116 protein-coding genes, 10 tRNA genes, 2 pseudogenes and 1 riboswitch (2 of these 129 running past the window's edge) are annotated in these 115343 nt (G+C 34.7%); of the genes and pseudogenes, 80 read left to right on the top strand and 48 right to left on the bottom strand.

Annotated elements, in window-relative coordinates; translation table 11 throughout:
* From HMPREF2767_RS05525 to HMPREF2767_RS05515, 3 genes are all read left to right on the top strand, one after another.
* A protein-coding gene (locus HMPREF2767_RS05525; protein ID WP_070622936.1) for a sensor histidine kinase crosses the window boundary here: on the top strand, positions 1–529 show its 3' portion. Its footprint begins 374 nt before the window's first position; the window shows 529 of its 903 coding nt (coding positions 375–903); its start codon lies beyond the left edge, outside the window; its stop codon occupies positions 527–529.
* Between the two features lie 92 nt (positions 530–621).
* Positions 622–1371: an ABC transporter ATP-binding protein gene (locus HMPREF2767_RS05520; protein ID WP_070622933.1), complete on the top strand. Its 750-nt coding sequence runs from the start codon at positions 622–624 to the stop codon at positions 1369–1371.
* A 1-nt stretch (position 1372) separates the two neighbouring features.
* Complete coding sequence (locus HMPREF2767_RS05515) at positions 1373–3337, top strand: ABC transporter permease (protein WP_070622931.1); 1965 nt, start codon at positions 1373–1375, stop codon at positions 3335–3337.
* A gap of 43 nt (positions 3338–3380) precedes the next feature.
* On the opposite strand, the gene HMPREF2767_RS05510 is transcribed toward HMPREF2767_RS05515, so the two are convergent.
* Positions 3381–3899: an antibiotic biosynthesis monooxygenase gene (locus HMPREF2767_RS05510; protein ID WP_070622928.1), complete on the bottom strand. Its 519-nt coding sequence runs from the start codon at positions 3897–3899 to the stop codon at positions 3381–3383.
* Between the two features lie 178 nt (positions 3900–4077).
* Here HMPREF2767_RS05510 and hemE point away from each other — a divergent pair, with 178 nt between their 5' ends.
* The 9 genes from hemE to HMPREF2767_RS05465 all read left to right on the top strand — a co-directional run bounded on the left by hemE (position 4078) and on the right by HMPREF2767_RS05465 (position 13265).
* Positions 4078–5106 (top strand): uroporphyrinogen decarboxylase, encoded by a 1029-nt coding sequence (hemE, locus tag HMPREF2767_RS05505; protein ID WP_070622925.1) that lies wholly within the window; start codon positions 4078–4080, stop codon positions 5104–5106.
* A 6-nt stretch (positions 5107–5112) separates the two neighbouring features.
* Complete coding sequence (gene hemH / locus HMPREF2767_RS05500; RefSeq protein ID WP_040929048.1) at positions 5113–6027, top strand: ferrochelatase; 915 nt, start codon at positions 5113–5115, stop codon at positions 6025–6027.
* Positions 6028–6040: 13 nt separating this feature from the next.
* Positions 6041–7435 carry a protoporphyrinogen oxidase gene (gene hemG / locus HMPREF2767_RS05495; protein ID WP_070622922.1) on the top strand — a complete coding sequence of 465 codons (1395 nt, stop codon included), beginning with the start codon at positions 6041–6043 and terminating at the stop codon, positions 7433–7435.
* Positions 7436–7495: 60 nt separating this feature from the next.
* Entirely contained in the window at positions 7496–8485 is a 990-nt protein-coding gene (locus tag HMPREF2767_RS05490; protein ID WP_070622919.1) for a lipoate--protein ligase, read from the top strand.
* Between the two features lie 86 nt (positions 8486–8571).
* A complete protein-coding gene (locus HMPREF2767_RS05485; protein WP_070622916.1) occupies positions 8572–10020 on the top strand; it encodes an APC family permease in 1449 nt (482 codons plus the stop codon).
* Between the two features lie 139 nt (positions 10021–10159).
* A complete protein-coding gene (locus HMPREF2767_RS05480; RefSeq protein WP_070622913.1) occupies positions 10160–11149 on the top strand; it encodes a DctP family TRAP transporter solute-binding subunit in 990 nt (329 codons plus the stop codon).
* 11 nt (positions 11150–11160) lie between these two features.
* Positions 11161–11613 carry a TRAP transporter small permease gene (locus HMPREF2767_RS05475; RefSeq protein WP_070622910.1) on the top strand — a complete coding sequence of 151 codons (453 nt, stop codon included), beginning with the start codon at positions 11161–11163 and terminating at the stop codon, positions 11611–11613.
* Between the two features lie 11 nt (positions 11614–11624).
* Positions 11625–12911, top strand: a complete 1287-nt coding sequence (locus HMPREF2767_RS05470) for a TRAP transporter large permease (RefSeq protein ID WP_070622907.1) — start codon at positions 11625–11627, stop codon at positions 12909–12911.
* A gap of 18 nt (positions 12912–12929) precedes the next feature.
* A complete protein-coding gene (locus tag HMPREF2767_RS05465) occupies positions 12930–13265 on the top strand; it encodes a cupin domain-containing protein (protein ID WP_070622904.1) in 336 nt (111 codons plus the stop codon).
* A 67-nt stretch (positions 13266–13332) separates the two neighbouring features.
* Here the strand turns inward: HMPREF2767_RS05465 and HMPREF2767_RS05460 are convergent, their stop codons facing one another.
* The 5 genes from HMPREF2767_RS05460 to HMPREF2767_RS05440 form a co-directional block, all read right to left on the bottom strand.
* The gene (locus tag HMPREF2767_RS05460) at positions 13333–13539 is read right to left on the bottom strand and encodes an IDEAL domain-containing protein (RefSeq protein WP_070622901.1); all 207 of its coding nucleotides are present in this window, start codon (positions 13537–13539) and stop codon (positions 13333–13335) included.
* 158 nt (positions 13540–13697) lie between these two features.
* On the bottom strand, positions 13698–15251 hold the full coding sequence (locus tag HMPREF2767_RS05455) for a hydantoinase/oxoprolinase N-terminal domain-containing protein (protein ID WP_068130585.1): 1554 nt from the start codon (positions 15249–15251) through the stop codon (positions 13698–13700).
* Between the two features lie 2 nt (positions 15252–15253).
* Positions 15254–16327 (bottom strand): DUF917 domain-containing protein, encoded by a 1074-nt coding sequence (locus tag HMPREF2767_RS05450; RefSeq protein ID WP_068130582.1) that lies wholly within the window; start codon positions 16325–16327, stop codon positions 15254–15256.
* Entirely contained in the window at positions 16324–17643 is a 1320-nt protein-coding gene (locus HMPREF2767_RS05445; protein ID WP_068130578.1) for a purine-cytosine permease family protein, read from the bottom strand. The genes HMPREF2767_RS05450 and HMPREF2767_RS05445 overlap by 4 nt, the downstream gene beginning before the upstream one ends.
* Positions 17644–17653: 10 nt before the next feature.
* The gene (locus HMPREF2767_RS05440) at positions 17654–18232 is read right to left on the bottom strand and encodes a TetR/AcrR family transcriptional regulator (protein ID WP_070622894.1); all 579 of its coding nucleotides are present in this window, start codon (positions 18230–18232) and stop codon (positions 17654–17656) included.
* Positions 18233–18500: 268 nt separating this feature from the next.
* Between HMPREF2767_RS05440 and HMPREF2767_RS05435 the strand changes: the two genes are divergently transcribed.
* From HMPREF2767_RS05435 to HMPREF2767_RS05425, 3 genes are all read left to right on the top strand, one after another.
* A complete protein-coding gene (locus HMPREF2767_RS05435) occupies positions 18501–19085 on the top strand; it encodes a competence protein ComK (RefSeq protein WP_070456174.1) in 585 nt (194 codons plus the stop codon).
* Positions 19086–19323: 238 nt separating this feature from the next.
* Complete coding sequence (locus HMPREF2767_RS05430; protein WP_070622891.1) at positions 19324–20670, top strand: ribonucleotide-diphosphate reductase subunit beta; 1347 nt, start codon at positions 19324–19326, stop codon at positions 20668–20670.
* A 19-nt stretch (positions 20671–20689) separates the two neighbouring features.
* Complete coding sequence (locus HMPREF2767_RS05425; RefSeq protein ID WP_070622888.1) at positions 20690–22378, top strand: ribonucleoside-diphosphate reductase subunit alpha; 1689 nt, start codon at positions 20690–20692, stop codon at positions 22376–22378.
* 440 nt (positions 22379–22818) lie between these two features.
* Here the strand turns inward: HMPREF2767_RS05425 and HMPREF2767_RS05420 are convergent.
* From HMPREF2767_RS05420 to HMPREF2767_RS05385, 8 genes are all read right to left on the bottom strand, one after another.
* A tRNA-Ser gene (locus HMPREF2767_RS05420) sits at positions 22819–22906 on the bottom strand.
* Positions 22907–22960: 54 nt separating this feature from the next.
* Positions 22961–23032 (bottom strand) — tRNA-Glu (locus HMPREF2767_RS05415).
* A 7-nt stretch (positions 23033–23039) separates the two neighbouring features.
* Positions 23040–23111, bottom strand: a tRNA-Asn gene (locus tag HMPREF2767_RS05410).
* Between the two features lie 7 nt (positions 23112–23118).
* Positions 23119–23192, bottom strand: a tRNA-Gly gene (locus tag HMPREF2767_RS05405).
* Between the two features lie 8 nt (positions 23193–23200).
* Positions 23201–23273, bottom strand: a tRNA-His gene (locus HMPREF2767_RS05400).
* A 2-nt stretch (positions 23274–23275) separates the two neighbouring features.
* Positions 23276–23351: transfer RNA gene (locus tag HMPREF2767_RS05395), tRNA-Phe, on the bottom strand.
* 13 nt (positions 23352–23364) lie between these two features.
* A tRNA-Asp gene (locus tag HMPREF2767_RS05390) sits at positions 23365–23440 on the bottom strand.
* 11 nt (positions 23441–23451) lie between these two features.
* Positions 23452–23524, bottom strand: a tRNA-Met gene (locus HMPREF2767_RS05385).
* 143 nt (positions 23525–23667) lie between these two features.
* Here HMPREF2767_RS05385 and HMPREF2767_RS05380 point away from each other — a divergent pair.
* From HMPREF2767_RS05380 to HMPREF2767_RS05350, 7 genes are all read left to right on the top strand, one after another.
* A complete protein-coding gene (locus HMPREF2767_RS05380) occupies positions 23668–24255 on the top strand; it encodes a thermonuclease family protein (protein WP_070622885.1) in 588 nt (195 codons plus the stop codon).
* Between the two features lie 294 nt (positions 24256–24549).
* A tRNA-Asn gene (locus HMPREF2767_RS05375) sits at positions 24550–24624 on the top strand.
* Positions 24625–24634: 10 nt separating this feature from the next.
* Positions 24635–24724 (top strand) — tRNA-Ser (locus HMPREF2767_RS05370).
* Between the two features lie 137 nt (positions 24725–24861).
* Positions 24862–25236 (top strand): 6-carboxytetrahydropterin synthase QueD, encoded by a 375-nt coding sequence (gene queD / locus HMPREF2767_RS05365; protein WP_070622882.1) that lies wholly within the window; start codon positions 24862–24864, stop codon positions 25234–25236.
* The gene (gene queE / locus HMPREF2767_RS05360) at positions 25236–25976 is read left to right on the top strand and encodes a 7-carboxy-7-deazaguanine synthase QueE (RefSeq protein ID WP_070622880.1); all 741 of its coding nucleotides are present in this window, start codon (positions 25236–25238) and stop codon (positions 25974–25976) included. Before queD ends, queE begins: the two co-directional genes overlap by 1 nt.
* Before the next feature lie 231 nt (positions 25977–26207).
* Positions 26208–26867 (top strand): transglycosylase family protein, encoded by a 660-nt coding sequence (locus HMPREF2767_RS08915; RefSeq protein ID WP_070622877.1) that lies wholly within the window; start codon positions 26208–26210, stop codon positions 26865–26867.
* Between the two features lie 79 nt (positions 26868–26946).
* Positions 26947–27444, top strand: a complete 498-nt coding sequence (locus tag HMPREF2767_RS05350; protein ID WP_070622874.1) for a hypothetical protein — start codon at positions 26947–26949, stop codon at positions 27442–27444.
* A 58-nt stretch (positions 27445–27502) separates the two neighbouring features.
* Here the strand turns inward: HMPREF2767_RS05350 and iadA are convergent, their stop codons facing one another.
* The gene (iadA, locus tag HMPREF2767_RS05345; RefSeq protein ID WP_070622871.1) at positions 27503–28654 is read right to left on the bottom strand and encodes a beta-aspartyl-peptidase; all 1152 of its coding nucleotides are present in this window, start codon (positions 28652–28654) and stop codon (positions 27503–27505) included.
* Positions 28655–28701: 47 nt separating this feature from the next.
* Here iadA and HMPREF2767_RS08940 point away from each other — a divergent pair, with 47 nt between their 5' ends.
* The 7 genes and pseudogenes from HMPREF2767_RS08940 (at position 28702) to HMPREF2767_RS08585 (ending at position 33686) form a co-directional block, all read left to right on the top strand.
* Entirely contained in the window at positions 28702–28893 is a 192-nt protein-coding gene (locus HMPREF2767_RS08940) for a JAB domain-containing protein (RefSeq protein WP_083302063.1), read from the top strand.
* A 29-nt stretch (positions 28894–28922) separates the two neighbouring features.
* Positions 28923–29260, top strand: a pseudogene (locus tag HMPREF2767_RS08595) (transposase); the annotation flags it as partial.
* A 9-nt stretch (positions 29261–29269) separates the two neighbouring features.
* Positions 29270–29647: pseudogene (locus HMPREF2767_RS08865) on the top strand (DUF6262 family protein).
* A 235-nt stretch (positions 29648–29882) separates the two neighbouring features.
* Positions 29883–30248: an ArsR/SmtB family transcription factor gene (locus tag HMPREF2767_RS05335; protein ID WP_068128936.1), complete on the top strand. Its 366-nt coding sequence runs from the start codon at positions 29883–29885 to the stop codon at positions 30246–30248.
* Entirely contained in the window at positions 30241–32655 is a 2415-nt protein-coding gene (locus HMPREF2767_RS05330; RefSeq protein ID WP_070622868.1) for a cadmium-translocating P-type ATPase CadA, read from the top strand. Before HMPREF2767_RS05335 ends, HMPREF2767_RS05330 begins: the two co-directional genes overlap by 8 nt.
* 79 nt (positions 32656–32734) lie before the next feature.
* Positions 32735–33352: a CadD family cadmium resistance transporter gene (locus HMPREF2767_RS05325; protein WP_068128932.1), complete on the top strand. Its 618-nt coding sequence runs from the start codon at positions 32735–32737 to the stop codon at positions 33350–33352.
* A gap of 181 nt (positions 33353–33533) precedes the next feature.
* Entirely contained in the window at positions 33534–33686 is a 153-nt protein-coding gene (locus tag HMPREF2767_RS08585) for an IS3 family transposase (RefSeq protein WP_083286835.1), read from the top strand.
* Positions 33687–33742: 56 nt separating this feature from the next.
* On the opposite strand, the gene HMPREF2767_RS05320 is transcribed toward HMPREF2767_RS08585, so the two are convergent.
* Both HMPREF2767_RS05320 and HMPREF2767_RS05315 read right to left on the bottom strand, forming a co-directional pair.
* Positions 33743–34345 (bottom strand): hypothetical protein, encoded by a 603-nt coding sequence (locus HMPREF2767_RS05320; protein WP_070622865.1) that lies wholly within the window; start codon positions 34343–34345, stop codon positions 33743–33745.
* A 79-nt stretch (positions 34346–34424) separates the two neighbouring features.
* Complete coding sequence (locus HMPREF2767_RS05315; RefSeq protein WP_070622862.1) at positions 34425–35342, bottom strand: 1,4-dihydroxy-2-naphthoate polyprenyltransferase; 918 nt, start codon at positions 35340–35342, stop codon at positions 34425–34427.
* A 122-nt stretch (positions 35343–35464) separates the two neighbouring features.
* Between HMPREF2767_RS05315 and HMPREF2767_RS05310 the strand changes: the two genes are divergently transcribed.
* Genes HMPREF2767_RS05310 through menB form a run of 4 tightly spaced genes read left to right on the top strand, consistent with a single transcriptional unit; the run spans position 35465 to position 40059 of the window.
* Positions 35465–36817, top strand: a complete 1353-nt coding sequence (locus HMPREF2767_RS05310; protein ID WP_070622860.1) for an isochorismate synthase — start codon at positions 35465–35467, stop codon at positions 36815–36817.
* Positions 36814–38469, top strand: a complete 1656-nt coding sequence (gene menD, locus HMPREF2767_RS05305) for a 2-succinyl-5-enolpyruvyl-6-hydroxy-3-cyclohexene-1-carboxylic-acid synthase (RefSeq protein ID WP_070622858.1) — start codon at positions 36814–36816, stop codon at positions 38467–38469. Before HMPREF2767_RS05310 ends, menD begins: the two co-directional genes overlap by 4 nt.
* Entirely contained in the window at positions 38456–39244 is a 789-nt protein-coding gene (menH, locus tag HMPREF2767_RS05300) for a 2-succinyl-6-hydroxy-2,4-cyclohexadiene-1-carboxylate synthase (RefSeq protein ID WP_068130696.1), read from the top strand. The genes menD and menH overlap by 14 nt, the downstream gene beginning before the upstream one ends.
* The gene (gene menB, locus HMPREF2767_RS05295; protein ID WP_040928528.1) at positions 39241–40059 is read left to right on the top strand and encodes a 1,4-dihydroxy-2-naphthoyl-CoA synthase; all 819 of its coding nucleotides are present in this window, start codon (positions 39241–39243) and stop codon (positions 40057–40059) included. The genes menH and menB overlap by 4 nt, the downstream gene beginning before the upstream one ends.
* Before the next feature lie 40 nt (positions 40060–40099).
* Here menB and mprF read toward each other — a convergent pair whose 3' ends face one another.
* Positions 40100–42574: a bifunctional lysylphosphatidylglycerol flippase/synthetase MprF gene (gene mprF / locus HMPREF2767_RS05290; protein ID WP_070622856.1), complete on the bottom strand. Its 2475-nt coding sequence runs from the start codon at positions 42572–42574 to the stop codon at positions 40100–40102.
* Positions 42567–43178: a C39 family peptidase gene (locus HMPREF2767_RS05285; RefSeq protein ID WP_083302062.1), complete on the bottom strand. Its 612-nt coding sequence runs from the start codon at positions 43176–43178 to the stop codon at positions 42567–42569. Before HMPREF2767_RS05285 ends, mprF begins: the two co-directional genes overlap by 8 nt.
* 121 nt (positions 43179–43299) lie before the next feature.
* Between HMPREF2767_RS05285 and HMPREF2767_RS05280 the strand changes: the two genes are divergently transcribed.
* The 4 genes from HMPREF2767_RS05280 to HMPREF2767_RS05270 all read left to right on the top strand — a co-directional run bounded on the left by HMPREF2767_RS05280 (position 43300) and on the right by HMPREF2767_RS05270 (position 46525).
* Complete coding sequence (locus HMPREF2767_RS05280) at positions 43300–44187, top strand: SDR family oxidoreductase (protein ID WP_070456934.1); 888 nt, start codon at positions 43300–43302, stop codon at positions 44185–44187.
* Between the two features lie 42 nt (positions 44188–44229).
* A complete protein-coding gene (locus HMPREF2767_RS05275; protein ID WP_070622852.1) occupies positions 44230–45192 on the top strand; it encodes a tRNA dihydrouridine synthase in 963 nt (320 codons plus the stop codon).
* Positions 45193–45359: 167 nt separating this feature from the next.
* Positions 45360–45533 carry a hypothetical protein gene (locus tag HMPREF2767_RS08755; RefSeq protein ID WP_168162124.1) on the top strand — a complete coding sequence of 58 codons (174 nt, stop codon included), beginning with the start codon at positions 45360–45362 and terminating at the stop codon, positions 45531–45533.
* Positions 45534–45784: 251 nt separating this feature from the next.
* Positions 45785–46525 (top strand): hypothetical protein, encoded by a 741-nt coding sequence (locus HMPREF2767_RS05270; protein WP_070622850.1) that lies wholly within the window; start codon positions 45785–45787, stop codon positions 46523–46525.
* A gap of 77 nt (positions 46526–46602) precedes the next feature.
* On the opposite strand, the gene HMPREF2767_RS05265 is transcribed toward HMPREF2767_RS05270, so the two are convergent.
* The 5 genes from HMPREF2767_RS05265 to HMPREF2767_RS05245 all read right to left on the bottom strand — a co-directional run bounded on the left by HMPREF2767_RS05265 (position 46603) and on the right by HMPREF2767_RS05245 (position 51008).
* The gene (locus tag HMPREF2767_RS05265) at positions 46603–47670 is read right to left on the bottom strand and encodes an acyltransferase family protein (protein ID WP_070622848.1); all 1068 of its coding nucleotides are present in this window, start codon (positions 47668–47670) and stop codon (positions 46603–46605) included.
* Positions 47667–48476: an intercellular adhesin biosynthesis polysaccharide N-deacetylase gene (gene icaB, locus HMPREF2767_RS05260; protein ID WP_070622847.1), complete on the bottom strand. Its 810-nt coding sequence runs from the start codon at positions 48474–48476 to the stop codon at positions 47667–47669. Before icaB ends, HMPREF2767_RS05265 begins: the two co-directional genes overlap by 4 nt.
* Entirely contained in the window at positions 48473–48697 is a 225-nt protein-coding gene (locus HMPREF2767_RS05255; protein WP_070622845.1) for a hypothetical protein, read from the bottom strand. Before HMPREF2767_RS05255 ends, icaB begins: the two co-directional genes overlap by 4 nt.
* Positions 48698–48738: 41 nt before the next feature.
* Positions 48739–49962 (bottom strand): poly-beta-1,6-N-acetyl-D-glucosamine synthase, encoded by a 1224-nt coding sequence (gene pgaC, locus HMPREF2767_RS05250; RefSeq protein WP_070622843.1) that lies wholly within the window; start codon positions 49960–49962, stop codon positions 48739–48741.
* 308 nt (positions 49963–50270) lie between these two features.
* Complete coding sequence (locus tag HMPREF2767_RS05245; protein ID WP_070622842.1) at positions 50271–51008, bottom strand: YebC/PmpR family DNA-binding transcriptional regulator; 738 nt, start codon at positions 51006–51008, stop codon at positions 50271–50273.
* A 119-nt stretch (positions 51009–51127) separates the two neighbouring features.
* Here HMPREF2767_RS05245 and menE point away from each other — a divergent pair, with 119 nt between their 5' ends.
* Positions 51128–52519 (top strand): o-succinylbenzoate--CoA ligase, encoded by a 1392-nt coding sequence (gene menE / locus HMPREF2767_RS05240; RefSeq protein ID WP_070622841.1) that lies wholly within the window; start codon positions 51128–51130, stop codon positions 52517–52519.
* On the opposite strand, the gene yidD is transcribed toward menE, so the two are convergent.
* On the bottom strand, positions 52503–52727 hold the full coding sequence (gene yidD, locus HMPREF2767_RS05235; protein WP_070622840.1) for a membrane protein insertion efficiency factor YidD: 225 nt from the start codon (positions 52725–52727) through the stop codon (positions 52503–52505). The genes menE and yidD overlap by 17 nt on opposite strands.
* Positions 52728–52796: 69 nt before the next feature.
* On the opposite strand from yidD, the gene HMPREF2767_RS05230 reads away from it, so the two are divergent.
* Entirely contained in the window at positions 52797–53243 is a 447-nt protein-coding gene (locus tag HMPREF2767_RS05230; RefSeq protein WP_070622839.1) for an NUDIX domain-containing protein, read from the top strand.
* Positions 53244–53278: 35 nt separating this feature from the next.
* Here the strand turns inward: HMPREF2767_RS05230 and pckA are convergent, their stop codons facing one another.
* A complete protein-coding gene (pckA, locus tag HMPREF2767_RS05225; RefSeq protein WP_070622838.1) occupies positions 53279–54853 on the bottom strand; it encodes a phosphoenolpyruvate carboxykinase (ATP) in 1575 nt (524 codons plus the stop codon).
* A gap of 136 nt (positions 54854–54989) precedes the next feature.
* A riboswitch (SAM riboswitch) is annotated at positions 54990–55101 on the top strand.
* An 83-nt stretch (positions 55102–55184) separates the two neighbouring features.
* On the opposite strand from pckA, the gene metK reads away from it, so the two are divergent.
* Entirely contained in the window at positions 55185–56360 is a 1176-nt protein-coding gene (gene metK / locus HMPREF2767_RS05220) for a methionine adenosyltransferase (protein ID WP_070622837.1), read from the top strand.
* A 90-nt stretch (positions 56361–56450) separates the two neighbouring features.
* Complete coding sequence (locus HMPREF2767_RS05215) at positions 56451–57359, top strand: nuclease-related domain-containing protein (RefSeq protein ID WP_070622836.1); 909 nt, start codon at positions 56451–56453, stop codon at positions 57357–57359.
* 40 nt (positions 57360–57399) lie between these two features.
* On the opposite strand, the gene HMPREF2767_RS05210 is transcribed toward HMPREF2767_RS05215, so the two are convergent.
* Genes HMPREF2767_RS05210 through HMPREF2767_RS05195 form a run of 4 tightly spaced genes read right to left on the bottom strand, consistent with a single transcriptional unit; the run spans position 57400 to position 59702 of the window.
* A complete protein-coding gene (locus tag HMPREF2767_RS05210) occupies positions 57400–57747 on the bottom strand; it encodes a fluoride efflux transporter FluC (RefSeq protein WP_068130734.1) in 348 nt (115 codons plus the stop codon).
* Complete coding sequence (locus HMPREF2767_RS05205) at positions 57740–58114, bottom strand: fluoride efflux transporter FluC (RefSeq protein ID WP_070622835.1); 375 nt, start codon at positions 58112–58114, stop codon at positions 57740–57742. Before HMPREF2767_RS05205 ends, HMPREF2767_RS05210 begins: the two co-directional genes overlap by 8 nt.
* 51 nt (positions 58115–58165) lie before the next feature.
* Positions 58166–59155, bottom strand: a complete 990-nt coding sequence (locus tag HMPREF2767_RS05200; RefSeq protein WP_070622834.1) for a proline dehydrogenase family protein — start codon at positions 59153–59155, stop codon at positions 58166–58168.
* A 43-nt stretch (positions 59156–59198) separates the two neighbouring features.
* Positions 59199–59702, bottom strand: a complete 504-nt coding sequence (locus HMPREF2767_RS05195) for a gamma carbonic anhydrase (RefSeq protein WP_070622833.1) — start codon at positions 59700–59702, stop codon at positions 59199–59201.
* 72 nt (positions 59703–59774) lie between these two features.
* Between HMPREF2767_RS05195 and HMPREF2767_RS05190 the strand changes: the two genes are divergently transcribed.
* Positions 59775–60575 carry an alpha/beta hydrolase gene (locus HMPREF2767_RS05190; protein WP_070622832.1) on the top strand — a complete coding sequence of 267 codons (801 nt, stop codon included), beginning with the start codon at positions 59775–59777 and terminating at the stop codon, positions 60573–60575.
* Here HMPREF2767_RS05190 and HMPREF2767_RS05185 read toward each other — a convergent pair.
* Positions 60565–61131 carry a tRNA 5-(aminomethyl)-2-thiouridylate-methyltransferase MnmM gene (locus HMPREF2767_RS05185; RefSeq protein WP_070622831.1) on the bottom strand — a complete coding sequence of 189 codons (567 nt, stop codon included), beginning with the start codon at positions 61129–61131 and terminating at the stop codon, positions 60565–60567. The two genes, HMPREF2767_RS05190 and HMPREF2767_RS05185, sit on opposite strands and share 11 nt — an antisense overlap.
* Positions 61132–61444: 313 nt before the next feature.
* Between HMPREF2767_RS05185 and leuS the strand changes: the two genes are divergently transcribed.
* The gene (leuS, locus tag HMPREF2767_RS05180) at positions 61445–63853 is read left to right on the top strand and encodes a leucine--tRNA ligase (protein ID WP_070622830.1); all 2409 of its coding nucleotides are present in this window, start codon (positions 61445–61447) and stop codon (positions 63851–63853) included.
* Between the two features lie 307 nt (positions 63854–64160).
* Here leuS and HMPREF2767_RS05175 read toward each other — a convergent pair whose 3' ends face one another.
* Together HMPREF2767_RS05175 and HMPREF2767_RS05170 are read right to left on the bottom strand one after the other, a co-directional pair.
* Positions 64161–64829, bottom strand: coding sequence for a hypothetical protein (locus HMPREF2767_RS05175; protein WP_070622829.1), 669 nt, complete (start codon positions 64827–64829; stop codon positions 64161–64163).
* A 12-nt stretch (positions 64830–64841) separates the two neighbouring features.
* Complete coding sequence (locus HMPREF2767_RS05170; protein WP_070622828.1) at positions 64842–66101, bottom strand: BaiN/RdsA family NAD(P)/FAD-dependent oxidoreductase; 1260 nt, start codon at positions 66099–66101, stop codon at positions 64842–64844.
* 80 nt (positions 66102–66181) lie between these two features.
* On the opposite strand from HMPREF2767_RS05170, the gene HMPREF2767_RS05165 reads away from it, so the two are divergent.
* From HMPREF2767_RS05165 to trmB, 7 genes are all read left to right on the top strand, one after another.
* Positions 66182–67819 (top strand): putative polysaccharide biosynthesis protein, encoded by a 1638-nt coding sequence (locus HMPREF2767_RS05165; protein WP_070622827.1) that lies wholly within the window; start codon positions 66182–66184, stop codon positions 67817–67819.
* A complete protein-coding gene (locus tag HMPREF2767_RS05160) occupies positions 67816–68511 on the top strand; it encodes a pseudouridine synthase (RefSeq protein ID WP_070622826.1) in 696 nt (231 codons plus the stop codon). The genes HMPREF2767_RS05165 and HMPREF2767_RS05160 overlap by 4 nt, the downstream gene beginning before the upstream one ends.
* Before the next feature lie 78 nt (positions 68512–68589).
* Entirely contained in the window at positions 68590–69375 is a 786-nt protein-coding gene (locus HMPREF2767_RS08680; protein ID WP_070622825.1) for a hypothetical protein, read from the top strand.
* A gap of 720 nt (positions 69376–70095) precedes the next feature.
* Positions 70096–70479: a hypothetical protein gene (locus tag HMPREF2767_RS05150; protein WP_210391809.1), complete on the top strand. Its 384-nt coding sequence runs from the start codon at positions 70096–70098 to the stop codon at positions 70477–70479.
* An 89-nt stretch (positions 70480–70568) separates the two neighbouring features.
* Positions 70569–71978, top strand: a complete 1410-nt coding sequence (gene pepV, locus HMPREF2767_RS05145) for a dipeptidase PepV (protein WP_070622824.1) — start codon at positions 70569–70571, stop codon at positions 71976–71978.
* A 310-nt stretch (positions 71979–72288) separates the two neighbouring features.
* Positions 72289–73080 (top strand): phosphotransferase family protein, encoded by a 792-nt coding sequence (locus HMPREF2767_RS05140; protein WP_040928500.1) that lies wholly within the window; start codon positions 72289–72291, stop codon positions 73078–73080.
* An 11-nt stretch (positions 73081–73091) separates the two neighbouring features.
* Positions 73092–73724 (top strand): tRNA (guanosine(46)-N7)-methyltransferase TrmB, encoded by a 633-nt coding sequence (gene trmB, locus HMPREF2767_RS05135; protein WP_070622823.1) that lies wholly within the window; start codon positions 73092–73094, stop codon positions 73722–73724.
* 79 nt (positions 73725–73803) lie between these two features.
* On the opposite strand, the gene HMPREF2767_RS05130 is transcribed toward trmB, so the two are convergent.
* Positions 73804–74103, bottom strand: a complete 300-nt coding sequence (locus tag HMPREF2767_RS05130) for a hypothetical protein (RefSeq protein ID WP_040928499.1) — start codon at positions 74101–74103, stop codon at positions 73804–73806.
* Positions 74104–74177: 74 nt separating this feature from the next.
* Between HMPREF2767_RS05130 and HMPREF2767_RS05125 the strand changes: the two genes are divergently transcribed.
* The 10 genes from HMPREF2767_RS05125 to HMPREF2767_RS05080 all read left to right on the top strand — a co-directional run bounded on the left by HMPREF2767_RS05125 (position 74178) and on the right by HMPREF2767_RS05080 (position 83046).
* Positions 74178–75254, top strand: coding sequence for a M42 family metallopeptidase (locus HMPREF2767_RS05125; protein ID WP_068130924.1), 1077 nt, complete (start codon positions 74178–74180; stop codon positions 75252–75254).
* On the top strand, positions 75251–76243 hold the full coding sequence (locus HMPREF2767_RS05120) for a PTS sugar transporter subunit IIC (protein ID WP_068130921.1): 993 nt from the start codon (positions 75251–75253) through the stop codon (positions 76241–76243). The genes HMPREF2767_RS05125 and HMPREF2767_RS05120 overlap by 4 nt, the downstream gene beginning before the upstream one ends.
* A 12-nt stretch (positions 76244–76255) precedes the next feature.
* A complete protein-coding gene (locus HMPREF2767_RS05115; protein ID WP_070622822.1) occupies positions 76256–77065 on the top strand; it encodes a DUF1444 family protein in 810 nt (269 codons plus the stop codon).
* A 14-nt stretch (positions 77066–77079) separates the two neighbouring features.
* Positions 77080–77658 carry a YtpR family tRNA-binding protein gene (gene ytpR / locus HMPREF2767_RS05110; protein ID WP_070622821.1) on the top strand — a complete coding sequence of 193 codons (579 nt, stop codon included), beginning with the start codon at positions 77080–77082 and terminating at the stop codon, positions 77656–77658.
* A gap of 15 nt (positions 77659–77673) precedes the next feature.
* The gene (locus tag HMPREF2767_RS05105) at positions 77674–79266 is read left to right on the top strand and encodes a DNA translocase FtsK (protein WP_070622820.1); all 1593 of its coding nucleotides are present in this window, start codon (positions 77674–77676) and stop codon (positions 79264–79266) included.
* A 2-nt stretch (positions 79267–79268) separates the two neighbouring features.
* Positions 79269–80567, top strand: a complete 1299-nt coding sequence (gene murC / locus HMPREF2767_RS05100; protein ID WP_083302061.1) for a UDP-N-acetylmuramate--L-alanine ligase — start codon at positions 79269–79271, stop codon at positions 80565–80567.
* Positions 80568–80639: 72 nt separating this feature from the next.
* Positions 80640–81086, top strand: a complete 447-nt coding sequence (locus HMPREF2767_RS05095; RefSeq protein WP_040928491.1) for a DUF948 domain-containing protein — start codon at positions 80640–80642, stop codon at positions 81084–81086.
* Between the two features lie 14 nt (positions 81087–81100).
* Positions 81101–81469: a YtxH domain-containing protein gene (locus HMPREF2767_RS05090; RefSeq protein ID WP_068130896.1), complete on the top strand. Its 369-nt coding sequence runs from the start codon at positions 81101–81103 to the stop codon at positions 81467–81469.
* 117 nt (positions 81470–81586) lie between these two features.
* On the top strand, positions 81587–82573 hold the full coding sequence (locus HMPREF2767_RS05085; RefSeq protein ID WP_068130894.1) for a substrate-binding domain-containing protein: 987 nt from the start codon (positions 81587–81589) through the stop codon (positions 82571–82573).
* 158 nt (positions 82574–82731) lie between these two features.
* Positions 82732–83046 (top strand): AzlC family ABC transporter permease, encoded by a 315-nt coding sequence (locus tag HMPREF2767_RS05080; RefSeq protein ID WP_070622819.1) that lies wholly within the window; start codon positions 82732–82734, stop codon positions 83044–83046.
* Between the two features lie 146 nt (positions 83047–83192).
* Here the strand turns inward: HMPREF2767_RS05080 and HMPREF2767_RS05075 are convergent, their stop codons facing one another.
* The 3 genes from HMPREF2767_RS05075 to HMPREF2767_RS05065 are packed head-to-tail and all read right to left on the bottom strand — an operon-like array spanning position 83193 to position 85616.
* Positions 83193–84335, bottom strand: coding sequence for an acetoin utilization protein AcuC (locus HMPREF2767_RS05075; RefSeq protein ID WP_070622818.1), 1143 nt, complete (start codon positions 84333–84335; stop codon positions 83193–83195).
* A gap of 4 nt (positions 84336–84339) precedes the next feature.
* On the bottom strand, positions 84340–84972 hold the full coding sequence (locus HMPREF2767_RS05070; protein ID WP_070622817.1) for a CBS and ACT domain-containing protein: 633 nt from the start codon (positions 84970–84972) through the stop codon (positions 84340–84342).
* An 11-nt stretch (positions 84973–84983) separates the two neighbouring features.
* Positions 84984–85616, bottom strand: coding sequence for a GNAT family N-acetyltransferase (locus tag HMPREF2767_RS05065; RefSeq protein ID WP_070622816.1), 633 nt, complete (start codon positions 85614–85616; stop codon positions 84984–84986).
* A gap of 181 nt (positions 85617–85797) precedes the next feature.
* On the opposite strand from HMPREF2767_RS05065, the gene acsA reads away from it, so the two are divergent.
* Together acsA and HMPREF2767_RS05055 are read left to right on the top strand one after the other, a co-directional pair.
* Complete coding sequence (gene acsA / locus HMPREF2767_RS05060) at positions 85798–87513, top strand: acetate--CoA ligase (protein WP_070622815.1); 1716 nt, start codon at positions 85798–85800, stop codon at positions 87511–87513.
* A 162-nt stretch (positions 87514–87675) separates the two neighbouring features.
* On the top strand, positions 87676–89343 hold the full coding sequence (locus HMPREF2767_RS05055) for a formate--tetrahydrofolate ligase (protein ID WP_070622814.1): 1668 nt from the start codon (positions 87676–87678) through the stop codon (positions 89341–89343).
* Positions 89344–89425: 82 nt separating this feature from the next.
* On the opposite strand, the gene HMPREF2767_RS05050 is transcribed toward HMPREF2767_RS05055, so the two are convergent.
* A complete protein-coding gene (locus HMPREF2767_RS05050; protein WP_070622813.1) occupies positions 89426–91990 on the bottom strand; it encodes a transglycosylase domain-containing protein in 2565 nt (854 codons plus the stop codon).
* A gap of 309 nt (positions 91991–92299) precedes the next feature.
* On the opposite strand from HMPREF2767_RS05050, the gene tyrS reads away from it, so the two are divergent.
* Positions 92300–93568 (top strand): tyrosine--tRNA ligase, encoded by a 1269-nt coding sequence (gene tyrS / locus HMPREF2767_RS05045; protein WP_070456986.1) that lies wholly within the window; start codon positions 92300–92302, stop codon positions 93566–93568.
* A gap of 1 nt (position 93569) precedes the next feature.
* Complete coding sequence (locus HMPREF2767_RS05040) at positions 93570–94601, top strand: cytochrome P450 (protein WP_070622812.1); 1032 nt, start codon at positions 93570–93572, stop codon at positions 94599–94601.
* A gap of 19 nt (positions 94602–94620) precedes the next feature.
* On the opposite strand, the gene HMPREF2767_RS05035 is transcribed toward HMPREF2767_RS05040, so the two are convergent.
* Entirely contained in the window at positions 94621–95961 is a 1341-nt protein-coding gene (locus HMPREF2767_RS05035) for a YjiH family protein (protein WP_070622811.1), read from the bottom strand.
* 168 nt (positions 95962–96129) lie between these two features.
* Between HMPREF2767_RS05035 and HMPREF2767_RS05030 the strand changes: the two genes are divergently transcribed.
* The 3 genes from HMPREF2767_RS05030 to HMPREF2767_RS05025 are packed head-to-tail and all read left to right on the top strand — an operon-like array spanning position 96130 to position 98193.
* A complete protein-coding gene (locus tag HMPREF2767_RS05030; protein WP_070622810.1) occupies positions 96130–97269 on the top strand; it encodes an MFS transporter in 1140 nt (379 codons plus the stop codon).
* Position 97270: 1 nt separating this feature from the next.
* Positions 97271–97558, top strand: a complete 288-nt coding sequence (locus HMPREF2767_RS08675) for a hypothetical protein (protein WP_145998141.1) — start codon at positions 97271–97273, stop codon at positions 97556–97558.
* Positions 97559–97569: 11 nt separating this feature from the next.
* Complete coding sequence (locus HMPREF2767_RS05025; RefSeq protein ID WP_070622809.1) at positions 97570–98193, top strand: hypothetical protein; 624 nt, start codon at positions 97570–97572, stop codon at positions 98191–98193.
* 120 nt (positions 98194–98313) lie between these two features.
* On the opposite strand, the gene HMPREF2767_RS05020 is transcribed toward HMPREF2767_RS05025, so the two are convergent.
* On the bottom strand, positions 98314–98853 hold the full coding sequence (locus tag HMPREF2767_RS05020; protein WP_070622808.1) for a hypothetical protein: 540 nt from the start codon (positions 98851–98853) through the stop codon (positions 98314–98316).
* Positions 98854–98912: 59 nt separating this feature from the next.
* Positions 98913–99350: an SACOL1771 family peroxiredoxin gene (locus HMPREF2767_RS05015; RefSeq protein ID WP_070622807.1), complete on the bottom strand. Its 438-nt coding sequence runs from the start codon at positions 99348–99350 to the stop codon at positions 98913–98915.
* A 149-nt stretch (positions 99351–99499) separates the two neighbouring features.
* Between HMPREF2767_RS05015 and HMPREF2767_RS05010 the strand changes: the two genes are divergently transcribed.
* The gene (locus tag HMPREF2767_RS05010) at positions 99500–100732 is read left to right on the top strand and encodes a Fic family protein (protein ID WP_070622806.1); all 1233 of its coding nucleotides are present in this window, start codon (positions 99500–99502) and stop codon (positions 100730–100732) included.
* A gap of 62 nt (positions 100733–100794) precedes the next feature.
* Here the strand turns inward: HMPREF2767_RS05010 and HMPREF2767_RS05005 are convergent, their stop codons facing one another.
* Positions 100795–101142 (bottom strand): zinc ribbon domain-containing protein YjdM, encoded by a 348-nt coding sequence (locus HMPREF2767_RS05005; protein WP_070622805.1) that lies wholly within the window; start codon positions 101140–101142, stop codon positions 100795–100797.
* 279 nt (positions 101143–101421) lie between these two features.
* On the opposite strand from HMPREF2767_RS05005, the gene HMPREF2767_RS05000 reads away from it, so the two are divergent.
* Positions 101422–101721 carry a hypothetical protein gene (locus HMPREF2767_RS05000; protein ID WP_070622804.1) on the top strand — a complete coding sequence of 100 codons (300 nt, stop codon included), beginning with the start codon at positions 101422–101424 and terminating at the stop codon, positions 101719–101721.
* Positions 101722–101733: 12 nt separating this feature from the next.
* A complete protein-coding gene (locus tag HMPREF2767_RS04995; RefSeq protein ID WP_070622803.1) occupies positions 101734–102075 on the top strand; it encodes a hypothetical protein in 342 nt (113 codons plus the stop codon).
* Between the two features lie 52 nt (positions 102076–102127).
* On the opposite strand, the gene HMPREF2767_RS08750 is transcribed toward HMPREF2767_RS04995, so the two are convergent.
* The 4 genes from HMPREF2767_RS08750 to HMPREF2767_RS08745 all read right to left on the bottom strand — a co-directional run bounded on the left by HMPREF2767_RS08750 (position 102128) and on the right by HMPREF2767_RS08745 (position 103838).
* On the bottom strand, positions 102128–102295 hold the full coding sequence (locus HMPREF2767_RS08750) for a helix-turn-helix domain-containing protein (RefSeq protein ID WP_168162120.1): 168 nt from the start codon (positions 102293–102295) through the stop codon (positions 102128–102130).
* Positions 102296–102363: 68 nt separating this feature from the next.
* Entirely contained in the window at positions 102364–102561 is a 198-nt protein-coding gene (locus tag HMPREF2767_RS04990; protein WP_070622802.1) for a hypothetical protein, read from the bottom strand.
* Positions 102562–103069: 508 nt separating this feature from the next.
* Entirely contained in the window at positions 103070–103252 is a 183-nt protein-coding gene (locus tag HMPREF2767_RS08575; RefSeq protein ID WP_083302060.1) for a helix-turn-helix domain-containing protein, read from the bottom strand.
* Positions 103253–103697: 445 nt separating this feature from the next.
* Positions 103698–103838 (bottom strand): hypothetical protein, encoded by a 141-nt coding sequence (locus HMPREF2767_RS08745; RefSeq protein WP_168162123.1) that lies wholly within the window; start codon positions 103836–103838, stop codon positions 103698–103700.
* Positions 103839–104227: 389 nt separating this feature from the next.
* Between HMPREF2767_RS08745 and HMPREF2767_RS04985 the strand changes: the two genes are divergently transcribed.
* Complete coding sequence (locus HMPREF2767_RS04985; RefSeq protein WP_070622801.1) at positions 104228–104734, top strand: Panacea domain-containing protein; 507 nt, start codon at positions 104228–104230, stop codon at positions 104732–104734.
* Positions 104724–105134 carry a hypothetical protein gene (locus HMPREF2767_RS04980; RefSeq protein ID WP_148129000.1) on the top strand — a complete coding sequence of 137 codons (411 nt, stop codon included), beginning with the start codon at positions 104724–104726 and terminating at the stop codon, positions 105132–105134. The genes HMPREF2767_RS04985 and HMPREF2767_RS04980 overlap by 11 nt, the downstream gene beginning before the upstream one ends.
* 422 nt (positions 105135–105556) lie before the next feature.
* On the opposite strand, the gene rpsD is transcribed toward HMPREF2767_RS04980, so the two are convergent.
* Both rpsD and HMPREF2767_RS04970 read right to left on the bottom strand, forming a co-directional pair.
* Positions 105557–106159, bottom strand: coding sequence for a 30S ribosomal protein S4 (gene rpsD / locus HMPREF2767_RS04975; protein ID WP_068129271.1), 603 nt, complete (start codon positions 106157–106159; stop codon positions 105557–105559).
* A 227-nt stretch (positions 106160–106386) separates the two neighbouring features.
* On the bottom strand, positions 106387–106857 hold the full coding sequence (locus HMPREF2767_RS04970; RefSeq protein ID WP_070622800.1) for a GAF domain-containing protein: 471 nt from the start codon (positions 106855–106857) through the stop codon (positions 106387–106389).
* Between the two features lie 109 nt (positions 106858–106966).
* On the opposite strand from HMPREF2767_RS04970, the gene HMPREF2767_RS04965 reads away from it, so the two are divergent.
* The 8 genes from HMPREF2767_RS04965 to HMPREF2767_RS04930 form a co-directional block, all read left to right on the top strand.
* Positions 106967–108661 carry a septation ring formation regulator EzrA gene (locus HMPREF2767_RS04965; RefSeq protein WP_070622799.1) on the top strand — a complete coding sequence of 565 codons (1695 nt, stop codon included), beginning with the start codon at positions 106967–106969 and terminating at the stop codon, positions 108659–108661.
* Positions 108662–108710: 49 nt separating this feature from the next.
* Positions 108711–109838, top strand: a complete 1128-nt coding sequence (locus tag HMPREF2767_RS04960; RefSeq protein WP_070456809.1) for a cysteine desulfurase family protein — start codon at positions 108711–108713, stop codon at positions 109836–109838.
* A complete protein-coding gene (thiI, locus tag HMPREF2767_RS04955) occupies positions 109828–111024 on the top strand; it encodes a tRNA uracil 4-sulfurtransferase ThiI (RefSeq protein WP_070622798.1) in 1197 nt (398 codons plus the stop codon). Before HMPREF2767_RS04960 ends, thiI begins: the two co-directional genes overlap by 11 nt.
* Positions 111025–111071: 47 nt before the next feature.
* Positions 111072–112073 carry a signal peptide peptidase SppA gene (gene sppA / locus HMPREF2767_RS04950; protein ID WP_068129280.1) on the top strand — a complete coding sequence of 334 codons (1002 nt, stop codon included), beginning with the start codon at positions 111072–111074 and terminating at the stop codon, positions 112071–112073.
* Positions 112074–112084: 11 nt separating this feature from the next.
* Positions 112085–112594, top strand: a complete 510-nt coding sequence (locus HMPREF2767_RS04945) for an RDD family protein (protein ID WP_070622797.1) — start codon at positions 112085–112087, stop codon at positions 112592–112594.
* 3 nt (positions 112595–112597) lie between these two features.
* Positions 112598–113098 carry a thiol peroxidase gene (gene tpx, locus HMPREF2767_RS04940; RefSeq protein ID WP_068129284.1) on the top strand — a complete coding sequence of 167 codons (501 nt, stop codon included), beginning with the start codon at positions 112598–112600 and terminating at the stop codon, positions 113096–113098.
* A gap of 63 nt (positions 113099–113161) precedes the next feature.
* Positions 113162–114043, top strand: a complete 882-nt coding sequence (locus HMPREF2767_RS04935) for a class I SAM-dependent methyltransferase (protein WP_070622796.1) — start codon at positions 113162–113164, stop codon at positions 114041–114043.
* Between the two features lie 66 nt (positions 114044–114109).
* Positions 114110–115343: the 5' portion of an aldehyde dehydrogenase family protein gene (locus HMPREF2767_RS04930; protein ID WP_070622795.1), read on the top strand. 182 nt of this gene lie beyond the right edge of the window; the window shows 1234 of its 1416 coding nt (coding positions 1–1234); it begins with the start codon at positions 114110–114112; the stop codon falls past the right edge of the window.

The following is a 115343-nucleotide window of genomic DNA, read 5'->3' as shown; positions in this document are numbered from 1 at the left end:
AATCTTTCAAATTGATAACTATACGAATCTAGCATTAAATTATTTAAAAATCATGAATGATTCAACAGACATGTCATTTAAAGAAACAGATTTAGATTCAATTATTCAGCAAGTGATTAAAAGGTACGCCATTATTTTTATACATAATGGTACGAAATTACATTATGATAAAATTGAAGCAGTTGTTCTGACAGATCCCAAGTGGACGGCAATTATGATAGAACAAATTCTAAATAATGCACTAAAATATGCAAAGGGTAAAGATATATATATTTATTTTGATGATCGAACAGAAGAACTCGTAATTAGAGATACAGGTATTGGAATTTCAGAGTCGGATTTACCTAAAATATTTGATAAAGGATATTCAGGATTCAATGGTATGTTCGATGAAAAATCTAGTGGTGTTGGCCTATACATTGTTCAGAGTATAGCACATCGTTTGAATCAAAATGTTTCCGTTGACTCTAAGATAAATGAGTTTACGACTTTTAAAATTAAATTTAAGAAATCAATAACCTTACAATAATGTAAGATTACCAAGTATGTTTGTAAGAATATATAAATGTACTTGGTTTTTTTGTGTTTTATACTTGATTTAAATCAATAAGAGGTGAAGATATGTTACTTGAAGTTAAAAATTTATCAAAAGAATTTGGTCGTGGAAATAATAAGGTGACGGCATTAAAGCAAATGAACTTTTCTATACAAGAAGGTGAGTTTGTTGCAATAATGGGAGAGTCTGGTTCTGGAAAATCTACTTTATTAAATATAATTGCAACATTCGACACACCGACAGATGGAACAGTTTTAATTGATGGTCAAGACTTATCATTATTAAAAAATAAAGATGTTGCTCAGTTCCGTCGTGATCAGCTTGGGTTTGTATTCCAAGATTTTAATGTCCTTCATACAATGACTAATAAAGATAATATTTTAATGCCACTCGTATTGTCTGATGTGAAACCGAGTGCTATGAAAGAAAAATTAATGCCACTCGTGAAATCACTAAACATTGAGTCTCATATCGATAAATTTCCATATGAGATTTCTGGGGGACAACAACAAAGAGTCGCAATCGCACGTGCACTGATCACTGATCCAAAAATATTACTCGCTGATGAGCCTACAGGTGCATTAGACTCGAAGACATCAAAAGAAATAATGGAATTATTTCAAAAAGTTAATGAAGATCAACATACTATTTTACTTGTCACACATTCAGTAACTGATGCTGCCTATGCAAAACGCGTATTATTCATAAAAGATGGTAAAGTCTATCATGAAATTTATAAAGGTGACAATTCAAACCAAGAGTTTCAAAAGAGAATATCAGAAAGCCTTACAATGCTAAGCGAAAGTGGTGAGTAAGATGACATTTAAACTCATTAGTAAACTCGTTGTTAGAAATTTTAAAGCATTAAGAGAAATTATTATACCGTTTGTCATTGCAGTATCTGTAATGTTTGGACTGGAGTATATATTTTTATCTTTAATTTTTAATGATTACTTAAACGAACGCAGTAGCGATCTTATTGAAATAATGATTTATGCCAATGTTCTTGTCGGTATGCTCGTTTTAATATTCGTGATTTACGCTTATAATTTTGTGATTAAACGTCGGAAAAAAGAATTTGCAATTAATATGGTACTCGGTATGGAAAAGAAACATATCCGATTAATCATTTTCTATGAATTAGTTGTAGAATTTATTATAGTGTCATTTTTAAGTATTGTTTTAGGTTATCTATTTGGAAATTTAATATTTTTAACTTTAAATAAACTTGTTCAAAATACAGGCGTATCTATTATGGATTATCCTTTTAGTATTGAAGTGAGTATTATTTTAACTGTATTTATTTTCTTTATCTTCGTAATGTTATTTATTATTAGTAACATTCATATTACTAGACAAAGTCCTATTCAGTTGATGAAGACAGATAAAGCAGGAGAAAAGAAAACTTCAAAATTAGTGATCACAATCCTATCTATACTTGGAACATCATCACTTGCATATGGATATTACTTAGCATTAACAACAACCGGTGTCATAGAGTCGATATTTATCATTCTAATCGCCGCAGTATTTGTCCTAATTGGTACGTATTTTATATTCATGTCCGTGACGTTTATCGCTTTAAACATATTAAAGAGCAGTGAAATGTATTATAAAAAGAAACATTTCTTTACAATATCAGGACTTAATTCACGTTTAAAATCACATGTTGTTGGATTAGCAAGTATTACAATGATCTTAACATTATTAATCGTTACCCTCGGACTAAGTTTGACGACTTACCGTGGAATTCAAACACAAATTGAACATATTCAAAAATACGATTATGAAATAAGTCTTTCTGTAAACGATGAAAACGAGTTTCCTGAAATGCAAGAGTTATATGATAATTTGAAACTGAATGACGATGTAGAGTCTTTAAAAATGAGAAAGTTTATAGAGTTACCAGTTATAGATCGTGATGGTGTTATTGAAAACTTTAAACATTTAAAAAATCCAACTAAAACAACTATGATGTATATGTTTCTACAAACAGTCGACAGTCATAATGAATATCATGATACAAATTTAACTTTAGATGACAATGAAATTTTAGTCAGTAGTAATATGAAACGTTATAATGAGGATTCTAAACTTAACTTTTTAAATAATAATGCGTTAAATGTTAGGTTTGTGGATGATAATTTAATTCAGTCACGAATTGGAATTGATGCATTATATGTGGTCGTACCGAATGAGGAATTATATAAAGAGTTTCAGGCATTCTATAATGAAGAAAATGGTGAAATGGCAGAAGTAAAAGCGATTGTATTTAATGCAAAAAATCATGAAGCAAAAGATAGACTAGATGAAACTGTTCAATCGTATAAAGAGACTACTGGTCTGCCGATTGATAGTAAAGAAGAAATTAAAAAAATGATATACTATTTAAACGGTGGTCTCGTTTTTATCGGAGTAGTTGTATCAATTACATTACTTGCAGGTCTGTTTTTAATTATGTATTACAAACAAATTTCTGAAGGTTATGCGGATAAAGATAACTATCAAATTATGCAAAAACTTGGGTTATCATTTTCACTCATTAAATTGACAATTCGTAGACAAATACTTGTAATTTTTGGGCTACCTATTATAACCGCAGTGATTCATACATTGTTTGCGTCGAAAATAGTGTATAAAGTCCTCGGGTTACTTGGAATTAACGATATATCATTATTTGTTACGAGCTATGCTAGTGTAATTGTTGCTATGATGGTTGTATATATCGTTATGTATATGATTACATCACGAACATATATTAAAATAGTTGGTGAAAAATAAAAGAACGCGCACTGAGTGATTAATCTCAGGCGCGTTTTTATGTTTAAAATTCGTCTTCTTCTACTTCTTTAACAGTAAAGTAAAGTTGTGACGTTGCGAAGTCTTGGAACATACTTTCTTCGTTTTGGAATTTTTTAAGCACATCTTGAGTTAAGTAATTTTTAAATGTGTCTGTCTGTTTAAAGTCATGGTATGCATCGATGCTCGTAAATGTGACAAAGACTAAATAGCTATCTTGATCGAGCTTACGTGTGATGCGGTATGATTTAACACCTTTTACGTTGTCTAACTCAGATTTAAAATCACTTAAGTGTGAAATGATCGTCGATTTTCCAATACCATATGCAGGGATATGAACTGCGTATGTTGGATGATCTTCGCTTAAATCACCTTTAGAGTCTACAATTTCGTATGATTGTTCTGTTTCAAATGCAGATTTTTCTTCGTTATCTTCATAATATAATACTGCAGTGTTCGGGTTTGCTTGTAAGTGAGTGTTCGGATATTTTTCTTTTAAACTTTCTAAGTAGCTTACTGTTCCGTTTGTTTTGTGAAAATACATAATGATTACCTCTCATTCTTTCTAAGTTGTTATTCAGCTTACATTATATATAGCCATAATCGAAAACTTGTTAAACATTTAGGAAATTTTTAAATATGACAATTCATTCACATTTCACGAAAACTTCATATATCATGTTACAATATTGTCGATACAAAAGTAATTAGGGGGAAAATCATTGTTTAATGATACGATTTTAAGAGCAGCTCGAGGGGAGAAAACAGATTACACACCTGTTTGGTTTATGCGTCAAGTTGGACGTTCACAACCAGAGTACAATAAGATCAAAGAACAATATGGTGGGTTAATCGAAATTACGAAGAATCCAGAGATTACAGCTTATTTAACAGCAACACCTGTTGAAAACTACAATGTAGATGCTGCGATTCTTTACAAAGATATTATTACACCACTTGCACCGATTGGTATCGATGTTGATATCGTAAAAGGTGTAGGGCCTGTCATCGATAACCCGATTCGACGCATTGAAGACGTCGAAGCACTTGGTGAACTCGATCCAACAAAAGATTTAGATTACACAGTAAAAGCAATCGACATTTTAGTCAATGAAAAATTAAACGTTCCGTTAATTGGATTCTGTGGAGCGCCGTTCACTGTCGCAAGCTACATGATCGAAGGGGGCCCGACAAGAAGATACCACAAGACAAAATCGTTAATGTATAACGATGAAAAAACATGGTTTGCATTAATGGAAAAATTAACAGACATGAGTATCATTTACTTAAAAGCACAAGTGGATGCGGGTGCTAAAATGATTCAAATCTTTGACTCATGGGCAGGTGCATTAAACAAAGAAGATTATGAGTACTATTTAGGTAACTCTATGCGTCGTTTAATTAGTGAAACGAAAAAATTAGGTGTACCAGTCACAATTTTTGGTATTGGTGCGAGCCACTTATTAAAAGAGTGGGACACGTTAGGTAGTGACGTAATTGGTCTTGACTGGAGAACATCGATTAAAGAAGCAAGAGAAATGGGTATTAATAAGTCATTACAAGGAAACTTAGACCCAGCAATTCTACTTGCAGAATGGGACGTTATTGAAAAGTATGCATCTCAAATTTTAGATCAAGGTCAAAACAAAGGTCATATTTTCAACTTAGGGCACGGGGTATTCCCTGAGGTAAATCCAGATACGTTAAAACGATTAACAGAATTCGTTCACAATTATTCGAAAGGGTTGTAATTTAACATGGCAAAAAAAGCATTACTCGTAATGGCGTACGGAACGCCGTATCAAGAATCAGATATCGAACCGTATTACACACATATTCGTCACGGACGTCCACCTTCAGAAGAAGCATTAGAAGATTTAAAAATGCGTTATAAAGCAATCGGTGGTGTATCTCCATTAAAAGATACAACGAAACGTCAAGCGCTTGCATTAGTTGAAGAAATGAATAAGCGTAGTGACGATGAGTATGAGTTATTTATCGGATTAAAACACATCACACCGTTTATCGAAGAAGCGGTTGAAGACATTAATAAAGCGGGCATTAAAGAAATCGAAACTGTCGTACTTGCACCGCATTATTCAGCATTCTCTGTAGAAACATATAACAAACGTGCAAAAGAAGAAGCAGAAAAGTACGGTATTTCAGTAAAATCAGTCGATGATTTTTATCGTCAAGAGCCATTCATTGATTACTGGGTAGAACAAGTCGAAGAAACGATGAAAACTATTCCAGAAGATGAGCACGATAAAACAGCAATTATTGTAAGTGCACATAGCTTACCGGAAAAAATGATCGTCGAAAATAACGATCCATATCCAAAACAATTAGAAGAGACGATGGAACTCATTCGTGAGCGTGCGAATTACGGTCATTATTTCACAGGATGGCAGTCTGAAGGAAACACACCAGATCCTTGGTTAGGTCCTGACGTTCAAGATTTAACGCAAGACTTATACGATGAACATCAATTTAAACACTTTGTTTACTTACCATTAGGTTTTGTATGTGAACATTTAGAAGTGTTATACGATAACGACTACGAATGTAAAGTAGTGACGGACCGTAACAACGCAGTGTACCACCGTCCACCAATGCCGAACACGGACCAAAGATTCATCGACGCAATGGCAAACGAAATCGAAAAGCTATAAAGAGGTGAGTCACGTGAAAAAAGTATGTATTGTCGGAGGCGGGGTTACAGGATTATCTACAGCATATTATTTATCTAAAAGAGGGATTGCTGTCGATTTATACGAAGCGAGTGAGAGACTCGGCGGTAAAATTAAAACATACCGTAAAAATGGTTTTGTCATCGAGCAAGGTGCAGAATCTTACATTAGTCGTAAACCTGAACTGACAGATCTCGCAGTAGAAATCGGTATGAAAGATGACCTCGTTCGAAATTTAACGGGTCAATCATTCATTTATGCGAACGGTTCACTCAGTCCTGTCCCACAAAACACGATATTAGGTGTGCCGACGACTAAAGAAGCAATTCAAGATACAGAACTCTTATCTGTAAGAGGAAAAGCACGTGCGTTACTCGATTATCAAATTCCAGTCGTTGAAATGCATGGGGATATATCCGCTGGAGAATTCTTTAAGAAGCGTCTCGGTGAAGAAGTCGCGACAAATATGATCGAGCCACTTCTCGGCGGAGTTTATAGTACAGCTTTAGACGAGATGAGTTTAATGGCGACGTATCCATTCTTTAAAGAAGAAGAAGAACGTTACGGTAGCCTTATCAAAGGAATGTACGAACGCAAAAAGCGCAGTCAAAATACTGGAGTTAAAACACCAGTGGATAAAAAACAAGGGATGTTTTATCAATTTAAAAATGGACTAGAGTCTTTTATAGACCGTTTAAAAGAAGTTATCGAATCTCAAGGTGGTCACATTTATTTAAATACACCAGTTGAAAAAATTGAAAAACACGATGATCACTATGAAGTTACTGTTAGTAATAGTAAAAAAGAATATAGTGATGTCGTCGTTGCGACGATGCATTTTGCATATAAAGATTTAATTGACGATCCGATGTTAGAGTACTTTAACCATATGAAGGCGACGACAGTGGCCAATATCGTATTATGCTTTGACGAATCACAAGTCGATAACGCACTCGACGGTACTGGATTTGTAATTAATCGTCAAGAAGATGACATGGCGATGACTGCATGTACGTGGACAAACAAAAAGTGGGCACATTCCGCACCAGAGGGTAAAGCGTTACTTCGTGCTTATATTGGAAAGCCGAACAATGAAAAACTAAGTGGTCTCATTAAAAACGGTAAGGACGAAGAAATTTTAGAAGCTGTTAGACGTGACTTAGATAAGATGATGAACATTAAGGGAGAGCCCGAGTTCCATATTATTACACGTATGCCTGACGCTGCACCGAACTACTTAGTCGGTCATAAAGAAATGATCGATAAAATTCACGCGTACTTAAAGGAAAATTATAAAGGCCTTTACTTAATCGGCGCACCGCATTATGCAGTTGGATTACCAGACTGTGTAAAAGCAGCTAAAAATACAGCGTATGAGATTGTCGATTAAATGAATCAATTAGACTTACTTGCTATAATGGCAGTAAGTCTTTTTTAATGGAGGAAAACAATGAAATTTATATCAAATAAAAATATAGATGACCCAATGATTAACTTAGCGATGGAGGAATACGTCTTAAGAGAGATTCCAACAGATGATTCGTATTTTTTATTTTATGTAAACGGACCATCGATCATCATCGGAAAAAACCAAAATACTGTTGAAGAAATTAATGAAAAGTATACCCGTGAAAATGGCATTAAAGTCGTACGTAGAGTGAGTGGCGGTGGTGCTGTGTATCACGATAAAAACAACTTAAACTTTAGTTTTGTAACTGAAGATGATGGAAATAGTTTCCACAACTTTAAAAAGTTTACGCAACCAATTGTCGACGTATTAAATGATCTAGGTGTTCCAGCAGAACTTGTCGGTAGAAATGACATTGAAGTGAATGGTAAAAAGATTTCAGGCAATGCGATGGTGTCTATAAAAGGGCGTATGTTTAGTCACGGAACGATTATGTTAGATAGCGACCTTGAAGCGGTTCAAAATTCATTAAAAGTTAATCCTAAAAAAATCGAATCAAAAGGTATTAAATCTGTCAGAAGTCGCGTAGGTAACGTGAATGAGTTTTTAGATGAACCGTTAGATATCGAACAATTTAAATTGCTTATTTTAGAAAAAATATTCGGTAGTGTAGAGGAAATTGAAGAATATGAGTTAACAGATGAAGATTGGGATAAAATCATGACGTTATCTAAAGAGAAGTACCAAACTGATGATTGGAACTTCGGTAAAAATCCACACTACAATTTTGAAGCGAGCCATAAATTTGATGCAGGACTTTTAGACGTCCGTTTAGAAGTCCAAAAAGGAATAATAGAACGTGCGGCAATATTTGGAGATTTCTTTGGAATTGGAGAAATTAAAGATATTGAAGAAAAATTAATCGGTGTTAGACACGATTATAAATCGATCGATGAAGCACTTAAAGGTGTTGATATACCGCACTATTTAGGACGTATTACGAGAGAGGAATTTTTAGAACTAATCGTATAAAATATATCGAAAATCGAAATATCCCGTTTATCCTCAAAAATTTAGGGTAAGTAGAATTTATATACTAAATTATTTGAGGGGATATCATGAAAAGACGTAAAGAAAAACGTGAGTCATTCGACAGTACGATGTCGAGGCGTTTTGTATGGGCAATCGCTTACGGTTCATCGATCGGATGGGGCGCGTTTATATTACCAGGTGACTGGTTAAAATCTTCAGGTACGCTCGGTGCCGTTTTAGGGATCATTATCGGTGGATTACTCATGTTAATGATCGCAGTCGGATACGGTGCGTTAACAGCAAAGTTTCCAGTGTCTGGGGGAGAGTTTGCATTTACATATGTTGGATTCGGAAAGTACTTTAGTTTCATATCATCATGGTTTTTAATTTTCGGATATATATGTGTAGTAGCAGTAAACGCGAGTGCTTTTAGTTTACTATTTAAGTTTATACTTCCGGACTTTTTAGAAGTTGGATACTTATATTCAATCGCAGGTTGGGACGTATATATTACTGAAGTTATTTTATCGACATTTATTTTAATCGTATTTGCGATAATTAGTTTTAAAGGTTCAGGACTTTCAGGGAAACTGCAGTTTTACTTTTGTTTATTTATGGCAATCGTTGTAGCGGGATTATTTACTTTATCATTTACACCGTCGACATTTAGCTTTGAAAATGCAGTTCCACTCTTTAATGAAGACGCGGGTGTATTCAAATCGATTATCGTAATCGTTGCAATTGCACCGTGGATGTATGTCGGTTTTGACAACATCCCGCAAGCAGCAGAAGAATTTAACTTTGAAGCGAATCAGACGTTTAAACTGATTGTATTTGGAATCGTTGCAAGTATTGTTACATACGTGCTTATGATTTTAATTACATCGTGGACGTTCCCGTATACTGAAATGCTTGAGGAGTCTAAGCTATGGTTAACAGGAGACGTCATTAATTCAGCGTTTGGTAAAATCGGACTATTCTTCTTAGCACTGTCGATTTCATTTGGTGTATTTACAGGATTAAATGGATTTTACTTATCATCATCACGACTCATCTTTGCATTAGGTCGTGCGAAATTTATACCAGAAGCATTTTCAAAACTGCATAGAAAAACAAATACACCGTTAAACGCAATCATATTCGTCATGGTCGTCTGTTTAGCAGCACCTTGGCTTGGACGAACAGCACTCAGCTGGATCGTCGATATGTCATCCGTCGGTGTATCGATAGCATTTTTAGCAACGAGTTTAGTTACAGTAAAATTCTTTAGCGATAAACGACATAAAAGCACACTATATACGGTATTTGGAGTCATCGGAGCAATCATCTCAGCAGTATTCCTGTTGTTATTACTAATTCCAGGATCACCAGCAGCACTCACACTACCGTCATATATCGCATTAGGAATCTGGACAATCCTCGGCGCAGCATTCTTCATGTTCCAGTTTAATAAACTAAAAAGCTTAAAACGAGAAGAACTCGATCACTTGATTTTAGACATGACAAGAGAGGAAATACATTCGAAAGAGATATAGAGGAGAAAACCGAGTTAAGGTAAACCTTAGCTCGGTTTTTTATATGAATAATAATAAAGCTAATTGTTGACTAAAATTTTTAATTCTTATAAACTTAAATGCATATATATGAAAACGTTATCAAAAAGAGGGATGGATAATGAGAAAGATGGTAATGGTTATCTTTTTAGTCTTGCTCGCAGGGTGCTCAAATCATGCGGATGAAAAGGACAATATAGAGTTACAGCTTGGGCACGCACTATCTCCAGGAACCGCTGCGTCAGACGAACTAGAGCGAATGGCAGAAGCGGTTGAAGAGAGAACAAATGGAAAAGTGACATTTGATATATATGGAAATAGTAAGCTTGGATCTGAAACAGAGATGCTTCAACAAATCCAAATGGGTGCAATGGATGCTGGCGCAATTATGATTGGTTCAATGCAAACGTTGGATATGCGCCTTGCTATTGAAGACTTACCATATATGTGGAAAGATCAACAAACTGCACGAGAAGCGTATGAAGGTGAATTTGGTGATTATTTATCTGGAATTGCGTCTGAATATAATCTTCACCAAATTGGATACTTAGAATGGGGATTTAGACATATCACGAATAATTCTAAACCAATTGTAGAGCCTGAAGATGTTAAGAACTTAGATATACGCGTTGCTGAAACTGCTTTAAGGGTCGATACTTTTGAAGCATTGGGAGCAATGCCAACAGTAATGGCATTTAGTGAGGTCTATGGTGCCCTTCAACAAGGTGCATTAGATGCTCAAGAAAACCCGCTCGCAAACATAGCTGCACCAAGATTCTACGAAGTACAGGACTACTTATCGCTTACAGGACACTTTTACAATACTGTAATGGTTGTCGTATCTGAAGACACGTGGAATGAGATTTCTAAAGAAAACCAAGAGATTATTTTAGAAGAAATGAAAAAGTCTACAGAAAATGTTTATACAGCAAACGATGATAATGAATCATCGTATTTACAAGAATTAGAAGAGAACGGTATGCAAATTAACGACGATGTAAATACAGAATCATTTAGAGAGAAACTGCTTCCGGTATACGCTAAGTGGGAAGAAAATGTATTTGGTAAAGAGTTAATGGATGTTTACCGTAAAGCATCAGGATTTGAATAGGAAGGTGTATCATGCACAAGATGATAGTAAAGACACTCAATTGGCTATGTATTGCTGCCATTACGATATTAACTGGGATTATATTACTACAAGTTATCGCAAGAATTTTTAACTTTACACTTATCGGGACAGATGAGTTATCAAGATTGTTAATCGTATGGCTGACTTTTTTAGGTACGAGTTTAGCATTTCATGAAGATATGCACTTGTCCGTACAATACTTTGTAAACAAGTTAGATGATAAAAAGAAAAGGTTTGTAAACTTGATTGTAAACGGTTTACTTATAATATTTTTCTTAATTATTGCGTTTTATGGAGTTAAATTTTCAATTGCATCTATGAATTACGTATCGTCATCTCTACAGTTACCGATGAGTATATTCTATTTAGCATTACCTGTCGGTGCATTATTCTCAATTTATTTTTTAATCATATCAACAAAAAATATTTATGAAAGCAAGTAAGAGGTGAAGGTATGACTATTCTATTAATATTACTCGCATTTTTTGGTCTGTTATTTTTAGGGATGCCAATTGCTTTCGTGATTGGTATTGTCGTCAGTCTAATATTACTGTTAGACGGAGTTCCACTGGAGATTCTCATTCAGCGCATGTTTGCTGGTGTAAATAACTTTTCATATTTAGCAATACCGCTTTTTATATTAGCCGGTAACATTATGGCTGAAGGTGGACTAACTAAAAGATTAATGGCATTTAGTAAAATGCTAGTCGGTAAATTAACCGGTGGTACTGCTATTACAACAGTAATTACAACAGCATTATTCGGAACAGTGTCAGGGTCAACAGTCGCGACGACTTATGCTGTAGGGTCTGTGTTGGTTCCGAGGTTAAAAGAAGAAAAATATAGCAATTCGTTTATAGCGAGTATCATCGGTCCAGCAGGTGTATTAGGACTAATTATACCGCCGAGTATTACGATGGTAATTTTAGGAATTACAGCAAATATTTCAATTGGTAAATTATTCTTAGCAGGAATTATACCGGGAATTATTTTAACTTTAATGCTTTGTATTTATGTAAGTGTTATCGCGAAAATTAAAGGATACGGAGAAATTAGAGAAGAAAAGTTAACGAATGAAGATTTCTTAAAAACGACAAAGGAAGCATTTTTACCGTTACTCGCGCCAGTCTTCATTTTAGGAAGTATCTTCTTAGGAGTTGCGACAGCAACTGAAGCGGCCGTCATTGCGGTTGCATATAGTTTCTTACTTACTATTTACTATAAGGAAATGAGTTTTTCAACTTTTAAGCATATTATGAAAGACTCAGCAGTAACATCTGCATCGATATTAGTAATTATTTCTGCAGCAAGTGCATTTACATATTTACTAACGGTTAAAAAGATTCCAGCTACGATTTCAGACTTTTTCTTTAGCTATGTAGATTCACCAATTATGTTCTTATTAGTCGTTTCTTTAATACTATTTATTTTAGGTATGTTAACAGAAGTAACATCTCTAATTATACTGTTAAGTCCAATATTCATGCCACTCGCAATTCAGTACAATATCGATCCAATTCATTTTGGAATGGTTCTTATTATGAACTTCGCACTCGCGAATATTACACCACCGGTCGGTTTATCACTAATTGCAGGGTGTAGTATTACAGATAAGGGAATGAGTATAGAAAAGACGCTACCGTATATCGCGCATATATTAATTATTGTCGCAGCAATGGTAATTCTTATTATATTCTTCCCGATACTATCAACGTTCCTTCCAAGTATAATGATAGAATAATTTTAAGTAGGTGATGAAATGATATTTAATGAAAAAGAACCTTTAAAAATAGATAACCACTTCGGTGGTAAGGGCACAATTGAAATTTATAAACATGTTAAAAATGATGATCTAGAAAATATCTACATGGTAGCGAACGTCGTGTTACCAAAAGGTACATCTATTGGTTATCATTTACACGACAAAGACTCTGAAATTTACCACATAATAAAAGGTAAAGGTCTATTTATAGATGAGAACAAAGAGGAACATGTCGTTCATAAAAATGAATGTTGCGTTATTAAAAAAGGGCAGTCTCACGGGATTGAAAATATTGGAGACGAGGATTTAGAATTTATTGCGATATTATTTTAAATTAAAAAGCTGATTGAGTTTATGATTAAATCTCGATCAGCTTTTTCATTTGAACATTGTTTTAATATTAATTTTTAACATTTTTTAATAACTCCGTATACTCATTAAACAGTTCTTCGTTTTTAGTTAATAACGCCTCTTCGATTTTTTGTAAATAATGTGCTTCTTTAAAATGATTTAAAGACTCTTCGAGAATAAGATCTGCCGAAAGATCTGTGGCGGCTTGTAAAAACGCGCGACGTTGAGCGAGTAGTTTAACTGACTTACTTTCCATTGGTAACGCCTCCAATCAATTGATAATTATTATTATAGTGAGTAGTTATGTGGAAGTCAATATAATATTTGAAATTGTCTGAAAATAATAACAGTTAGATAGATTATAAAATGAAGAATCACACAGTGATAGAATTATTCTCTGTGTGATCATAATATTTATTTAAGTGGTCCAGCAGATTTAACCTTAACGTGTGTAGCGCCACCTGGTAAATAAGCAAGTGGTATTTCATCAAATGTAATTACTTCTGTTTTTTCTCTTACTGCACCAGCTTCAACAGCATCTTCAATAGCAAGTTTTTTTAATTCGTCGATGACTGACTCTCTTGTGTCAGGGCTAATATTTACCACTTTTTCAACTTCGCCACTAACATCTGAAATAGCTGATCCTATAGCGTTAGCGACCGAACCGCTCTCTGGATTAGCGACGACACTTGCACCTTCGATTTTGCTATCTGATTTTATTAATGCACTTCCTCCGCCAACTAGTACAACGGGTATATTATCTCTCGAAGTCTTCATTTTTTCTACTGCGATCTCAATCATTTTTAACATTTCTTGGTAGACAGCATCTACAAACTCGGAATCTAAATGAGATAATTTCTCTTTATCTCCAAGGTTTAGAAAACCTTTCGCTACTGCAATGTCAGTAGTTGTAAGAGTATCACCACCAAAAACAAGTGCTTTCTCTGGCAGTTGATATCCTACACTTTCTGGACCGACTGTAAAGGAATTAACATCACCAGTAATAATTGTACCTCCACCTAAAGCGATAGAGTATATATCAGGCATTCTAAAGTTCGTTTGAACACCACTTAATTCGACAGAAATTGATGATTCTCTTGGGAAGCCTTTTTGAAGGACTCCAATATCCGTTGTTGTACCTCCAATATCTACTATAATTGCATCATCAAATTCTGAAAGATAACTAGCACCACGTAAACTGTTTGTTGGTCCACATGCCACAGTGAGAATAGGGTATTTTAATGTATATTCTTTACTCATAAGCGTTCCATCATTCTGACAAAAGTATGGAGTGGCTGGAATGCCGTGTTTTCTTAAAGCATTTTCAAAGCCAGTGATTGTACGCTCAGCTACCGTCTGAATTGCGGAATTTAATACAGTTGCATTCTCTCTTTCTAATAATCCTAAACTACCGATTTCTGAAGATAGGGAAATAGGAATATCATCTCCTAATAAATCTCGTAGAATTTTTGCTGCCTTAATCTCATGAACATTGTTTACAGGCGAAAATATGGAAGTAATCGATATTGAATCAACTTTATTCTTTATTTGAGTTGCAATTTCTTCCAGTTTCTCGACATCTAAACCACTAATTAGTTCTCCGTTAAATTCGTGACCGCCAGCTACTTGATATACGTGATTACTTAATTTTTCTTTTAAATCATCCGGAACATCATAAAGTGGTTCAATAGCTGCTCCCGCTGGTAACCCAATTCTAATAGTTGCAACTTTATCTAAACCATTTCGTGTAACAATGGCATTTGTACATTGTGTTGTACCTAACATTGCATGCTTGATATTATTTTTGTCTAATGTAGTATCTTCGAGAAGTTTTTGAATAACGTTGTTAATACCTGTTTCAATATCATCTGTAGTAGGGGATTTGAAAGATGATAATACGTTTAGGTTTTCATCTAAAATGGCACCGTCAGTATTTGTCCCACCCACATCTATACCTAATTTATACATTTTTATTTACCTCCATTTAATGACTCGATCGTTTCATAGTCTAAATCATAACCAAAATATCTTGGACCAACAGTGTCGATTGCTTTTTTTGTCCTCCACTTTTCATCAGCTGGCATACCTAGAATTACGACTCTCATTCCAAACTGTAAACCTTCAGTAGTAATTGGCATACCTGTTTCTTTATCTAATACCGTAACTAAATCGGGAGTAATCGCTTTTGGTACATCGTTTACATAACAAATTAGATTTTCATTTTGAAACTCGACTGAAGCAGTTTGATTATTAAATTCATCAATCCCTTCAAAGTTTGCTTTTCCTTTAACAAAGCCACCATCAGTAGCTCTATTAATATCTACAATTTTTCCTGAAAATAATACATAACCATTTAATTTGGTTTTTAATGATTCAATAACATTTGATTTATTTAATAAAATATCACCGATTTCTTCTTCGAGAGTTAAAGAGTGATGGACTGCGCTTTCTTTGACTTCTTTACCAGTCATAGGGTATATAGCATTAAGTAAGGAACCTCCTGAAACCATAGTGACTGAGCGCGCAATTTTTTCTGCATATACACCATCAATGGCATTTACTAGTGTTGCATTTTCTTTTTCATCCGTTAACACCATTGGAGATGCATTAATGCCATCTAAATAGAAAGTAACCATTTGTAATTCAGGGAAAGCACGTCCCATACCATCTGAATCAACGATAGGTAAATCTAGAGTAGCTGCTAAAGCGATTGGAATTAGTGAGTTGACTCCACCGGCTTCGATAGGCATTGTAGCAGTAATTTTCTTACCTAAATGTTTTTCTAGTTCCTTAAATGCAGCAATAGCTTCGTCACCAGATGGAATTTTCTCTACCATTACTGATGGAGCCCCCATCATAGCTGATGGAACAACTAGGTCATCATCATTTAGTTCGTCATAACTAATTAATTTAACAGGACCATACTTTTCAATAGCTTGTTTTGCCATTAATTTACCTATATAGGGATCACCACCACCACCTGTACCAAGTAAAGCAGCTCCAAGTGACATTTTTTCTATTTCTTCTAAACCAATGAGTCTCATAAATTTCTACTTCCTTTCACATCTAAATTAAATTTGCTAACTATCAGTTGTAGTATTAAAGCAATTAAGTATGCATCTAATGCTGAAATCGTTGTTAATTTGAATAAATCAAAACCTATTGGTGCAGGCGAGGTAGATAATGCGATTAAAATTGCTACGACCCAGATAATAACACTGAAATAATTAAACTTAATTATGTGTGGTATATGACTATAATGATATTTTGAATGTCTCATAAAAAAGTCGGCTACATATATCCCACCAACAGGAGGTATCATTATACTTAAAACACTCAAGAACGGAATAAAGTTTTGGTAAATACCTGTTATAGCGAATACCGTTCCAACTGTACCTGCAAAAATAGTAATAATATATTTAGGAATCATTTTAAACACTACTGAAAAGGCAAGGGATGATGAATATAGATTGGTATTATTTGTTGTCCATTGAGCTAAAATTAAGACTAGCATACCACCCGTTCCCCATCCGATACTTATCATAATTTGTACAACATCAGTTTGAGATGTTGCTTTTGCCAAGAATACAGCAAGAATTAATACAATAGAATATCCTACAAAGTAGCTCAGTAATGAAGCTATTAATGTATCCGTTGATGATTTTGAATATCTAGAAAAATCAGGAGCTATTATAATCCCAATCGCAAGAGATCCAATGACGATTGAAATTCCTGCTCCAAATGTTATTGTTTCTCCAGTTAAAGGCGCATTAATTAACTCCGTAATGTTATAACTTTTAAGGATAATAAAAGCTGATCCGATTAGTAAGAAAGCAAGAAGAGGTACTGCAAATATACTTAATTTTTCAAGGGCTTTATAACCAATCATTGATGTTACTGTCATCAAGAAACCACCCAATATTACTAACCAAACTTTGTTTATTTCAACACCAAAAACGGAATTGATTACTGCATAAAGACTAGACCCAAAAAGATCGAGTTGAACTCCAAACCATCCAAATAGAGCAACGGCAATTACTAAAGAGACTAGAAATGCACCGTATCTCCCTAATGCAAAAGTGGATACCATTGCCGTAGATAAACCTGTCTTATCTCCGACGAATCCCGAAAACGCATTTAAGATAGAGAGTATGAATGCACCAATTCCAGCTGAAATGATAGCTTGTTCTAGACTCATTCCGCTACCTAAAGCTCCTCCGAGAGCAGTTGCGGATAGAGCAATTATTCCCGCAGTCCAGACTAATGAAAGTTTGACCCAACTTTGCCTTTTTTCCTGTGGAACTGGTTCGATTTCATAATCTTCGAGTATGTTAGACTTTTCTATTTCACTAACTTCCATAATAAACACCTCATTTTTTTAATGATTTATAAGAATATAAAAGTAAATTCTTTGATATGGCTAATCGTTTTGGCATATTTTCTGATGAATAAACGATACTTTCCCAAAACAATGCATTTGATAAGAGGACTATATATTCAAGAAGTAGTTTGCTTGATTCTTTATCAAAATTATCGTTTGATAAATATTTTTCAAATGAATCTGCTAACCAAGTTGAGTATCTAAATTGGTAATGATTAATCTTTTCTTGAATTTCTAAGTTATGACTATTAATAAGTTGTAAATAAGCCATAGTATCAATTGGATTGTCTTTATGAAATTTCACTATGTTATCAAGTAATAAATTTAGAGAATCAAGAGTACTTATATTTTTATTGAATAAATCGGCTGATATTAAGGAATCTAGATGACGACCTAGTATAATATCGACACACTCTAAAACGAGCTCTTCTTTACTTTTAAAAAAATAATAAATACTTGCTGACTTAATTCCACAATCTAAAGCGATGTTTTTCATAGTGGTACCATCAATGCCAAATTTTGAAATATTTTCAATCGTAGCATTGATAATTTCATCTTTTTTGTTCAAAAAAACTCACCTACCTAACGTTTGATAGGTATATTATCACGAATATTCTTACTTGTAAATATATTCTGACAATTTAATTTATAAATAAATTGGATATGTTTTTTTAACACTCATGATAATAAATTATTAATTGTTAAATAGATGTATTCATCGAGAAATCAAAATGAAAAATACGTTATTAGGGAGAAGATTGATCATAACAGCTTTTTATTTAACATTTATAAACATATGTTGTATAATAAGTTAACAACACATGGAGGTAATTGTAGTGCTTACATATTATTCAATTAATAAAAATACGATGTATATTGCTTCGGATAACTATTTCAATACGAACACGTCAATTGCTAGAGAAATTACAGGAGAAGAGTATGTGATTAAAAAAGAAGCGAATAAGTTAATGGCAGAGAATTGTTTGCGGTTCTCTTCGAATTATTTACATAGGAAAGCAATTACTAAGGATATGACGAATATTACTTCTAAGCCACCAATTATGATTGATTTCTTTGGAAGTTATATTTATTTTCCTTTGTTTTCTGACCGTAACTCTTATAATCTTTGGTTTAACATCAGACATATTAAACGGTATGAAAAAGATGAAAGTCGTACACGCGTTCATTTTTATAACGGAGAAGATATCGTCGTTGATGTGACTTATTATCAATTCGACAAACAATACTCTAACGCGATGAAGTTGTATTATAAAATTAGCTTAAGACGTGAAGCATTTTATAGAGAAACAGAAGTTAATGATCGATCGTTGTTGTCACAGAGAGAAACTTTAATGCTAGACGAATTCAAACGACACGAATATTTAATGCATATGCAGCAGCTAGACTATGGTGTGTACTAGCTGTTTATAGCTCTTACGTTTTTAATCTTTTAAAGACGTAAGGGCTTTTTATTTGCGTGATAAGATTTTCTTTTCTTAAATATAATGTATCTATATATTGTGCTATTCTATTTGTTTTCATAGTTTTTCACACTATATATTGTGTGTCGTTTTAAAAAATTAAGTAAAAAGTCATTCCATTTTTATCGTGTTAGTGTTAGAATGAATAATCGAAAGATAAAGAAATGAGGTCGAAGTTTTGATTACACAAATTAGAAAACGTAGTGGCGAAATTGTGAATTTCGATAAGAATAAGATTTCCGTTGCAATGTCTAAAGCGAATAAAGCAACTGGTGAACCAGGTATGGCTGAAAAGATTGATGACTTAACGGATCAAGTTGTTAAAGTGCTAGAAAAAAGCGAAGATATTATTACAGTTGAATATATTCAAGACGTCGTAGAGGACGTTTTACTGAAAAGTGATTACAAAGATACAGCACGTGCGTACATCATTTATAGAGACCGTCAAAAGCAAAAGAGAAAGCGCGATATTTTTGAGAGAAGAGCGGAAATGAAGCCGTTTGAATACCCTGAATTATATCAGTATGTCGATGCGATTCGACACTCTTACTGGATTCATACAGAGTTTAACTATACATCAGATATTCAAGACTATATGCAAGGGGCGTTACCTCACGAGAAGACTGCAGTGACACGTTCGATGCTTGCGATTTCCCAAGTTGAAGTTGCAGTAAAAACGTTCTGGGGAGATCTTTATCACCGTATGCCGAAGTACGAGATCGGTGCGGTTGGTGCAAGCTTTAGTGAATCAGAAGTTCGTCACGCAGATGCGTACAGTCATTTACTCGAAATTTTAGGGCTGAATAATGAATTTAGTAAAATCAAAGACATTCCAGCGTTAAAACAACGTGTCGATTATTTAACACGTATGGTTCAATACGCGAGAAGTGAAGATGATAGAGAGTATATCTTATCGATGATTTTATTCTCACTATTTACTGAGCACGTGTCATTATTTAGTCAGTTCTTAATTATGATGTCATTTAACAAGCATAGAAATATGTTTAAAGGATTATCAAACGTTATCGAAGCGACTTCTAAAGAAGAGCAGATCCACGGTATGTTCGGTATCGACATTGTAAATACAATTCGCGAGGAACAACCAGATTGGTTCGATGAGGATATGGAAGAAGCGGTGTACAAAGCGTGCCGTGAAGCATATGAGTCAGAAGAAAAAGTAATCGACTGGATCTTAGGCGAAGGTGAACTTGAGTTTATGTCAAGTAACGTCGTTAAAGAATTCGTTAAACAACGTTTAAATAATTCACTTGTATCAGTAGGATATGAAAAATTATTTGATGTCGATGAAAAACTCGTCGCTGAGACATCTTGGTTTGACGATGAAGTTATCGGTACAAAACTCACAGACTTCCTTCACAAACGTAGTGTAAACTACACGAAGTTTAGTCAATCAGTAAGTGGAGACACGATTTTCTCACCAAAATCTGATTTAGAAGGTAAGACAAAACAAGAGGTAAACCAAACAATCAGACTTAGAATGCTCAACGTAAACGATTTGAAGTAAACAATTAGGAGGATTTCAATTGGCTAAACAACCATTTTATTGGCTTAACGAAGATTCTCGCGTCTTCTTAGAACGCGGGTATTTATCAGAAGGCGAAACACCTGAACAAAGAATTAGAGATATTGCTAATAAAGCAGAAGAAATTTTAGGAATAGATGGATTTTCAGATAAATTTTACGACTACATGGGTAGAGGTTTTTATTCACTTTCAAGCCCAGTGTGGTCGAACTTTGGTAAAAAACGTGCATTATCAATTAGCTGCTTCGGTTCATATATTGAAGACAACGTGCCGTCAATTATGGACACAGCAAGTGAAGTTGCATTAATGAGTAAATACGGTGGAGGAACGAGTGGATACTTCGGTAAAATTCGTCCACGTGGATCTGAAATTACTGATAACGGACATACGAGTGGATCCGTTCACTTTATGAAACTATTCGAACAAGTCACTGACACGATCAGTCAAGGTTCTGTTCGTCGTGGTCGCTTCAGTCCGTATTTACCAATCGAACACGGGGATATCCATGAGTTTTTAGATATTGGTACAGAAGGGAACCCAATTCAAACGTTAACTCACGGAGTTTCAGTGACAGACAAATGGCTCGAAGAAATGATTCGTGGAGATGAAGAAAAGCGTGACGTTTGGGCGAAACTTTTATCAAGACGTGTTCAAATGGGTTATCCGTATATTTTCTTCCATGACAATGCAAACAACGACACAGTAGATGTTTATAAACACAAAGGGTTAACAATTAACAACTCAAACCTTTGTTCAGAAATTATGCTGCCAAATAAAGAGGATTGGTCATTCGTATGTAATTTATCTTCAATGAATATTGAACGTTATGACGATTGGAAAGATACAGATGCAGTAGAAACGATGATCTACTTCTTAGACGCAGTTATGAGTGAATTTATTGCTGACTTAGAATCAATGAGAGATTCTGAAGACGCGGAACTCCGTGAAGCATTTAAACATATGAAACGCGCATATAAATTCGCGGTTGAAAACCGTGCATTAGGACTCGGAGTACTCGGATGGCATTCATATTTACAAGCGAACATGATTCCATTTGAAAGTATTGAAGCAAACAAAATTAACTCACAAATCTTCTCACTCATGAGAAAGCGTGCGTATAAAGCAAGTGAAGAACTCGCAGAAAAATTCGGTGAACCAGCAGTTCTTAAAGGATACGGTAGACGTAACGCCACGCTACTTGCGGTCGCACCAACAACGTCAAGTTCATTCATTTTAGGTCAAGTTTCAAAATCGATTGAACCATTCATGTCAAACTACTTCGTAGTCGACACTGCAAAAGTTAAAAAGACAATGATTAACCCGTACTTAAGAGAATTATTAGAAGAAAAAGGCAAAAACACTGAAGAGATTCTAAAGTCAATCCGTGACAACGACGGATCAGTTCAGCACTTAGACTTTTTATCAACAAAAGAAAAAGAAGTATTTAAAACGTTTGGTGAATTAAACCAATACAACGTCATTGAACAAGCATCAACAAGACAACAATTCATCGACCAAGGTCAATCATTAAACATCATGGTAAACCCAAGTCACATTACAGCAGAAGAATTAAACGAACTGCACTTATTCGCTTGGGCGAATGGTATCAAATCACTATACTATCAACACGGTACAAACGCAGCACAGCAATTTAACTTAAGCAAAATTTGTATCAACTGTGAAGCATAAAACGATAAAACACCTACTAACCGAACGTTAGGAGGTGTTTTTTAAATCTTTTTAGTGATGCTTGGATTGATTAGAATGGTTTTTGTAAATAAGAAGGTAAAAGTATTTGTTCGATCGGAATGTTAGAGTGTTTTTCATCTTATTGAGTGATAAGTAACTTTCTCTAAATTATATTTAACAAAAATTTCGTGATTCTGTTAGATATCCGGATATAATTAACAGATTTTCAAAAATCTGACGGGTTTTTGTTAAATATATTTTTATAATTAACAAATTTTGACTCGCCGACACAGTTTTTGTTAATTATCTGGATATATCTAACAAATTCCAGCTGAAAAGAGTAAAAATTGTAAATAAGAAGATGAAAAACCGCACGCCACCGACACGACATCCTCACAATTAAAAAAGACGAGTACTAAAATCAGTACTCGTCTAATTAGCGGGTAGAAAGGGATTTGAACCCTTGAAACGGGGTTGCCGTTTACACGCGTTCCAGGCGTGCGCCTTCAGCCGCTCGGCCACCTACCCAAACTTATTAAATTATAAAAATAAAAGGCTGTTCGAATGAACAACCTTTAAGAATGACCCCTACGGGACTCGAACCCGTGTTACCGCCGTGAAAGGGCGGTGTCTTAACCGCTTGACCAAGGGGCCATAAAAGCTCCGCAGGTAAGATTCGAACTTACGACCGATCGGTTAACAGCCGATAGCTCTACCACTGAGCTACTGCGGAATAATAATGGAGCGGGTGAGGAGAATCGAACTCCCGACATCAGATTGGAAGTCTGAGGTTTTACCACTAAACTACACCCGCTAATGAAGGGCGACTGATGGGAATCGAACCCACGAATGCCGGAGCCACAATCCGGTGCGTTAACCACTTCGCCACAATCGCCATGGTGGTTCTGGACGGAATCGAACCGCCGACACTCTGATCTTCAGTCAGATGCTCTACCAACTGAGCTACAGAACCTTAAATATATAAATGGCGGTCCCGACGGGAATCGAACCCGCGATCTCCTGCGTGACAGGCAGGCATGTTAACCGCTACACCACGGGACCTCATTAAAAAATTGCGGGAAGTGGATTTGAACCACTGACCTCCGGGTTATGAGCCCGACGAGCTACCAACTGCTCCATCCCGCGTTAATATGAATTTTTAACGTCTAGATAGTATTCTACACAATGAAACGAATAATTACAAGAGCTTTTTATTAATTTTAAAAAATAAAATGTATCTCTATATAATTTCTTGTATAATTGTAATAGCATAAATGAAGGATGGTTTTATGAACAAGAAATTTAACGTGAACGACCTATATAAACCAGGTAAAGATCCTTTTAAAAAGTTTCGCAAATTAAGTTTACCTGGTTTACTGATTGTCTTTCTGTTTTTAATAGTATTATATTTCGTCAGTGAGAATCCAAAAATTGTCGAAACTGGTGTAGATATAAATGATGCTGAAAGTCTCGTAAAATACGAAGTGACAGTTGATTTTCATATAGATGGAGATACGACTCGATTTTACTTTAATGATGAAAGTTATTCCTTTAGATATTTACTAATTGATACTCCTGAAATCGGCAGAAAATCTGGTGAGAAAGACGAGCCATTCGCAAAAGAAGCGTTACATAGAGTAGAGGATTTACTTAATAATGCAGAACATATATATGTTATGTTTGATCAGTCACAAACAGATAATTATGGTAGATATTTAGTATATGTATTTGCGGATGACATAATGGTCAACGAACAACTTGTAAAAGAAGGGCTTGCAGAAGTGAAGTACGTATATCCGCCAAATACAACGTACGAAAATAAAATGCGTCAAGCAGAAGAAGAAGCGAAAAGAAAGAAAGTCGGTATGTGGAGATAAGCAATAACTTTCTAATTATGTCTAAATTATGAACGTCTAATTGAGAAAAACGAATTATTTTCTCAATTAGGCTTGTTTTATTTTTAAAGGGGTGCTATTATAAAATCATGAAATGAACAAATCGCCCCCCGATTACATTTTCATTTCGAAGTTGTTCGCAAAACTAATAAATTTTTAAGCAATGCAGAAAATAAAATCTGCGTTGCTTTTTTATTTAATTCATATTTTTTTATAAAATATCATTGAAATATTTTACAGAGTTGCTATAATAGAACATGTTGATTAATTAAATATTCCGCAGTAGCTCAGTGGTAGAGCTATCGGCTGTTAACCGATCGGTCGTAAGTTCGAATCTTACCTGCGGAGCCATTTTTATTTTGGGCACGTACTCAAGTGGCTGAAGAGGCGCCCCTGCTAAGGGTGTAGGTCGGTTCATTCCGGCGCGAGGGTTCGAATCTCTCCGTGCCCGTACATAAACCTTATTATATAAGGGATTTAACCAGTTTGGTGACTAACTGGTGGCAGTTATGAAAATAACTGCCGTATTTTTTTTGTCTTTTTTAAATGATACAATGTATATAACGAGTTTATACAAGGAGTACGAATATGTTTTACAATTATGAAATAACAAAAGAGTTTCATTTTAGTGCGAGTCATCAATTAGATTACTTACCAGAAGGACATCAATGCAAAAGACTGCACGGTCATAATTATATCGTTAAAGTGACTTTAGGCTCAGACGAACTCAATGATGATGGTTTTGTTACAGATTTTAGTTTATTAAAGCCAATTAAAGTATTTATAGATGAAAATCTCGATCACAGACATTTAAATGACGTGTTTGATTTTAAAACAACTTCTGAGAATATCGCAAAATTCTTCTATGAAAAAATCAAAAATGAGTTAAATATGGATAACGTTGTAGAAGTTGCAGTATCAGAAACGCCAAAAACATGGGCGAGATACAGGGAGTTACGCTAATGAGACAACAAAAGAAAATGCCTATTATGGAAATTTTTGGACCGACTATACAAGGAGAAGGTATGGTCATTGGTCGAAAGACGATGTTTGTTCGTACTGGTGGATGTGATTATTCATGCGCGTGGTGTGACAGTGCCTTTACGTGGAATGGTGAAGAAAAGGCGAACGTACTTTCAGCAGAAGACGTCTATAATAAAATTCAAGAAATAGGCTACGTAGATAATAGAAGAAATTTTAATCATGTGACGATTACAGGAGGAAATCCTGCACTTATTAATAAACCGATGAATGATCTAATTGATATGCTCCATAATGATGAGGTGAAAGTCGGATTAGAGACTCAAGGTTCTATTTACCAAGAATGGTTTTTAAAAATAGATGATTTAACAATTTCTCCGAAACCACCATCTTCTAAAATGGAAACAGATTTTAAGATTCTCGATGATATATTAAATAAACTAGATGAAGCGGCTGTCAATTTCAGCTTAAAAGTCGTTATATTTAATGAAGAAGATTTTGACTATGCGAAATACGTATATAATAGATATAAAAATTATAATCGAAATTTTTATGTGAGTGTTGGGAATCCGGACCCTTATGAAGGTGGCGATATAAGTCGCCGTCTATTAAACGATTTAAAAGAGTTATGGGAAATGGTGCTAAACGATCCTGAAGCTAATGATTTTAAGCCATTACCTCAACTTCACGCACTAATTTATGATAATCAAAGAGGTGTTTAATGACGATTGTTACAATCTGTTACACGCCTGACACAATCACTTCAAACCTTATAGAAATAGGTCTTGGAGTGATTTTTTTGGTTAATCGTATCTGAGTAATGAAATACTATGTAATTATCCTGTCAAATATGGGCGTGATTCTTAATATTGCTGTAACCACAGTAATATTTAGACGTGCTATAGTATGTACAGTGAAAGAAATGATTCTACATTTTTTAGGAGGATTTCATAGTGAAGAAAACAATTTTAACAACAGGTTTAGCAGTTGGTTTAAGCTTATCATCATTAGCAGGAGTTCAAGCAAATGCGTCAGAAGTTAATGTTGATGAAGCAAAACTTGCAAAACTTGCAATCAATAATCCAGAAAAATTAAACGAAGCACCAGTTCAAGAAGGAGCTTACGAAATCTCATTTGATCTTGAAGGTACAACTTTCAAATTCAAATCAGATGGAGAAAGATGGGTATGGAAATACGCACCAGTTGGTTCGGATTTCTCTGATTTTGATAACTCATTTAACAACAACGAATCATATGTAGCAAGTGCTCCAGTAGTAGAGAACTATTCTTCTTACGAAACGTATGAAGCACCAAGCTACTCATATAACGAACCAAACTATTCGTACAGTGCTCCAAAAGCATCAGCTCCATCATCAAACGATGGTTTAAACTGGGCTGCTCTTGCAATGTGTGAATCAGGTGGTAACCCGAACATCGTAGATGCTTCAGGAACTTACCATGGATTATACCAATTTGACGCTGGTACATGGGCATCAGTAGGTGGTACAGGAGTTGCTTCTCAAGCATCTGCTGAAGAACAAACAATGCGTGCACAAATGTTATATGCTCAACGCGGTGCACAACCATGGCCTACATGTGGTGCTTACCTATAATATTTAATAAATCAAGCATGTTTTCTTCGTGAAAACATGCTTTTTTTGTTATTATTATAATTAAGAGAGTGGTGATTATATGGATATAAGTCTAGACGTCATTAGTATTTTATCGATTATAATTGCAGTCATTGCTATTACGACAGCAATTTTAGCATTTAGAGTTCGTGGCAAGTCTCAAGTGTTACTTACTCAACCTTATTTGGAAATCGATGAAGTAAAGACATTTAAAAACGATCAAAACCGTCTTGTTCTGCAGTTTAGAATTATAAACAACAATGCAAATCCGTTTCATTTTGAGGATTTTACAATTGAAGGTTATGATTTTACGACAGATTATGAATATGGGACACCAGCAGTGGATTCACGAGGGGTTATAGAGCATGACGTAATTAAACTAAACGTTTATATCGAAGAAAGAACAGCGTTTAATGCGAGAATTTTAATTAGATATCGTGACTTTAACAACCATGTACATAAAGCGCGATCAGTTAAAATCTACATTGAAGGTGGAGAAATCGCGCATGACGTCACAGGTACGAAATTTATTTTAACGAAGCGTACTGCGATGTTTTAAGGTGAATTAAATGCAGAAAAAATAGAGATGTTATTTAACATCTCTATTTTTAATTTAATTATTCAAACGTTCCTTTTACAATGACAGCACCACGTGACATCATCTGTCTACCTCTCATAAATACTTCTGTAAGTTTAAATGTGTCTTTATCAATAATTAAAATATCTGCGTCATAGTCTTTCGCGATATTTCCTTTATGTTCTAGTTCTAAAGCTCTAGATGTGTTAGTTGTCACTAAACATAAAACTTCTTCTAATGAAAGAATATGATGTTGTACGACTCTTTTCACTGTCTCTAAAATAGTATCAGTAGGTGCGACGTCTAAGCCGAGTAGATTACCGTCGTCATCAAATTTAGGTAAGCTTCCATTACCGTCAGTAGATAACGTCAGTTGTGATAAATCTCCATTATTTTCTTTGTAATATTTGACCCATCCAAATGCCTCATCATAATCACATGTAATGTCAACAAATGCCCCTTTTTTACCGAGAGTAATGGCGTCGTTCATTAACTCTTTACTTCTATTAATATGTGTTGCATATAACTTTGAAGCAGGTAATTCGTACTCATCGAGTACCTCATGTAATTGTGATAAATAAGCTTTCCCCGGCCCAGTATGGAAATGTGTAACACCAACTTTACCACTTATTAATCCGCCAACACGAGAATCTCCAATAATTTTTGCGAGTTCATGCGTACTCGGTTGACCTGATCGTGAATCGGCTATTGCAATTTCAGCAGTACCGATGATTTTATCGATTAAAATAATATCGTCTTTAACGTTCCCTGTAATTGTCGGTGTAGGTACGTCATAATTTCCTGTGTAAATGAAAGTAGTGACACCTTCTTTTTCTAATCCGCGCGCTTTAGCGAGTAGGGATGAAACATGTCTCGTCGTGCCGTCAGTTCCGAGTAGTCCAACGACAGTTGTTAAACCACTTTTTATAAGGTCACTGAGTTGAACTTCAGGTGTACGCTTATGGAAACCACCTTCACCGCCACCACCGAGTAAGTGGATATGTGGGTCAATAAAACCAGGAACGACGTAGTTATTATTAGCCTCGATGACTTTAACAGTAAACATTTTTTGAAGATCTGTGACATCGATATGATCGTCAATTTTTAAAATTTTATGTTGAGTAAATAAAATATCTTTTTTGCCTAATGACTTTGGAGTAAATAAATCTGCGTTTTTAATTAATGTAAACATATTAACACTCATTTCTAAATATTCTTACTATTTATATAACCATATTAATGAAATTAAAACATGTTCTATTTTTAAGCACTAAATATAAGGTACTTTATGAAGAAACATTATTTAAAGGAACTGTTGATTCAACTTTAGTAAGTCCAAAAGAAATATTTAACCGGGCATTGCTTACTTCATGTACTGCGATAGTATGTGTACATAATCATCCAAGTGGAGACCCATTAAACATAGTATAATAAATAATAGTAGTTAAAGTAGTTTAGGAGGAGATGTGCTCAATCTAGATGATGATAGTGAAGTCGATGATGTAGAGCTTCAGATGATGTAGAGCTTCAATGGTTCAAGAAAAATATAAATGCACAAGTGCTTCCAAATGGTTATTGTAGATTGCCAGTAATATCAGGTGGTTGTCCACATGCGAATGCATGCTTAGATTGCACTCACTTCTGTACCAGTAAGCAATTCTTACCACAGCACGAAGAACAGTTAGAGCGTACAGAAGAGTTATTAACCATAGCAAAGGATAAACAATGGCAAAGACAAATAGAGACTAATAGCCGTGTTAAAGAGCGTTTAGAACAAATCATTGAAAGTTTGACGGGGTTATTATCAATGGATAAACAAGTTAGAAATACAACAGAAATTGTACGTTTTGCGAAGCAGAAATCACAAAAGACAAGGTAAAAAGTAGACAAAGCGATTTCTAAATTTTCGATTGAAGGTAAAGCTATTAATTTTAATTCAATAGCAAAGGAAGCCAAAGTTTCTAAATCATGTCTTTATAAAGAACAAGATATTAGGCAAAGAATCGAATCCCTTCGTAAACGTTAAATAACATCAAATATAGTATCAAAATCTGAGAAAAGCTCTCGATCTGAAGGGGTTCTTGTTAAGACTTTAAAAACAAGAGTTAAGGAATTAGAGGAGGAAAATAAAAAATTAAAAAATCAAATTCAGAAATTATATGGAGAATTGTACAATAATGAATAGTTAAAAGTTAATCTATAAATGAATTGTGAAGAAATGTACTTAAACTAACAGGGCAGTTATGTTTAAGATACTTTAAAATTTGGTTAAAATCTCCGAAAGGATTGGTTTCTAACATTAGAAATCAATCCTTTTTAATATTAATTATATATCATTCAAACAATCATTTGACTATTTGTTTATGGTATGATATATTATAATCATCAAACAAATAGTCATTTGAATAAGGAGGATAATTATGACAAAAGATATGTGTGAAGTTACCTGTATTCACGAAGATAAGGTAAACAGGGCTAAAAAAGAGCTTGCTAAACAGAATCCTATGGATGTAGCGAAAGTTTTTAAGACTCTGTCAGATGATACAAGGGTTAAAATTGCTTATGTTTTATCTTTAGAGGGAGAGTTATGTGTTTGTGATGTAGCGAATATCATTGAATCTTCAACGGCTACGGCATCCTATCATTTAAGATTGTTGAAAAATTTAGGTATAGCAACATACCGTAAAGAAGGAAAATTAGTCTATTATTCACTAGATGATGAGCATGTTAAACAGCTTGTAGAAAAAGCTTTCTTGCATCAAAGGGAGGTTGCTAGTATTGGATAGTTCAACAAAAACATTAACAGAAGATAAACAGGTTTACCGTGTGGAGGGTTTCTCGTGTGCGAATTGTGCTGGGAAGTTTGAAAAAAATGTAAAAGAACTACCAGGGGTGCATGATGCGAAAGTCAATTTCGGAGCTTCCAAAATTGATGTCTTTGGCAGTGCAACTGTTGAAGATCTGGAAAAGGCTGGTGCTTTCGAGAATCTTAAAGTGGCACCAGAGAAGACTAGAAGACGGGTCGAACCAGTGGTAACAGAAGATAAAAATGTTTACCGTGTGGAGGGATTTTCTTGCGCAAACTGTGCTGGGAAGTTTGAAAAAAATGTAAAAGAACTACCAGGGGTGCATGATGCTAAAGTCAATTTCGGAGCTTCCAAAATTGATGTATATGGAAATGCATCGGTTGAAGAGCTTGAAAAAGCAGGTGCTTTCGAGAATCTTAAGGTAATTCCTGAAAAACTGGCGAATCCATCGATACAAGCGGTCAAAGAAGACACTAAGGCTCTTAAAGAAGAGAAAATACCGTTTTATAAAAAGCACAGCACATTGCTGTTTGCCACATTAATGATTGCTTTTGGTTACCTTTCTCACTTTGTAAATGGAGAAGATAACCTTGTAACTTCCATGTTATTTGTAAGTTCGATTGTAATTGGCGGATATTCACTATTTAAAGTTGGTTTTCAAAATTTGATACGCTTTGATTTCGACATGAAAACCCTTATGACCGTTGCAGTTATTGGAGCTGCCATCATTGGTGAATGGGCAGAGGCATCCATTGTTGTCATTCTCTTTGCAATCAGTGAAGCACTTGAACGTTTTTCTATGGATAGAGCAAGACAGTCCATTCGTTCATTGATGGATATTGCTCCAAAAGAAGCACTTGTTAGGCGGAATGGTCAGGAAATAATGATCCATGTGGACGATATCGCCGTGGGTGATATTATGATCGTCAAACCAGGGGAGAAAATTGCCATGGATGGGATCATTATAAATGGGGTGTCGGCTGTCAACCAGGCTGCTATAACAGGAGAATCTGTCCCTGTTGCCAAAACGGTAGATGATGAAGTATTTGCAGGTACGCTTAACGAAGAGGGACTACTTGAAGTAAAAATCACCAAATACGTAGAGGATACAACCATCTCCAAGATTATTCATCTGGTTGAGGAAGCACAAGGGGAGCGCGCTCCAGCGCAAGCATTCGTAGATAAATTTGCGAAATATTATACTCCGATCATTATGGTTATTGCGGCGCTCGTTGCAGTCGTTCCACCTTTATTCTTTGGTGGAAGTTGGGATACTTGGGTTTATCAAGGATTAGCGATACTTGTAGTTGGATGTCCGTGTGCATTAGTTATTTCTACTCCAATCTCGATTGTCTCGGCAATTGGAAATGCAGCTAAAAAAGGTGTGTTGATTAAAGGCGGTGTCTATCTAGAGGAATTAGGAGCCATTAAGGCAATCGCATTTGATAAAACAGGAACACTGACAAAAGGTGTACCAGTGGTAACAGATTTTAAAGTGTTAAATGATCAAGTGGAAGAAAAAGAGCTGTTTTCCATTATTACAGCTTTAGAATATCGATCACAACATCCACTTGCTTCAGCAATAATGAAGAAAGCAGAGCAAGATAATATTACTTATTCCGATGTTAGAGTGGAAGACTTCACTTCTATTACAGGTCGGGGCATTCAAGGGAATATAGATGGAACAACCTATTATATTGGCAGTCCAAGGCTTTTTAAAGAATTAAATGTTTCCGATTTTAGCCTTGAGTTTGAAAATAAAGTGAAAGTTTTACAAAACCAAGGGAAAACGGCCATGATTATTGGAACGGACCAAACAATCCTCGGCGTGATTGCTGTAGCAGATGAGGTCCGCGAAACAAGTAAAAATGTGATTCAAAAACTTCATCAGTTAGGAATCAAGCAAACAATTATGCTGACAGGTGATAATCAAGGTACCGCAGAAGCAATCGGTGCTCATGTAGGCGTTTCTGATATTCAGTCCGAATTGATGCCACAGGATAAGTTGGACTATATTAAAAAAATGAAAGCCGAGCATGGTAATGTAGCTATGATTGGCGATGGCGTCAATGATGCTCCTGCACTTGCTGCATCCACTGTTGGCATTGCAATGGGCGGTTCTGGAACAGATACTGCCATCGAGACAGCTGATATTGCATTAATGGGAGATGATTTAAGTAAGCTTCCATTTGCAGTAAGACTTAGCAGGAAAACGCTAAATATCATCAAAGCGAACATCACGTTTGCCATCGGAATTAAGATAATTGCCTTACTATTGGTTATTCCAGGCTGGCTAACCCTTTGGATTGCGATTCTTGCCGATATGGGAGCCACTATTTTGGTAGCATTAAATAGTTTGCGACTGATGAGAGTGAAGGATAAATAGGTACTATATGTGTGCAATTTACGGAAGGACTTTTCATTTTGAAGAAAAGTCCTATCCCTAAAATATTGGAGATGATAAAATTGTCGCGACGATACTGACGGCTACTGCGGTATATGTAGCAACAGGAATTGATTATCTCGTCATATTAATTCTTTTGTTTTCGCAAGTAAAAAAAGGTCAGGTAAAACATATTTGGATAGGACAATATATAGGGACTGCAATTGTGATAGGAGCAAGTCTTTTAGTTGCACAGGGGATTGTAAATTTAATTCCTCAGCAATGGGTTATCGGACTACTTGGGCTTTTACCACTTTACCTAGGCGTGAAAATATGGATTAAAGGAGAAGAGGATGAAGATGAAAGTAGCATTTTATCCTTATTCTCCTCTGGAAAATTTAATCAGTTATTTTTGACGATGACTTTCATCGTATTGGCTTCCAGTGCGGATGACTTTTCCATTTATATACCGTACTTCACGACCTTAAATATGTCTGAAATCTTTATTGTCACTATTGTCTTTCTTATTATGGTTGGAGTTTTGTGCTATGTCAGTTACCGTCTAGCTTCCTTCGATTTTATATCGGAAACAATTGAGAAATATGAACGTTGGATTGTACCAATTGTATTCATTGGGCTAGGTATTTATATATTGTTTGAAAATGGAACATTCAATGCTCTGATTTCATTTCTTCTTTGAAGTGGCGAATCCAAATCATAAAGTAAAGTATAAAGAGGTTATCCTATTGATTGGGATAACCTTTTTATATTTAACTAATTATCATTTACGTTAAACACATGTACTTAAAGTAAGAACATTGATTTAAACCATTTTTTTCATAATTTACTATTGATAAGATACAAACCCATCAAGAGAAGATATTGAAGTAAAAGGAGAAGTATTCAAGACATATGAAGCATTAGAGATCGCAGTACATGAATATATTAGATACTATAATAAAGATAGAATTAAGCTAAAATTAAAAGGCATGTCTCCTGAAGAATTCAGGAAACATACCTTACAATCTGCTTAATTCCAAAAGTCCAACTTTTGGGTAGCACATCATCAGCATACTGTTGTAAAAAGTTATTATTTAAATTTTAAAACAAGATCAAGTAATGACTCGTCTTCGCGAGACTGAACTTTCACTTCGTTTTCGTCTGGATCTACTGGACCATATGCAACTACTGCTTTAGTAGATTCATCTGTTTGAAGTGTTTTTGTAGAGTCGTTGACAAGTGCGTGATATTCACTATTTTCTGGAATATCTAATGTTAAGTTATCTGTTGCAATCATCCCAGTTTCTGAGAACTGACGTACCGCAAGGTCTAAAGCAAATGCTTCGTTTCCTGCAGTAGGGATTGATGACTTGTTTGTGAATTCATATTCGATGACGACAGCTTTCTTAGCTGTAGCATTTTCATCTGCTTCTTTTTCTTCATCTGATGGTTCGATATCGATAGTATCGATACGTGTAATTACGTATTTACCATATTCTCCATCATATTCAATCGCTTCGTTTAAGTCGTTTTCGCTTACGTCAACGTCTTTAACTACTGATTCGTTTGATTCTGTCGTTGCAGTTTCTTCTGTACCATTCTCTTTTTCGCTTGTTTTGTTATCATCAGTGTTACAAGCAGTAAGTAGTAATGTAGAAGCTGCACCTGCAACTAAAAAGTGTTTAAAACTCATTATTATGCCCTCCAAATTGTGTGAATAGTTTAAGTATATATGAGAACAAATTAAATTTATAGCTATTTTCAGTAAATGGTTAATGTATAAATAAACCGTATAATAATACGCCTATTGACAGTAATAAACCGTAAATCGTGTTGAATTTGCCCATCGCAGCCATCGCTGGAATGAGCTCTACTGGTGAATCTCCGTCTCTTAAAAGCTGCATTGTTTTTTTATACAATTTAAATGAAAGTAACGGTAAAAGTAAAAATAATGATGGCCATAAATTTGTAAAAGCCATAATAATTGCGAATGCAAAACATAGTATTAGTAAAAAGTTAACGACTTGAGTAGCCGTATCTTTACCTACGAGAATGACGAATGTACGTCGTCCACTTTGTGCATCTTTTACGCGATCACGAATGTTGTTAAACATATTTAACAAGCCGATTGTAATCATAATTGGTAAAGATAATACGAATGGAAACATATGTAATTCTTGTAAATGGATGTAAAACGTAATAAGAATAATAACAGGTCCCATAAATACTCCTGAAAATACTTCACCAAAAGGTGTCCAAGAAATAGGGATTGGCCCGCCTGTATATAAGTATCCTACAGCCATCGATATACCACCAATGACGAGTAACCACCAAGAAGTTTCGTATGCAATGTATAATCCAATAATCGCTGCAATAAAGTAAAATGTAAGTGCGAAAGTTAACACACGTCTCGGTGTAATACCATTTCGTACGATGGCACCGGCGATTCCAACAGAATCTGCACTATCGAGTCCACGTTTAAAATCGTAGTACTCGTTAAACATATTTGTTGCGGATTGAATTAAAATTGTCGCAGTTAACATTAAGAAAAACATTAAAAAGTTTACATTTCCAAATGGAAGTACTGCCGCTGTCCCAACAAACACAGGGACAAATCCCGCGGTCAATGTATGAGGACGTGTTAAACTAATATATTTTTTGTATCCGGTAAGAACATCTGCATGTTGCATTTTAAATCTCCTTTTAAAGATAACTGTACAACATTCTATCATACTTTATGGCGAACTATGTACACAGTTTTTTGGAAAGATGATAAAATATAAAGTAATTATATTAAAGGAATGTGAGTATAATGCATATTGAGTCCTCGCAATCACTTATTGATGAGATTGGTATAGATTCAAACACATCATATTTGGCATTACATTTTAGTACGAAAGATTTCGATATAACGCCGTCCAAAATCTTTATGCACTTTAATCATAAAAAAGGCGAAAGATACTGGTTTAAATCACGTGAAGCGGATATTAACGTAATAGGTGTTGACTATATCGATTCAATTAATCGTAAACAATTTAATGCGGACATTTTAAACACTCAAAAAAATGGCCTATTTAATAATATTCAACATGTTAAATTAAATGATGGATTAGTCGGGGATATCCACTTATTTGGTGGCACACGTTTTGACGATAAAAAAACGACTGATGAATGGATCGATTTTAAAATGGTCGAGTTTATCCTTGCATCATGGCAATTTGATTTACTCAATCAGGAAGCGTTTCTTATTTTAAAGAAAGAAGACCTTCAAACAGAAAATTTAGCTGAATTAATCGTGAATACGTTGCGTGGAATCGAAGTGGCAGAGCCTCGCTTCAGATTTCCAGAAATATCGAGCCATCATGAAATTTATCCAAAAGCTTGGAAAGCACTTGTTGACAATACAGTGGACATTTTAGATGATGACTTTGAAAAAGTCGTTTTATCAAGAGAATTACTTATTCGATTTGAAAATGAAATTGATTCAAATTTTTTAATTAACCGTTTAAAAGTAGAGTCAGATACTTTCAAGATATTTTATGAACGTGGGACGTCGACGTTCGTTTCTAAAACACCAGAGAAGCTATTTTACTTAAAAGATGAAAAACTCTCGACGCACGCAATCGCTGGATCGATTCGTAGAGAAGATGACGACACGGTAAACGAACAAAATAAAAAAGATTTCTTAAACGATGAAAAAAACCACTTTGAACATATCGTCGTCAGGGATTCAATCGTCGAAGATTTAAAAACTTATACAAGTTCAGTTTATTATGACGATACGCGTATATTAGAAAATAAATTTATTTATCATTTATATACACCAATCGAAGCGACACTTAATAAGGAAAGCAACTTGTTCGACGTCTTACACGCCTTGCATCCAACGCCTGCTGTCGGAGGGTTACCAAAGGATCGTGCGTTAGAATATATAAAGGAAAAAGAATACTTTACGCGTGGATTATACGCAGCACCTATTGGCGTCATTTCAAAGTCTAACGAAGCTGAGTTTGCAGTAGCACTGCGCTCGATGCGCATTACAGGTAAAAGTGCGACGCTTTATGCTGGAGCTGGAATTGTGAAAGGATCTATAGGAGAATCTGAATACGAAGAGACTAGAACGAAATTTAGACCGATGTTAGATGTATTGGAGGCGCTAGAATGAATCATCAAGAAGCCTTAACTGAACAAATTTTTACGTTAGTCGACGCGTTATACAGTAAAGGGATGACAGAAATCGTCATTAGTCCAGGATCTCGTTCGACACCAATTGCGATCGCATGTGAATGTCATCCACATATTAAAACATATATTCACCCAGACGAACGTGGTGCAGGTTTTTTTGCGCTCGGGTTAAGTAAAGCATCAAAACAACCAGTCGGCATACTATGTACTTCTGGAACAGCAGCAGCAAACTACGTACCGAGTGTGTCTGAAGCGGGGTTAATGCACATTCCGTTAGTCGTTTTAACGTCAGACCGCCCACATGAATTAAGAGATGTCGGCGCACCACAAGCGATTAAACAAACGAATATGTTTTCGAACTATGTAAAATTTGAAACAGAACTTCCGATTGCTGACGAAAGTGAATATAATATGTCTCACGTTGAAGATCGTGTACTTCAAGCGAGTCAGTATTTTGACGGGATTTTAAAAGGTCCTGTACACATTAATATTCCGGTTCGTGAACCGTTAATGCCAAATATAAATCGAACAGATTTCTTTTTTAGAGAACAACTCATTCAAGAATCTATTACTGTAGAATCGAATATAGAGCCGTTACTAGGAAATGGATTAGTCATTATTGGTGAAACGGACTGTAGTTTAGAAAAGATTGACTTTGAAAAGTATAAGCAACTCACGTTTATAATGGACCCAAGAGTCAGTGAGCGCACGAAGTTATCACGTGTTGTTACAACACATGACTTAATATTTATGAATTTAACAGATGAACAACGTAATGAATTAGAATCACAGTTTGATTTTATATTACGTATCGGTGAAGCGGTGACGTCCAAATCGACAAATCAATTTTTAAAACAGACGTCTTTAAAACAAATATTAATAAGTGAGTTTATCGATGTTAAAACATTTCCGAAAACTCCAGACGTCACTTATGTTGGTGACGTTAAACAAGCGTTAGATGCGTTACTCATTGAATCGGATCATTCAGTGGATGTACTATACGAAGTCGATAGAGATATTAAGCAGTTGATCAATGATGAAATTGAAAACTATGACGACGAAGGACGCTATATGTATGAAATTATTAAAAGAACTAATAATGATCGTACGTTATTCGTCTCAAGTAGTATGCCGATTCGTGACTTTGAACGGTATGATGTATTTAATCGATTAAATATATTAGCAAATCGCGGAGCAAACGGTATAGATGGTGTTGTCTCAACGGCATTTGGTGTTGGAACGAAGATGCCGATGACGTTAATTATCGGAGACGTGTCATTAAACCACGATATTAATGGTCTTGTCATGTCGAAGCTTGAAGAGATAGACGGCACAGTCATTTGTTTTAATAATAATGGCGGTAATATTTTTAGTTATTTACCTCAAAAAGAGCACGACATACACTTCGAGAGATTGTTTGGAACACCGCTTGATTTAGACTTTTCACATGCAGCGAAATTATATGGATTTAATTATCATTTAATTAAATCCGTAGATGATTTAACAGAGGAAATTTTAAATCAAAAAGGTCGTAACTTCATTGAAATTAAAACAGACCGTGAAGATAACGTAAAGCAGCATAATGATTTAAAACAAAAGGTAAAGGCACTCGTTCAACATGTTAAATTTTAATTATGAATTTAATGATCATGGTCACGACGAAACGCTAATCATTTTACACGGTTTTTTATCAGATTTACGTTCTATGAGAAAACTTGCTAAAGCATTTACTGATGTGAACACTTTACTTATAGACTTACCTGGCTTTGGGAAAACGAAAAGTGTCGGTATTGATTATGATATGAATCATATTGCTAAAAGTATTGTTCAGCTTATCGATACATTACATTTAAAACATGTTCATGTGTACGGATACTCGATGGGCGGGCGTGTTGCAGTGTCACTACTTGCAAATTATAGTGAACGATTTTCTAAATTTATATTAGAATCCACGTCGCCAGGAATGAGTAAAGTAGACCGACGACATGCGCGTATTAAAATCGACGAATCACGTAGAGAGCGACTTGAAACAGATTTTAAAGCGTTTATAGATGAATGGGAAGAGTTACCGTTATTTCAAAGTCAAAAACTGTTAGATGAAAAATCTTTTTTATTGCAACGAGAAGAAAGACTGAGTCAAAATAATATTGAAGCGGCAGATAGTCTACGTAAATACGGAACAGGTATTCAGCCACATTATTGGGACGATTTAAATAAAGATAACGACGTTTTAATTATCGCCGGTGAAAAAGATGAAAAGTTTGTTAAAATTGGAGATAATATGAATAAGCAACTTAAAAATAGTCGCTTACATATATTTAAAGGGTGTGGCCATAACGTCCACCTTGAAAATAAAGAGACATTCGTAAAACTATGCCACGAATTTTTATCGGAGGGAAAACAATGACACGTGAGTGGAAAACATTAAAGGAATATAAAGAAATTAAGTACGAATTTTATAACGGTATCGCTAAAATTACGATCAACCGACCGGAAGTGCGTAACGCATTCACACCGTTAACTGTTTCAGAAATGATCGACGCGATGAGTCGCGCGCGAGATGACGAGAACGTTTCTGTGATTGTTTTAACTGGTGAAGGTGACTTAGCGTTTTGTTCAGGTGGAGACCAAAAAGTACGCGGGCACGGTGGATACGTTGGAGACGACCAAATCCCACGCCTAAACGTATTAGACTTACAACGTTTAATTCGTGTAACGCCTAAACCAGTTGTCGCAATGGTTGCTGGATATGCAATTGGTGGTGGACACGTACTTCACGTTGTGTGTGATTTAACAATTGCTGCGGATAACGCAAGATTTGGACAAACAGGACCAAAAGTAGGTTCATTTGATGCTGGTTACGGTTCAGGTTATTTAGCACGTATTGTAGGACATAAAAAAGCACGTGAAATTTGGTTCTTATGCCGTCAATATGACGCACAAGAAGCGTTAGACATGGGCTTAGTAAACACAGTTGTACCACTAGAAGATTTAGAAGACGAAACAGTGAAATGGTGTGAAGAGATGATGCAACATTCACCAACAGCACTTCGTTTCTTAAAAGCAGCGATGAACGCTGATACTGATGGACTCGCTGGGCTTCAACAATTCGCTGGTGACGCAACGCTTCTTTACTACACGACAGATGAAGCAAAAGAAGGTCGCGATGCGTTTAAAGAAAAACGTTCACCAGACTTTGATCAATTCCCTAAATTCCCATAAATTTATGAATAAAAAATCTCAAGTTCAATTGAACTTGAGATTATTTTTTATGGATTGTTTGAAGAACTCGAATAATATTTAATAATATCGAGTCATATTTTTTATACACTAAATATCGTGTCTCCCAATGTGGTTTAAATTTAGATTTATAATGACGTAACCCACTGAAACTATAGTAGTCTCCGAGTTTTTCATAAGCGATTGCTGCAAATTTTTCTCGTAAGTAACCGTATTTATTTAATCCGACGTTAGATAATGTCGCCATCCCCATATTAAAGTATTTATAGCCATGATTTTGTGCGTAAAGTAGCATGTTAATGTATAAAACGTCCATCATTGGTAAGTCGACATTTGGGCTCCAACGAATTAAATCGACGGATAGTCGTTCGTCATCGACAGGCATGAAAGTGCAAAATCCGACGACGTTATAGATTTCGTCACGCACTAAACCGACTGGTGCAGCCATTACATAGTCTTTTTCAAATTGACCGACAGAAAATGACAACTCATTTTTTACACCGAGCCAATGATTACTCACACGTAAACATGCGTTGTAATCTTTTTCAGATAACGTGTCTACGACTTCAAAAGAGTATCCCTCTTTTTCAAATTTATTCATCGTCGCACGGAATGCGCGCTGCTTTTTACCACTTAAAGTAAAATTATCTAACGGGATTACAGCTTCCTCACCAAGCTTAAAGAACACATTACCGAAATTATGATAGAGCGGCAAATATTTTTCCTGTGCCTGATAAAATACGATGCGCAATCCGAGTGGTTGATACGTGTCGTAAAACTCCATTAATAAGTCTTCAAAAGAATCCTCGTTTCCAACAGGATCTCCGAGAACAACTGCACGGTCTTTCGTGATACTAAACATAATAAAGGCGTTCTTAGTTTCATTACTAAATATATATTTATCATCGCTAAATGCGAGGTGGCTTAAATAGTTTCCACCATATGTGTTTAAAATCTCACGAACATCATTTTTATCAATACATTGACCGAGTAATTGACCGAGTTCACGTTTAATACGAGACTTTAAAATTGCGGATAAAAGAATCGCTAATCCAACGAGCACAACGGTCATTAAAGTTATAGATTCAACGAGTGTTATACTTTTAAATGATTCTTTAAGAGATATGCGTGAAATAAAATACGTATATACTGAACCTGACACGAACATCATAAATAATAATCCATATCGCTTTGGTTCTAGTGGATATATAATGTAACGGCAGTTTTTCATCTGGTTAAATAGCATGACGATAATTGTGACAAGCCATATAACACTGACGACAGTTCCGTAAGTAAACAACACACCGACACATAGCATTACTGCACCGATTAGGGCCATCAACATACCACGTAACGACTGTTTAAACACTCCGTATGAAAATATAACAAGCAACATTGCACCGGTGATTACTACTGTATATATGATGAATGACACTGACGAATGGTCAAATGATATGTTGTATAAGATAATGACACTACCTGTTAAATGTACGAACGCTGTGATGAGTAAAATAATCGCTGTCACTGCGCTTGGTATATGTTTAACGTATGACTGTATTAAATGTGTCGTATAAGAATCGTTGTCTTTAATATATGTACTCATAATCGTCGGTAAATTACTCATAATGAGTGTTAACGCGATCATAAACGGTACGATGTAATAGACAAATCGATAGATTAATAATGCAAGTAATATTTTTTCGCTCGGAATACCGTGTGAACTTAAAAGTGAAATAAATGCTAAATCAAATGCACCTAATCCACCCGGAATCATACTGAGTAATCCGATAATCGATGAAATCGTAAATACCGCAAAGAATAAACTAAATGACATATCAGCATCCAGTAATTTAAAGATAATCAGTAAAATTCCACTTGCTAAAATCCAATCAATTGTAGAGATAGAAACGACTTTAATACCAAATAGTCGATCTGTTCCGATCGGTTTCAATATCGTGAATAAAATAAAAACAATAACAAAAAGAGCCATCGCATACATTAATAGTTGAGCACCTTTGTACTCTAAACTATAGTGAGAAATATCAATCATTTTTGTAATGACACAAATACTAAAAATACCGAGCCCACTCACAAATGATAATAAAACGAGTGATATATATTTAATTAGATTTTTATTTTCAGTTTTCGGTTGATACATCATAATACGAATACCGTTGCCGATTAACGATCCAAATCCGATTAAGTTATTGAGCGCATTAACGATAAAGCTAATAATAATAACAGTGCGAACGGGTAAATCTATGTGTGCTGCACGTCGTAATAGTAAATCATATAGAGATAAAGAAAAAATTGCTAAAATCCCAATGAGTGCAATACCCGTAAAGCTTAACGTATCTAGATTTTGAAATTCTTTAATCGTTTCTTTAAAGTTAATTGTTCGAATTTCTTTAAATAGTAAATTCGTAACGATTAAAATGATCGCAAATATTAACACGTACTTAAATTTTGGCCAGACGTGTTTTAATGTTTTATTCATGTAGACTGACCTCCCTGTATACAACGTCGTTTTCACCGTTTACATATCCTTTATAAAATTTCGATTTACGTATTTTAAAAATCTGACGTTTACTTGGCCATAATGCTGGTAAATGTAAAAATTTAAACTGAAATAATATAGGATCGATATAGAAATAGTGTTGTTCATCGTATCCGATTAAAAGGATCGCATGTATATTTGATACCGTTCTAAAAGATCCTGTTGATAACTGAAACGTCTTATACTTTGGACGTTTAAAATTATTCGTTGGAAGCATAATAATCGGTTGCTTCGTATCGAGTACGTCTTCAATCTCTTTCATCGTCATTTTAGAATGTACAACAATTTTGTCATCAAAAGATTTTAAAAATTGACCGAGCGGTCTTGGGAAAATCGTTTGATGTACGTTAAAATATAAAAAGCTCGGATGCCCCACATATCCAATTCTTGGATCATCCGCATGTTTTGGCATTAGCTCAGCAAGTTTTTTTGGTGAATAGTTGATGCCGTTATATTCTAAAAGCATCGATGCAACTGTTGACTCACACCCCATAATCATTGGGAAAGGGAGAAGTTGCGTTTTCGGTTGAACATTTAATATCATAGGCTTCACTCTTTAGTTTTTATTAATTATATATTACATGATATGAAAGACTACGAGAAACATTTTTAAAATTAAAAAAATAGGGTATAGAATAAGTAAATTTTAAAAGAGGAGTTTTTTCATGACACATTTACAAAACCCAAGAACAAAATTTGAATATAATGATTTTCCAGATCAAAATCAAAAAGGACCTGCGTTACAAACTGAAATGACACCAGTTCCTGATACTGGTGAAGAAACGTATACAGGACACGGTCGTATGAAAGGGTTAAAAACACTCATTACTGGAGGAGATTCAGGTATTGGACGTGCGGCAGCAATCGCATATGCTAAAGAAGGTGCAGACGTTGCCATTCAATATCTTCCAGGTGAAGAAAAAGATGCTAAAGAAGTTGAGGATTTCATTAACAATTTAGGTCAAAAAGCTGTGACTTTAAAAGCAGATTTTCGTAATGACGGAGAAGCGGCAAAAGTAGTAGAAGATGCTGTAGAAGCCCTTGGTGGATTAGACGTTTTAGTTTTAAACTCAGCAGAGCAATTCGCTCAAGAGAAATTAGAAGATTTATCAATAGAACAAGTAAAAAACACATTTCAAGTGAACGTTATTAGTATGTTTGAAGCAATTAAACAAGCTGAAAAACATCTAAAACCTGGTGCATCTATTATTTTAACGACGTCTGTTGAGTCATTTAATCCATCTAAACAATTACTGGATTATGCAGCGACAAAAGGTGCCATTTCAAACTTAGTCGTAAACTTCGCTCAGTACTTTAGTGAAAAAGGAATTCGCGTAAATGGAGTCGCTCCAGGTCCAATCTGGACACCACTTCAATTAGACGGTGGGCAACTTGAAGGTAAAATACCAACATTTGGACAAGGGTCACAACTTGGTAGAGCAGGTCAACCAGTAGAACTGTCATCAGTATATGTATTATTAGGCAGTGAAGAAAGTAGCTACACGACAGGACAAATTTATGGTATAACTGGTGGGTACAATATTACGTTATAATAATTAGTATTTTAACTGTGTTTGAGAGGAATTGAACGATAGATGAAAGAGAATTTTTGGAACGATCTTCCGAAACCATTTTTTGTGCTTGCACCGATGGAGGATGTGACGGACGTCATCTTTAGACATGTCGTTGGAGAAGCGGCTCGTCCAGACGTTTATTTTACAGAGTTTACGAACTCTGAAAGTTACTGTCACCCTGAAGGTAATAAAAGTGTGCGTGGTCGTTTAACATTTACTGAAGATGAACAACCAATGGTTGCACACATTTGGGGTGATAAACCGGAGTTCTTCCGTGAGATGAGTATCGGTATGGCTAAAGCAGGATTTAAAGGAATCGATTTAAATATGGGATGTCCAGCCCCGAATGTCGCTGGTGACGGCAAGGGAAGTGGTCTAATCTTACGACCAGACGTTGCAGCTGATTTAATAGAAGCAGCAAAAGCTGGGGGACTTCCAGTAAGTGTAAAAACGAGACTTGGGTACACGTCAATAGACGAATGGAAGCCGTGGCTAACGCATATTTTAAAACAAGATATTGCGAACTTATCTATCCATTTACGTACACGTAAAGAGATGAGTAAAGTTGACGCACATTGGGAGCTAATTCCAGAAATTAAACAATTACGAGACGAAATCGCACCGAATACGTTACTCACAATAAACGGAGATATCCCTGACCGTAAAACAGGTTTAGAACTCGTTGAAAAATATGGAGTAGATGGTGTGATGATTGGTCGCGGAATTTTCCATAATCCATTTGCTTTTGAAAAAGAACCGAAAGAACATTCAAGCGACGAATTACTCGAACTACTCTATTTGCACTTAAATCTACATGACAAATACTCAAAAGAACTCGAAGAACGTCCGTTTCAAGCGTTACACAGATTCTTTAAAATATATGTCAAAGGCTTTAGAGGAGCGAGTCAGTTAAGACACGCATTAATAAGCACTAAAAATACAGATGAAGTACGAGAAATGCTTAAACAATTTAAAGCACAATAAGTGAATGAATAATATAAATACCGTCCTAGTATAAGGACGGTATTTTTTATGGAAATCACAATATACTACCCCAAAGTTTGTAAATTCTATATAATAGATTTAAGAGGGTAAAATATCAATATTGATTAATGTTTACTTATTAAATATACATAAAGAGAAGGTGATTTATGAAATCCCTAGATGTAGTCGTACTGTTTTTAATCATCATATATGTATTTCTCAATAGTTTTACTTCTATTATGCCAAATGATCCAGTATTTCAAAAAATAATGGCAGGACTAGTCATTCTCGGTGCGTTGTTAATCATTTTTAAAACCTTAAAAAGAGAAATAAAGCATTAAGTTTACGCAAATGAGTTATGCGTAAAATCGTTTTTATTAATTTTACATAAAAACGATTTGTATAAAGAAGGTGTCTGTTTCGTTTACGCAAAAGGCTTAATTGTCAACGAAATGAATGGGGCTTTAATACAAAAGTGATTTGTATAAAATTAAATTATTTAATTTGATGCAAAATATAATAACGACATTATTTTGATAAGAAAATCAACTTTATTATAAAGAGAGGATTAATTATTTAAAGGAGTGTTTTCATGAATGCAGGAGTACAAGCTTCAGAAGCTTTAGTAAGTAGCAATTCTTCACACTGGTTACTATATATTTTAGTTGGTATAAATCTTTTCCTTAGTGTTTATCAATTTTTGAAAATGGCGAAATTTAGAGAACGTGAAATCGAAGATACCAATATACGACATAAAGAGATAATAGAACAACAAAGACAACAATTCGCTGAGCAATTGAAGCAATTGAATGAACAACATACAAGAGAGTTAGAAGTGAAGGTTATTGTTGAGTCTCAAAAAGAGAGAATTGAGGATATCAGACAGTTAACTAGTGACTACTTATTAAAAGTCAGTGAACTAAAGAAGGTTGTATACAATAATTTACTTCATCGAATTCGAGATGAGGAGGGTTATAAAAACAACTTACAATCAATAAGTGAAAATTATTTTGAGTTGACTTATCCAGCACTGGAAGCGAAAAATTTACTTGAATTCAGACTGTCAGAAATTGAAAATACAGATCATCTTATAAAATATACAAATGATTTGTATCATAAAACCAAAATGACACCGATTAAAATATATGAATGCGACACTTTTAGTCCACCTAATGGTCAGTTTCCTTTGGAGTACACGGGTGAATTTACACGTAAAAAATATGATGATGAACAAAATGATGCGAGGCAAAAGTTATTTGATGAATCAGCTAAATATCTTAAAAATCAGTGGACTAGTCTATACAACAAAATTGATAAAGTAAGTGATTTTTAATTTTTTAGATTATAGGATTATGAGAGTTTTAAAATGAAAAGAGCTACTTCCTATATTTTTATGGGAAGTAGCTCTTTTTATGATAGATATTTTGCGTCTATTTCTTTAAATATATATTTAAAATCTCTTGTACCAAATAAAATTCGTGTTACTGAGAATGTATGGACGAATATTGAAAATCCGATGATGCTCGTTTGAACAACGAAGAGTGTGATTAATATAAATGCAAGTGTTGAATCTAAAAATGGTCGAGTGACATCATACACGCTATTTAAATATAACGGATGAAGTAAATAAATTTGGTATGAGAAATGCGACACAAATACAACGTAAGAATAAGCGATTGTTTTACAATGAATCGCTATTCCGAGTACTAAGAAAAACATCATTGTATTATACGGTATGAGTTTTCCTGCAAAACTTTGAACTGTATAGTAATCGTGGTTAAAGTACATGACGAAAATGACAAACGCTAATATTGAAGCTGCGATGACGATCACTAGATAATCCTCTAAGAACTTGATTACATTATCATAATGATAGCCAATAAAGCCACCTAAAAAGTAGTAGAATATCCAGCCTAGAAAGAACGTGTGCTCATTTAATGGATAGTCATGTATTAAAAACTCTTGGAACCAGTCATAGTGATTTCTTACATAGAAGAACACGACTTGGACTATGAGTGCACTAAACAAGACCCAAATATTTCCGAATATTTTTAGAGGTATCCTTTTAAAAAGTAAATTGAGTAAAATCGTAAATAAAAATATGATAATAAAATACCCGTACCAGTTTCCGATGATTACAGCATCTTTATAGATCTCGATGAAACTTTCATCACTGCCATATTTCATAGTATAAGCGTATAAAATACCGACAAAAAAGTACGGTATAAACACATAAATAATTCTTTTTCTTATAAAGTTATAAGGTATATAATCATACCTTGCAGTCACCAGTAGTTGACTTAAAATTAAAAAACATGGCACTCCAAAAATAAATATATTTCGTATGATATATAAGTATTCATACTCAACTGTCTCCGTCGCTTCTTGTATTGTGTAAGACGTTAAAATATGAGTTAATACGATCGAAGTACATATTATTGCACGTACGTAAACGAGCTCTAGTTTCTTATTTTTCATTTAAATTCATCCCATTCTTCCACAAATTTTTTAAACGAAGATTCTGTAATTAAAATGCGTGGCAAATAATAAGGATGACTGTCTGTTCGAATAGGTGCTTCCTGAAGTGAATATCCGTATACAATTTCTGCACTTTTAATCGCACTTAATTTGGAATCATCGACATAGCCATATGGATAGGCGAGTCGATGATTGGTTTCGTTAAAATGTTTTTTAAGGTAATCGTTACTCGTTTTAATATCTTTTGTTAACGCTTGATCTTCTGTTCTATTTAAAATGGTTTTATGATGTTTATCCATGAAATGTAAGTTATTTGTATGAGAGCTAAATTCCCATCGATTTGTTTTATAGAGTTTTTTTAAACCGTCGAGATCTAATAAAGTTAGATTTAAATAGTTATCGTTACCGACTTGTCCTGTGATGACAAAGCCTGTAGCTTTTATATTATATTTTTTCAATATTTTTTCAGCATTTAAAACCGTATCATCCAGATCATCGAAATTCACCCAAACACATCGCTTAGGGAATTCTCCTTTTTCGTAGTAAAATTCTAACTCTTCTGCATTAACAAACGTTGCATCGTGATCTACGAGCCATTTCATCTGCCGCTCAAACTCATCAGTTGTGACACTATAGATATCTTGCTCTTTGTTTGGTGCAATGACTTTGAGCAATTTATATAGAAGTGTTTCTTCACGGACGCGATGATAATTTAACGCGAGACACTCCTCAGATGCTTTGACATCGTTTGGTATATTCATAAATATCATGAATGTAAGTAGTAGAGCTATACACAATTTCTTCATAATTTTTCCTCTTTAAACGATTGAATAAATCTCATAACGAAGAAAATTGCGATAACGATTATGAAGTAAAATACGGGTTTAAATATATCGATATAATCTGTACGACTGATAGACATTGAGATTCTAGCGAGTTGTACGAACTCTGTATTAATATTTAAAAGTGTCATAGATGTAATGTAAATAACGAATAAACAATATAGCCATAATGGAATAGAACTCACATAAAGAATTGTTTCTCTTAAAAGGTTTAGATTGGAGTGTACTACTGGATATCTCCTCTGTCTGGGCTTGTCCATGTCGCAAACTCTCCTTTCTTACGCTTTAATGCTTTCGGTAATGCAAATAATACGACGAGCCCATTAATTAGCCAGTAAACCGTTGGATACCAACTTAAAAAGAGAAGGCCAATAATATTTCTACGTTCGTACTTTACGTCGATAAATAAAGCGACTAAAAACTGAATAATATTAAAGAACGTTAATATTAAAGCACTGATGACGAGTAAACTTAATTGTTCTCTAACACTAAAAATATTTAGTAAATCTAACCTCATTACTGTAAAGAACAATGTTAGCAATATGATATAAATCCATAAAATTGAAAGTAGAGATTCTAACAGTAATAGATAAAGCGGGAATTGCCCCTTTTTGATAATATTTTTAAAATCACGAATAATGACTTCATGACCACCTTGAGACCAACGCACTCTTTGCTTCCATAAACCACCAAGCGTTTCAGGAACGAGCATAAAACACATCGCGCGTGGCTCGTAAAGGATTTTCCAATCATTTAAATGCAGATTCCAAGACATAGCGATATCTTCAGTGATCATATCCGTATCAAACAGACCGACGTCTTCTAGTGCTTCTTTTCTAAACAATGTAAATACACCTGAAACAGTGTTGATTGCACCTGCTAAACTTTGTGCACGTTTAATACCACCAATAATACTCGCGTATTCAACGACTTGTATTTTTCCAAGCATAGAGTCCTTATTACGAATTCTTGGGTTACCTGTAACTGCACCGATCGAATTGTCGTTTAACATATGTGTCATCATATACTGGGGTGCGCCGTCAAAAATTACAGTATCCGCATCTATACATAGAACGTAATCATACGATGCTTCTTTAACCGCTTCATTTAATGCATTTGCTTTACCTTTGTTTTCTTTTAAATTAATAAATTTAAAATCATAGCGACTTTTTAAGTCAGTTAATTTTGCAGCTGTATAGTCAGTGCTCCCATCATTGACCATAATAATTTCTTTTAAAGGATAATCGAGATGTACTAGGGATGTAAGTGTTTCTTCTAACGTATCTTGTTCATTAAAACAAGCGACGACAAATGTGATTCCTTTTAAATCTGATGGAACCTTGTGACTTTTTGAAAATAACTCATACCTAATAAAGTAAAGGGAAGATCCGATTGTCCAGTACATAGACATAATTGCTGGATACAAAATCAGTATCAATAAAAATTTCAATAAAATCATTCGCTTTCAAGTGTTATCACTTTTAGATATAATGTGCTCTATATCAATACGAGAGCACATTTAATATAGAGAAAAGAAAATTAACACTCAATACTTTTCATTGAATTCTCATTGAGTTGTTAGCGCTTAGTAATAAAAAAGGGGTATTATTTCTTTTTTATTTCAAAATAGGGAGTATGTTTTAACAGAATTCACATTAAATTTTAATGATGATATTTTGAATTTATTATGTATAAAAAGAGAGTTTATAATATAAAAAAATTCCACTTAAGCTACTAAACTTAAGTGGAATTTCTATTTTATTCTTCACTTGCACGCACTGCGTTATGATGGACGTCAGTGACGTCGTCATCATCATCGAGCGCGTCGAGTATGTTTTCTAAAATTTCATAGTCTTCATCGCTTAATGCGACTGTATTCATCGGAATCATCGTTAATTCACTTTGTGCTAATGTGTATCCTTTTTCTTCTAAATGGTCTCTCACTTGTGCGAAGTCTGCTTGTTCAGTGAAGATTTCAAATACTTCATCGCTCGTTTCTAACTCTTCAGCACCTGCTTCAAGCACTTCTAATAACATTGTTTCTTCATCGTCTTCTGTCGTACTACGTTCGATTACAATATATCCTTTACGTTCAAACATATAACTTACAGAACCCGCTTCACCGATGTTTCCACCGTTTTTATTGTATGCGATACGTACGTTTGTGTTTGTTCGGTTACGGTTATCTGTTAATGCTTCTGCTAAAATACCGACACCACTTGGGCCGTATCCTTCATACATTACTGGATCGTAGTTTTCACCAGAGCCAGATGATGTTGCTTTGTCGATTGCACGTGTAATGTTGTCTTTAGGCATATTTTCTGAACGTGCACGGTCCATCGCTAAACGTAGTGCTGGATTCGTATCTGGATCTCCGCCACCTTGTTTTGCTGCCATATAAATTTCACGCGATAACTTTTGGAAGATTTTACCGCGTTTTTTATCTTGGGCACCTTTACGTTGTTTAATGTTATTCCATTTTGAATGGCCTGCCATAATTTCGTCTCCCTCGTTGTTTTCTTAATTATAATTTATCATTTTTTCTAATGATTGTCTAAATGATACGAGTCACTTTAAAGATTTGATATAATAGGATAGTTAAAGGAGTGTTTACATTGAATCACTGGCTTCACCGTAATTCAAAAAATTATCCGGAAAAGATCGCGGTCATTTACGAAGACTTACACTTAACTTATAAACAATTACAAGATAAAGTACACGATCTCTCTCAAAGAATTCCTAACATTAAAAGAGTTGGGTTATTTATAGATAACAGTGTAGATAGTGCGATTTTAATACATAGTTTAATTGAGCGTCATATCGAAATCGTCATGGTGAACACACGTCTTTCATCTGAAGAAATTAACAATCAACTAATGGACGTTAATGTCGATACAATTTTTTCAACGATTGACTCAGACGTTTTAAATAAAGTGAACGTAAACGTCATCTACTATAGAGAAATCATACAGCACGATAAAGCATCATATGAAGAGGTTGAAGCAAATGATGATGATATATTATCAATCATGTTTACGAGTGGGACGACAGGACGACCGAAAGCCGTGACTCAAACGTATTTAAACCATTATGCGTCTCATATAAATGCGATGAATGGGTTAAATTATGATGAGAATAGTACATGGCTCATGGTCAATCCGATATTTCACATCTCGGGCTTTTCGATATTAATGCGTGCAGTAATTTCAGGGTGTACGTTAATTATCCATAATAGATTCGATTCTAAACACGTTTTAAATGATATTGAACGCTATAAAGTGACACATACGTCATTTGTACCGGTCATGCTCAGTAGGATAATGAGTGACGAAAATATAGACAAAAAAGATTTAAGTAGTTTAAAAGCGATTTTAATGGGTGGAGCAAATACGACACCTAAATTACTAAACGAGGCACTTCAATTTAAATTACCGGTATTTAATAGTTTTGGTATGACAGAAACGTGTTCTCAAATTGTTATTGTATCTTATGATGATGACAATATATTAACGGGTACGGTAGGTAAAACCAATGAAAATATCCGTGTCAATGAGAATAATGAGTTGCTCGTTAAAGGTGAAAATGTCACGAGTGGATATTTAAATGCTGAAATGATTACAGAAGATGGCTTTTTTAATACTGGAGATATCGCCGAAGTTAAAGGTGGATATTTATATATATTAGATCGTAGAGATGATTTAATTATTAGTGGTGGAGAAAATATTTATCCAAAAGAAATCGAGGATATCGTCTTACAATATACGGACTTAAAAACGTGTGTCGTTGTTAAAAAAGAAGATGAAGAGTGGGGACAAGTTCCTGTTTTACTCATTGAGGAAAATATTGATGAAATGACACTCATCAATATTTTTAACACACATTTAGCACGTTATAAGCACCCAAAAGAAATTATTGTCGTTAAAGAAATAAAATATACGCCATCTGGTAAAATTTCTAGAAAATTAAACCGAGAGGCGTATATCAATACATCTACTTCTTCTTTTTAGGAGGGACAGGATCAAATCCACCTTTATGAAGCGGATGACATTTTAAAATACGACGAACAGCTAAATAACTCCCTTTAATTGCACCATGTTCTTCGACTGCTTCAATCGCATATTGAGAACACGTCGGGTAAAATCGACATGACGGGGGAGACATCGGTGAAATATATCGCTGATAAAATCGAATCATTTGTAAAATTATTTTTTTCATGTGCACCATCTTTTCTTATTAAATATAATATAACAGAATAGAAACTTTAATTTCAATTGAGGTGAGCAGATGAAGCAGTTTATAGATGACAATGATAATGTAGTAGAGTTGTTTTTTGATGAATCAATTGAAGCGACACATTGTCTTGCGATTCCAATTTATAATAATAAATATGTCTTTACTCGACATAAAACACGTGGTATTGAATTCCCAGGAGGAAAAGTAGAAGCGGGTGAAACGATTATAGAAGCGTTAAAACGTGAAGTATTTGAAGAGACTGGGGGAGTCGTTAAAACTGTCGAGTATCTCGGGACGTATAAAGTTCACGAAACAACACCGTTTTATAAAGCGGTCTATCGCGTAGAGTTATCTGATATAGAAGAAAAAAGTGACTATTTAGAAACGAAAGGTCCGATATTGTTTCACTCCGTTGAAGAAATAAAAGAAACCGATAAAAGTCGATTACTTAAAGATGATTGTATAATGTATCTATATAGAAAAACGCACATTGATTAAATAATCAATGTGCGTTTTATATTATGATGCGGAGTTTAGAATCCGCCTTTTTCAGCGATTTCTTTTACATCATCACCGAATTTTTTGAAGTTTTCTTTAAATGAGTCAATCAGTTGACCAGCTACTTTGTCGTAAGCATCTTTATCTGCCCATGTTTTTCTAGGGTTTAATACGTCGCTAGGAACGCCTTCGATTTCAGTTGGAATTTGTAAACCGAACGTTTCATCAGTAACAAACTCATGGTTTTTAAGTTCACCTTCAACAGCGTCTGAAACCATTTTACGAGTGTATTTTAAGTTCATACGTTCACCAACACCGTATTCTCCACCAGTCCAACCAGTGTTTACAAGATAAACTGAAACGTCGTGTTCATCGATTAATTCACCGAGTCTATCTGCATATACTGATGCATGTAATGGTAAGAATGGTGCACCGAAGCACGTTGAGAATACTGGTTCAGGAGATGTTACTCCGCGTTCAGTTCCTGCAAGTTTTGATGTAAATCCACTTAAGAAGTGGTACATTGCTTGTTCTTTTGTTAATTTCGCAATTGGAGGGAGTACTCCGAAAGCGTCGGCTGTTAAGAATACGATTGTCTTCGCGTGACCAGCTTTTGATGGTAATACCGCATTGTCGATGTGTTTAATTGGATACGCTGCACGTGTATTTTCAGTTAGAGAATTATCATCGTAGTCTGGATCTCTTTCATCATCTAAAATAACGTTCTCTAATACACTTCCGAATTTAATTGCACGGTAAATTTCAGGTTCTTTCTCTTCAGATAAGTTGATTGCTTTTGCGTAGCATCCACCTTCGATGTTAAATACACCGTGTTCGTTCCAACCGTGCTCATCGTCACCGATTAGACCACGATTTGGATCTGCAGAAAGTGTCGTTTTACCTGTACCAGATAATCCGAAGAATAACGCTACGTCATCATTTTCTCCGACGTTTGCTGAACAGTGCATACTTAAAATACCTTTTTGAGGAAGTAGGTAGTTCATTACAGAGAAGATAGATTTTTTCATCTCTCCAGCGTATTCAGTTCCACCGATTAAAACGATTTGCTTTTCAAAGTTCACTAAAATAAATGTTTCAGAGTTCGTACCATCTACAGATGGGTCTGCTTTAAATGATGGTGCAGAAACAATTGTAAAGTCAGGTGAAATGTTTAAACCTTCTTCTTTTGTTTCAGGATCGATAAATAAAGCTTTTACGAATAAGTTATGCCATGCGAATTCGTTTACGACACGAATGTTTAAACGTGAATCCTTATCTGCACCTGCATATCCGTTAAATACGAATAATTCATCTTTACTATCTAAGTGTTCTAACACTTTGTCGAGTAGTGCATCAAACACTTCACCACTAATTGGTTGGTTTACTTCTCCCCAATCTACAGTGTCTCTTGTCACATCGTCTTCAACGATGAAGCGGTCTTTAGGGCTACGACCTGTATATTTACCAGTTGTTGCAGTGAATGCACCGCTCGATGCAATTTTACCTTCTTTTCTTCTAGATGCGGCTTCTACAAGCTCTGCACGTGATAATTGATTGTTTGTTGAATCTTTTTGTACAAGTGCTTCGATTCTTTTCACAGAGTTTGACATTATATAAATTTCCTCCAAATTTTGTTTATCATCTAATATTTTAATACAAGATACTAAAAGATTCCACCGAATCGAGATATGTTTTAAAAGTACTTGATAATTTCATTGATGTTGTGTATTCTAGTAAACAAGTTATCTCTTATCAAGAGTCGGTGGAGGGAATACCCCCTGTGAAGCCCAGCAACCCCTTCTAACGTAGAAGAATGGTGCTAAAGGTTGCAGAAATAATGATTTCTGAACGATAAGAGAAAAGGGTGGCCTTTTCTCTATGTGTGAGAAAAGGCTTTTTTTATCGAAAGAGATAGCTAATATATTTTAAGGGGAAAATATAATGGAACGTAGATTATTTACGTCAGAGTCTGTAACAGAAGGTCATCCAGATAAAGTTGCAGACCAAATTTCAGATGCGATTTTAGACGAGATTATTAAAGACGATAAAGACGCACGTGTTGCATGTGAGACGGTTGTTAACACTGGTCTTGCCATGATCGTTGGAGAAATTTCAACGTCTACGTACGTCGACATTCCTAAAATCGTTAGAAATACGGTACAAGAAATTGGTTATACGAATGCTGAATACGGATATGATTATAAAACGATGTCTGTATTAACAGGAATTGATGAGCAGTCAGTCGATATTGCTCAAGGAGTTGATGGAGAAGGGGATAACGAATCAAAAGAGAGCGGAACTACTGGAGCAGGTGACCAAGGTTTAATGTTTGGTTACGCGACAGACGAAACTGAGGAATTTATGCCACTTCCAATTACTTTAGCGCATAAACTCGCGCGTCGTCTAACAGAAGTACGTAAAACGCATGTTTTAGACTACCTTCGACCAGATGGAAAAACTCAAGTCACTGTCGAATACGATGAAAATGATCAGCCGTTACGTGTAGATACAATCGTCTTATCCACACAACACGATGAAAAAGTCGCACATAGTGAAATTAAAGAAGATATTAAGCGTGAAGTTATCGATTATGTTATTGATGAAAATCTCATCGACGAGGATACTCGGATGATCATTAACCCGACAGGTCGATTCGTTATCGGTGGACCACATGGAGATGCAGGATTAACTGGACGTAAGATTATTGTCGATACTTACGGTGGTTATGCACGACATGGTGGGGGAGCATTTAGTGGAAAAGACCCAACTAAAGTAGATAGATCTGCAGCTTATGCAGCGCGTTACATTGCTAAAAATATCGTTGCAAGTGGTTTATCTAAACAGTGTGAAATTCAGTTATCATATGCGATTGGTGTTGCTGAACCTGTCTCGATTTCAGTAAATACATTTGGAACAGGTAAAATCGAAGATTCAAAAATTGCAGCCGCAGTACGCAATGAATTTACGTTAACTCCAGACGGTATTATTGAAATGTTAGATTTACAGCGTCCGATTTATAAACAAACAGCAAGTTACGGACACTTCGGTCGTCACGATATCGACGTCCCATGGGAAGCACTCGATAAAGTAGATACTTTAAAATCATATCTTAATTAGTAAAACAGCTCATCATGAGCTGTTTTAATTTTATTTCTATTTAAATTATTGGTATAATTAACAAAGTTAATTGAAAGGAAAGTGAGTTTTATGTCAACAGAAATACTAACAGAGCCTCTATTTATTATCGTTGCAGCTTTGTTACTTATAGTTATTATTTCATTTTTAATTTACGACGTGAAACATCGTAACGAAGTTGAAGAAAATGAAAGATTATATAAAAAGAAAGAAGAAACACTCATCGAAAGCTATGTTAAAAATCAAGAAGATGAACGCATGGCACATAAAAAAGAAGTGTCTCACTTAAATGAAAAATATTTAGAAGATACAACACTTTTAAACAATAAATTATCAAGTATCCAACAATTTACTGTTGATAAAGGTGAATATTTAACAGATTTAGCACTATTAAACTTTAAAAATAAACTCGTCACAGAAGAGAGAATTCGCGAGTCTGATATGTACATTCTGTCGAATATTTATTTACCATCTAGAAATTATACGAACACGCGTAAGATTGATCACTTAGTATTAACGCGCACAGGTATTTATTTAATCGATTCAAAATATTGGAGCGGACATATTTTACATGGTGTGACTGAAGAACAGTACGATGAGATTCCTTATTTAGAAGGGATTTTCCAACTGTTAAACTTAGATCCAAACAAAGAACAAACGTTAATATTTGAAAAAGAAAACGATGAAAAAGTGGCTGTAAATTATTACAACAACACGATCGAAGATACTGAGATGACAGCTGAAAAACTGAGAAACGTATTAAAATTACAGTTTGACGTCGTACCAATTATTTACTTTAACCCGAAAGATAACGGTGGTCATACGATTATGAACTACGCAACAGATAGCAATGCGAAAGTAATCGTAGGAACAGAACAACTTGAAGACTACTTCAATAAACACGTCTTCCAAGGTCGTTTCCAATATACAGTAAAAGATTTAGATGAAATCGCAGAATCACTAATGCGACTAAATCCTTAATTGAAAAACTCACGAAAGTGTAATACTTCCGTGAGTTTTTTTAATTTAAAATATTGATTGATAATGCGACAAAAAATGCACACAACGTAAGTGAAAACATTATTAGTGTGTATAGGAAAAGTTTGATATATTGTTTCTCTTTGAACAATTCGTATTGATCTTTTGTAAAAGCAGAATATGTCGTAAAACCGCCTAAAAATCCAACCATCATTAAATCATAATACTCTCCATTAATAAACTGACTACGAATTATTGTGCCTGCTAAAAATGCGCCGAGAATATTGACAATTAGTGTGCCATATAATGATTTAGGCATATGTATAGATATCATGTCTCTAACGACAGCGCCAATTCCAGAAAGTAAAATAATTATCAGTAATTTAAACATGGCGCTCACCAACTAACTGTTGCACTTTTATTCCGATTAAAAACATCACGAAACCAAATGTCATTGCACATAATAAATAGATATAAAACGAGAGGGCATTATACTCTAAAGTCATTGTAAGATGTACAGTCAATGTAGAAAACGTCGTAAATGATCCGAGGAATCCAGTTATAAATATTGATGCATAAAGAGTATCATTAAAACGATTGTATACGAGTCCGAGTAAAAATGGACCGACTAAATTGACGGTGATTGTAGAAATCATAAAGAAACTGTCAAAATATTGAAGGGTAGTATCAATACTAAATCGACAGAGTCCGCCTAATGTACCACCTAGAAATACTAAAAACATTCTTTTTTTATTCATAAAATTCACCTAATAAATAAAGGATACGGAAGATCCGTATCCTTTATTATATTATTTTTTGAATAATTTTGTTACTGCGATTCCAGCACCGACTGCCGCAGCAGCTGCAGCACCGACTTTGAACTTTTTATTTGTCGTTACTGATTTAACGAGCAAGTTTAAGTTTTGAGGGCGTTCTGCAAGACGTCTCATGAAGTATGCGTACCAGTCGTTACCGTATGGTACGTAAACTGTCATGTTGTAGCCTTCTTCAACTAATTCGAGTTGATAATCGTTTCTAAATCCGTATAACATTTGGAATTCAAATGAATCGTGTGAAATGTCATTCGCTTCAACGAAATCAATCACGCGGTTAATAATGTTATGGTCATGCGTTGCAATCGAAGTGAAACCTTTACCGTGAGTTAAGTGATATTTAATTAACTCAAAGTAGTTGTTGTCAATATCATTCTTACTTTGGTATGCGATACTTGGATCTTCTTTGTAAGCACCTTTAACTAAGCGCGTACGGTTATCCTTGTACTTTTCAGCGTCTTCCATACTATCAAATAAGTATGCTTGTAACACTGTACCGACATTGTCGTAATCTTTTAATAACTCATCTAAAACAAAAAACGTTTTTTCTTTAGAAGCGTAGTTCTCCATGTCGATATTTACGAACATGTTATCTGCTTCTTTAGCAGCTTCCATAATTTCACGCATGTTTTGTAAGATGAAGTCATCTCCAAGGTTTAAACCAAGTTGTGTTAATTTAACTGAAAAATGTGCATCTAAGTGATTTTTATGAATCGCATCAATCATGTCGAGAATTAGATTTTTTTCTATTTCTGCTTGAGCACGATCTTTAATAAATTCACCGAGGTTATCAACTGTAATAGATAAGCCTTTTTGGTTTAGTTGACGGATTTTTTCAACAGTGTCGTCTGTTTTTGTTCCTCCGACAACGTGTTGAGCACCAAAACGTAATCCCATTTTCTTCGTTGCATCGTTTACTGGTTTAATTTGAGATAAACCAATAAAAAAGTCGCGTAAAACTGCCATTAAAAATTCCTCCAAAATGTATAAAATATAAAAATAATAAGAACTACCCTTTGTAATGCGGAATATGATTGACATATGTTGCGTTAATACGTGTCATTTCTTGTATGTCTTCATCCGTTAATTGTCGAATCACTTTTGCTGGTCGGCCGAATGCTAGGCTATTCGGTGGTATTTCAGTATTTGAAGTAACGAGTGAACCTGCACCAATAAATGCGTTCTCACCAATTACTGCACCGTCTAATATCGTTGAGTCCATACCGACTAACGCACCACTTCTAACTGTACAACTGTGTAACGTCACTCTGTGCCCAATTGTGACATGATCTTCTATAGTGAGTGGCATATTAGGAGACTGATGAAGGACCGATTGATCTTGGATATTTGTATAATCTCCAATTTTGACTGGCGCAACGTCACCTCGTATAACCGCACCAAACCAAACAGAACAGTGTGCACCAATTTGAACATCACCGATTATTGTAGCATTCTGAGCAATAAAAGTGCTATCATGAATTTTTGGAACGTGTTCTTTATAGTTTAATATCATTATAAACGCGTCCTTTAACTTTGTTATAATTATATAATATCAAATATTTTACAATATGTAAGGAGGAAAATTATGTGGAAATGGGAAATTGAAAATAAAGCAAAAGGAACTATTGTAATATTACATGACATGATTGAACACCATGAGTATTACATCGATCTAATTTCAAAATTTAATAGTATTGGCTACCATGTGTTAATGGGAGATTTACCAGGCCAAGGTCAAACGACACGTATGAATAAAGGACATGTCGAAGATTTTAAACAATATATCGAACGTCTCACAGAATGGGTAGATGTAGCCAATCGATATGAACTACCAGTAATCGTTGTCGGACAAGGTTTAGGTGGACTCATATTAGCTGAAGCATTAAAAGAAGAGTCGATACAAATTGATGGTGCTATATTTTTAAATCCATTATTTACGTTTAAACAGTCGTTTATAAACCGTAAAAATCTACTAAAATCCTCAATTCGCTTATCGAGAGACGAATCGAAATTTAAACTTGGTGTCGATTTGTCGAGTTTTACATCAGATAACAAATGGTTAGAGCGTTATTCTAAAGACGAACTACTTACTGAAGAAGTGAGTTATCATTGGTATAGCTTAATCAACGAACGTATGAATAATATAGAAAATGATATGGATTTAATTCATGTAGATGTACTATGTATCCATTCAAATGAGAATGACATCATTGATGTGGACCGAAATGTACATATCATAAAAAAAGTGGACACTGGTTATTTAAAAATCGTCCGACTGAATAATATAGAACACGGTATTTTCCAAAGAGAAAATATAAGCGTGCCGTTTTATCATGTCGAACGATTTTTAGATGATATTCAACATCACATCGGATTCATGGGCTAGATCGTCTTCTTTCAATGACTAAAATAAAAGGTGCATCATTTATTTGATTGATGAAACGATACATTAAAACGTTAAAAAAGTGTTGGTCGAGTTTTTCTGCATATGATAAGACTGCGCGTTTTTCATCTTTTCCGTTTTCATGACCGTGGTAAATCGTAATAATAATACGACCGCCGACAGATAACTTTGATAGTATTGCTTCGATAGCAGTGATTGTTGAATGAGAAAGTGTCGTAATTGTTTTGTTAGCTTTCGGTAAAAAACCTAAGTTAAACATGGCGACGTCGATATGTTTGTCGACATACTGTAAAACATTCTCATGGCTATCATGAATGAGAGTGAGCTGTTCTAGATTTTTATGATGGGCGATTTTTTCTTTCGTCGATTCAATCGCTTCACTTTGTATATCGAATGCGTATACTTTACCTTTTGAAATATGGTCTAGTAAAAATGAAGTGTCATTTCCATTGCCACATGTCGCATCTACCGCGATCGAGTGAGGGTGAAGTATATCATAAGCGAACTGTTTACTTTGATCTAAAACTCTATTTAGCATAACGGCCTCCAAAATATTACTTAATTTATATTATAGATGAATATATAGTATTTAATATGTTGTTTTACTTAAAAAGAAGTTTGCAAAAAATAATTAAACGAATTATAATAACTTTAGGAAATAGTAGTAAACGTATGACTTTTAGAGAGTTAGTGGTTGGTGGAAACTAACGTCAAAATTTACGAACTCGTCCATTAATTACAATTAAAATTCTAAATGAAGCTGCACAATGATGTGAATGCGGGTGGTACCGCGGTCTAATAGATCGTCCCAATGTCTTTTGACATTGGGATTTTTATATAGGAGGAAGAAAATGTCATTTAATCATCGTAAAATTGAAAAAAAGTGGCAAGATTATTGGCTAGAAAACAAAACGTTTAAAACAGACACGAGCGATTTTAGTAAAGAGAAATATTATGTGCTAGATATGTTCCCGTACCCTTCAGGTTCTGGGCTTCACGTCGGTCACCCAAAAGGGTATACAGCGACTGATATTTTAGCGCGCTATAAGCGTATGAATGGATATAACGTTCTTCATCCGATGGGGTGGGATGCGTTCGGTTTACCAGCTGAACAGTACGCAATTGATACAGGAAACGATATTCATGAGTTTAACAATAAGAATATCGATAACTTCCGTCGTCAAATTCAAGAGCTCGGTTTCTCATATGACTGGGACCGTGAAGTAAACACGACAGATCCGCATTATTACAAATGGACACAGTGGATTTTCATCAAACTTTACGAAAAAGGACTCGCGTATGTCGATGAAGTGCCTGTAAACTGGTGTCCAGCACTTGGTACAGTACTTGCGAACGAAGAAGTCATCGACGGATTATCCGAACGTGGTGGACACCCAGTAATTCGTAAACCGATGCGTCAATGGGTATTAAAAATTACAGAGTATGCAGATCGTTTACTCGAAGATTTAGACGATTTAGATTGGCCTGAATCATTAAAAGATATGCAACGAAACTGGATTGGCCGTTCTGAAGGTGCACACGTGACGTTTAATGTTAAAGACACTGAAGAAACATTTACAGTATTTACGACACGTCCAGATACGTTATTTGGTTCGACGTATGCAGTGCTTGCACCAGAGCATGATTTAGTTCAAAAAATTACGACAGATGATCAAAAATCTGTTGTCGAAGAGTATGTTGAAAAAGCATCTCATAAATCAGATCTAGAACGTACAGAACTTCAAAAAGATAAAACAGGTGTATTTACTGGAAGCTATGCTGTGAATCCATTTAGTGGCGAATCGATGCCAATTTTCATAGCAGATTATGTACTTGCGTCGTACGGAACAGGTGCGATTATGGCGGTTCCTGGACATGACGAAAGAGACTATGAATTTGCTAAAAAGTTTGACTTAGATATTAAACGTGTTGTAGATAGTGACGAAGAACTCCCGTTTACTGGTGACGGAAAACACGTAAACTCTCAATTTTTAGACGGATTAAATAACGAAGACGCGATTCAAAAAGCAATCGAACAGTTAGAAGAATTAAAAGTAGGGGAAGCAAAAGTAACGTACAAATTACGTGACTGGCTATTCTCTAGACAACGTTACTGGGGAGAGCCAATTCCTATTATCCACTGGGAAGATGGAACTTCAACTGCAGTACCGGAAAGTGAATTACCATTAGAACTTCCAAAAATGGACGAAATCAAGCCTTCCGGAACAGGTGAATCACCACTTGCTAACAATGAAGAGTGGCTAACTGTAGTTCGTGAAGATGGTGTTAAAGGTCGTCGTGAAACGAACACGATGCCACAGTGGGCAGGGTCTTGCTGGTATTACATTCGTTACATTGATCCAACGAACGATGAGTTAATTGCAGATCCAGAAAAATTAAAACATTGGCTCTCTGTTGACTTATACGTTGGTGGAGCTGAACACGCTGTGCTTCACTTACTATATGCAAGATTCTGGCATAAGTTTTTATATGACATTGGTGTTGTTCCAACAAAAGAACCATTCCAACAATTATTTAACCAAGGAATGATCCTCGGTGAAGGTAACGAAAAAATGTCTAAATCAAAAGGTAACGTCGTAAACCCAGATGACATTACAAGAAGCCACGGAGCAGACACTTTACGTCTATATGAAATGTTTATGGGGCCGTTAGACGCCTCAGTAGAATGGACAACGACAGGTGTAGACGGCGCGAGACGATTTTTAGACCGCGTATGGAGATTATTAATTGACGAGGACAACAATGTAAAAGAAACGGTTGTCGATAAAGAAACGCCTAAACTCGATAAAGTGTACAACGAAACAGTTAAAAAAGTGACAGAAGACTATGATAATATGCATTTTAATACGGCAATATCTCAAATGATGGTATTCGTAAATGAAGCGTATAAAGTCGATGAAGTGTCACTAGATTATGCGAAAGGTCTCGTAAAACTATTATCACCAATCGCACCACACATCTCTGAAGAGTTATGGGAAAAACTTGGTGAAACAGATACAATTACGTACGCAGAGTGGCCAACATTTGACGAGTCAAAGCTTGTCGAAGATGAAGTCGAAGTACTCGTACAAGTACTCGGAAAACCAAAAGCACGTATTATGATGGATCCAACATTAAGTAAAGAACAAGTAGAAGAGATTGCATTAAACGATGAAAAGGTAAAAGAATCAATTGAAGATAAAACGGTTCGAAAAGTGATCGTCGTACCTGGAAAACTTGTAAATATAGTGGCGAATTAAAATAGTTCGTTATTAAAATATAAACTGCGTCTACGATTTTTATCGTGACGCAGTTTTTTGTTTTGTAAATTTTGATTTTCAAAATAATTATGAAGGTAGGTCTAAATTTTTCTAGCTAAAAACCTTTTAAAATATACGATACCGATAAACAATGCAGTCATCATGAGAAAGGGGAGTAGTGTTGTCAACATAGTATCACTCCTAATAATTATGTAATCACTTTCATTATACTGCATCATTAAGTAAAAGAAAATAATTTTTAGCATAAACTAAAAAAACCTCATACAATGATGAGGTTTTCCTAAAGTTAATCTTCTTTGATTTCTGCATTAAGCATCTGTTGTTTTAATGATTGATCATAGAAAGCGAGACTGTATTGAGCATAACTTGTAATGAATGGATTTTCGAGTTCTGTATACACAAATAGCTGTTCGATGACACTCGTCGTTAAATGATTTAGTGCTTCGGTACGGAATTTTTTATTTAACACTTTAGATAAAATTAAAATGTTGCTTTTTATGAGGTGATCGAGCACTTTCACTAGACCATCGTAATACTCATTATGATCAAAAGGTAATGCTTTAATGATATGTGTTTCTCTTTCAACATACTCATCTAATGAGCGTAGTACTTTTTCATGAATATCTTTTTGTGCGTCTGTGTAGTTATATGTGCCAAATTTATCTGGTGTTGATCCGAATAAAGCATGCATTGCGTAATAGTCATCTAACGGTATCTCTTCATTATCTTCATTGATACGATATGAAACGACTTGTTCGTAACTCATTGCAAGAAGCATATGTTCCACATGGTTTTGAATGAGTTTATTTAAATGCTCTGGTTGAATCGTTTTATTTTTAACGATTGAAGATTCCAGAAACTTTAAGCGTCCCATCGTTTCTTTCATGAGTGGTAATATATGTTGTTCTCTATATTCAAGAGATGAATAATTTGGTGATTTTTTTAATTCTTTCATTGTATACCTTCCTTAATTTGTGTTTTGCCCAGCGTGCTGTCCTGCGACGTATCCAGTAACTAATGCACTTGTGATGTTATACCCTCCAGTATATCCATGGATATCTAATACTTCGCCAGCAAAGTGTAAACCTTTTATTATTTTACTTTCCATTGTTTTTGGGTCAATCTCTTTTAAGTGGACGCCGCCACCTGTGACAAACGACTTTTCTATCGGTTGTGTACCGGTGACTTTAAATTGAAATGATTTTAAAAAATTTAAAATTTTGTTTTTAGATTCGTTATCAAAATTATGTCCAGTCATCGTTTTATCTAACTTTAAATGATTAAACATAAAATCGACATATCTATTTTCGATAAATTGTTTTAATACGTTATGAACGGCTTTATCTTTATTTGCTTTGACATCAATTTCAATTTTTTGTCGAAAGTCATGACTCGATAACTCTGGAAAATAATCTAGTTCCATCATAACAGTTTCTGTCTTCTGTTTTTCAAGTTCTTTAATTACAAACTGACTACAACGTAACGCTGCAGGTCCAGTAATTCCAAAATGAGCAAATAACATATCCATTTGATGTGAAATTCTTGGTTTCCCGTTTTTCTTTAAAACTGATAGTTTAACGTTTTTTAAACTTAAACCTTTTAAGTCTCCAGATTTTATAAAAGGTTCGTTACTTAAAATTGGCACTTCTGTTGGAAATAGGTTTGTCACTGAGTGTCCAAGATTTTTAGCGAATTTAAATCCATCTCCGGTAGATCCAGTATGCGGTACACTTTTACCGCCAGTTGTAATGATAATATTATGACTTTTAATTGTCTTGCCGTCTGTTAATTTAACACCTGTGATTGAAGCATTATCATGAAGAATCTCCTTCACTTCGGTATTTAATAATATTTCGACGTGTTGATTGTCCAAACAATTTAAAAAGACTTGTAAAACATCTTTAGCTTTATTTGAAACAGGAAACATTCTACCGTGGTCTTCTTCTTTTAATTTGACGCCGTGCGACTCTATAAATTGTATGATTGATTGGTTATCAAATATAGAAAACGGCCCGTATAAAAATTTACCGTTACCTGGTATGTTTTGAATGATCTCTTCGTACGGTAGGTTATTCGTCACGTTGCATCTACCGCCACCAGAAATCAGAAGCTTTTTACCGAGTTGCTTATTTTTTTCGATGAGTAATACTTTTTGATTGTTCTGACTTGCAGCGACAGCCGCCATTATACCGGATACGCCGCCACCGATAATTATCGTATCGTACATCGTGTTTCACCTCAATTGATTTAAAAAAACGAATGAATCTATTATAATATAGCTTAATGATTATGTAAGAAGGTTTTTAAATGTCAAATTCAAATCAAAAAATGTTTAGAAGTACGCTGTTCTTGTCTTCAGCGAGTCTAATCACACAATTTTTAGGAATGATTTATATCATTCCATTTTATAGCATCATGGGTGGAGAAGAAAATCTAGCATTATACGGATATGCGTACACTCCATATACTATCATGCTTTCAATCGCGTCCGCTGGTGTGCCGGGCGCTGTTTCAAAATTCGTTGCAAAGTATAATTCTCTCGGTGCATTTCAAACGACGCAAAAACTCTATCGTTCGAGTCTTGTCGTTATGTTAGTGTCTGGGTTGATTTGCTTTGGGGTACTGTATTTACTCGCACCTGTCATTGCTGATATTCAGCTCGCGGCATCTTCAGATGGTGAGCACGTATGGGGACACGATGAAATTACAAATATTATTCGTGTCGTCGCATTTGCAGTAATCGTCGTTCCGTTTATGGCGACGTGGCGCGGTGTCTTCCAAGGATTTGAATCATTTGGTCCAACAAGTGTTTCATCAGTTGTAGAACAAGTTGTACGTATCACAGTCGTTTTAGTCGGTTCATACGTTGTGATTCGCGTGATGGGTGGAACGATTCAACAAGGGAACCAAATCGCTGTATTTGCTGCTTTTATCGCAGCAATAGGTGCGATAATTACACTAGCAGTATTTTGGTTTAAACGTAAAAAATTGATTGAAGCTTCTCTTAAAGAAGATAAAACGGGTATTACATTATCTTATAAAGAAATGTATAAAGAGATTATTTTATCTGGTATTCCATTTGTAGTTATCGGTATTACATTTCCAATGATGATGTTTATTGACCAATTGACACATAATAACGCACTGGCAATTGTAGGGGTACCGTCAAACGTGCAAGATGCATGGTTTGGAATGTTAAATATTACGACTCAAAAACTCGTTATGATTCCAGTCAGTTTAGCTGTGTCGTTTTCAATTACGATCTTGCCGTTTATAACGAAAAGTTTTCAACAAAAGAAGTTTAACGAACTCGAGCATCAAGTAAGTACGATGTTGTTACTTCAACTGACATTAGTCGTACCCGCAGCAGTCGGTATGATGATTATGGCAGTGCCGTTATATACATCATTTTATAGTTTTAGTGAAATGGGTATTAAAATTTTAACGATTTATGCGCCAGTTTGTATTGTGATTTCTGTATTTAGTATGACAGCATCTATCGTTCAGGGAATAGAGAAGCAAAAGTTTAATGTGCTTGTAGTGTTACTCGTCTTAGTCATTAAAGCAGCGCTAAACTTCCCATTAATTATGTACTTCCACACTGTTGGTGCAGTTATTTCAACACTCATTGCGCTATTTTGTGGAGTGATATTCAATTTCTTTATCATTAAAAAGTATGGAAAATTTAGTTTTAGAAAAATATTAACACCGATGTTAGAAATCGTTCTATACAGTTTAATTATGCTTCTTGCTGTAGAAATCGTTTATGGATTATTTGTTTTATCATTAGATATTACAATAAGAAGAAATGCGATTATAACTCTCGCGACGTGTGTCATTGTCGGAGCATTCATTTATTTAGTGGTCATATTTAAATCCGGTCTGGCGGACAGAGTACTTGGTGAACGTGCAAATAAGATTCGAAGTAAGGTGAGATTCTTATGAGACTCGATAAGTATTTAGCGCATGCAAATTTTGGTTCTAGAAAAGAAGTCGGAGAATTGATCAAAAGTGGTCGTGTAACTGTAGGGGGAAAAACCGTTAAAGACAGAAAATTAAAAGTAAAAGTCGAAGATGAAGTTAGAGTCGATGGCTTTACAGTTGTATTAGAAGAATATATGTACTTTATGTTAAACAAGCCACAAAATGTGATTTCAGCGACTGAAAGCTTTGAGCATGAGACTGTTATTGATTTAATCGATCATTCTCAGTATCGTGAATTATTTCCAGTTGGTCGCCTCGATATCGATACGACAGGACTACTCATCATCACAAACGATGGCAAGTTAAGTCATCAATTGCTGAGTCCGAAAAAAGAAGTATTTAAGACATACTATTGTAAACTTAAACATGATGTATCAAAGTCAGATATTACTTTTTTAGAAACAGGTATACCGTTAAAAGACTTCACGACAAAACCTGCCAAAGTTGAAGTCATCGAAGAGGATGAAGTTCTTTTATCAATTTCAGAAGGTAAATTTCACCAAGTGAAGCGAATGTTTAAATATTTAAATAACGAAGTACTCGAGTTAAAACGAGTCAAGTTTGGAAATCTAGTATTAGATGAGACACTTGAAGCGGGCGAATATCGACGCTTAACAGAAGATGAATTAACGGATTTAAAAAAATTAATTTAAAAAAGGTTTATAAAAAACACCATCGGGTATGTAATAGATAGTTGAGAAACTAATTACAACGAAGAGGTGTTTTTTATTATGAAGAAATTATTAAAGAGAGTGTTACAGTTAGCAGCAGTTGTTGGTGTAGGTTACGCAGTTAAAAAATTAGCAGATAACGAAGAAGCGGTAAAACGTGAAATAGAAAAAGCAAAAGAAGATCCAAAAGGATATGCTAAAAACGTTCAAGATTCGGCGAGTGGCAAAGTCGATGAACTTGCTGAAAAGGCAAAAGGCACTGTCGACAAAGTTAAAAATGAAACAGTAGACTTCCAAAACAAAGCTTCAAAAGACTTAAATGAGTTAAAAGACAACGCGAAAGATGTTAAAAATCAAGTGGCAGATAAAGTAGAAGACGTAAAATCACAAGTCAACGAAAAAGTTGAAGATGTGAAAGTTAAAGCTGAAGACGCGAAAGACAAAGCTCAAGATAAAGCTGAAGAAGTGAAATCTAAAGCTGAAGATAAAGTCGATGAAGCTAAAGACAAAGCAGAAGACGTGAAAGAAGACGTCGAATCAAAAAAAAAGGAAGTTAAAGAAAAAGTAGAAGATAAAAAGGACGAAGTGTACACAACTCCGGATTCTACAGCTGAAAAGAGCACGAAAGGTTCTAAAGCAGTTCTTGCAGACGAAGGCGGATTAGCTGCAAATGAAGTTAAGAAAGAGCAACAAAAAGCCAAAAATGAAAACTCAGTAAACAATACTGAAAAAGAATTTGATAAATACGACAAGAAGCAAGGCAACAAAAAGGACTATGAAGTTGTGGATGAAGAAGGAAAATTCGATAGTAACCACAACGTGCACATCGTAAAAGAAGATAAGTAATCAGACACACCCTAAAACAAATGTTTTAGGGTGTTTTTTATCTTAAATTGCTTGGTGTTTGTGTGAAATTGATTAAATGAGCTAGATTGATGCTGTATTTTACAATAACGAATGAATTTGGTTGAAATATGTTAGATATAATTGGATATTTAACAAAAATCGGATTCCATGTGCGAAATATGTTAGATAAAAAATTATATTTAACAAAAATTGAGGCACAGGATCTAAATTTATTAGATAAATCCGGATAATTAACAGAATCACGATATTTTTGTTAATTATATTTTGGAAAAAGTGCTTTATATCTATTTAAGAGTAAAATTGCTTTTAATGATAACCGTAATAATAACTAAATAGCTGGCTCTTCATCCTTATTTACAAAAATAGACTTTGAAAATGAAAAAGTGTTAAATATAATAGGATATTTAACAAAAATCGGATCACATGCGCGAAATATGTTAGATAAAAAATTATAATTAACAAAAATTGAGGCACAGAACCTAAATTTGTTAGATAAATCGATATATCTAACAAAATCTAAATTTTTTTGTTAATTATATCCATAATAAGATGAACTAATACACTTTAAAGGTTATAACTCAACGATCCAACGCCAATCTAGCACTGCCCTCATCCAATTTACAAAAATCCAATTCATATTGTGTTCATATTCACTATGTATAGTTTGAATTAAAGGTAAAACAACATTTGGAGGCAATTATGAAGAGTTATAGTAAAACGTTATTAAGATTTTCTGCAGCTTTTGGACTGATGGGTGCATTTATGGGTGCACATATGGCGGGCTCTGGTGGTTATGAACTTCGACCGATCCACGCACATATTTTAGTCGTCGGATGGCTAAGTTTATTTTCTTTCGCGATATATTATAGAGTATTTCATCAAAAAGAAAGTTTCCTTGCGAAGTTACATGTATGGACGGCAATTATTGGAACTGTTGGGTTAACACTCGGCATGTGGTTCCAATTTGTGAATCCATTTAGTTTCCCGGATACTGTATCACTCATCATTTATATTATCGGTGGATCAGTTTTATTAATTAGCTATATACTATTCTTTGTTTTAACGTTAATGAATAAAGAATAATTCTCATCCTTTAGCATGTGCTAAAGGATTTTTTATTGTGTGAGAACTTTTATTTAGTATAATAATTACAAATAGAAAGGAGTAGTTGTATGAATTTCAATGAAATTGTAAATCAGTATAAAGATAAAATACTCGAGGATTTAAACGGTCTTCTTTCAATTGAAAGTGTTCGTACAGAAGCTAAGCCGGGTGCACCTGTCGGCGAGGGACCGAAAGAAGCGTTAATGTACATGCTCTCTTTAGGTGACCGTGACGGAATGGATACGAAAGTTGTCGATAATTTAGCAGGCCATATTGAACTCGGTAGCGGTGAAAAGCTATTCGGTATTCTCGGACATGTTGACGTCGTTCCCGCTGGAACAGGTTGGGACTCTAATCCGTTTGAACCGGTGATTAAAGATGATATTATTTATGCGCGCGGTGTCCAAGACGATAAAGGACCAACTATCGCAGCTTATTACGCAATGAAGATTTTAAAAGATCTTGAAGTACCATTAAATCAGCGTGTGCGTTTAATCATAGGTACGGACGAAGAGTCTGATTGGTTATGTACAGATGCATATTTTAAAAATGAAGAAATGCCAGATTCAGGATTTGCACCAGATGCTGAGTTTCCAGTCATTCATGGTGAAAAGGGTATTACGACGTTTGACCTCGTGTTTAAAAGCGATGACGATGCGTATGGAGATATTGTACTAAATACATTCACGTCAGGTGATCGATACAATATGGTACCTGAATCAGCGACGGCGAATTTAACTGTAAAAGATGTTGAAAAATTTAAACAGTCATTTGAATCGTTTTTAGATGAGATGCAATTAAAAGGTGACTTCATTGAAGACAGCAACAAAGTAAATATTACTGTGTTCGGGAAAAGTGCACACGGTTCAACACCACTTGAAGGTAAAAACGCAGGAATAGAATTACTACGTTTCTTAAAAGTTATTCCAATCGATGCACGTGCACATAAGTTCGTGTCATTTTACGATAGATATATTGAAGATAATTATGACGGTAAATTATTTGAAATGGACTTTAACCATGACGAAATGGGTGAAACATCAGTCAACACAGGAATCATTCGTTATGATTTAAACGATAAAAGTTATTTCGGTGTGAACTTACGTTATCCAATGGGAATGGACTTTAAAGCGTCACTAAATGCACTTAAAAACGATGTAGAAGTATACGGTGTTTCAATCGAAAACGTAAATGATCAAGTGCCGCATTATGTCGAAAAAGATTCTCCGCTCGTTAAAGTGTTAACTGAAACATATCGTAAACATGTCGATGATGACACTGAACCATTCACAATCGGTGGTGGAACGTATGCGCGTGTACTAAAAAATGGTGTAGCGTACGGTGCGATGTTTAAAGATACAAAAGATACAATGCACCAAGCGAATGAGCAAATGAAAGTAGAAGAACTTTTATTAGCGACAACGATCTATTTAGAAGCACTATATGAAATTCTTGTAAACGGTAAATTAGAAAAATAATATTTATGATAGACAGACGATCGGTCTGTCTATTTTTATTAATTTTTTAAAATGTGTTAAATCAGAACGTACATTCGTTTAACAAAACTTAACTTTAATTAACAAAAAAATAACATTTATAACATTGGTCGCTTAAGCACTTATTAATTAAGATATAACAGCAGTTGGCAAAATATAGCGTCATTTTTACCTTGAATTTAGTTATAAAAATGGATAGTATTTTAAATACAACTAATCGTGCGCTAATTAAAAAATTTACTTAGCGCTTTTTTTAATGAAACGTTTATGAAGAGAAAGTGAGGTGAACACGGTGGAGCATTTTTATCAGCTAGGGTGGACGTTAGACCCTATTGGTGGCTCGTCTAGCGATGCGTATAAGGCAGAGATTAATGGCGACAAATTCTTTTTAAAACGTAATACAAGCCCGTTTATTACGATGCTATCAGTAGAAGGAATCGTACCTAAACTCGTTTGGACAAAACGTATCGAAACAGGCGAAGTTGTTACCGCTCAACATTGGAAAAACGGTAGATGTTTAACCGATGAAGAAATGAACTCTGACCGTGTCGCTTCACTTATGCGTAAGATTCATTCATCGGATAAATTACTTAACACGCTAGAGCGTCTCGGGATGCAACCGATGTTACCAGAATTATTATTAAACAGAATCGAATCCTCACTTTCACCAAAAATTAACGCGCATAAAACAGTAAGAAAAGCGATCAAATATTTAAATAATAAAATTCCACATATCGATTCTGAATTTTGTAGAGTATGTCACGGAGATGTCAATAATCAAAACTGGTTGTTATCTGATGAAGACGAACTATTTTTAGTAGACTGGGAAGGTGCGATGATCGCCGACCCTGCAATCGATATCGGAATGATTCTATATACGTATGTCGATTTTAAAGATTGGAAAAATTGGTTATCTAAATACGGAAAATCACTCGATCATGATTTTAGACAGCGTATGAAGTGGTATACACTCATTCAATGTTTAACGATGATTCAGTGGTACGAAGACCGTAAAAGATATAAAGAAATGAACCATTGGATTATTTTTTTAAATGATATTTTAGAGAAAGATATGATGGTATAGAGGTAAGTACATTGAGAATGCGAAACAAGCCATGGGCGATGGACTATTTAACTGAAAATAGTCATATTGTCGACGTAGATGGTACATATAAAACAAAAATTAAAGAGTACTTTGGTAATGATAACGACATTCATATCGAAGTTGGTACTGGAATGGGTCAGTTTATAACGACTATTGCAAAACAAAATCCACATATTAACTATGTCGGAATTGAAATTGAGAAAAACGTACTCATTCGTGTTTTAGAGAAAGTGTTAGATGAGGGCCTGACAAACGTCCGTCTGCTTTTATATGATGCGAATCTATTAGACGAGTATTTTAATAAAGATGAAGTGTCTAAAATATATTTAAACTTCTCTGATCCGTGGCCTAAAAACCGTCACGAAAAGAGACGTCTCACGTATAAATCATTTTTAAAACAATATAAATCTATATTAAAAGATGATGGAGTATTGCAATTTAAAACGGATAATAGAGGTTTATTTGAATATAGTTTAGTTTCATTAAATAATTTTAAAACGGAATTTTTAGAAGTGAACTTAGATTTACATGCAGATGAAGATGAAGATAACATTCGAACTGAGTATGAAGAGAAATTCAGTCAAAAAGGATTTAATATATATAAAATAGTTGTAAAATTTTAGCACCTTTAAAAAGGTGCTTTTTTGATAGTTCCGGTAATTACAATTGTTTGATAAAATGGATAATAATAAAACATGAAGATTACTGAACAGTAATCTCCATGATTTCACCAGTGTACTTATTCGCTGTGAAGTTGTACTTTTGAAGTTTGTCGCCTTGTTCAACGTGAACGACACCATTTAGTACTTTCTTATCTTGACCAAAGCTTTCATTGTTAGAATTGTTATAGTCAACAGATACAAAAGAAATGCCGTCAAATTGTAAGTAAAGATTATCTAAGACCTTGTCAACATTGATCGTACGTCTAGCGATGACATATAGTACAACAGGTACAATTGTTACAACGCTTAAGACAATTGTCCAAAAAGTTCGTTTTGACATTATGGTAGCCTCCCTTTCTGTTAGTCTACCATAATCAACAATAAATATAAATTTAGAAGGGAAGTTTTTTTCAGATGGAAATCAGTCAAAAAACACTACAACGAATGAAAGAGTTAACGGAACTTCACGGCGCTCCTGGCTTTGAAGATTTAGTGCGCAATTATTTGCGTGAGAATTTTGAAGCGTTTGGCGTCGAATATATTAATGACGGTTTAGGTGGCATTTTTGCCGTTAAAAAATCAAAAAATGAAAACGCTCCTAACGTTTTAGTTGCTGGTCATATGGATGAAGTAGGATTTATGGTTACTGAAATTACAGACAATGGATTTTTAAAGTTCACACCACTCGGTGGGTGGTCAGAAGACGTATTACTCAGCCAAAAAATGTCAGTGAGAACGAATGATAATAAAGAGTTAACAGGTGTAATTGGTAGTGTGCCAATTCACTTTAGACGTGGTGAATCGAAAGACTCAGGTACAAAAATTAAAGACATGTTATTAGATATTGGTGCAGACTCTAAAGAAGAAGCACTTGAGATGGGTGTAAATATCGGGGATTCAATCGTGCCAAATGTTCAATTTGAACAACTTACTGAAAACAAATTGTTAGCAAAAGCATGGGATAACCGATACGGTTGTTTAATCGCTTTAGAAGTACTTGAAGCTTTAAAAGATGTTGAACTTGATTGTAACTTATATATCGGTGCGAACGTTCAAGAAGAAGTAGGCTTAAGAGGAGCTAAAGCGAGCGCAAATTTAATTCAACCAGACGTTGCATTTGTCGTTGACTGTTCACCAGCAAACGATATGCTCGGTAAAAAAGATGATCTCGGTAAACTTGGAGAAGGTACATTACTTAGAATTAAAGACGGTACGATGATCCTTGGCAAACCAATGAGAGATTATTTACTTCAAACTGCAGATAAGCACGATGTGAAATATCAATATTATTTATCTCCAGGTGGAACAGACGCTGGAAGCATTCACGTTTCTAATGACGGAGTGCCAAGCGCGGTCGTTGGAATTTGCTCAAGATATATTCATACGAACCATTCGATTATTCATAAAAATGACTACTTAGAAGCGAAAAAGTTTTTAATCGAACTTGTTAAAGGTATTAATAGCGAAAAAGTTAAGGAGTTAAGAGGGTGAAGGGGTTATTAAAGCGCTGGTTCATCGACGGGATGAGCTTTATGGCGCTCGGTCTATTTTCTTCTTTACTTATTGGTCTTATTATTAAGACAATTGGGACGTATATCCCAGCACTCAGTGGTTTAATTCCTGTTGGAGAACTTGCGATGAGTTTAACTGGTGCAGCAATTGGTGCGAGTATTGCATACGGGTTAAAAGCACATCCACTCGTCGTATTTTCAGCAGTGACAGTCGGTTATAGCGCTTATGAATTCGGAGGCGTAGCTGGAAGTTTTATTGCTGTTTTAGTCGCAACTGAACTATCAAGACTATATGCCGGTCGTACGAAATTAGATATATTAATTTCTCCAATTTTCACGATTGTTATCGGATTTTTAGTCGGTAAATTTGTTGGTCCATTTATATCAAAATTAATGTTATCGCTCGGTTCGTTTGTGAACTTTGCGGTTGAACAAAACCCATTTATTATGGGGATGCTCGTCGCATTAGTATTCGGAATTACATTAACAGCACCAATTTCTAGTGCAGCATTAGCGGTAATGATCGACATTAACGGGCTTGCAGCAGCTGCAGCAGCAGTTGGATGTTGTTGTCATATGGTCGGTTTAGCACTGATGAGTTATAAAGATAATGGATCATCAGGGGTGTTATCGATTGGGCTTGGAACTTCAATGTTACAAGTAGCGAATATCATTAAAAATCCGTGGATTATATTACCACCGTCAATCGCGAGTGTGATTATCGCACCGATTATGACAGTGTTTTTCCCGATGCAAAACAATAGTGCAGGTGCAGGTATGGGGACGAGTGGACTCGTTGGTCAAATCATGGCAATTGAAACAATGGGGCCAAGTATGACAACATATATAATGATAATCATATTCCACATCCTACTTCCAGGAGCAGTAACGTATGCATTTTATAAATTACTCATGAGTATGAAACTTATTAAACCTGGAGATCAAGTACTTAATTTAGGGAATCAATAACGGAGGCATTTCATGAATGTTACTGAATTAAAAGATAAAGTATTAAAAAAACTCGATGAAACGGATCTACAATACGATAGTCGTTTCAATAGAAAAGAAGAGATATTAAGAATAGAACGCCAAGATAACCATAAAGGAGTGGACGTTCAACTAAACAAATTACTTCAAAAAGCAACGAAATCTGAAGAAATCATCGATGAAATTGTCTACTACGTATCTGAAACTTTAACGCGTATGGCAGATACGAAAGAAGTGACAAATGAAGGAATGATTTATCCAGTTGTACGTAGTACAAGCTTTCCAAAAGAAGCAAAAGACGGTAAGAAATTCATATTCGATGAGCACACTGCAGAAACTGTTATTTTTTACGCACTCGACCATGGACGTTCATACGAGTTAATCGATGAATCATTACTTGAAACGTTAGGTCTTACAAAAGAAGCGCTAAAAGAAAAAGCATTTAATAATTTAAAGACACTTGACATTAAGTATAAAAAAGAAACAGTTCAAGAAAATGACTTTTATTTCATAAGCCATAGAGATGGTTATGATGCATCGAGAATTTTAAACGAAGAATTTTTAAACGATTTTCATAGCAAACTAGAAGGCGAAATGATGATTGGTTTACCACATCAAGACGTGTTAATTATCGTCGACGTTATAAATGAAGTCGGCTATGATATTATGGCTCAAATGATGATGCAGTACTTTGCAGAAGGTTTAACACCAATTACGAGCTTAAGCTTTAGCTATCGTCATAAAAAATTAGAACCGGTATTTATTCTCGGTAAAGCAAAGAATTATAATAAAAACAAAAAGTAATAAGGTGAATTTAAATGAAGTTAACTTATAACAAAAACATTGGAGATGTCCTTCTCGTATCATTAAAGGGAAGCGATAATTTCGAAACGAAAGATTTCGACGGGTATACAACGATTGTCGATAACGATGAGTTACTCGGCTTAAACATATTTAATGCAAGTGAAACATTTACAGAAGAAGAACTTAAAGAGTTAAACGAAGAGCCAATCGTAGAAAAAATTAATGAAATTATCAAGGATGATCTCGGTGAAATTAATCCAGATTTATCACCAAAATTCGTGGTCGGATATGTAAAAGAATGTAAACCACATGAAGATGCAGATCGATTAAACGTAACGACTGTAGACGTTGGTGATGAAGAACTACAAATCGTCTGTGGTGCACCAAACGTCGATAAAGGACAAAAAGTTGTCGTCGCTAAAGTCGGTGCTTTTATGCCGAACGGATTATATATTAAACCATCTGAACTTCGAGGTGTGAAATCAAATGGGATGATTTGCTCTAAAAAAGAGTTAAACCTAGAAGATGACGGAGTAAGAGGTATTTACGTATTAGACGATAATTACGAAGTTGGTCAACCGTTTTTTAAATAATAGGAGGGGATTAGGATGCGTAGAAGATCAAGGAATAGATTTCAAGATCGAACATTTAGCAATCAGACGATCGATGATATGAAATTGAATAAACGTTTTCCTTTTCCATTTGAGTTACCTGAAGAAGAGAAAGATATTCCGAAACAAGAGGAGAAACAAGAGTCTCGTTATACTGAAAGACGTACGGTAAAGCGTCCTTCGAGTCAAACGATTACGAAAGCACGCGTCGTACCTTCAGCAATTCATGGAACGAAGAACCCGTATCGCCGTGAATATGATGAAACTGCAGAATATAGACGAAAATTTGAACACCACCAATCTCCAATTATTCAAGATATTGTTAGAAAGCGTAAAGAAAAAGAAGAGAAAGATCGTCTGCGTAAAGAACGATTACAAAAAGAACGTAAAGTCGAAGAGACAAAACGTCCAATTGAATCGAAGCACAAAGAACAAAAACATGTTGAAAAAGAATTACCAGTCCATAGAGAACGTAAACTCGGGCCAAGTAAGACGTTACCACCGATTAGTATATTAGGTAACGAACAAGAACAAAACTTCGTTAAGCATGATGACGAAAACCTTGAGTCTATAAATGCAATTATTAAACAGGTGGGTATAGAAGGAAAAGTAGTTGAATACTTTTCAAACGGTATCGTCGGTTCTTATTCGATTCAACTCGATAGACATTTTAAATTGTCCAAAATTGAAGATGTGAAAGCGCAGTTAGAGGGTGCCTTAAATAAAAAGGTGCGTATCATTACCGAAGTGCTCGGAAATAATAACATTCAAATTGAATTTCCACTGGAAAAACCAAGTGAAATTTATTTTAAATCTCTATTTTTAAATAGTAGTTTAAAATTAAGAAAAAATGACTATAGATTTGCACTTGGCAAAACAGTGGATAATCGTATTTTTACGTATGAGTTAAGAAAAGCAGGCCATACATTAATATATGGTAACGAAGAAAAAAGAACGGAAATTATTGACAGTATGCTCGTCTCTTTATTAATGAATCATAATAGTGATGCATTTCAATTTAAAGTAATTTCTGATTCGAAAGAATTCGATACTTTCAATTCGCTCCCTCATTCGTTTAGTGAAAGAAAATCAGTATACGATACTGATGCATTTAATGATATAATAGATGAGTTAAACAGCAGAAACATTCAGTTTAGAAGGGCACACGTACGTAACATTCAAAGTTTTAACACACGTGTGAAGCAAGAATCGAGAAAGAGTACGATAGTTATATATATTGACGACTTTGATAGAATACTCGAGCGAAATAATCCCGAAGTGATTCGTCATATTTTGCAAATTCTAAAGCAAGGTAAAGCATTAGGCATACATTTAGTCATGAATCACACGAAAACTGACGTTGGAATTAGATACCAACTTCTGAGTTTAATGCAAACTAAAATTTCTTATTACGATGAGAAAAGTAGTGTTATTGATGGTGCGGATAAGTTATTTGAGGGCAATGATTGTCTCGTCACAATTAGTACTTCAAACCGACCAGTACGCCTGAATATGAGTACAGTAAAAGCGGAAGTTTTAAGCAACATCATCAACTACTTATCAGATAGAAGCGATGAAAGTAAGGTGTAATTGTGAAGAAATATCACTTCATTGGAATTAAAGGTGCAGGGATGAGTGCACTTGCACAAGTTCTTTTTGATTTAGGTCATGAAGTACAAGGTTCAGACATAACAAGTGAAGTTTTCACGGAGTATCAATTAAAGAAAAAAGGAATTAAAATATTACCATTTTCTGAAGATAATATAGTCGAAGATTTTACGTATATTGCAGGTAATGCGTTTAACGATGACCATGTAGAGATTAAAAAAGCACTTGAAAGTGGATATCCGGTCATCCGCTATCATAAATTCTTATCTGAATTTATGAAAGACTATACGTCAATTGGGGTCACAGGATCTCATGGAAAAACCTCGACAACCGGTTTACTCAGTCACGTTATGAATGGCGATAAAGAAACGACGTATTTAATTGGAGACGGTACAGGTGTTGGTAAAAAAGAAGCGGATTACTTTGCATTTGAATCGTGCGAATATCGTCGTCACTTTTTAGCGTATCATCCGGACTATGCAATTATAACGAATATCGATTTTGACCACCCAGATTATTTTAAAGATGTTGAAGACGTCGTCAGTGCGTTTCAGTCGATGGCAAACCAAGTGACAAAAGCAGTAGTTGCGTATGGAAATGATCCTTATATCAATGAAATAAAAGTCGATGTTCCGATGTATACGTATGGTATCGATGGTGATTATACAGTCGAAGCTAGAAATGTAGAAGTGGTAGATAACGGCACTTCATTTGATTTATACATTGAAGGCGAATATAAAGATAATTTTATTATTCCGTTATATGGTGATCATTTAATTTTAAATTCACTTGCTGTCATTACAATTTGTTATTTAGAAGGTTTTGATTTCGATAATATTAAAAGTGCTTTTTTAACATATGGTGGCGTTAAACGACGTTTTTCAGAGACGAAATATAAAAGTTATATCGTCGTGGATGACTATGCGCACCACCCGAAAGAAATTGAGGCAACGCTTGAAACAGCACGAAAAAAATATAAGAATCACCAGGTCGTTGCGGTATTCCAACCACATACTTTCTCTAGAACAGAAAAGTTTTTAAATGAATTTGCAGACAGTTTAAAAGAGGCAGACAAAGTTTATATCGTAGATATTTTTGGTTCTGCGAGAGAACAAAGTGGTAATTTATCGAGTGAAGATTTAGTGAATTTAATACCGGGTTCAAAACTGTTAACAGAAGCAAAAATTAAAGAACTCGATCAATATGAAGATAGTGTCATTATCTTTATGGGTGCAGGAGATATTCAAAAGTACGAAAAAAGATTTACAGAACTTATCTCTTAAACATGTTTACAATGAATTGAATTCGGCTATTAATAAGTTATACACATAAGAACATTTACGGAGGCGTTATTTATGGATTGGAGTATTTTAGGGTGGATTGCACTCGTAGTTGCTGCAGTTGGATTTTTAGTAGCATGTATTGCAGTAGCTGTCGTTTTACTTAGTGTTAAGAAAAACTTAGATTACGTTGCAGAAACACTCGATGGATTAGATGGACAAATTCAAGGAATTACACGTGAGTCAACCGACTTATTACACAAAAGTAATCGTCTAGTTGAAGACGTACAAGGTAAAGTTGAAAAATTAAACTCAGTCGTTGATGCAGTTCAAGGTGTTGGATATTCAGTTCAAAACCTTAACACATCAGTCGATAGAGTGACAAATTCAATTACGACAAACATCTCAGAGAACGAAGAGCAAATTGCACAAGTTGTACAATGGTCAAACGTTGCAATGGAACTTGCTGATAAATGGCAGCAACGTCAGCGTCGTAACAATGCGATAAAAGGTCGCTACTAAGCGAGGGATGTTATATGGAAAAATATGATAGAGATCGACATACACATGGAATTAAACCGTATAGTCCACCAAAACAAAAGAGTAAAAAAGGATTACCACTCGGACTAATTTTCGGTATGATTGTCGGATCTATTTTAGGTCTATTCTTAGCACCAAAATCTGGACAATCACTTCGTGAAGATTTAAAAGATCCAAAAGGTGTATTTGAAGATCAAAAAGATAAAATTGTCGACAAAGTCAAAGTGAAAAAAGCAGAACTCGAAGAAGTTAAACGTATTAAGGACTCGGATCAGGACTTAATGGCCGCTCAAAAACGAGCAATTCGAGAAGATGTTAAAGATGGATATGTAAACAAAGACAGTGTTGATTTATCTAATTTATAAAGTTCAGCTTTTATGCTGAACTTTTTTGATGTTTATTGTTAAATTATTTACATTCTCATTCATTTTCTGTTATGATTATCAATAAACAAAAACGTTTTCATAGGAGGAAAATAAATCATGGCAATTACGATTTATGATGTTGCAAGAGAAGCGAATGTGTCAATGGCTACTGTTTCACGCGTACTTAATGGTAACCCAAACGTTAAGCCAGAAACACGTCGTAAAGTAAAAGACGTCATAGAACGATTAAACTACAAACCGAACGCGGTGGCTAGAGGTCTCGCTAGTAAAAAAACAAAGACGGTTGGGGTAATTATTCCTGACATTTCAGATTTATATTATTCAGCAGTGTTAAGAGGGTTAGAAGACATTGCTGAAATGTATCAATATCAAATCATTATTACAAATACTGATAATGATGCTAAAAAAGAAAAGAATGCGTTTGAAACGTTATTAAGTAATCAAGTGGACGGTATCATCTTTTTAGGTGGAACGGATGACCAAAAAATAATCGATAATATTCAGCGTTCAAATACGCCAGTCGTAGTCTGTGGATATTCTAAAGAAATGTCAATAAACAGAGTAAATGCAAATTATCGTGATGCAATTGCTCGTATTGTAGAAGGGTTTATTGAGCGCGGCAACAAAAAAATTGCATATGTACAAAGCGGTTACCATAGTGTGTTGGAGACTTTACTCGCAGATAAAATTTGTGAAGTATTAGAAGAGCACAACATAAGTAAAGATAATATGTTTGAGTTTTCAGCAAACACTTATGAAGAGGGTATTGAGCTATTTAATAAAATTCATGAAATTAAAGCAGATGCTGTCATTGCAATATCAGATGAGGTTGCAGGTGGAATCCTTCATGGAACGTTAGATATGAACGTAAAAGTACCTGAAGAATTAGAAATTATAAGTTGTTCTAATACGCGCATTGCATATATGATGCGTCCGAAATTATCAACGATCGCAGTACCTCTATATGATATTGGTGCAGTTGGAATGAGATTACTTACAAAAATTATGAACAACGAAGAAGTCGATGAAAAAGTAACGATGTTACCATTGAAAATTAACTACGCAAAAACAACGCGTGTATAAAGCGATTTATATTTTTAAACTTGAGTTTTATATTAAACTCAAGTTTTTTTATGTTTAATTATAACTTTTATTTGTAGAATAAACACAAGTATATTTCACAATTTTCAGAAAATTTATGATACAATGTTACTAATTGTTTTTAAAAGGAGTGGTGGTTTTTGAGTGAAGTATATAAGCGCTCTTTTTCTGACGGTATAGCAATTGGTTTTGGATATTTACCAGTTGCGATGGCTTTTGGTATTACAGCAAAACCACTCATTGATTTACTGTCTACAACATTAATGAGTGGTTTAAACTACGCAGGTGCAGGGCAATTTTTAACGTTACAAATGTTAGAAGATAGTAGTTATATCACGATTATTATCGCTATATTTATTACATTTTTAAATTATATTCCAATCGCTGCTTTAGGTGTTTTAATTTTTCCAGGAATACTATATGCAGTAGAGAGTCCGATCGAAGGAATACTTTGAGGGATTTTTGCTGCTATATTAGGTATCTTTCGTGTACCGTTATTTTTTGTAGTTGTTCTTTCAGTTTTCTTTATATATTTATTAATGTTTATTATGTAACTTAAAAATTGCCCCGTTATATTATTTAATATAACGGGGCAATTTTGTTATTCCAAGTACATTTTAATTCTATCAAGAACCATTTGATTTCTTTCAGTAATTTCAGATCGTCTAGGGATATTCGTATAATCATCTAAGTTATCTTGCCACTCTGTAGGGAATGGAAGTTGTGATAATGGTTTGTACTCGTTTATAAATGATTCGGGTAATGTGCCAGTTGGAGGTTCAATCCCTTTTATCCCAAGCCAAACATACGCCCACATTCTAGGGACGACTTGCCAAATGTTATAACCACCGCCTCCTAGAGCGAGTAGTTTACCATTTGCATATTGATCAGCAATTTCATTAACGATCTTAGGAATCTCTTCGTAAGCTCTTGATGTTAAACATAAATGTGTCATCGGATCACGATAGTGCGCATCTACACCGTTCACATGTACGATAATCGTCGGTTTAAATGATTTAGCTGCAATCTCGATACTCTGTTTAAAAACGTCTAAAAATGAATCGTCTTCTGTAAACGCATCGACTGGTAAGTTCACGCTATACCCAAATCCTTGACCAGTACCGCGTTCAGTTACTAAACCAGTACCAGGGAATAAATAACGTCCCGTTTCATGAATAGAGTATGTCATAATCTTATTTGAGTCATAAAACGTGAATTGTACACCGTCTCCATGATGCGCATCGGTATCTATATAAAGGACACGCTCATTATATTTTTCTTTTAAATATTGGCATACAATCGCTGCATCATTATAGACACAAAATCCACTCGCTTTACCAGTAAATCCGTGGTGAAGTCCTCCTCCGAGAGAAGCAACTTTATCCGCTTTACCTTCCATTATCAAATCTGCGCCAGTCAAACTCGCACCGACGAGCATGCTACATTTCTCATGCATATTTTCAAATTGAGGGGTGTCTTCTGTATTTAAACCATAGTTTGCAAGTTCCTTTTTTGTAATCTGGTTATGTCCTGCACGTTTAACAGCGTCGACATAGTCTTTTGTGTGAACGAGTAAAATTTCTTCTTCAGTAGCGACGCGTGGAGTTACAATTTCTTCATCTGTTAAAAATCGAGCCGCTTTTAATAAATCTGTCGTCATCTTTAAGCGCATCTGATTAAATGGGTGTGTATCATTAAAGCGATATTTAAGTAACTCATCATCATACACATAAAGTGCACGCATCTTTTTAACCTCTATTTAATGGGTCGACGACGTCATATCCCATTTCTTCGAGTTTGTTTATAACAAACATCGGATTCATAGCGTTAATTTTTATGACGACAAATTTATGGCCTTCTGTTTCAGTATTATCAAATATTGTGATGGATACAGCAACAATATTTAAATCATATAGTATTTTACCGATATCATAGACGATTCCTGGACGGTCGAGTACATCAATTTCGATAATTGAGCCAGGTATTTTCATACCAGTGATTTCGATAAATGCTTCCATAATATCTGTTTGTGTAATAATTCCAACGAGTTTTTTTGATTGGATCACACAAATCGCACCGACGTCGAATTCTAAAAAGTCGACTGCGAGTTCTTCTACGAAATCTCTTGGACTCGTAAACATGACACGTGTTTTCATAATATCTTCTAGTGGATGGTGGATAGTCGTTTCACTATGAGTATTTAAAATCGAAGGTAGTGCGAGATTGATATCTTTATCCGTCACTAATCCGACGACTCCTTCATTTTCAACGATTGGAATATGTCGAATGTGGTGTTCGTTTATTAAATTTAAAGCATCATTGATCGTATCCTTCGGAGAGAGCGTTTTCACATCTCTCGTCATAATTCGGCTAACTAACATACATATCCTCCTTAAAAAAAGTATCGGTGTTTAAATCGAATCTCATCAAATATAAGTTGTTGCTCGGTCGTAATATGTTTTCCAACTCTTGCCATTAAAGTATTCGCAGGATGACTTGTAATTTCAGGGTCGTTTGTCATATATACTTCAAATCCTGCAACGGCCATTAAATTAATCATTAATTGTTTATAGTCGTAAACGTCTAATCCTGTTCCTTTTAAATCCCAGTGCCAATAGTATTCCGTCGTTAAAACGATATAATTTTCCATATACTCATCCATCATCGACAATTTCAGCATGTTTTGGCCAATTCTTAAATTTCGGTATGAATCAGACACTTCAACTGCACCGAGTTCTAATATAAAAGGGTGGTTACCTTCACTCCATCTTTCAAACTCATCAGGTCTATGAAACGTAACGTAACCGATAATATTATTATCTACACGCGCAACGATGATACGACCTTCTTCTAAACTTGCGATTTCTTTTAATGCTTCAAACTGATCATTAGGTCTTCTAAATGCATTTAAGTGGTCGTCAAAAGTATACGTGTTTAGTGTTTCTTCACTTACAGGTCCTTCGATTATAATCGTTTGGCTATTTTTTTCGTATTCCATTTTAAAATAATTTTTTATATGCTCCAACATATCACCTCAAATCACAATATATGTCTAGTTATTTATATTATACATGAATAATTTTTATATTTATGTCTAAATGCGATTGAAAATTCGAACGAAACCGTTGAAATTCCTAAAAATAACAGATAAGATTATAAGTAACGTCAAAAGAAAGCGTTTTACTTAAATTTTAGGAGTGAATGTAATGAATTACGAAATCTATAAATCTGTAGATAAAAGTTCGAATATGGGACCTTACGAAGAAACAGTTAAAAACTTTTCGTGGGAAGAAGTAAAAAAACATTTTACATGGTATGAAACTAACAAAGTAAACATCGCATATGAAGCAATTGATCGTCACGTTGATGAAGGATATGGTAACAAAGTAGCATTACACTATAAAGACGATTCTGGCGTTTCATCATTTACTTTTAAAGAGATGAAAGAAAAATCTAATAAAGCTGCAAATATGCTTAAGAGTAAAGGTGTTCAAAAAGGAGACCGTGTATTTATCTTTATGCCAAGATCGCCTGAATTATATTTTGTATTACTCGGTGCAGTGAAACTTGGTGCGATTGTTGGACCATTATTTGAAGCATTTATGGAGAAGGCTGTCGTTGACCGATTAGAAGACTCAGAAGCGAATTATTTAATTACGACTTCTGATTTATTAGAGAGAGTACCTTATAAAGAGATCGATACACTAAAACACGTATTTGTCGTCGGAGAAGACGTTAGTGAAGATGAAAAACTCTTAGATTTTAAACAGTTATTTGACGAAGCATCAGATGAATGTGACATCGAATGGGTAGATTTAGAGGACGGATTGATTTTACATTATACGAGTGGTTCAACTGGCTCACCAAAAGGTGTATACCACGTTCATAATGTGATGGTTCAACAATATATTTCAGCGAAATATGTGACGGATATTAAAGAAGACGATGTATACTGGTGTACAGCTGACCCAGGATGGGTAACTGGAACGAGTTATGGTATTTTTGGACCGTGGTTAAACCGCGCGACAAACGTTATCGTCGGAGGACGTTTCTCACCAGATGCATGGTATTCAGCACTTGAAGAGTTAAAAGTGACAATTTGGTATTCAGCACCGACAGCATTCCGTATGTTAATGGGAGCTGGAGACGAAGTTATAAAAAATTACGACCTTAGCCATTTAAGACATTTACTATCTGTTGGTGAACCACTGAATCCAGAAGTCATTAAATGGGGAGATAAAGTATTCAACTTAAGAATTCACGATACGTGGTGGATGACTGAAACAGGAGCACATATGATCGTTAACTTCCCGTCAATGGATATAAAAGCTGGATCTATGGGTAAACCATTACCAGGTGTAGAAGCGGCAATCATTGACGACAACGGTGAAGTCTTACCGCCAAACCGTATGGGTAACTTAGCAATGAAAGCACCTTGGCCATCGATGATGCGCGATATTTGGAATAACCACGAGAAGTATAAATCGTACTTTATTGGAGATTGGTACGTTTCAGGTGACTCAGCATTTATAGATGAGGACGGGTACTTCTTCTTCCAAGGACGTGTAGACGACGTCATTATGACAGCTGGGGAAAGAGTTGGACCGTTTGAAATTGAATCTAAGCTTGTTGAGCATGAAGCGGTAGAAGAGGCTGGAGTTATCGGTAAACCAGATCCAGTACGTGGTGAAATCGTTAAAGCATTTATCGCATTACGTGAAGGTTATGAACCGACGGACGAGTTAAAAGAGGAAATTCGTAACTTCGTAAAACTTGGGCTCGCAGCACATGCAGCACCACGTGAAATTGAATTTAAAGACAAGTTACCAAAAACTCGTAGTGGTAAAATTATGAGACGTGTATTAAAAGCGTGGGAGTTAAACTTAGACGCTGGAGACTTATCAAGTATGGATGATGATTAACATTAAAGCAGCAGCAAATTCTGCTGCTTTTGTTATGTGGATTCCGCTAATGATTTTTAGAGAAATGTTAGTGATGGCACATAAGTGAATTTTATGTAATAATAATCATTAGAAAGATTGAGTTAAATCTTAAAAAATATTCTTGTTGGGAGATGTAAAAGAATGGCACATTTAACAGACCAAGAGATTGCTGCTAAAGCAACGTTACAACCAATTGAAGAAATTGCTCAAAAAGCAGGTATTCCTGAAGATGCATTAGAACTTCATGGTAAGTATAAAGCGAAAGTAGACATCAAAAATCTCGTTGGAAATGAAGAGGATTCAAAACTAGTACTTGTAACAGCAATGAACCCTACACCAGCTGGTGAAGGTAAATCAACTGTTACTGTTGGACTAGCAGATGCATTCAATAAACTAGGTGAAAAGGTTATGGTTGCATTACGTGAACCATCACTTGGGCCAGTAATGGGTATTAAAGGTGGAGCTACTGGTGGTGGACACGCTCAAGTGTTACCGATGGAAGAAATCAACCTTCACTTTAACGGTGACTTACACGCGATTACGTCAGCAAACAATACGCTTTCAGCGTTAATCGACAACCACATTCACCAAGGTAACGAGTTAAATATCGACCAAAGAAGAATTACGTGGAAACGTGTCGTAGACATTAACGACCGTGAACTTCGTAACGTCGTTATCGGTTTAGGAGGACCAACTTCAGGTGTTCCACGTGAAGATGGATTTGATATTACTGTAGCAAGTGAAATTATGGCAGTACTTTGCTTAGCGACAGATTTAATGGATCTTAAAGAAAGGCTTGGCCGTATCGTATTTGGTTATACGAAAGATAAAAAACCAGTTATAGTTAAAGACTTAAAAGTAGAGGGTGCATTAACACTACTACTTAAAGAAGCGATTAAACCAAACCTTGTTCAAACGATGGAAGGTACACCTGCGTTAATTCACGGTGGTCCATTTGCGAACATTGCACACGGTTGTAACTCATTAATCGCTACAAACACTGCAAGAAAATTATCTGACATCGTAGTAACAGAAGCAGGATTCGGTTCTGACTTAGGTGCTGAGAAGTTTATGGATATTAAAGCACGCTTTGGTAACTTTAAACCAGATGCAATTGTTTTAGTTGCAACAATTCGCGCACTTAAGATGAACGGTGGCGTTGCGAAAACTGATTTAGGTGCAGAAAATCTTGATGCATTAAAATCAGGTATCGTAAACTTAGAGAAACACATTGAAAACGCACGTAAATTCGGTGTTGAACCAATCGTTGCATTAAACGACTTCGTTACAGATACAGATGCTGAACGTGAATTCGTACTTAACTGGTGTAAAGATCGTGACGTTAAAGTTGCACTTACACAAGTTTGGGAAAAAGGTGGAGAAGGTGGTATTGAGTTAGCGAAACAAGTAAAAGAAGCTCTCGAAACACCAAACAACTTCGATTACTTATACGATCTCGAACTTTCAATTCCTGAAAAAATTGAAAAAATCGTTACAGAAGTATACGGTGGAGACGGCGTAAACTTTACAGATAAAGCAAAACGTCAAATCAAAGAAATCGAAGAAAACGGCTGGGGTAACTTCCCAGTATGTATGGCGAAAACTCAGTACTCATTATCAGACGATGAGAAAAAACTCGGTCGTCCAACAGGGTTTACAATTACAGTACGTGAGTTAATTGCTAAAACTGGTGCAGGATTTGTCGTTGCGTTAACAGGTAACGTTATGACAATGCCAGGATTACCAAAAGTACCATCAGCAAACCATATGGATGTTGATGCAGAAGGTAACTCAACAGGATTATTCTAATAAATCTAAGACGTGTACTAATGTACACGTCTTTTTTTGAATCAAAAAAATCCTCCAAGATTATTCTTGGAGGATAAGTTATTTATTCATCATCGTTGTCATCATCTTCGTCGTCTTCTTTATCGTCTTTTCCCTTTTTAAGTGCCTCTTTAATTCTTTTAGGCGCAGATCCAATACGATAATAATTGTCGTTTGTTCCTCTTACTGTGCCGCGTAAATCGCTAGCTGATAATTGGTAATCGAAGTCTGCACCGTTACGGTTTAAAACACTTTGATCATTTAAGCCAGATTTCGTAGAAAACTGTGTATGATCAGCAACGAGCCCTGTGACTTGTTTATCCTCACCGCAGTTTCCTTTTTGCATAAGCATTCCACAAAACGTGTCTTCATAAACAGAACTTGGTCGACTGAATTTTTTCCCAGCACCCATTTTTTCACTGTCTACATTTTGTAGAGCACTTGATAACATTTGCCAATTATAAATTGGAAGGTGCCCATCGTCAGCTGTACTGTATACTTGTGGGATGTTACTGTCGTAACCCATCCATATACCGAGTGTAACTTCTGGATTATACGCAATCATCCACGTATCAATAAATTGCTCAGATGTTCCTGTTTTTGTTGCCCAATCATATGTCGATGAAATCTGATTATAATAACTACTAATATGATACGCAGAACCTGTTCTAAATACTTCTTTTAACATGTCTGTGACTAAGTACGCAGTAGACTCTTTCCATACGTCGTGACTGACTGTTTCATGTTCGTAAATCACTTTTCCAGTTGGATCTGTAATTTTTTCGATCATATAACTATCCGTCATCACTCCGTTATTACCAAAACTAGAAAATGCATTTACTCCATCTTCTACAGTCATGTTGTTCACTCCAAGAGGTAGTGAAGGGATACCGATGTTATTGGCATCAAATAGTGAGTCTGGCATATTTAATCCCATTTTTTCAAGATATTCTCTCGGGTTATGTTTACGAACTTCCGCCCATAGACGTAATGTTGATAAGTTGTACGAGTTCGCAAGTGCATTTTTCACTGAAAGTAAACCAAAGTCTTTTTGGTCATAGTTTTGTGGTGAATAGCTTGTACCTGCTTCAGGATTATAAATCGAGAACGATTTATCAAGAATAACCGTGTCTGGTGCGATAAGTCCCTTATCGACACCTGGGCCGTATACTGCGAGTGGTTTCATCGTAGACCCTGACATACGTGATGTTTGTGTCGCGTGGTTGTTTTCAGATGATTTAAAATCACGTCCACCGATAAAACCTAAAATTGCACCGGTTTTGTTATTTTTAAGCATTGCACCAACTTCGTGTTTTAACATCTTTTCTTTATCGTTGTTACTAATATCGACAGCATCTAATGAACTACGGTCACCGTAATAGTAGAATTGATTGTTTTTAACATCTTGCATCGTGTCGTATATTTTTTTGTCGATTGTCGTTTCGATGTGATATCCGTTATTTCTTAACGCATCGTTTGCTTTTTGCGTATACTCTTGATTTAAGAGTGGTGTGATATTTAAGTCTTCTTTTGAAATACCATCCGCTTCTGCGAGGATGTATTTTAATACACCGACTGCACGGCGCTCAATTTCTTCAGTTAAGAATGGATATTTTTGGTTTGGTATTTCAACTGAACTTGTCATATTTTCATATAAGTCATATTCGATTGCTTCGTTATATTCTTCTTCAGTTATTTTTCCTTCAGTAAACATACGATTTAAAACATGTTCTTGACGATTTTTACCAAGTTCACGTTCATCTTCTGGCTTTAACGAACCGTCCACATTAAACGGTGTATATGCATAAGGGTTTTGTGGTAAACCAGCAATAAAAGCAGCTTCAGCTAAGTTTAAATCTTCAGGATGTTTACCAAAAATCCCCTCTGCTGCACTTTTTAAACCAGCGATGTTTTGACCATTTGCGTTACGGCCAAATGAAACGGCATTTAAATATGAAGTTAAGATTTCATCTTTTGTAAGTAAATCTTCAACTTTAAATGCGAGAAGTAGCTCAGATGCTTTACGTTTAAACGTCGGATCATTAGTCAGTAACTGGTTTTTAACAAGTTGCTGAGTGAGTGTACTACCACCTGTACCTTCACCACTCGAAATAACTTCTTGTAAAGAAGCACGAATGAATGCTTTCGGTACGACACCGTTATGCTCATAGAAGTTCTCATCTTCTGTTACGATTAACGCATCGATGACATTTTCAGGAATATCTTCAAATTTAATCGACTCTCTAATTAAATCGGACTTTAACGTACCGAGGTTTTCACCAGATGCAAATGATACATTTGTACTTTCAGTAACGTCTTTTAGTTTAACTTCGATTTCTTCGTTCGTATAATCATCACCGTTATTTACAAGAGCTGCAAAATATCCAAGCCCTACACTAAATAACAAGATTCCTAGTAGTGATAATGAGAGTATCGTAAATAGTAAAACATTCCACACTGTATCGTATGTCGTATTAAACAAGAAACTAAGCGGATGTTTAGTTTCTTGAAAACGACGTGATATATTTTTAATACGTGATTTAAATGAATCACCTTGTATTTTATTGTGTGTTTTATCTTGACGTGTAAATAATTGCTTAAAGCGATTAACAAAATTATTCTTTTTCATTACGACCTCCTGTTGACAGAATTATATCATAATTTGACATATACTTAACAAGGATTGTATTATTTAATCATTGATATTATAATATTTAGTAACAAAACTTTATATATTGAAATGTAAGAGAAGTAATTTTAAGAGAGCTGTTCAGAGAATGTGTGGGTGGTGAGAACACATCAGTGACTTAAAACGAATACACTTACGTAAATATTTCAAAGCGAGAGCTTCATCTATTAGAGTAAAATTTATGGTGGTACCGTGTTCAGCACCCATACAGTGATGTATGGGTGTTTTTTTATATACAAAGGAGAGAATATAATGAGTGAATTAATTCAAGATTTAAAATGGCGTGGGTTATTATACCAAGTGACAAATGAAGAAAACATTGAAAAGTTAGTAGAAAACGAAACAGTTTCATTATACTGTGGAACGGATCCAACAGCAGATAGTTTACACATTGGGCATTTAGTACCATTTTTAGTATTAAAAAGATTTCAGCAATATGGACATCGCCCAGTCGTACTCGTCGGTGGAGGAACAGGTCGCGTTGGAGACCCATCTTTTAAAGCATCAGAACGTGATTTAATTTCTGAAGATGATTTAAACAAAAACATCGCAGGTATTGAAGCGCAACTGCGTCGTATTTTTAATTTTGATAGTGGTAAAGAAACAGATGCAATTTTAGTAAACAACTACGACTGGTTAAAGGATATTAGTTTAATTTCTTTCTTAAGAGATTACGGTAAGCACGTTGGTGTCAACTACTTACTCGCTAAAGATGCGATTCAGTCACGTTTAGAAACGGGAATTTCTTTTACGGAGTTTACGTACAACATAATTCAAGCAATCGACTTTTTACATTTAAGACAAACGTATAACGTTAAAATCCAAGTCGGTGGCTCTGACCAGTGGGGGAATATCGTTTCAGGTATTGACTTAATGCGTCGTATTGAAGGCATTACGGATGCAGAAGGTTTAACGATCCCGTTAGTGACAAAATCTGATGGTTCTAAGTTCGGTAAATCTGAAGGTGGAAACATCTGGCTAGATGCTGAAAAAACGTCACCTTATGAATTTTATCAGTTCTGGTTTAACCAAAATGATGAAGATGTCATTCATTTCTTAAAAGTATTTACATTCTTATCAAAAGAAGAAATCGAAGCGCTTGAAGAGAGTGTTAAAACTGAACCTCATTTACGTAAAGCACAGCGTGCACTCGCTGAAGAGATGATCAAAATTATTCACGATGAAGCAGCATTAGAAGAAGCGTTACGTATCACTGAAGCGTTATTTAGTGGAAACATTAAAGAGTTATCTGGTAAAGAACTAAAAGACGCGATGAAAAACGCACCGCAAGCGACAGTAGAAAACACGGAACATCCACTTGTGAATTTACTCGTCGACGCTAAAATTTCACCGAGCCGTCGCCAGGCACGTGAGGATATTAAAAACGGTGCAATTTATATAAATGGTGAGCGTGAACAAGACGTGGATTACACAGTGACTTCTAAAGACTTTTTAGAAGGGGATTTAATCGTATTTAGACGCGGTAAGAAAAAGTATACAGTCGTATACTTTGAGTAATATGAAACATAATCATCGAAAAGAAGACATATATTTTGATCATGATTTAAACGCATGGATTATAAACGATGCAGTAATTGCCAAAGATATTTTAAAAAATCCGTCATTTACTGCGTTTAGAAAAAGTAAGCAAATAGAATCGATTCATACATCACAATATAATAAAGATGTTATGAAAGAATTTTATAATCACTGGCTGATGTATCAAAAAGAAGGTATCGATCACACAAATATGAAGCGTTCGGTACAACGTGCGTTAAATCAGTCGATCGCTCGACTATCAAAATCAAGTGTCGACGCGAGTCATTTATCTTTAACAAAAGAACAGATTAATGTAGTTAATGATATATCCGTTCCATTTTTATATAGTTATTTACCAAGGTTTTACGGCATATCAAAAATGGATTATAAAAATCTACTCGATATAGGCGTTCCGTTAATCGATTATATTATGTTGGATAATCAAGATGGGGACGAGATTGTAAAATCGATTCATAAAACACGTAACTACTTAATCGATCTTATAAATAAAAAGAAACTCGATCCAAATGGTTTTGTATCGAAATTGCTTGAAGAAGCGGGACAAACAATGGAAGTCATAGATATATTATTAAATATGATTATCGACGGACACCGACCGTTTTTAAGTAGTGTGAATGCACTTATATATCATACGTTAAATAATAAAGACATGACCTTTAAAGTAAAAGACGTATTAAGAGAATATCCACCGTTTCCGTACATTCGTAGAGTGTGTGTAAACGATACGAAGTATCACGATGTCATAATAAAAGAAGACCAGCACGTATTACTGATGATTCAAAACATAAATACAGATATGAATCGTTATGGTCTGACATTTGGTCACGGGATTCATTATTGTCTTGGTGTAGTAATTGTGACGCTCGGTTTAGAAAGACTTTATAAACAGTTAGACGTTTTGAAGGACTATACAATTAAAGAATATAAATGGTCGAGAACGTTTAGTTTTAATGAATTTACAATTTTAGATATAGAAAAGAGACTTCCATAGTTTGGAAGTCTCTTTATGTTTAGAATAAAAGTAATGCAACTGCGATGATGATTGGAAGTGAAATTGCAGTACGCATTAAGAAAATGACAAACATTTTTCCAACGCCAAGTGGAATTTTAGATCCTAAAATAACTCCACCAACTTCTGATAAGTATAGAAGCTGCGTAATACTTAACGCACCGACAATAAATCTTGCCATTTCTGAAACTTCACTACCGATTACTAATGTTGGTAAAAACATATCTGTAAATCCGATAAATAGCGTTTCAGATACAGCTTTTGCATCTGGAATACCAATCGTTTCTAAAATCGGTACGAACGGTGCACCGATAATACTAAATATAGGTGTAAATTCCGCAAGTACTGTACCGAGTGTACCAACCGCCATTACAACAGGTAATACAGCGATCCACATATCGAGAACTGTTTTATAGCCATCTTTTACGACGCCTAATGCTCCATCTGCACCTTCTGCTTTTTCTAATGCTTGTTTATACCCCCAAGAAAAACTCGTTTCACCTTCAGGTATATGTTCACTATACTCATTGTTTTCTACATAATAAGTATCATCAATTTTAGATAGAGGCGGGATACGTGGTAATACAACCGCACATACGATTCCTGAGAATATTACAGTCGCATAAAACGGAACGAAATAGTTCAGCATGTTTAGATAATCTAATATAACGATCGTAAACGTAATCGATACGACAGAGAACATCGTCGCAATGACTGTTGCTTCACGTTTCGTATAAAATCCTGCTTCATATTGTTTACTCGTTAATAAAACCCCGATTGTACCGTCTCCAACCCAAGATGCTAGGTTATCAACTGTAGAGCGTCCAGGTAAAGTGAATACAGGGCGCATAAACTTTCTAAATAATGTTCCGACAAACTCTAGTAAACCGTAGTTTAAAAGTAACGGAAGTAAAAATCCAGCGATTAAAAATACCGCAAATAATGTCGGTAATAAGTCATAAAATACAGTTCCACCTGTATCTTCAGACGTGATTTGAATCGGTCCAATGTTGAAAAGTACGAATACACCAAATACAGCACCTAATACACGGACGATGATCCAACCAATTGATTGATTAAACAATTGGTTTAACAATGCATTGTCAGATTTAACGACGTATGTAAATAATAAAGAAAGTAGGGCGGATATTACCATAATCGATGCGACGATATAACTGATCGCATTCTCACCGAATAATCCGATGAATTCTAAAATTTTGTTTGCAATATATGCAACGGGTACGGTAATTTCCCCAGCCTCATTTTTAATTGGAAAGATGAATATAAAAATACCAATTAAAGATGGGAGAATGAATTTTAAATTGTTCTTAACTGAATACATATAAAACACCTCTTTACTCTCATAATTATACACAATATTAACTAAAAATAAAGTACATATCATATATTTTTATTTTTAAATCGCTTACATTATTATATACGATTCTTTGCTTATATAGAATAGTAATTCGTGTTATATTGATATAAGATTTTTAGAAATGGTGATTTAATGAATAGATTACTCATCGCTATATTTATGTTTACGATATTTTTACTCGGAATAATGGAACTCATTATTTCAGGACTTACTGAAATGATTAGTACCGAGCTACATATAAGTTATGGTTTAACTGGACAGTTGATTACAGTGTATGCTGTATCTTTTGCGATTTTTGGACCCGTATTAATACAACTGACACACAAATTCAGTCAGAAGAAGACGCTTATTTATGCATTTTTAATATTCCTATTCGGAAATGTGATATTTATGCTCAGTCATTCGTTTACGATGCTCGCAATCGGACGTGTTGTGACGGCGATGGGGGCATCGGTTTTAATCGTTAAGATCTTAGACTTAACGTCATTATTATCTGAAGCACATAAAAGAGGAAAGACGATCGCATTTGTATATATGGGTTTTAGTGCAGCGAACGTATTTGGAATTCCAATAAGTACTTTAATTGGTAATATATTTGGTTGGCGAGAAGTGTTTTTCATCATCATTGTACTCACGATTATTACAGCAATTCTCGTATTAACGAAAACACCGAATACTACGTATACGATTACGACAGAAGATAAAAACATCATCACGCATAAAAAGAACGTCGTATTATACATTACAATTACGCTACTTATACTCACTGCGAACTTTATTATTATTGGATATATTTCTCCCTTATTAACGAGTAACGGATTCACACTGAATCAAGTATCACTGGCCTTATTTATAGCAGGGTTAGGGGGTATGTCTGGGACATATCTCGGAGGAATGTTAGTCGATAAATTTCCAATTAAATATGCGATGATGACGATGATCGTATTATTTTTAATGATGACAATTGCGATTCCATTTACATTTAGCATTCCTGTTTTATTTTATATCGTGTTTTACTTATTTAACGTGTTTGAATGGAGTACATCTCCAATGATTCAATCCGGACTAGTGAGTAGCGTAAAAGGAAGTGCAGCAAAAGTCTTTAGCTGGAATATGTCGAGTTTAAACTTAGGGATAGGACTTGGTGCGGTTATTGGTGGGATATTTATTGACCGAATCGCTCCGTTACATTTACCATATATAAGTGCAATATTTTTAGTTGTCGGCATATTCATTGCATCACAGCTGACATTAGTTGAAAGAAGTGAATAATTTGAAGCGTATATTTGTACTCATCATATTGTCGTTATTATTGACTTTCGTACTCAATGCGACAGACATATATCATATTGATTTTACAATTACAAACCTCATTTATATATTTATATTTTTAGTGATTCTAATGGTTATCTATAAAATTATATTTAGATTTATAAAAACCTTTGCAGTGTTCTTTATATTAATAATAGGAGTATTCATTTTGTATTACATTTACGTTTATATTACAGGTCAACCAATCGAATCACTCGAATTTTTAAACAACTATTTATTTAATAACTGAAGGTGAATCATATGGAAATAGTTAAAGTAACAGAGCATCATATCGATGACGTCTTAAAACTTCAGCAAGAAGTGTACGATAATTTAGAAGATAAAGAAATGCTTGAAACGATACCACGAGATTTAATGTTAGAAATTCTAAGCAATGATTACAGCGTTGGAGTATTTATAAATGATGAACTAAAAGCACTCCGTGCATTTTATATACCTAAAGTAGGTGAAGCGGATCATTTAGCTGACGACGCTGGTGTTAGTCAAGAAGATACGATATATTCAGAAATAACATTTATCGATGAATCGTTACGAGGTTATAATTTACAGCTAAAAATGGGACGCGTATTGTTAGAGAAGTTAAGAGAAGATAAACGGTTTAAATATTTAATCGGTACAGTGATGCCAAAGAACTTAGCGAGTTTAAAAAACACGTTAAATTTAGGGTTAAAAATCGTGAATACGAAAATCAAATATGGTAATAAACGAAGACATATCCTTTTTCTAGATTTAGAAAAGGAACTAACATATCATGGTGAACCAATTAAAATAAAATACGACGATATCGATTGGATGTTACAATATGGTAAAGATTATATCGGTGTAAAATTTGAAGACGAATATATTACGTATTACAAAAAATGAGAGTCACGTGAGTGACTCTCGTTATATTTTTGAGTTTTTAAATTATAATTTCAGTTATAAAAAAACCTAAAATTGGATTTAATATCCAATTTTAGGGGAGATACTCATACTTTAAGAGTATTAAAAAAGTATAAATTTTGATTTTTCATCTTTTTTGTAATGTAGTTTTACTACGAATGGATACGATAAACTTGGTGATCCAATAAAAGTGTATTGTTGTTCGAGTTTAATGTTTCTTTTTCCTACAGGGTCATAGATCACGACGGAATTATTGTCCTTTTCAATCGTAATATATTGTCCTCTTGGTTTTTTCACAATGTTCGTCACTTTGTAGTTAGAGAACTTCAAAGGTGTATTTGGACGATATTCTCCTTTTTTAAACTTCGGAATATCCGCTTCATAATAGTCATCTTGTAAATTATACGCATGTACAACGTCTTGTATTTGTTGACTCATCACATTATCTGGAATTTCTTTTGGGTTATAATATAACCGATCTTGTTGATATAACCCGATAACGATTGTTGTAATGACTAAGCTAACTACTGTAAATCCTGCCCACATCGCAGTACGTTCATGGAGTGACTTTTTTACAGTTATCGTAAAAAAGTACAGTGTGATTAAAGCAAATATTATAGCTAATATTAAGTACGTGTTCATAACATCACCTAAAAAGAGTATTAGTTAAATTTTAGTTGAAGTATCTAGAAACCGCAACGTTAATTAATAATTGGTTCAATAATAATTTCAACATTACCTCGTATTGCTTTAGACACCATACAATTTCGATCTGCGATTTCATTTAAACGATCGATTCGTTTATGAAGTTTATCAGTTTCATTCACTGAAATAGTAGGGCGATGCGTAATTTTTTCCATTTTAAATTGTCCATCATCACTTAAAGAAGCGGTACCGATAGATGTTAGTTCAATCGTAACGTCAGTAAATCTCGCACGCTCTAACGCTGCAGACAGACTAATAATATAGCAACTTGAAGCGGCCGCAACTAACAACTCATCTGGATTTGAAGCATTACCAGGTCCACCAAGTGAACTTGGTATTGAGATATTTCCATTTAAATGATCCGCTTTAAACTCTCCTGTAGAATTTCTTCCATTATTCCAAAGTGTTTGAACTGTAAAATCATGTGTAATCATAGAATCACCTGAATTATTAAATTGATATAAGTAAGTGTATCATTTTGAAACACAAAACTATAGAAAACAGTTATTTTATGATATATTAATATATATTTTATAGTATATTTGATAAAAACTACATTTTTTATAAAGTGGGTGAGTAAAAGATGAAGTATAAAGATTTAAAAACGGTATTTCACATGTCTGGAACACAAGAATGGGAAAATGAATACACAAATAGATTCAATCATTACGGTTCATACAGAACAGATATTAATATACATCCAATTCAAGATCAACGTCAAAAACTTGATGTATCATATCCAGTATTCTTTTCAATAACTAAAACGATATTTGAAAGTACAGAAACAATACTCTTAAACTCTAATAAAATAAACTTTCTTTTAAATGAGCAACCAGAAACAGCAAAGAAAGCGTATATAACAAAATTAATTATTAATGAGTTACAAAGTACAAATGAAAAAGAAAATATACGTAGTACAAAAGAAGATATTGCAGATGCGATTTATAGTGTGGATGTTAATAAGAAAAACAAGAAATTTTTAGGACTAGTTAAGCAATATACATCGCTACAAAAGGTGAATGGTGAAAGATTCGAAAATGTTAAAGATTTTAGAACTGCATATGACAAACTTTTAATTAATGAAATAGATCCTGAGGAGTTACCAGATGGAGAACTTTTTAGAACATCTGGGGTAGGGATATATGACAGATCAACAAATAAATGGACACATAGAAACGAGTTTAATGAAGCGGAAATTAATTTGTTTTTAAAAGATATTATACAATTTAATAAATACTATAAGGCACCACAGTTATTAAAAATAGTTTCTACTCATTTTATGTTTGAGTACTTACATCCATTTTATGATGGTAATGGAAGACTTGGAAGGTATATACTTGCGAAGGAATTGATCGCTTACCTAGATATCATAACTGCATTTACTTTTTCCTATACTATAAATAGAAATAGAGGGAAATATGATAAGTCATTTGAAAAAGCAACAAACTTCCATAATAAAGGTGAATTGACTTTATTTATAGACACGATGTTAAAACTTATTATTGAAGGCCAAGAAAGTGCAATTAAAGATTTTGAAGATAACAAACAAAAGCTATCGCTTTTAGTAGAAAATCTTAAAAACGAAAATTTATTGGACGATGAATTTATCGTAATAAAAAAATTATTAGAAGATAAAGTGTTTGGTAGCCATTACTCTAGAATATCGGTGAAGAAATTAGTAGAAGAGGTGCCGTTTAGCAGACAAAAAGTAGATAAAATTCTAAAAAAACATTTGGATAAGCTCGATAAGTTAAAAGGTAACCCAGTCGTTTATGAAATAAAAGACAGTTTTATCGAAAGATTATTGTCATATTAAAAGCGTCGGTACATATGGTTATTCATATGAACCGACGTTTAATTAATATTTATACTTTAAATTTATATCTTCTTTACAAATTCTGATTTTAGCTTCATCTGACCAAAGCCAGGAATCTTACATTCAATATCATGTCCATCCTCAGGTTCTATTAGTCTAATACTCTTAATATTTGTTCCTTTTTTAATTGAATCAGAAGAACCTTTAACTTTTAGATCTTTAATCACAGTGATTGAATCACCATCGTTTAAAACCGTTCCATGAGCATCACGAACGAGTTGAGATTCCTCAAACTCAAGTTGAGAATCCTTCGTCCACTCGTGACCGCACATCGGACAAATATACAATTGACCATCCTCATATGTATACTCCTGATTACAACTTGGACAAGCAGGTAATGTTGTACTCATTAAAAAGCCTCCTAAAAATTAAGTTTTCATACTTCGTTTTTTATCAATTCACTTTTAATAAAACGCTTTTGTTAGATTCTATAATAGGTGAGAAACTATAAGAAGGCAAGGAGAGTGTACAAATATGCTTTAAATGTTTAATAGTCTATAATTAATATGTGATAGATGATTATTTTACTGAAATTCTATTAAGGCTATAGATTATATTTTAAGCATTTGCTAAAAATATTGATGACAATATTATCCTTTTAAATATGGACTATCAGGAGGTGTTTATGGATGACTAACGTAGAGAAATACATTATAGAACCATTTCATGATGCAACTGATGATGAAAAGAGGTTAGTCGGACCTTGTATATTTGGTGACAATCCTTTTGTTTTTTTTCAAGACAAAGAATACATGATGGCATACTTAGATGAACTTGGAATACCACACCATGAAGAAATTAGAAGAGTATTAAAGTATATTATTTCGGACATTCAATACGAGGACGAAAAGCCAACGTTAGTAGAAGCATTGAGTAAAATTAAAGAAATTAGAGAACTTCATGCACAGGGGGACTATGATCTTAAATAGGGGTGTACAAGAATGACTAATATAGAAAAGTATATTATTAAACCGTTTGATGAAGCAACAGATGATGAAAAGAGATTAGTGGGACCGTCAATCTTTGGGAATAACTTGTTTTTGTATCTTGAAGAAGAACCCCTTATGTATAACTACCTTGATAGTCTAAACATCCCACACGAAGAACAGTATAGAGATGTAATTAAATTTGTTTTTTCAATTGTTCAACATGATGAGGATGGAGAGATAACTCTTGAAGAAGCGTTAAGAGTTATTAAGGAAATTAGAGATACGGGTGGGAAAGGGCCATACAAGATAAAAAGTAGGCAAGTAATCAAGATAAGGCTACCTAATAAAGAATAAACATATTATAAACCAGGGATTAATATCCATGGTTTTTTGCGTAATTATATAATTATATAATTACCTCAAATGTGAGGTTTTTATAGTCTCTTTCTCCTCTTCTGATTGCGTTAAAATTGCTAGATGAAACACCAGTATCTTTTTGAATTCTATAGCCAGATACATTCTCATCCTCAATTAATTGTTTTATCATATGTTCAACTTCTTCAATAGGATTCATTAAAGCACTTCCTTTTATTTATAGTTTTAGCTACTTTTAAATATAGAAATATATATTGTTAAATTATTCTATAGAATATTATATCCTTGTTTTTTTGCGTACTCATATAAAGATTTTATAGTTTCATAACGTGCTTTTTCTAAACTAGATTTTCCATTTCTTAAATCTTGAACAGTTTGGTATGGCAGTCCAGCTTGTTTAGAAATTGAGTAACTAGATTCTTCTTTAAATAAATTTAAAATAGTTTGATCAATGTCATTAAACATATAAATCGTCCTCCGAAGTTAAATGATAGTTAACTATAATTATAGTTATTTTATTTCGTTAAGACTAATAGAATTGGTATTATCTTTAATATAATGAACACGTTACATAGGTATTACCAATTAGGAGAGTGCAATCTTGATAACTAACATTTCATTTGTTCTTTATTTATTCTTTACTTTGTAAGTACCTTTACTTTACTATATCATATTTAGTAAGTGGGGAGTTAATAGCTCCACCACACTTTGATTAAAGTGCCGATTGTGGTTAAGATGTAAACAATGTTTTTAATTATTTCTGTTTGTGTCTTAATTCTTTCGGCTCTTATTTTTATTTCAACCAATATTTTACCTGAGCTATATTCAAAACGTTTTTTCGAATTAATACTTAGCATAGAAAATCTCCAGAAACTTATATTACTGGAGGTTAAAAACGTTTCTACTTTTTGATAATTTGCTTAATATAAACTCTTTGTAGTTAGATAGGCTTAAAAGAGGTTATATCATAGATTTAATACCCCTTTGACTTTGCGTATTCGTATAACTTTTCAGCATTACTTAATATCATTCGGTCTATTTTCAAAGATCCTAAACGATATTTTTGGATTGTAGAAGCGTCAATACCAGTTTGTCTGCTGATTTCAGCAGCACTTATAGACTTATCTTCTAATAATTTGATTATATTGTTTCTCATATTTATGGAATGAGACGAGTTTTATTTTATTTAAAGAGTAGAATAAGATAGACGATAATAGCTATACCAATTATATAATTTAAAGTAGTTTTTAAATTGAGTTTTGTAGTGTATTTCATTTTTATCGCCTCCTATAATATAATATAGATAGGGGAGCTCATCCCCCTATAACCAAAGTTTGAGCATAGTGCCGATTGTACCGATTGCTATACAGATATTTCTAAAGGTTTCTGAGTTTAGCTATCGTCTTTCGGCTCTTATTTTTTGAATCTCTTCAGATTCTTTAACTCGTCTCATTCTTTCACCTCCTTATACTTATATTATACATGATTATAATCACGAAGTCAACGATATATGTTACATAATATAAAGAAGGTTATTTTATTTATATTCTTTGGATTCGTCTTTAATAATTCTTAACGGTTCAAATGGAATTAAAGAAACTTTAAATTTTACCTCTGCCCATATACTTTTTTATATTTTTGAATCCCCCAACACTAATACCAGTATCCTTACTAATCCTATAGATTGTAATGTTCTCACTTGCAACTAAATTTAGGATAGTTTTTTTAATTTCATCAAACATATAGGCACCCCTTATTTAAACAATGCAATTAAGATATTAATTACAGTCAAAATTATAATAACTATCAGTAAAGCATTTATTTTTTTAGTATTTGTCATAATAATGTACCTCCTTTATAATGAAGGTAGAGAGCCTTTCGGCTCTAAACCTTATTTTATAAGAGCAATGAGAGTTTGGATTAAAGCTAATATTGTTTGGAAGATTACTAGCTTTAAAGTTAAATTGTCTCGTTGCTCTTTTCGCTTTTCCGAGCGTTTCAAAGTTACATATAAACTGTACTTTCTATATTCATCACATCACGTCACATATGAGATATAATTCTCAATTGTTTTCCTATGAAAAAACAAAACAATGATATATCATTAAAGTAGTAGATAAGGAGGGGTACAATGTCAAAGCTTAACGATTTTGCGAATTATATGATCGAGTCACATAGAAACATTACTTCTTCTCAATTAAATAGTGAACTGAAGCTGCAAAAGCTACTGTACTTTGCACAAAGAGAAAGTTTAGCATATACTGGCGAGGTTCTTTTTGATAATGATTTTGAAGGCTGGGAGCATGGTCCCGTGCTTAAAGATATTAGGTATTATTTTGATGAAGACTATTCTATTAGTAGTAAAGAGTCTACTTTAACTGAAACTGAAAAATTTATTATAGATAGTGTTATCCACAAGTATGCTAAATTTGATGCCTGGTACCTAAGAAATTTAAGTCATGAAGAATATTCTTGGATTAAATCTAGAGAAGGTCTTAAACCTCATGAATCAGGGAACAAAATTTTAGCCGTATCTGATATAAAAAAAGATGCAGAAAAAGTTAAGGTTTTTGATTCCCTGTATGGGGTATATATTGACGAACATGAAGATGCAAAAGGGTATAGTTTTGGACTATAGAAAAAGTACGAAAGACTATATCAATTGTATTACACTGTCACGTTACCCTTATTTTGATGTAAAAAGTCAAAAGAAAAGTTTTAAAGTTAGACCCGTTTTAATTATTGGTTTCGAGAAAGACACTTTTCCATGCGACATAAATGTATTACCAGTTTCATCTATTCAATCATCAAAACATAGACACAATGAATATGATAAACAAATTCCAGATGATATATTAAACCAGTTAGATACTGTATTGACCAAAACATCTTACATTAGAATCCATAAGCAAAGCGCTGTATCGTCAAACGATGTAGTTAACAATGTAGACCCTGTTAATTTAAAAGATATATCTCAGGAATTTTATTATGAAATAATAAAAGCGCATAAGAAATTTTACAATGAACTTTTTGAATGAAGTAAAAATCAGCGACTAATATCCCTGATTTTTTATGTAGTTGTACAATTCTTCAACAAATTTTAAGATAATACTGTCTAGTTTACAACCAATTCATTACTGATGTGTATTAAAAATAATGTGCTATAATATATCTAGGAATAGCTACAGTATCCGTACGCGGACTGTTTGCGGAAGACGTCTATATTGATTGTAGACGTCTTTTTATTTGCATAAAAATAAGCACCCACATTCTTATGTGAGTGCTAAATATAATCTATTTTGTACCTATATTTTTTGCCCCAATTTTGCCCCAATTTTGCCCCAATTTCAAATATAAATACGGGTAAATAAGGGTATTATGTTAATTTTTAATATAAAATAAAAACCCCACAAACATTGGTTTAACAACGTTTGTAGGGTGATTGTAGAAATTAAGTCGTTTATCTTGAGTAGTACTCAACGATTAATTGTTCGTTGATTTCAGCTGATAATTCGCTACGCTCTGGTTGACGTACGAATGTACCTTCTAGTTTATCAGCGTCAAAGTTTAGATATTCAGGAACAAAGTTGTTGAATTCGATAGCTTCTTCGATGATGTTTAATTTTTGTGATTTTTCACGTACAGCAACTGTTTCACCTGGTGAAAGTTGGTAAGACGGGATGTCTAATACTTTACCGTTAACAGTGATGTGTCCGTGGTTTACTAATTGACGTGCTTGACGTTGTGTTTTAGCTAAACCTAAACGTAATACTACGTTGTCTAAACGTGAAGCAAGTAAGATCATGAAGTTTTCACCGTGAATTCCAGGCATTTTACCTGCACGATCGAATAATGTACGGAATTGACGTTCGTTAATTCCATGCATGTAACGAAGCTTTTGCTTCTCTTTTAATTGTAAACCGTATTCTGAGAGTTTAACTCTTTGGTTTGGTCCATGTTGACCTGGAGCGTATGGACGCTTTTCTAATTCTTTACCTGTGCCTGATAATGAAATACCTAGGCGACGTGACTTCTTCCAAGTTGATCCTGTATAACGAGCCATTTTTGACTCCTCCTTAATGATATATTTATATGCAAATAACATCATAAGGGGTAGTTACTTCTATGGATATGTGATTCAAAGTGTCTTCGCCTCATAGCATTGGTTACACAACACATCGCAACCGCTAATCACATAAGGTCATAGAATAAATACCTGCTACTTATATTGTTCATTTACACAATTTATTATATTACTTGAATCTCTACGTTTTGTCAACAGTTTATCGATTATAAATACTTTTTAATTATCTCTACGACTTCGATTAAACCAACGCGGTCTTCTTCATCGAATCGTTCATAAATCGGTGCATCGATATCTAACACTCCGATTCCTTTATCGTCTTTATAGATCGGTAATACGATTTCTGATTTACTACGAGCGTCACACGCGATATGGCCTGGGAATTCTTCGACGTTATCAACGATAAATACGTCGTTACCTCTATAAGCAGTTCCACAAACACCTTTACCAACTTCAATAGTCGTACATGCAGGTTTTCCTTGGAACGGACCAAGGACGAGTTTTTCTAGTTCTTCATCGTATAAATAAAACCCGACCCAGTTAATATCTTTTAGAAAGTGGTTAAGTAGTGCAGAAGCATTTGCCAAATTAGCAGTTATGTTTAAGTTTTCCTCAAGTAATGCATCGAGTGCTCCGTGTAGTTCTGAATAGTTTTTAAGCTGAATATCATCAAACATTGTATGTCCTCCTAAAGTAACTGTTACATTTTTAAAAATTATACTGTTTATTGTTTTTTCTTTCAAAGAATTAGTCTATAATTGATAATAAGTTGAGGAGGGTAATTGTATGTGGGTTTACATTTTAATTGGACTGATTATCCTTGTTATTATAGTAATCGGATTACTGTTGTTTTTAAGAAAATCAAAACTTGAAGAAGTACAGAAAGAAGAAGCACGATTACAAGATGTAATTCAATTACCATTTCATTTAGATTTAGAAAAATTAAAAACATACAATCTACATGGAGAGGCAAAAGAATTATACGAACACTTGGATGAGAGATGGAAAGATGCGTTATCCAACAATAAGACGCATGCAGAAAGCAATTTTAAAGCTGCAAATGAAAATTTAAAGAAATTTAAATTTAGTGATAGTAAAAAGAACGAAGATAATGCCGTTCAACATATCGGTAATATCGAGACTACATATGATGCGTTAACAGTTGAAATTAACGACTTTATGAAACAAAATGATGAGAGCAAAGAGTTATATGAAGAGTCGGTTACGCTTCAAAGAGAAGCAAACCGTGACGTTTTAGCAGATGGCCATAAATTCGGTGACTCGAGAAAACCATTAGAATCGTTAATCAACTCATATGAACCAGAACTAGAGAAGTACAACACACTCATCGATGAGGGGAATTACAATAACGCACATGATCATATCGTAGAAATTCACGAAGAACTTACGAATTTAAAAGAGAGTATGGAGAAAATCCCTGCGCTTATTAAAGAAGTTCAAAAAGACTTACCAACACTATTTCAAGAAGTCCGTTATGGTTGTAGAGAGTTAAGATTAGACGGATATGATTTAGAGCATATCAAAGTCGATACGACGCTATCACGCTTACGTACAGAATTAAATTTAATCGAGCCTAAAATTGCAAAATTAGAATTAGAAGAAGCAGAAGAAGATTTAGAACGTATTCACAGCGAACTCGATGATATGTATGACTTAATTGAACACGAAGTCGAAGCGAAAATTAAGTTCGATGATTTACGTGACAAAGTGAGTGATATGCTGTTTAAAGCGAAAGACACAAACATGTCATTACGTACTGAAATTAACTTTATTAAAGATGCATATTATATTAATGATAGAGAAATTCAAACAATTCATAAATATGAATACGAAATCGAAGATCTCGTTACGATGTATGCAGATATTGAGTCTGAAGTTAATAAAAATACGACGCGCTATAGTCAGATTATCGATAACTTAGAACACATCGATCATACGATTGAAGATATTAATGACAAGCAAGAAGATGTACTAGATTACTTACAGTCGTTAAAATACGATGAAGAGGAAGCAATCGATAATACGAACTTAATCGATGACAAAAAAGAAGAAGTCATGCATAGATTAACGACGTCAAACCTTGTGAGAATTCCAGAGCAGTTTATCGTTATGAAGCATGAACTCGATAACGAAGTGAAAGAAATCGATAGATATCTTGAACGTCGTCCGTTAAATGTTCGTTATATTAAAGAAAAAGTCGATAAAGCAGTTATTTTATTAAACAACTTCGAGCAAGAAGCGTATGAAGTCATTCACGACTCTGAACTGTCTGAGTTAATTATTCAATACGCAAACCGTTATCGTAAAGATAACAGTACATTAGATGGTGAAATTGAAGAAGCGACGCGTTTATTCAATGAAAATAGATATAAACGTGCACTTCAAATTGCAGAACATGCATTACGAGAAGTTGATGAAGATGCAGTAAAGCGTATCATCGACTCATATGAAAACAGATGAGAGACTTAGGAGCATTCCTAAGTCTTTTTTATGGTAGGTGAAGGAAACAATGATTTATTTTGACAACGCAGCAACGACATGTCCATTAGACGACGTCTTACAGACGTATGACACGGTAAATCGAAAATATTTTTATAATACAGCAAGTTTAAGTAAAGGTGGACAAGAAGCGAGAAAGCTTCTTGAAGCTTCTAGAACACAGATCAAGCAACTATTTAAATTAAATGATTACGACTTACTATTTACTTCTGGAGCCACAGAAAGTAATAACATCGTGATTCAAAGCGTCATTAAAAAGAAAAAACAATTCGGTCGAACGGTGCTCGTTTCAGAACTTGAACATCCGAGTGTTATCGAAGTACTGAGACATATTGATGGGATCGAATTAGTATTTATTGATACGACACCGGAGGGAATCATTGATATCAAAGATTTACAAGAAAAGATGTCGGATGATGTAATCTTTGTATCGGTTATTGCAGTTAACAATATTATCGGGAGTATTCAACCGATCGAGAAAATTGTTGACGTCATCAAGCAATATAACAGAGCATTTTTACATGTCGATGCAACCCAAGCTGTCGGTAAGGTAAATATCGATTATCGCGGGGTGGATGCTGTGTCGTTTTCAGCGCATAAGTTTTATGGCGTTAAAGGTGTCGGTGGATTATTTGTTAAAAATATTGCGCAGTTAAATCCAGTGATGTACGGTGGCGGACATGAATATAACGTGAGAAGTGGTACGGTAAACTTACCTGGTATCGCGTCTACTGCGAAAGCACTACGTTTATCTTTTGAAACGATGGAAGATACGTATAATAAGTTGAATTCGTTTAACGATAAAATACGTGAGGCGCTTCGACAATATGAAGGGGTATATATCCAGCCTAAACATGTACCACATTATATTAACCTGTCGATTACAGGTGCTAAAGGTGAAGTCATTGTGAACGCACTAAGTAAACGTGATATTTATGTATCTACAACGAGTGCATGTGCGTCACAACGTAACGCACCGAACGAAACACTCATCGCGATGGGAAATCCGTTACGTGTGATTGAAGGAAGTATCCGTCTTACGATGGGACAGTATACGACTGAAAGTGAAATAGATACGTTTATAAAAGTATTTGATGAAATATATAAAGAATTAGGAGATGTCATCGTTGAAATATGATTTACTACTTGTTCGTTACGGCGAACTTACGTTAAAAAAGAAAAATAGAAAGATGTTTATCGGTAAATTAGTGTCGCAAATCGAACGTGCTTTAGAAGGACTTGACATCGTTATCCGTGCGAATAGAGATAGAATGTACATCGATCTAGAAAATGAAGATGCATATGAAGTCATCAATCGATTAAAACATGTGAACGGAATATTAAGCATGTCGCCAATTATTCGTCTTGAAAAAACGGATGAAGCGATGAAAGAAAATGCATTACTATTAGAGTCAACATTTAAAGAGGGCGATACATTTAAAGTTGAAGTAAAACGTATCGACAAAGCGTACCATTTAAAGACACATGAAATTCAGCAGTTAATCGGTGGTTACGTCGTAAAAGAAACAAATCGATCAGTGAATATAAAACATCCAGATCATACGATTATGATAGAAATTCGTTATGACGGAATTTATATGTACAGTGAAGTGTATGACGGGGTCGGTGGATTACCACTTGGAACAGGTGGTAAAACTGTTTTAATGCTTTCTGGTGGAATCGATAGCCCAGTCGCTGGATTTGAGATTATGCGTAGAGGTGTTGAAATTGAAGCAATTCACTTTTTCTCTCCACCGTATACGAGTGAGCAGTCGTTAGAAAAGGTAAAAACACTTGTAGATATTATGGCCGATAAAACCGGTGTCGATATTAAAATGCATATCGTACCATTTACAAATATTCAAACGACTATTTACGATAAAATACCTGATGGATATTCGATGACGACAACGAGACGTATTATGTTAATCATCGCAGAACGTCTCGCACGTAAAATCGGTGCGGAAGCGGTCGTAAATGGAGAGAATATTGGACAAGTTGCATCGCAAACATTAACGAGTATGAATACGATTAATGCAGTGACAAATTTCCCAGTACTACGACCATTACTCACATATGAAAAGAATGAAATTATACAAAAAGCTGTGAATTACGGTACGTATGAAACTTCAATATTACCGTTTGAAGATTGTTGTACAATCTTTAAACCAAAACAACCGAAGACATCACCAAATTTAGATAAGGTCATAAAATATGAATCTAATGTCGACTTTGAACCACTCATCGAAGATGCGTTAAATCAAATCACAACATACACATCAAAAAACGAACAAGAATCTACAGAATTTGAGGATTTACTGTAATCCACTGTGTTATACTAACTCATACAGATATTAAAGGAGATGAACTTATGAAACGAACGATTGCATTAGTCGCAGCAATTGCCTTACTGATTTCAGGCGTTGTAATGAGCGTATTTAATGTATTCCAAAAAGATCAATTTGAAGACTTATTTAGTAGTCTTGTAGATGATTCACCTGTTAGCGTTATTGAAGAAGGTGACCCGTCAAATAGAATCGCGGTCATTAGTGTAGATGGCGTCATTCAAGATACACCGCAAGGTAGCGGATTATTTTCTGGAGTAGCGGGTTATAATCATCGTTTAACAGTTGATGCTTTAAAAGAAATTATTGAAGATGATTCAGTGAAAGCAATTTTACTTGACGTAAATTCACCAGGTGGTGGAGTATTTGAAAGTGCTGAAGTATACAAGTACTTAAAAATCGCAAAAGATAAAGGGAAAATTATCTACAGCTCAATGGGTAACATGGCAGCAAGTGGTGGATATTATGTCTCAGCACCTGCAAATAAAATTTACGCAAGTAACGAAACGATCACTGGTTCGATCGGCGTAATTATGCAAAGTATCGATTACAGTGAGCTTGCTGAAAAATACGGCGTAAAGTTTAACACATATACATCAGGCGATATGAAAGACATGTTATCAGGAGCAAAAACTCCATCTAAAGAAGAAAAAGAATACGTTCAGCACATGGTAGATACGATGTTTGATGAGTTCGTAAAAGTTGTTGCTGAAGGGCGTAACATGAGTGAAGAAGAAGTACGTAAATTAGCAGATGGACGTGTATATCTTGGAAGTGATGCCATTGACAACGGACTTGTAGATGAGATTGGATACTTTGATGACGCGCTCGCTGATTTAAAAGAAGAGATTGGTTCAGACAATCCACAGGTTTATACGTATGGTTATGGTTCAGGTCGTTTTTCAATGTTCAATTTTAACGGACCGAGCATCGTGAAACAATTATTTAACGATTCAGATGCGTTAATCGTTGAAAACTTAATCAATAAACGCCAAGGTCCAAAACCGATGTACTTATATGATGAGTAAGGAGTGAGATTATGAAAAGAGAAACAGTGATCTTGCAAAAAGAAATGGGTTACCCTGTTGCAGATACGTTAATACGTCTCCTCGCATATATCGTTGATCTCATCGTCTTATGGTCGGTACGCCAAATCGCAATTATTCCGATTTTAACGATGCTAGGCGTCATGAATCAAAATGTTATTTTTGATGCAATTCCAATACGCAGCATTGTCGTAGCGGTCGTATTTTTCCTTTACTTCGTTTTAATGACATATTTCTTTGGCCAAACGTTAGGAAAAATGATTTTCGGTATTCGTGTTGTTTCAAGTAAAGGGTACGAGTTAACATTTGCTCAAGTATTATATCGAGAACTTATCGGTCGATATATTACGCAAGCATTATTAAACTTACCGTACTTAATGATTTTATTTAACGAAAATCGAATGGGACTTCATGATTTTATCGGAGACACATTAGTTGTAAACAGAAAAGAGGTTGAATATACTGTGGATGTAGAGACTAATAGAAAAGAAGGGCTGGTTTAATTTATGACGACAATTACTTTTGGTGGAAATGAAGTTAAATTAGACGGAAAAGCTGTTGAAGTTGGTCAACATATCGATAGTTTTAATGTCGTGAATAGCGAATTAAAAGATGTAGAACCGTTAAAAGAATATGCAGGTACAAAAAAGCTGATTAGTGTTGTACCATCTCTTGATACAGGAGTTTGCCAAGTTCAAACGAAAACATTTTATAATAAAGCAGCAGATGTTGAAAACACACAGTTAATTACAATTTCAAACGACTTACCATTCGCTCAAAAACGTTTTTGTGCAGATGAAGGTATCGAAAATGCAGTAACTTTTTCAGATCATAAAGATCTATCATTTGCGAAACAATTCGGTACGCTAATGCCACATTTACGTTTACAAGCGAGAAGTGTATTCGTATTAGACGAAGACGATAATGTTGTCTACGTAGAATACGTACCTGAAGGTACAAACGAACCAGATTATGACAAAGCAATTGACGCTTTAAAAAATATTTAATCAATTGTTATAATAGGGCTATTCGAAAGAATAGTCCTTATTTTTTTAGAGGTGAACTTTTTAATGGAACTCAGTAATTTAGAAAAAATATACGAAGCATTAGTAAATAAAACAGATGATATTCATGAACATACTGGCTTATCGCGAATAGAATCATTGTCTCAAGCATTATTAGAAGTAGACGTAACAGGTACAAAAATAGAGAAGCGAAAAGCATTTCAGTTTGCTTATTTAAAGCAGTTAAAAGAAGAGCAAGTACAACCGAACCATCAACTGACTCCAGACGTCATCGGGTACACAATCGGGTATATCGGTAACGTACTAAATGAAAATAGTAGCGGTTCGGTGTTAGATGTCGGGAGTGGATCTGGCCATTTATCGATGACGTTAAGTGAGTTAAATTCAGAATTACAGTTAAACGGTGTCGAAATCGATCCGACGCTCGCTGAATTAAATGCAAATCTATGTGAGTTTTTAGAGACACATATGAAGATATATCCACAAAATATTATCGAACAAAACTTTATCGAGCCAGTTGATTTAGTCGTTGGAGATTTACCCGTCGGTTTTTATCCGGTAGAGGTTGAAGGGTATACGACAGCGTTTAAAGAAGGTAAAAGCTTTGCGCATCTTTTAATGATTGAAGCGGGGATGAATAAAGCAAAAGAAGACGGAATCGGTATTTTTACAGTACCTTCTAACATCTTAACCGAAAATCAAGAAACGTTTAAAACGTATATAAAAGAAGATGTGACGTTACTCATGTTCTTAAACTTACCGAAGACTATTTTTAAAGACGAAAAAAGTCAAAAGTCGTTAATCGTTCTGAAAAAAGGGCACGTGGCATTAAATAATAAAGATGTTTTAATCGGAGATATCCCTGATTTTAAAGACAAAGACAGTATGAAACAATTTTTATCAACAGTTGAAGCGTGGCAAAAATAATCAGATGTTTGTTTAAATGACTAAACGGATAGAATAGTAATACAAACCTTAAGGAGGGTTTATGAAATGAAATACGACAAAATATATATTGACGGCGAGTGGGTCAAACCATCAACGTCTGACTTGATTGAAGTTGAGAATCCAGCGACAGAAGAAATTTTTACAACGGTTGCTAAAGCAAATAGTGAAGACGTCGATAAAGCAGTCGAAGCAGCAGCACGTGCATTTAAAAGCTTCAATGAAACGTCTTATGAAGAGCGTCAAAAATACGTTGAAGAAATTTTAAACGGAATTAAAGAGAGACAAGAAGACTTTGAGAAAGTCATTCGACAAGAACTAGGAAGTTCATATAATTACACAAAAGCAGCTCAGGTTGAACAAGCAATCAAAGAGATGACACTCGCACTTGAGAACGCGGATAAAGTAAAATTCACAGAACATCATGAAGGATTTGATCTAGTACGTGAAGGTGTAGGTGTTGTAGCAGCAGTGACACCGTGGAACTTCCCACTGAATCAAATTCAAAGAAAACTTACATGTCTTTTACTCGCTGGTGCTACAGTCGTACTAAAACCGAGTACGAAAACTCCAGTTGCAGCATTTTTACTTGCTGAAGTGATTGATAAAACAAGCCTTCCAAAAGGTGTATTTAACATCGTCCCTGGATCTGGTAGTGAAGTTGGAGATGCGTTAACTGGACATGAAAAAGTCGATATGATTTCATTTACTGGATCTACTAAAGTAGGTCGAGGCATTTATGAACAAGCAAAAAGTAATATTAAAAATATACACTTAGAACTTGGAGGAAAATCACCGAACATTTTACTTCCTAAAGGTGATGCTAAAAGAGCAGTAAAACAATCGATGGACGCGATTATTAATAACGCAGGACAAGCATGTTCAGCACTTACGCGTTTAATCGTTCCTGAATCTCGACTAGAAGAAGTGGAAGCATACGTTAAACAATATATCGAAGAAAACGTACGTGTTGGAAATCCTGAAGATGAAAACAATACGATTGGACCAGTCGTCTCTAAAGAAGCTCAAGACCGTGTGTATAACTATATCGAAAGCGGTAAAAAAGAAGCGACGTTACTAATTGGTGGCGGTAGAGTAGAAAGTGAAGACAAAGGATATTACGTCGAACCGACGGTATTTACAAAAGTCGATAACAACAGTAAAATCGCGCAAGAAGAAATATTTGGACCAGTTTTATCGATTATCACATATAACGATGTCGATGAAGCGGTAGAAATCGCGAACGATACGACGTACGGGTTATACGGTGCAGTATTTGGTG

It is taken from the genome of Nosocomiicoccus sp. HMSC067E10, assembly GCF_001810835.1.
GTDB lineage: Bacteria > Bacillota > Bacilli > Staphylococcales > Salinicoccaceae > Nosocomiicoccus > Nosocomiicoccus ampullae_A.
Note: the sequence above shows the minus strand (reverse complement) of the source record. Positions and strands in the feature narration are given on the sequence as shown.

Bases quoted from the DNA above. Each gene is read 5' to 3' on its own strand.
- HMPREF2767_RS05520 (WP_070622933.1), top strand. From the start codon at position 622: ATGTTACTTGAAGTTAAAAATTTATCAAAAGAATTTGGTCGTGGAAAT.
- HMPREF2767_RS05515 (WP_070622931.1), top strand. From the start codon at position 1,373: ATGACATTTAAACTCATTAGTAAACTCGTTGTTAGAAATTTTAAAGCA.
- HMPREF2767_RS05510 (WP_070622928.1), bottom strand. From the start codon at position 3,899: ATGTATTTTCACAAAACAAACGGAACAGTAAGCTACTTAGAAAGTTTA.
- hemH (WP_040929048.1), top strand. From the start codon at position 5,113: ATGGCAAAAAAAGCATTACTCGTAATGGCGTACGGAACGCCGTATCAA.
- HMPREF2767_RS05490 (WP_070622919.1), top strand. From the start codon at position 7,496: ATGAAATTTATATCAAATAAAAATATAGATGACCCAATGATTAACTTA.
- HMPREF2767_RS05485 (WP_070622916.1), top strand. From the start codon at position 8,572: ATGAAAAGACGTAAAGAAAAACGTGAGTCATTCGACAGTACGATGTCG.
- HMPREF2767_RS05480 (WP_070622913.1), top strand. From the start codon at position 10,160: ATGAGAAAGATGGTAATGGTTATCTTTTTAGTCTTGCTCGCAGGGTGC.
- HMPREF2767_RS05475 (WP_070622910.1), top strand. From the start codon at position 11,161: ATGCACAAGATGATAGTAAAGACACTCAATTGGCTATGTATTGCTGCC.
- HMPREF2767_RS05470 (WP_070622907.1), top strand. From the start codon at position 11,625: ATGACTATTCTATTAATATTACTCGCATTTTTTGGTCTGTTATTTTTA.
- HMPREF2767_RS05465 (WP_070622904.1), top strand. From the start codon at position 12,930: ATGATATTTAATGAAAAAGAACCTTTAAAAATAGATAACCACTTCGGT.
- HMPREF2767_RS05460 (WP_070622901.1), bottom strand. From the start codon at position 13,539: ATGGAAAGTAAGTCAGTTAAACTACTCGCTCAACGTCGCGCGTTTTTA.
- HMPREF2767_RS05455 (WP_068130585.1), bottom strand. From the start codon at position 15,251: ATGTATAAATTAGGTATAGATGTGGGTGGGACAAATACTGACGGTGCC.
- HMPREF2767_RS05450 (WP_068130582.1), bottom strand. From the start codon at position 16,327: ATGAGACTCATTGGTTTAGAAGAAATAGAAAAAATGTCACTTGGAGCT.
- HMPREF2767_RS05445 (WP_068130578.1), bottom strand. From the start codon at position 17,643: ATGGAAGTTAGTGAAATAGAAAAGTCTAACATACTCGAAGATTATGAA.
- HMPREF2767_RS05380 (WP_070622885.1), top strand. From the start codon at position 23,668: ATGAACAAGAAATTTAACGTGAACGACCTATATAAACCAGGTAAAGAT.
- queD (WP_070622882.1), top strand. From the start codon at position 24,862: ATGTTTTACAATTATGAAATAACAAAAGAGTTTCATTTTAGTGCGAGT.
- queE (WP_070622880.1), top strand. From the start codon at position 25,236: ATGAGACAACAAAAGAAAATGCCTATTATGGAAATTTTTGGACCGACT.
- HMPREF2767_RS05350 (WP_070622874.1), top strand. From the start codon at position 26,947: ATGGATATAAGTCTAGACGTCATTAGTATTTTATCGATTATAATTGCA.
- iadA (WP_070622871.1), bottom strand. From the start codon at position 28,654: ATGTTTACATTAATTAAAAACGCAGATTTATTTACTCCAAAGTCATTA.
- HMPREF2767_RS08940 (WP_083302063.1), top strand. From the start codon at position 28,702: ATGAAATTAAAACATGTTCTATTTTTAAGCACTAAATATAAGGTACTT.
- HMPREF2767_RS05335 (WP_068128936.1), top strand. From the start codon at position 29,883: ATGACAAAAGATATGTGTGAAGTTACCTGTATTCACGAAGATAAGGTA.
- HMPREF2767_RS05320 (WP_070622865.1), bottom strand. From the start codon at position 34,345: ATGAGTTTTAAACACTTTTTAGTTGCAGGTGCAGCTTCTACATTACTA.
- HMPREF2767_RS05315 (WP_070622862.1), bottom strand. From the start codon at position 35,342: ATGCAACATGCAGATGTTCTTACCGGATACAAAAAATATATTAGTTTA.
- HMPREF2767_RS05310 (WP_070622860.1), top strand. From the start codon at position 35,465: ATGCATATTGAGTCCTCGCAATCACTTATTGATGAGATTGGTATAGAT.
- menD (WP_070622858.1), top strand. From the start codon at position 36,814: ATGAATCATCAAGAAGCCTTAACTGAACAAATTTTTACGTTAGTCGAC.
- menH (WP_068130696.1), top strand. From the start codon at position 38,456: ATGTTAAATTTTAATTATGAATTTAATGATCATGGTCACGACGAAACG.
- menB (WP_040928528.1), top strand. From the start codon at position 39,241: ATGACACGTGAGTGGAAAACATTAAAGGAATATAAAGAAATTAAGTAC.
- mprF (WP_070622856.1), bottom strand. From the start codon at position 42,574: ATGAATAAAACATTAAAACACGTCTGGCCAAAATTTAAGTACGTGTTA.
- HMPREF2767_RS05285 (WP_083302062.1), bottom strand. From the start codon at position 43,178: ATGATATTAAATGTTCAACCGAAAACGCAACTTCTCCCTTTCCCAATG.
- HMPREF2767_RS05280 (WP_070456934.1), top strand. From the start codon at position 43,300: ATGACACATTTACAAAACCCAAGAACAAAATTTGAATATAATGATTTT.
- HMPREF2767_RS05275 (WP_070622852.1), top strand. From the start codon at position 44,230: ATGAAAGAGAATTTTTGGAACGATCTTCCGAAACCATTTTTTGTGCTT.
- HMPREF2767_RS08755 (WP_168162124.1), top strand. From the start codon at position 45,360: ATGAAATCCCTAGATGTAGTCGTACTGTTTTTAATCATCATATATGTA.
- HMPREF2767_RS05270 (WP_070622850.1), top strand. From the start codon at position 45,785: ATGAATGCAGGAGTACAAGCTTCAGAAGCTTTAGTAAGTAGCAATTCT.
- HMPREF2767_RS05265 (WP_070622848.1), bottom strand. From the start codon at position 47,670: ATGAAAAATAAGAAACTAGAGCTCGTTTACGTACGTGCAATAATATGT.
- icaB (WP_070622847.1), bottom strand. From the start codon at position 48,476: ATGAAGAAATTGTGTATAGCTCTACTACTTACATTCATGATATTTATG.
- HMPREF2767_RS05245 (WP_070622842.1), bottom strand. From the start codon at position 51,008: ATGGCAGGCCATTCAAAATGGAATAACATTAAACAACGTAAAGGTGCC.
- yidD (WP_070622840.1), bottom strand. From the start codon at position 52,727: ATGAAAAAAATAATTTTACAAATGATTCGATTTTATCAGCGATATATT.
- HMPREF2767_RS05230 (WP_070622839.1), top strand. From the start codon at position 52,797: ATGAAGCAGTTTATAGATGACAATGATAATGTAGTAGAGTTGTTTTTT.
- pckA (WP_070622838.1), bottom strand. From the start codon at position 54,853: ATGTCAAACTCTGTGAAAAGAATCGAAGCACTTGTACAAAAAGATTCA.
- metK (WP_070622837.1), top strand. From the start codon at position 55,185: ATGGAACGTAGATTATTTACGTCAGAGTCTGTAACAGAAGGTCATCCA.
- HMPREF2767_RS05215 (WP_070622836.1), top strand. From the start codon at position 56,451: ATGTCAACAGAAATACTAACAGAGCCTCTATTTATTATCGTTGCAGCT.
- HMPREF2767_RS05210 (WP_068130734.1), bottom strand. From the start codon at position 57,747: ATGTTTAAATTACTGATAATTATTTTACTTTCTGGAATTGGCGCTGTC.
- HMPREF2767_RS05205 (WP_070622835.1), bottom strand. From the start codon at position 58,114: ATGAATAAAAAAAGAATGTTTTTAGTATTTCTAGGTGGTACATTAGGC.
- HMPREF2767_RS05200 (WP_070622834.1), bottom strand. From the start codon at position 59,155: ATGGCAGTTTTACGCGACTTTTTTATTGGTTTATCTCAAATTAAACCA.
- HMPREF2767_RS05195 (WP_070622833.1), bottom strand. From the start codon at position 59,702: ATGATATTAAACTATAAAGAACACGTTCCAAAAATTCATGATAGCACT.
- HMPREF2767_RS05190 (WP_070622832.1), top strand. From the start codon at position 59,775: ATGTGGAAATGGGAAATTGAAAATAAAGCAAAAGGAACTATTGTAATA.
- HMPREF2767_RS05185 (WP_070622831.1), bottom strand. From the start codon at position 61,131: ATGCTAAATAGAGTTTTAGATCAAAGTAAACAGTTCGCTTATGATATA.
- leuS (WP_070622830.1), top strand. From the start codon at position 61,445: ATGTCATTTAATCATCGTAAAATTGAAAAAAAGTGGCAAGATTATTGG.
- HMPREF2767_RS05175 (WP_070622829.1), bottom strand. From the start codon at position 64,829: ATGAAAGAATTAAAAAAATCACCAAATTATTCATCTCTTGAATATAGA.
- HMPREF2767_RS05170 (WP_070622828.1), bottom strand. From the start codon at position 66,101: ATGTACGATACGATAATTATCGGTGGCGGCGTATCCGGTATAATGGCG.
- HMPREF2767_RS05165 (WP_070622827.1), top strand. From the start codon at position 66,182: ATGTCAAATTCAAATCAAAAAATGTTTAGAAGTACGCTGTTCTTGTCT.
- HMPREF2767_RS05160 (WP_070622826.1), top strand. From the start codon at position 67,816: ATGAGACTCGATAAGTATTTAGCGCATGCAAATTTTGGTTCTAGAAAA.
- HMPREF2767_RS08680 (WP_070622825.1), top strand. From the start codon at position 68,590: ATGAAGAAATTATTAAAGAGAGTGTTACAGTTAGCAGCAGTTGTTGGT.
- HMPREF2767_RS05150 (WP_210391809.1), top strand. From the start codon at position 70,096: ATGAAGAGTTATAGTAAAACGTTATTAAGATTTTCTGCAGCTTTTGGA.
- pepV (WP_070622824.1), top strand. From the start codon at position 70,569: ATGAATTTCAATGAAATTGTAAATCAGTATAAAGATAAAATACTCGAG.
- HMPREF2767_RS05130 (WP_040928499.1), bottom strand. From the start codon at position 74,103: ATGTCAAAACGAACTTTTTGGACAATTGTCTTAAGCGTTGTAACAATT.
- HMPREF2767_RS05125 (WP_068130924.1), top strand. From the start codon at position 74,178: ATGGAAATCAGTCAAAAAACACTACAACGAATGAAAGAGTTAACGGAA.
- HMPREF2767_RS05115 (WP_070622822.1), top strand. From the start codon at position 76,256: ATGAATGTTACTGAATTAAAAGATAAAGTATTAAAAAAACTCGATGAA.
- ytpR (WP_070622821.1), top strand. From the start codon at position 77,080: ATGAAGTTAACTTATAACAAAAACATTGGAGATGTCCTTCTCGTATCA.
- HMPREF2767_RS05105 (WP_070622820.1), top strand. From the start codon at position 77,674: ATGCGTAGAAGATCAAGGAATAGATTTCAAGATCGAACATTTAGCAAT.
- HMPREF2767_RS05095 (WP_040928491.1), top strand. From the start codon at position 80,640: ATGGATTGGAGTATTTTAGGGTGGATTGCACTCGTAGTTGCTGCAGTT.
- HMPREF2767_RS05090 (WP_068130896.1), top strand. From the start codon at position 81,101: ATGGAAAAATATGATAGAGATCGACATACACATGGAATTAAACCGTAT.
- HMPREF2767_RS05085 (WP_068130894.1), top strand. From the start codon at position 81,587: ATGGCAATTACGATTTATGATGTTGCAAGAGAAGCGAATGTGTCAATG.
- HMPREF2767_RS05075 (WP_070622818.1), bottom strand. From the start codon at position 84,335: ATGCGTGCACTTTATGTGTATGATGATGAGTTACTTAAATATCGCTTT.
- HMPREF2767_RS05070 (WP_070622817.1), bottom strand. From the start codon at position 84,972: ATGTTAGTTAGCCGAATTATGACGAGAGATGTGAAAACGCTCTCTCCG.
- acsA (WP_070622815.1), top strand. From the start codon at position 85,798: ATGAATTACGAAATCTATAAATCTGTAGATAAAAGTTCGAATATGGGA.
- HMPREF2767_RS05055 (WP_070622814.1), top strand. From the start codon at position 87,676: ATGGCACATTTAACAGACCAAGAGATTGCTGCTAAAGCAACGTTACAA.
- HMPREF2767_RS05050 (WP_070622813.1), bottom strand. From the start codon at position 91,990: ATGAAAAAGAATAATTTTGTTAATCGCTTTAAGCAATTATTTACACGT.
- HMPREF2767_RS05040 (WP_070622812.1), top strand. From the start codon at position 93,570: ATGAAACATAATCATCGAAAAGAAGACATATATTTTGATCATGATTTA.
- HMPREF2767_RS05035 (WP_070622811.1), bottom strand. From the start codon at position 95,961: ATGTATTCAGTTAAGAACAATTTAAAATTCATTCTCCCATCTTTAATT.
- HMPREF2767_RS05030 (WP_070622810.1), top strand. From the start codon at position 96,130: ATGAATAGATTACTCATCGCTATATTTATGTTTACGATATTTTTACTC.
- HMPREF2767_RS05025 (WP_070622809.1), top strand. From the start codon at position 97,570: ATGGAAATAGTTAAAGTAACAGAGCATCATATCGATGACGTCTTAAAA.
- HMPREF2767_RS05020 (WP_070622808.1), bottom strand. From the start codon at position 98,853: ATGAACACGTACTTAATATTAGCTATAATATTTGCTTTAATCACACTG.
- HMPREF2767_RS05015 (WP_070622807.1), bottom strand. From the start codon at position 99,350: ATGATTACACATGATTTTACAGTTCAAACACTTTGGAATAATGGAAGA.
- HMPREF2767_RS05010 (WP_070622806.1), top strand. From the start codon at position 99,500: ATGAAGTATAAAGATTTAAAAACGGTATTTCACATGTCTGGAACACAA.
- HMPREF2767_RS05005 (WP_070622805.1), bottom strand. From the start codon at position 101,142: ATGAGTACAACATTACCTGCTTGTCCAAGTTGTAATCAGGAGTATACA.
- HMPREF2767_RS05000 (WP_070622804.1), top strand. From the start codon at position 101,422: ATGACTAACGTAGAGAAATACATTATAGAACCATTTCATGATGCAACT.
- HMPREF2767_RS04995 (WP_070622803.1), top strand. From the start codon at position 101,734: ATGACTAATATAGAAAAGTATATTATTAAACCGTTTGATGAAGCAACA.
- HMPREF2767_RS08750 (WP_168162120.1), bottom strand. From the start codon at position 102,295: ATGAATCCTATTGAAGAAGTTGAACATATGATAAAACAATTAATTGAG.
- HMPREF2767_RS04990 (WP_070622802.1), bottom strand. From the start codon at position 102,561: ATGTTTAATGACATTGATCAAACTATTTTAAATTTATTTAAAGAAGAA.
- HMPREF2767_RS08575 (WP_083302060.1), bottom strand. From the start codon at position 103,252: ATGAGAAACAATATAATCAAATTATTAGAAGATAAGTCTATAAGTGCT.
- HMPREF2767_RS08745 (WP_168162123.1), bottom strand. From the start codon at position 103,838: ATGTTTGATGAAATTAAAAAAACTATCCTAAATTTAGTTGCAAGTGAG.
- HMPREF2767_RS04985 (WP_070622801.1), top strand. From the start codon at position 104,228: ATGTCAAAGCTTAACGATTTTGCGAATTATATGATCGAGTCACATAGA.
- rpsD (WP_068129271.1), bottom strand. From the start codon at position 106,159: ATGGCTCGTTATACAGGATCAACTTGGAAGAAGTCACGTCGCCTAGGT.
- HMPREF2767_RS04970 (WP_070622800.1), bottom strand. From the start codon at position 106,857: ATGTTTGATGATATTCAGCTTAAAAACTATTCAGAACTACACGGAGCA.
- HMPREF2767_RS04965 (WP_070622799.1), top strand. From the start codon at position 106,967: ATGTGGGTTTACATTTTAATTGGACTGATTATCCTTGTTATTATAGTA.
- HMPREF2767_RS04960 (WP_070456809.1), top strand. From the start codon at position 108,711: ATGATTTATTTTGACAACGCAGCAACGACATGTCCATTAGACGACGTC.
- sppA (WP_068129280.1), top strand. From the start codon at position 111,072: ATGAAACGAACGATTGCATTAGTCGCAGCAATTGCCTTACTGATTTCA.
- HMPREF2767_RS04945 (WP_070622797.1), top strand. From the start codon at position 112,085: ATGAAAAGAGAAACAGTGATCTTGCAAAAAGAAATGGGTTACCCTGTT.
- tpx (WP_068129284.1), top strand. From the start codon at position 112,598: ATGACGACAATTACTTTTGGTGGAAATGAAGTTAAATTAGACGGAAAA.
- HMPREF2767_RS04935 (WP_070622796.1), top strand. From the start codon at position 113,162: ATGGAACTCAGTAATTTAGAAAAAATATACGAAGCATTAGTAAATAAA.